The sequence below is a fragment of the Roseburia intestinalis L1-82 genome (assembly GCF_900537995.1).
Lineage (GTDB): Bacteria > Bacillota > Clostridia > Lachnospirales > Lachnospiraceae > Roseburia > Roseburia intestinalis.
The window spans coordinates 3,622,672-3,738,014 of the sequence record NZ_LR027880.1 but is presented as its reverse complement, the minus strand read 5'-3'; the positions used below and the strand labels follow the sequence as shown (position 1 = coordinate 3,738,014).

General features: G+C 44.4%; 97 protein-coding genes, 2 tRNA genes and 2 riboswitches (1 of these 101 running past the window's edge). Of the genes, 87 read left to right on the top strand and 12 right to left on the bottom strand.

The genetic code is table 11. The annotated features are described in order from the left end of the window. From mfd to RIL182_RS17500, 7 genes are all read left to right on the top strand, one after another. Positions 1–700, top strand: the final stretch of a protein-coding gene (gene mfd, locus RIL182_RS17530) for a transcription-repair coupling factor (RefSeq protein ID WP_006856284.1). Its footprint begins 2,831 nt before the window's first position; only the last 700 of its 3,531 coding nucleotides appear in the window; its start codon lies beyond the left edge, outside the window; it ends in the stop codon at positions 698–700. Between the two features lie 79 nt (positions 701–779). Beyond that, positions 780–1,823, top strand: a complete 1,044-nt coding sequence (locus RIL182_RS17525; RefSeq protein ID WP_172606722.1) for a peptidyl-prolyl cis-trans isomerase — start codon at positions 780–782, stop codon at positions 1,821–1,823. A 73-nt stretch (positions 1,824–1,896) separates the two neighbouring features. Continuing rightward, positions 1,897–2,409 (top strand): shikimate kinase, encoded by a 513-nt coding sequence (locus RIL182_RS17520; RefSeq protein ID WP_006856287.1) that lies wholly within the window; start codon positions 1,897–1,899, stop codon positions 2,407–2,409. A 31-nt stretch (positions 2,410–2,440) separates the two neighbouring features. Beyond that, on the top strand, positions 2,441–4,003 hold the full coding sequence (locus RIL182_RS17515; protein ID WP_006856288.1) for a M23 family metallopeptidase: 1,563 nt from the start codon (positions 2,441–2,443) through the stop codon (positions 4,001–4,003). Between the two features lie 154 nt (positions 4,004–4,157). After that, positions 4,158–5,450 (top strand): UDP-N-acetylglucosamine 1-carboxyvinyltransferase, encoded by a 1,293-nt coding sequence (locus RIL182_RS17510; protein ID WP_006856289.1) that lies wholly within the window; start codon positions 4,158–4,160, stop codon positions 5,448–5,450. Between the two features lie 11 nt (positions 5,451–5,461). Continuing rightward, positions 5,462–5,647, top strand: coding sequence for a hypothetical protein (locus tag RIL182_RS17505; RefSeq protein WP_006856290.1), 186 nt, complete (start codon positions 5,462–5,464; stop codon positions 5,645–5,647). Between the two features lie 16 nt (positions 5,648–5,663). Next, positions 5,664–6,404 carry a YoaK family protein gene (locus tag RIL182_RS17500; RefSeq protein WP_006856291.1) on the top strand — a complete coding sequence of 247 codons (741 nt, stop codon included), beginning with the start codon at positions 5,664–5,666 and terminating at the stop codon, positions 6,402–6,404. A 38-nt stretch (positions 6,405–6,442) separates the two neighbouring features. Here RIL182_RS17500 and RIL182_RS17495 read toward each other — a convergent pair whose 3' ends face one another. Further along, positions 6,443–7,522, bottom strand: a complete 1,080-nt coding sequence (locus RIL182_RS17495; protein WP_015560189.1) for an HD-GYP domain-containing protein — start codon at positions 7,520–7,522, stop codon at positions 6,443–6,445. A gap of 177 nt (positions 7,523–7,699) precedes the next feature. Next, positions 7,700–7,817: riboswitch (SAM riboswitch) on the top strand. A gap of 119 nt (positions 7,818–7,936) precedes the next feature. Here RIL182_RS17495 and metK point away from each other — a divergent pair. The 17 genes from metK (at position 7,937) to RIL182_RS17410 (ending at position 25,675) form a co-directional block, all read left to right on the top strand. Beyond that, positions 7,937–9,118, top strand: coding sequence for a methionine adenosyltransferase (gene metK / locus RIL182_RS17490; RefSeq protein ID WP_022113335.1), 1,182 nt, complete (start codon positions 7,937–7,939; stop codon positions 9,116–9,118). Positions 9,119–9,299: 181 nt separating this feature from the next. Next, positions 9,300–10,787, top strand: coding sequence for a HAMP domain-containing sensor histidine kinase (locus tag RIL182_RS17485; protein WP_006856296.1), 1,488 nt, complete (start codon positions 9,300–9,302; stop codon positions 10,785–10,787). Then, positions 10,780–11,469, top strand: a complete 690-nt coding sequence (locus RIL182_RS17480; RefSeq protein ID WP_006856297.1) for a response regulator transcription factor — start codon at positions 10,780–10,782, stop codon at positions 11,467–11,469. Before RIL182_RS17485 ends, RIL182_RS17480 begins: the two co-directional genes overlap by 8 nt. Before the next feature lie 579 nt (positions 11,470–12,048). Next, positions 12,049–12,291, top strand: coding sequence for a hypothetical protein (locus RIL182_RS17475; protein WP_006856300.1), 243 nt, complete (start codon positions 12,049–12,051; stop codon positions 12,289–12,291). A 2-nt stretch (positions 12,292–12,293) separates the two neighbouring features. Further along, a complete protein-coding gene (locus RIL182_RS17470; RefSeq protein WP_006856301.1) occupies positions 12,294–12,959 on the top strand; it encodes an RluA family pseudouridine synthase in 666 nt (221 codons plus the stop codon). Positions 12,960–13,001: 42 nt separating this feature from the next. Beyond that, complete coding sequence (gene proS, locus RIL182_RS17465; RefSeq protein ID WP_006856302.1) at positions 13,002–14,441, top strand: proline--tRNA ligase; 1,440 nt, start codon at positions 13,002–13,004, stop codon at positions 14,439–14,441. 216 nt (positions 14,442–14,657) lie between these two features. Further along, on the top strand, positions 14,658–17,969 hold the full coding sequence (locus RIL182_RS17460; RefSeq protein ID WP_006856304.1) for a tetratricopeptide repeat-containing diguanylate cyclase: 3,312 nt from the start codon (positions 14,658–14,660) through the stop codon (positions 17,967–17,969). Then, positions 17,966–19,306 (top strand): CCA tRNA nucleotidyltransferase, encoded by a 1,341-nt coding sequence (locus RIL182_RS17455; protein WP_006856305.1) that lies wholly within the window; start codon positions 17,966–17,968, stop codon positions 19,304–19,306. The genes RIL182_RS17460 and RIL182_RS17455 overlap by 4 nt, the downstream gene beginning before the upstream one ends. Positions 19,307–19,373: 67 nt before the next feature. Next, the gene (locus RIL182_RS17450) at positions 19,374–20,351 is read left to right on the top strand and encodes a CotS family spore coat protein (protein WP_242655504.1); all 978 of its coding nucleotides are present in this window, start codon (positions 19,374–19,376) and stop codon (positions 20,349–20,351) included. 66 nt (positions 20,352–20,417) lie between these two features. Continuing rightward, entirely contained in the window at positions 20,418–21,842 is a 1,425-nt protein-coding gene (locus tag RIL182_RS17445; protein ID WP_006856307.1) for a hypothetical protein, read from the top strand. A 105-nt stretch (positions 21,843–21,947) separates the two neighbouring features. After that, positions 21,948–23,684 carry a phospho-sugar mutase gene (locus tag RIL182_RS17440; RefSeq protein WP_006856308.1) on the top strand — a complete coding sequence of 579 codons (1,737 nt, stop codon included), beginning with the start codon at positions 21,948–21,950 and terminating at the stop codon, positions 23,682–23,684. A 19-nt stretch (positions 23,685–23,703) separates the two neighbouring features. After that, on the top strand, positions 23,704–23,910 hold the full coding sequence (locus RIL182_RS17435) for a hypothetical protein (protein ID WP_006856309.1): 207 nt from the start codon (positions 23,704–23,706) through the stop codon (positions 23,908–23,910). A 1-nt stretch (position 23,911) separates the two neighbouring features. Then, positions 23,912–24,187 (top strand): HU family DNA-binding protein, encoded by a 276-nt coding sequence (locus RIL182_RS17430; protein WP_006856310.1) that lies wholly within the window; start codon positions 23,912–23,914, stop codon positions 24,185–24,187. Positions 24,188–24,252: 65 nt separating this feature from the next. Beyond that, positions 24,253–24,495, top strand: a complete 243-nt coding sequence (locus tag RIL182_RS17425; protein WP_006856311.1) for an RNA-binding S4 domain-containing protein — start codon at positions 24,253–24,255, stop codon at positions 24,493–24,495. A 72-nt stretch (positions 24,496–24,567) separates the two neighbouring features. Then, positions 24,568–24,858, top strand: coding sequence for a sporulation protein YabP (yabP, locus tag RIL182_RS17420; RefSeq protein ID WP_006856312.1), 291 nt, complete (start codon positions 24,568–24,570; stop codon positions 24,856–24,858). Continuing rightward, on the top strand, positions 24,855–25,310 hold the full coding sequence (yabQ, locus tag RIL182_RS17415) for a spore cortex biosynthesis protein YabQ (protein ID WP_006856313.1): 456 nt from the start codon (positions 24,855–24,857) through the stop codon (positions 25,308–25,310). Before yabP ends, yabQ begins: the two co-directional genes overlap by 4 nt. 62 nt (positions 25,311–25,372) lie before the next feature. Beyond that, complete coding sequence (locus RIL182_RS17410; protein ID WP_006856314.1) at positions 25,373–25,675, top strand: septum formation initiator family protein; 303 nt, start codon at positions 25,373–25,375, stop codon at positions 25,673–25,675. Positions 25,676–25,747: 72 nt separating this feature from the next. On the opposite strand, the gene RIL182_RS17405 is transcribed toward RIL182_RS17410, so the two are convergent. Continuing rightward, positions 25,748–26,737, bottom strand: a complete 990-nt coding sequence (locus RIL182_RS17405; protein WP_006856315.1) for an aldo/keto reductase — start codon at positions 26,735–26,737, stop codon at positions 25,748–25,750. A gap of 321 nt (positions 26,738–27,058) precedes the next feature. On the opposite strand from RIL182_RS17405, the gene RIL182_RS17395 reads away from it, so the two are divergent. The 12 genes from RIL182_RS17395 (at position 27,059) to RIL182_RS17340 (ending at position 42,037) form a co-directional block, all read left to right on the top strand. Next, positions 27,059–28,900: a SpoIIE family protein phosphatase gene (locus tag RIL182_RS17395; protein WP_006856317.1), complete on the top strand. Its 1,842-nt coding sequence runs from the start codon at positions 27,059–27,061 to the stop codon at positions 28,898–28,900. After that, the gene (tilS, locus tag RIL182_RS17390) at positions 28,901–30,406 is read left to right on the top strand and encodes a tRNA lysidine(34) synthetase TilS (RefSeq protein ID WP_006856318.1); all 1,506 of its coding nucleotides are present in this window, start codon (positions 28,901–28,903) and stop codon (positions 30,404–30,406) included. Next, positions 30,396–30,926, top strand: coding sequence for a hypoxanthine phosphoribosyltransferase (hpt, locus tag RIL182_RS17385; RefSeq protein ID WP_006856319.1), 531 nt, complete (start codon positions 30,396–30,398; stop codon positions 30,924–30,926). Before tilS ends, hpt begins: the two co-directional genes overlap by 11 nt. Before the next feature lie 13 nt (positions 30,927–30,939). Then, on the top strand, positions 30,940–32,766 hold the full coding sequence (gene ftsH, locus RIL182_RS17380) for an ATP-dependent zinc metalloprotease FtsH (protein ID WP_006856320.1): 1,827 nt from the start codon (positions 30,940–30,942) through the stop codon (positions 32,764–32,766). A gap of 472 nt (positions 32,767–33,238) precedes the next feature. Then, positions 33,239–34,300, top strand: a complete 1,062-nt coding sequence (locus tag RIL182_RS17375; protein ID WP_006856322.1) for a sulfate ABC transporter substrate-binding protein — start codon at positions 33,239–33,241, stop codon at positions 34,298–34,300. 17 nt (positions 34,301–34,317) lie between these two features. Then, positions 34,318–35,154 carry a sulfate ABC transporter permease subunit CysT gene (gene cysT / locus RIL182_RS17370; RefSeq protein WP_044998766.1) on the top strand — a complete coding sequence of 279 codons (837 nt, stop codon included), beginning with the start codon at positions 34,318–34,320 and terminating at the stop codon, positions 35,152–35,154. Between the two features lie 51 nt (positions 35,155–35,205). Continuing rightward, positions 35,206–36,087: a sulfate ABC transporter permease subunit CysW gene (gene cysW, locus RIL182_RS17365; RefSeq protein ID WP_006856324.1), complete on the top strand. Its 882-nt coding sequence runs from the start codon at positions 35,206–35,208 to the stop codon at positions 36,085–36,087. 81 nt (positions 36,088–36,168) lie between these two features. Beyond that, on the top strand, positions 36,169–37,293 hold the full coding sequence (locus RIL182_RS17360; RefSeq protein ID WP_006856325.1) for a sulfate/molybdate ABC transporter ATP-binding protein: 1,125 nt from the start codon (positions 36,169–36,171) through the stop codon (positions 37,291–37,293). 97 nt (positions 37,294–37,390) lie between these two features. Then, positions 37,391–39,106: an adenylyl-sulfate reductase subunit alpha gene (locus tag RIL182_RS17355; RefSeq protein WP_044998795.1), complete on the top strand. Its 1,716-nt coding sequence runs from the start codon at positions 37,391–37,393 to the stop codon at positions 39,104–39,106. Then, positions 39,103–39,417 carry a 4Fe-4S dicluster domain-containing protein gene (locus RIL182_RS17350; RefSeq protein ID WP_006856327.1) on the top strand — a complete coding sequence of 105 codons (315 nt, stop codon included), beginning with the start codon at positions 39,103–39,105 and terminating at the stop codon, positions 39,415–39,417. The genes RIL182_RS17355 and RIL182_RS17350 overlap by 4 nt, the downstream gene beginning before the upstream one ends. Positions 39,418–39,445: 28 nt before the next feature. Continuing rightward, positions 39,446–40,345: a sulfate adenylyltransferase subunit CysD gene (gene cysD / locus RIL182_RS17345; protein WP_006856328.1), complete on the top strand. Its 900-nt coding sequence runs from the start codon at positions 39,446–39,448 to the stop codon at positions 40,343–40,345. Then, on the top strand, positions 40,346–42,037 hold the full coding sequence (locus RIL182_RS17340) for a sulfate adenylyltransferase subunit 1 (RefSeq protein ID WP_006856329.1): 1,692 nt from the start codon (positions 40,346–40,348) through the stop codon (positions 42,035–42,037). 270 nt (positions 42,038–42,307) lie between these two features. Here RIL182_RS17340 and RIL182_RS17335 read toward each other — a convergent pair whose 3' ends face one another. After that, positions 42,308–44,185 carry an HD-GYP domain-containing protein gene (locus RIL182_RS17335; protein ID WP_006856330.1) on the bottom strand — a complete coding sequence of 626 codons (1,878 nt, stop codon included), beginning with the start codon at positions 44,183–44,185 and terminating at the stop codon, positions 42,308–42,310. A gap of 267 nt (positions 44,186–44,452) precedes the next feature. Between RIL182_RS17335 and RIL182_RS17330 the strand changes: the two genes are divergently transcribed. The 6 genes from RIL182_RS17330 (at position 44,453) to RIL182_RS17305 (ending at position 52,672) form a co-directional block, all read left to right on the top strand. Then, positions 44,453–46,657: a glycoside hydrolase family 13 protein gene (locus RIL182_RS17330; protein WP_044998768.1), complete on the top strand. Its 2,205-nt coding sequence runs from the start codon at positions 44,453–44,455 to the stop codon at positions 46,655–46,657. A 106-nt stretch (positions 46,658–46,763) separates the two neighbouring features. Further along, positions 46,764–46,845: transfer RNA gene (locus tag RIL182_RS17325), tRNA-Tyr, on the top strand. 84 nt (positions 46,846–46,929) lie between these two features. Then, a tRNA-Leu gene (locus tag RIL182_RS17320) sits at positions 46,930–47,013 on the top strand. 185 nt (positions 47,014–47,198) lie between these two features. After that, on the top strand, positions 47,199–48,887 hold the full coding sequence (locus RIL182_RS17315; RefSeq protein WP_015522161.1) for a methyl-accepting chemotaxis protein: 1,689 nt from the start codon (positions 47,199–47,201) through the stop codon (positions 48,885–48,887). A 98-nt stretch (positions 48,888–48,985) separates the two neighbouring features. Further along, a complete protein-coding gene (locus tag RIL182_RS17310) occupies positions 48,986–51,667 on the top strand; it encodes a cation-translocating P-type ATPase (RefSeq protein WP_134523423.1) in 2,682 nt (893 codons plus the stop codon). 90 nt (positions 51,668–51,757) lie between these two features. After that, positions 51,758–52,672: an SseB family protein gene (locus RIL182_RS17305; protein WP_006856339.1), complete on the top strand. Its 915-nt coding sequence runs from the start codon at positions 51,758–51,760 to the stop codon at positions 52,670–52,672. 83 nt (positions 52,673–52,755) lie between these two features. Here RIL182_RS17305 and ybaK read toward each other — a convergent pair whose 3' ends face one another. Further along, entirely contained in the window at positions 52,756–53,253 is a 498-nt protein-coding gene (gene ybaK, locus RIL182_RS17300; RefSeq protein WP_044998769.1) for a Cys-tRNA(Pro) deacylase, read from the bottom strand. A 191-nt stretch (positions 53,254–53,444) separates the two neighbouring features. Here ybaK and RIL182_RS17295 point away from each other — a divergent pair, with 191 nt between their 5' ends. Next, positions 53,445–54,026 (top strand): HdeD family acid-resistance protein, encoded by a 582-nt coding sequence (locus RIL182_RS17295; protein WP_015522165.1) that lies wholly within the window; start codon positions 53,445–53,447, stop codon positions 54,024–54,026. A gap of 135 nt (positions 54,027–54,161) precedes the next feature. Here RIL182_RS17295 and RIL182_RS17290 read toward each other — a convergent pair whose 3' ends face one another. Then, the gene (locus RIL182_RS17290) at positions 54,162–55,766 is read right to left on the bottom strand and encodes a bifunctional diguanylate cyclase/phosphohydrolase (protein ID WP_242655505.1); all 1,605 of its coding nucleotides are present in this window, start codon (positions 55,764–55,766) and stop codon (positions 54,162–54,164) included. Between the two features lie 121 nt (positions 55,767–55,887). Between RIL182_RS17290 and RIL182_RS17285 the strand changes: the two genes are divergently transcribed. The 8 genes from RIL182_RS17285 to RIL182_RS17250 all read left to right on the top strand — a co-directional run bounded on the left by RIL182_RS17285 (position 55,888) and on the right by RIL182_RS17250 (position 66,152). Continuing rightward, the gene (locus RIL182_RS17285; protein WP_006856343.1) at positions 55,888–56,118 is read left to right on the top strand and encodes a hypothetical protein; all 231 of its coding nucleotides are present in this window, start codon (positions 55,888–55,890) and stop codon (positions 56,116–56,118) included. Positions 56,119–56,160: 42 nt separating this feature from the next. After that, the gene (locus tag RIL182_RS17280; protein WP_022113317.1) at positions 56,161–57,213 is read left to right on the top strand and encodes an HD-GYP domain-containing protein; all 1,053 of its coding nucleotides are present in this window, start codon (positions 56,161–56,163) and stop codon (positions 57,211–57,213) included. Positions 57,214–57,231: 18 nt separating this feature from the next. Beyond that, positions 57,232–57,798 carry a TetR/AcrR family transcriptional regulator C-terminal domain-containing protein gene (locus RIL182_RS17275; protein WP_006856345.1) on the top strand — a complete coding sequence of 189 codons (567 nt, stop codon included), beginning with the start codon at positions 57,232–57,234 and terminating at the stop codon, positions 57,796–57,798. 154 nt (positions 57,799–57,952) lie between these two features. Next, the gene (locus RIL182_RS17270) at positions 57,953–60,082 is read left to right on the top strand and encodes an efflux RND transporter permease subunit (protein ID WP_006856346.1); all 2,130 of its coding nucleotides are present in this window, start codon (positions 57,953–57,955) and stop codon (positions 60,080–60,082) included. A gap of 16 nt (positions 60,083–60,098) precedes the next feature. After that, complete coding sequence (locus RIL182_RS17265; protein ID WP_006856347.1) at positions 60,099–62,792, top strand: YhgE/Pip domain-containing protein; 2,694 nt, start codon at positions 60,099–60,101, stop codon at positions 62,790–62,792. 24 nt (positions 62,793–62,816) lie between these two features. After that, the gene (locus tag RIL182_RS17260; RefSeq protein WP_006856348.1) at positions 62,817–63,395 is read left to right on the top strand and encodes a manganese efflux pump MntP; all 579 of its coding nucleotides are present in this window, start codon (positions 62,817–62,819) and stop codon (positions 63,393–63,395) included. A gap of 197 nt (positions 63,396–63,592) precedes the next feature. After that, on the top strand, positions 63,593–65,467 hold the full coding sequence (locus RIL182_RS17255; protein ID WP_242655506.1) for a B12-binding domain-containing radical SAM protein: 1,875 nt from the start codon (positions 63,593–63,595) through the stop codon (positions 65,465–65,467). Continuing rightward, complete coding sequence (locus tag RIL182_RS17250) at positions 65,445–66,152, top strand: 3'-5' exonuclease (RefSeq protein ID WP_006856350.1); 708 nt, start codon at positions 65,445–65,447, stop codon at positions 66,150–66,152. Before RIL182_RS17255 ends, RIL182_RS17250 begins: the two co-directional genes overlap by 23 nt. Before the next feature lie 47 nt (positions 66,153–66,199). Here the strand turns inward: RIL182_RS17250 and RIL182_RS17245 are convergent, their stop codons facing one another. After that, positions 66,200–66,826 carry a hypothetical protein gene (locus RIL182_RS17245; RefSeq protein WP_006856351.1) on the bottom strand — a complete coding sequence of 209 codons (627 nt, stop codon included), beginning with the start codon at positions 66,824–66,826 and terminating at the stop codon, positions 66,200–66,202. Positions 66,827–67,117: 291 nt separating this feature from the next. On the opposite strand from RIL182_RS17245, the gene RIL182_RS17240 reads away from it, so the two are divergent. From RIL182_RS17240 to truA, 9 genes are all read left to right on the top strand, one after another. Continuing rightward, positions 67,118–68,662, top strand: a complete 1,545-nt coding sequence (locus tag RIL182_RS17240) for a VanW family protein (RefSeq protein WP_006856352.1) — start codon at positions 67,118–67,120, stop codon at positions 68,660–68,662. Between the two features lie 73 nt (positions 68,663–68,735). Further along, on the top strand, positions 68,736–69,719 hold the full coding sequence (locus tag RIL182_RS17235; protein WP_015560216.1) for an AIR synthase family protein: 984 nt from the start codon (positions 68,736–68,738) through the stop codon (positions 69,717–69,719). A gap of 120 nt (positions 69,720–69,839) precedes the next feature. Then, entirely contained in the window at positions 69,840–70,316 is a 477-nt protein-coding gene (locus tag RIL182_RS17230) for an Lrp/AsnC family transcriptional regulator (RefSeq protein ID WP_015560217.1), read from the top strand. A 1-nt stretch (position 70,317) separates the two neighbouring features. Beyond that, positions 70,318–71,499, top strand: a complete 1,182-nt coding sequence (locus RIL182_RS17225) for a pyridoxal phosphate-dependent aminotransferase (RefSeq protein WP_006856355.1) — start codon at positions 70,318–70,320, stop codon at positions 71,497–71,499. 57 nt (positions 71,500–71,556) lie between these two features. Beyond that, positions 71,557–72,060 carry a tRNA (cytidine(34)-2'-O)-methyltransferase gene (locus tag RIL182_RS17220; RefSeq protein WP_015522173.1) on the top strand — a complete coding sequence of 168 codons (504 nt, stop codon included), beginning with the start codon at positions 71,557–71,559 and terminating at the stop codon, positions 72,058–72,060. A 21-nt stretch (positions 72,061–72,081) separates the two neighbouring features. Continuing rightward, positions 72,082–72,945, top strand: coding sequence for an energy-coupling factor transporter ATPase (locus RIL182_RS17215; RefSeq protein ID WP_015522174.1), 864 nt, complete (start codon positions 72,082–72,084; stop codon positions 72,943–72,945). Positions 72,946–73,140: 195 nt separating this feature from the next. Beyond that, positions 73,141–74,019, top strand: coding sequence for an energy-coupling factor transporter ATPase (locus RIL182_RS17210; RefSeq protein ID WP_015560218.1), 879 nt, complete (start codon positions 73,141–73,143; stop codon positions 74,017–74,019). Positions 74,020–74,036: 17 nt separating this feature from the next. Continuing rightward, positions 74,037–74,849, top strand: coding sequence for an energy-coupling factor transporter transmembrane component T family protein (locus RIL182_RS17205; RefSeq protein WP_006856360.1), 813 nt, complete (start codon positions 74,037–74,039; stop codon positions 74,847–74,849). A 686-nt stretch (positions 74,850–75,535) separates the two neighbouring features. Next, positions 75,536–76,279: a tRNA pseudouridine(38-40) synthase TruA gene (truA, locus tag RIL182_RS17200; protein ID WP_044998803.1), complete on the top strand. Its 744-nt coding sequence runs from the start codon at positions 75,536–75,538 to the stop codon at positions 76,277–76,279. A gap of 62 nt (positions 76,280–76,341) precedes the next feature. Here truA and RIL182_RS17195 read toward each other — a convergent pair whose 3' ends face one another. Continuing rightward, positions 76,342–76,776, bottom strand: coding sequence for a helix-turn-helix domain-containing protein (locus RIL182_RS17195; protein WP_006856363.1), 435 nt, complete (start codon positions 76,774–76,776; stop codon positions 76,342–76,344). A gap of 143 nt (positions 76,777–76,919) precedes the next feature. Between RIL182_RS17195 and RIL182_RS17190 the strand changes: the two genes are divergently transcribed. Continuing rightward, positions 76,920–78,059, top strand: coding sequence for a serine/threonine-protein kinase (locus RIL182_RS17190; protein ID WP_242655507.1), 1,140 nt, complete (start codon positions 76,920–76,922; stop codon positions 78,057–78,059). 132 nt (positions 78,060–78,191) lie between these two features. Here the strand turns inward: RIL182_RS17190 and RIL182_RS17185 are convergent, their stop codons facing one another. Beyond that, positions 78,192–78,362 (bottom strand): CopG family antitoxin, encoded by a 171-nt coding sequence (locus RIL182_RS17185; protein ID WP_006856365.1) that lies wholly within the window; start codon positions 78,360–78,362, stop codon positions 78,192–78,194. Between the two features lie 300 nt (positions 78,363–78,662). Between RIL182_RS17185 and RIL182_RS17180 the strand changes: the two genes are divergently transcribed. The 8 genes from RIL182_RS17180 (at position 78,663) to RIL182_RS17145 (ending at position 84,874) form a co-directional block, all read left to right on the top strand. Next, on the top strand, positions 78,663–79,334 hold the full coding sequence (locus RIL182_RS17180) for a DUF4352 domain-containing protein (protein WP_044998771.1): 672 nt from the start codon (positions 78,663–78,665) through the stop codon (positions 79,332–79,334). Between the two features lie 279 nt (positions 79,335–79,613). After that, the gene (gene rplM, locus RIL182_RS17175) at positions 79,614–80,042 is read left to right on the top strand and encodes a 50S ribosomal protein L13 (protein ID WP_006856367.1); all 429 of its coding nucleotides are present in this window, start codon (positions 79,614–79,616) and stop codon (positions 80,040–80,042) included. Positions 80,043–80,058: 16 nt separating this feature from the next. Next, complete coding sequence (gene rpsI / locus RIL182_RS17170; protein WP_006856368.1) at positions 80,059–80,451, top strand: 30S ribosomal protein S9; 393 nt, start codon at positions 80,059–80,061, stop codon at positions 80,449–80,451. Between the two features lie 321 nt (positions 80,452–80,772). Then, positions 80,773–81,054 carry a hypothetical protein gene (locus tag RIL182_RS17160; RefSeq protein ID WP_022113304.1) on the top strand — a complete coding sequence of 94 codons (282 nt, stop codon included), beginning with the start codon at positions 80,773–80,775 and terminating at the stop codon, positions 81,052–81,054. Positions 81,055–81,232: 178 nt separating this feature from the next. Continuing rightward, positions 81,233–81,421, top strand: coding sequence for a cysteine-rich KTR domain-containing protein (locus RIL182_RS17155; protein WP_006856371.1), 189 nt, complete (start codon positions 81,233–81,235; stop codon positions 81,419–81,421). A gap of 190 nt (positions 81,422–81,611) precedes the next feature. Then, positions 81,612–81,992 carry a class I SAM-dependent methyltransferase gene (locus RIL182_RS21470; RefSeq protein WP_242655508.1) on the top strand — a complete coding sequence of 127 codons (381 nt, stop codon included), beginning with the start codon at positions 81,612–81,614 and terminating at the stop codon, positions 81,990–81,992. Continuing rightward, on the top strand, positions 81,989–82,360 hold the full coding sequence (locus tag RIL182_RS21465) for a class I SAM-dependent methyltransferase (protein ID WP_006856373.1): 372 nt from the start codon (positions 81,989–81,991) through the stop codon (positions 82,358–82,360). The genes RIL182_RS21470 and RIL182_RS21465 overlap by 4 nt, the downstream gene beginning before the upstream one ends. A 138-nt stretch (positions 82,361–82,498) precedes the next feature. Continuing rightward, positions 82,499–84,874, top strand: coding sequence for a phosphoketolase family protein (locus tag RIL182_RS17145; RefSeq protein WP_015522202.1), 2,376 nt, complete (start codon positions 82,499–82,501; stop codon positions 84,872–84,874). Positions 84,875–84,893: 19 nt separating this feature from the next. Here the strand turns inward: RIL182_RS17145 and RIL182_RS17140 are convergent, their stop codons facing one another. Continuing rightward, the gene (locus RIL182_RS17140) at positions 84,894–85,937 is read right to left on the bottom strand and encodes an AraC family transcriptional regulator (protein WP_044998774.1); all 1,044 of its coding nucleotides are present in this window, start codon (positions 85,935–85,937) and stop codon (positions 84,894–84,896) included. A 186-nt stretch (positions 85,938–86,123) separates the two neighbouring features. On the opposite strand from RIL182_RS17140, the gene RIL182_RS17135 reads away from it, so the two are divergent. The 13 genes from RIL182_RS17135 (at position 86,124) to RIL182_RS17075 (ending at position 106,840) form a co-directional block, all read left to right on the top strand. Then, entirely contained in the window at positions 86,124–87,560 is a 1,437-nt protein-coding gene (locus RIL182_RS17135; protein ID WP_006856376.1) for a methyl-accepting chemotaxis protein, read from the top strand. Between the two features lie 104 nt (positions 87,561–87,664). Continuing rightward, entirely contained in the window at positions 87,665–88,408 is a 744-nt protein-coding gene (locus tag RIL182_RS17130) for a LytR/AlgR family response regulator transcription factor (RefSeq protein ID WP_006856377.1), read from the top strand. Beyond that, positions 88,405–89,067: a sensor histidine kinase gene (locus RIL182_RS17125; protein WP_006856378.1), complete on the top strand. Its 663-nt coding sequence runs from the start codon at positions 88,405–88,407 to the stop codon at positions 89,065–89,067. Before RIL182_RS17130 ends, RIL182_RS17125 begins: the two co-directional genes overlap by 4 nt. A gap of 229 nt (positions 89,068–89,296) precedes the next feature. Further along, complete coding sequence (locus tag RIL182_RS17120; protein WP_006856380.1) at positions 89,297–91,153, top strand: ABC transporter ATP-binding protein; 1,857 nt, start codon at positions 89,297–89,299, stop codon at positions 91,151–91,153. Continuing rightward, positions 91,128–92,942, top strand: a complete 1,815-nt coding sequence (locus RIL182_RS17115) for an ABC transporter ATP-binding protein (protein WP_006856381.1) — start codon at positions 91,128–91,130, stop codon at positions 92,940–92,942. Before RIL182_RS17120 ends, RIL182_RS17115 begins: the two co-directional genes overlap by 26 nt. 145 nt (positions 92,943–93,087) lie before the next feature. After that, the gene (locus RIL182_RS17110) at positions 93,088–97,278 is read left to right on the top strand and encodes a fibronectin type III domain-containing protein (RefSeq protein WP_006856382.1); all 4,191 of its coding nucleotides are present in this window, start codon (positions 93,088–93,090) and stop codon (positions 97,276–97,278) included. Positions 97,279–97,312: 34 nt separating this feature from the next. Further along, positions 97,313–99,679, top strand: a complete 2,367-nt coding sequence (locus RIL182_RS17105; RefSeq protein WP_006856383.1) for a phage tail tip lysozyme — start codon at positions 97,313–97,315, stop codon at positions 99,677–99,679. 1 nt (position 99,680) lies between these two features. Continuing rightward, positions 99,681–100,688: a tRNA dihydrouridine synthase gene (locus tag RIL182_RS17100; RefSeq protein ID WP_006856384.1), complete on the top strand. Its 1,008-nt coding sequence runs from the start codon at positions 99,681–99,683 to the stop codon at positions 100,686–100,688. 99 nt (positions 100,689–100,787) lie between these two features. After that, complete coding sequence (locus RIL182_RS17095; RefSeq protein WP_006856385.1) at positions 100,788–102,341, top strand: glycoside hydrolase family 43 protein; 1,554 nt, start codon at positions 100,788–100,790, stop codon at positions 102,339–102,341. Positions 102,342–102,453: 112 nt separating this feature from the next. After that, complete coding sequence (locus tag RIL182_RS17090; RefSeq protein WP_015522210.1) at positions 102,454–103,839, top strand: alanine/glycine:cation symporter family protein; 1,386 nt, start codon at positions 102,454–102,456, stop codon at positions 103,837–103,839. A gap of 184 nt (positions 103,840–104,023) precedes the next feature. Continuing rightward, on the top strand, positions 104,024–104,986 hold the full coding sequence (locus tag RIL182_RS17085) for a family 43 glycosylhydrolase (RefSeq protein WP_006856388.1): 963 nt from the start codon (positions 104,024–104,026) through the stop codon (positions 104,984–104,986). Next, positions 104,973–106,508, top strand: a complete 1,536-nt coding sequence (locus RIL182_RS17080; RefSeq protein ID WP_006856389.1) for an alpha-N-arabinofuranosidase — start codon at positions 104,973–104,975, stop codon at positions 106,506–106,508. The genes RIL182_RS17085 and RIL182_RS17080 overlap by 14 nt, the downstream gene beginning before the upstream one ends. An 89-nt stretch (positions 106,509–106,597) precedes the next feature. Continuing rightward, a complete protein-coding gene (locus RIL182_RS17075) occupies positions 106,598–106,840 on the top strand; it encodes a DUF6171 family protein (RefSeq protein WP_006856390.1) in 243 nt (80 codons plus the stop codon). A gap of 40 nt (positions 106,841–106,880) precedes the next feature. Here RIL182_RS17075 and RIL182_RS17070 read toward each other — a convergent pair whose 3' ends face one another. Together RIL182_RS17070 and RIL182_RS17065 are read right to left on the bottom strand one after the other, a co-directional pair. Then, complete coding sequence (locus RIL182_RS17070) at positions 106,881–107,807, bottom strand: ArsR/SmtB family transcription factor (protein WP_022112406.1); 927 nt, start codon at positions 107,805–107,807, stop codon at positions 106,881–106,883. Between the two features lie 31 nt (positions 107,808–107,838). Further along, positions 107,839–108,285: a YfcE family phosphodiesterase gene (locus RIL182_RS17065; RefSeq protein WP_015560236.1), complete on the bottom strand. Its 447-nt coding sequence runs from the start codon at positions 108,283–108,285 to the stop codon at positions 107,839–107,841. Between the two features lie 205 nt (positions 108,286–108,490). On the opposite strand from RIL182_RS17065, the gene RIL182_RS17060 reads away from it, so the two are divergent. The 4 genes from RIL182_RS17060 (at position 108,491) to hpf (ending at position 113,555) form a co-directional block, all read left to right on the top strand. After that, on the top strand, positions 108,491–109,423 hold the full coding sequence (locus RIL182_RS17060; protein ID WP_006856393.1) for a GGDEF domain-containing protein: 933 nt from the start codon (positions 108,491–108,493) through the stop codon (positions 109,421–109,423). Between the two features lie 55 nt (positions 109,424–109,478). Then, positions 109,479–109,560: riboswitch (ZMP/ZTP riboswitch) on the top strand. A gap of 254 nt (positions 109,561–109,814) precedes the next feature. Beyond that, positions 109,815–112,043, top strand: a complete 2,229-nt coding sequence (pflB, locus tag RIL182_RS17055; protein WP_015522214.1) for a formate C-acetyltransferase — start codon at positions 109,815–109,817, stop codon at positions 112,041–112,043. A 16-nt stretch (positions 112,044–112,059) separates the two neighbouring features. Continuing rightward, positions 112,060–112,809, top strand: coding sequence for a pyruvate formate-lyase-activating protein (pflA, locus tag RIL182_RS17050; protein ID WP_006856396.1), 750 nt, complete (start codon positions 112,060–112,062; stop codon positions 112,807–112,809). Positions 112,810–113,024: 215 nt separating this feature from the next. Beyond that, positions 113,025–113,555: a ribosome hibernation-promoting factor, HPF/YfiA family gene (gene hpf / locus RIL182_RS17045; RefSeq protein ID WP_006856398.1), complete on the top strand. Its 531-nt coding sequence runs from the start codon at positions 113,025–113,027 to the stop codon at positions 113,553–113,555. A 421-nt stretch (positions 113,556–113,976) separates the two neighbouring features. Here the strand turns inward: hpf and RIL182_RS17040 are convergent, their stop codons facing one another. Further along, positions 113,977–114,828, bottom strand: a complete 852-nt coding sequence (locus RIL182_RS17040) for a DegV family protein (RefSeq protein WP_044998777.1) — start codon at positions 114,826–114,828, stop codon at positions 113,977–113,979. Positions 114,829–115,011: 183 nt separating this feature from the next. Between RIL182_RS17040 and RIL182_RS17035 the strand changes: the two genes are divergently transcribed. Then, positions 115,012–115,317 (top strand): hypothetical protein, encoded by a 306-nt coding sequence (locus tag RIL182_RS17035; RefSeq protein ID WP_006856400.1) that lies wholly within the window; start codon positions 115,012–115,014, stop codon positions 115,315–115,317. Positions 115,318–115,343 lie beyond the last annotated feature (26 nt).

Sequence of the window (115,343 nt, the reverse complement as noted above, 5' to 3'; positions counted from 1 at the left end):
GGATAAAATGTTAAAAGAGATCGCAGAAAAAAGACTTGCTGCGATCAAGGAGTATACGGAACTTGGAAGTGGCTTTAAGATCGCCATGCGTGATCTTGAGATCCGTGGTGCAGGAAATCTGCTCGGCGCAGAGCAGCATGGACATATGGAGGCGGTCGGATACGATCTTTACTGCAAAATGTTAAACGAGGCAGTGAAGGAAGCAAAAGGTATGGATGTTGCGGAAAGTTTTGATACCTCGATCGATATTGATATTGATGCGTATATTCCGATGGGATACATTCCGAATGAGATGCAGAAACTTGACATTTATAAGCGCATCGCAGGCATTGAGACGGCAGATGAGTCAGAAGAAATGTTAGAAGAGCTGATCGACCGGTTTGGAGATCCGCCAAAGTCTGTCGAAAATCTGCTTTATATTGCAAGGGTAAAATCCATGGCACATCATCTTTACTTTACAGATATTGCACAGAAAGGTGATACACTGCGGTTCACCCTGTATGAGAAAGCGAAGATCAATGTGGCGGCAATTCCGGAGTTTACCGCTTCCTTTGACAAACATGTGAAGTTTACCATGGATGTAAAGGAACCATATTTTACCTATTTCCTGAAACTGAATACCAGGGAAAAATATGTGGAAGCAAAAGATGTGATGGAAACATTTTTGCAGCGTGCAGGGGAGATGCTGATGGAAAAATAACTTGCGGCTTTTTACAAAACGAATTATAATAAACTGAATGACTGCCCATATCGGAAAAAGAGGGCACTGGGAGGAATATATGAACAGCAGAAAAATTACCGCATTATTGTTAAGCAGCGCTATGGCTTTATCTGTACTGACAGGCTGTGGCGGAGTCAATAAAGATAAAACAGTGGCAACTTTAAACGGAGAGCCGGTCAAACTTGGAGTCGCAAACTTTGCAGCAAGATTTGGTCAGGCGGGAGCAGATGATTTTTATACCGCATATTTCGGAAAAAATGTCTGGACATCCGATTTATATGGAAATGGAACGACCGGGCAGGATAATTTTAAAGACAGCGTGATGGACTCCTTAGAAGATATGTACGTATTACAGCTTCATATGGATGAGTATAATGTCAGCATTACAGACGATGAAAAAGCAGCGCTCACCGCAGCGGCAGCACAGTTTATGGAAGATAACAGCAAAGATGCAATCAATGCACTTGGTGCGACGCAGGAGATCGTGGAGGAATACCTTACATTAGAGACGATCCAGAGTAAAATGAAAGCAGCAATCGTTGCAGGCGCAGATACCAATGTGACAGATGAGGAAGCAAAAACGGGTGCATACAGTTATGTGGGCATTTCTAAGACGACACATCAGGATGAGAGTGGCAATACGGTAGATTACACAGATGAAGAGAAAGAGGAGCTTGCAGCAAAGGTAGCTGACTTTGCAAAAGCAGCGAAGGAAGATGGTCTTGATGCGGCGGCAGAGGATGCAGGCTATACGGTAAGCACCGGTACTTTTACGCAGGAAGATGATTCTGTGGATGACAATCTTTTAGCAGCATTGAAAAATTTAAAAGAAGGCGAAGTAACAGATCTGATCGATGGCGACAGCTCTTATTTTGTGGCACGTCTTGATAAAGAAGTGGACGAGGATGCAACAGAGGAGACACGTCAGAGCATTATTGAGCAGCGCAAAGATGATCTGTATGATGAGACGCTCGATGGATGGAAAGAAGGCATCGAGTGGGCAGTGAAAGAAAAAGTCTGGGATGACGTGAATTTCGATAACCTGTTTACAACTATAAAAGATACAGAGACAGAAAGCACGACGGAGCAGGCAACAGAGTAAAAAGAAAACGTCGAAAGCACAGTCTTTCGACGTTTTTTTATGAAAATGGGAAGTTTATAGCGGGAGAAAACAGATGAAAAAAGACAATATCGTACTGATCGGGATGCCCGGAGTTGGAAAAAGTACTGTCGGAGTCATATTGGCAAAAGTACTTGGGTTCCAGTTTGTGGATGCGGATCTGGTGATTCAGGAGAAAGAAGGAAAGTTACTGCGTGAGATCATTGCAGAAGAGGGTCCGGACGGATTTATTGCAGTGGAAAACCGTATCAACAGTGAAATAGAAGCACATCATTCGGTCATTGCTACCGGGGGAAGTGTCGTATATGGAAAAGAGGCAATGGAGCACTTAAGGCAGATCGGAACTGTGATCTATTTAAAATTAGATTATGCGGATATCGACCGCAGACTGTCAGATATTAAAGGCAGGGGCGTTGTTTTAAAAGACGGACAGACGTTAAAAGACCTGTATGATGAGAGAGTTGTTCTATATGAAAAATATGCGGACATCACGATCGCGGAGGATGGCCTGAACGTGGAACAGACGATCGAAAAGATCGTGGCGCAAATTCAAAAAGAATCTTTGTAAAATCACATCAATGGAATGAAAGAGTCAGAAGATGAACAAAAGATTAAAAGATAAAAAAATGCTGTCCGGCATCATTGCTGCTGGCGGATTCCTTATCATACTGGCAGGAAGTGCGCTTTCGCAGCAGACGGCATTAGGACAGAACTATCAGGGCGTGTATGTAGACGGAACATTTGTCGGGTATGTGGCGGAAAATGTCGATGTGAAGGATGTAATCCTTCAGGCAAGAAGAAAACTGGCAGAAGAATCTGCAAGCCGTTTATGCATGGATTATGAATGGTCTGTAAAAACAGAAAAGAAACCGTTTGTGCGTTTAGAAAAGAAAGAAACACTGGAAGAACAGTTAAAAAAGATATTAGCAGAGAAGACGATTGAGAGCAGGGAGCGTGCCTATACGGTTGCGATCGGTTCCTACCGTGGAAATTTTAAGACATTGGATGAAGTGTCAGATTTTCTGAATCAGGTCAGAAAAAAAACGGATGAAGACAATGCCTATACTGTTGTATATCAGACGTTGGAGGGACAGATCGGTGGAATATTAACGGCTGATCTGAAAAAGGCAGAAAACGAAGACGATCCGGCGGAAACCGGGGAGAAAGAAACGCAGGATATGCAGGCATCGTCGCTTGCGGGCGTTTCCTTAGAGTCTGCAACGCAGCTTTTAGATGCCGTGACATCGGATGCAGCAGATTTTTATGAAACGGGTGTCCTTGATATGGCATTTGTGGAAAATATTGAGGTCTATGAGAATTATGTGCAGTCAGATGCGTTTACCACTGCGGATGATGCCGCTGCTGAAGTAACAAAAGAGAAAGAATCGAATAAAATATATGTAGTAGAGAGTGGTGACTGTCTCTCTGTGATCGCACTTGACCATGATACAAAAGTGGCAGATATTATGGCATTGAACGGACTTGAGAATGCAGACTCACTGCGGGAAGGACAGGAGCTTATCATTGCGGTTCCGGAACCGGATTTAAAGATCAGGCTGACTGTGGGAGAAGTTTACGAGGAAGATTATGAGGAGGAACCTGTCATTAAGGAAAATGATTCCTGGTATACCAATCAGGAGGAAGTTTTAGAAGAGGGCGTGGCAGGTCATCGTGAGAGAAACGATATTGTTGTATATGAAAACGGTGCTGAAGTGAGCAGAGAGTTAGCGCACCAGAAGATCATGACGGCAGCGAAGGCAGCAGTTGTGGAGCGTGGAACGATCGTGCCGCCGACATACATTAAGCCGCTTGCCGGTGGAAGGTTTACATCAGGATTTGGAAGACGCTGGGGAAGAATGCATAAAGGTGTGGACTGGGCATGCCCGATTGGAACAACCGTGTACGCATCCTGTGCGGGAACTGTGATCCAGGCATCTTATAACGGTGGATACGGCAATAATGTGGTGATCAGCCACGCGGACGGAAGACTGACGCGGTATGCACATAACAGCAAGCTGCTGGTGAAAGTCGGCCAGAAGGTGGAGCAGGGGGAACCGATTGCACTGAGCGGAAGTACCGGACGTTCCACAGGACCACATGTGCATTTTGAAATATACATCGGAGGGGCTGCAGTCAATCCGTTGAAGTACATCAGTAACTGATAAAAGTTGAACGGAAGTGTGCGGAAATGAAGGGCATTTTTGGGAATATCTGCATATTTACAACAAAATTGAAACTGTGATATAATTCTTGACAAAAGCACATAATAGCAACTATAATTATGTGTTTGTATGAAAAGGTTCATAGAGGTGTGGTATGGAACAATATGTCATTAAAGGAGGCAATCCGTTAGTCGGAGAAGTGGAGATCGGCGGAGCAAAAAATGCTGCGCTTGCCATTATTTCTGCGGCGGTTATGACGGATGAGACCGTTACAATAGAAAATTTACCAAATGTCAGAGATATCAATGTGCTGTTAAATGCAATCAGTGATATTGGTGCGAAGGTAGACAGACTGGATGCGCATACAGTAAAGATGAACGGATCATTTATTCATAATCTGGTTGTGGACAATGAATATATCCGTAAGATCAGAGCATCCTATTATCTGCTGGGAGCACTCCTTGGAAAATATAAACATGCGGAGGTAGCTCTTCCGGGTGGATGTGATATCGGAAGCCGTCCGTTTGATCTTCACCTGAAAGGATTCCGGGCACTTGGTGCGACGGTAGATATCCGCCATGGTCTGGTGGTTGCAGATGCAAAGCAGCTGAAAGGTACACATATTTATCTGGATAAGGTATCTGTCGGTGCAACGATCAACATTATGATGGCAGCAGCCATGGCAGAGGGTAAGACAACGCTGGAGAATGCGGCAAAAGAGCCTCACGTTGTTGATGCAGCCAATTTTTTAAACAGCATGGGTGCAAATATCAGAGGCGCCGGTACGGATGTGATCCGGATTGTTGGTGTTGAAAAACTGCACAAGACAGAATATTCTATCATCCCGGATCAGATCGAAGCCGGAACATTTATGCTTGCAGCAGCAGCGACAAAGGGAGATGTCACCGTAAAGAATGTCATCCCGAAGCATTTAGAGGCAATCAGTGCGAAGCTGCTTGAGATCGGATGTGAGGTGGAAGAGTTTGATGATGCGGTGCGTGTGGTATCCTCAAAACCACTGCATCACACACAGGTTACGACGCTCCCGTATCCGGGATTTCCGACAGATATGCAGCCACAGATCGCGGTTGTGTTAGGTATTTCGGAGGGTACGAGCACCGTTACGGAGAGTATTTTTGAAAACCGTTTTAAATATGTCGGTGAGCTGGCGCGCATGGGTGCCAACTTTAAAGTAGAGAGCAATATAGCGATCATCGGTGGTATTGAGAATTATACCGGAGCCCGTGTCAATGCACCGGATCTGCGTGCCGGAGCGGCTCTTGTGATCGCGGGACTTGCGGCGGAAGGCATCACGGTGGTAGACGATATCTACTATATTGAACGTGGATATGAAGAATTTGAAAAGAAACTCGCATCACTGGGGGCTGTGATCGAGAAAGTAAGCACAGAGAAAGAGATACAGAAGTTTACACTGAAAGTGTCATAGCAGTTGAAAACATGGCAGGGAAAACTGTCATGCAGGAGCTGCTATGCAGGGACTATTATGTAGAAGCTGCTAAGCAAGAGCTGTTATGCAGGGACTACGATGTAGAAGCTGCCATGGAGAGGGCGTTTCCGGGTATGGGAGACGTCTTTTACCATGGCAGTTTTTGCGCGCAGACATTCATGATGATAGCGTTTTAAGGGAAGAGGGAGAACGATGAGAAGAATATTTCAAAAAGAACTTGATATGATCCTTCACTGGAATCTTACACTGGTTGGAGGATTTCTTGGAACCTATGCGATATTGCTGCATGCAGGAAATTTTGGTTCCGCACAGACCGGAAATGTCATGGAGATGGCGGCGGCACTTACCGGAAAAAATTTTGCAGAAGTGGGGATACGATTTTTAGCATTTCTTATTTTTGGAAGTGCGATCGTGATTTCTTATCTGTTGACGAATTTTACGAAACTGGATATGCGAAAGCTGGTGCTCTGGGTAGACGCAGCGGGACTCACCGTAACAGCGATGATGCCGGAGGGGATGTCTGCGGTTGTGAGCCTTTACCCGATATTTTTCTGTTCGGCATTTCAGTGGGGCAGTTATTCCGGCGCATCGGGGTATAACAGTGCAAGCATTTTTACTACGAATAATTTTAAACAGTCGCTGCTCGCATGGACACAGTTTGTATTGACAAAAGATCCGGAATTCCGGAGAAAAGGAATCATGTATACGATGACGGTACTCTCATTTTTTGTTGGTGCATGCATTGGCTGCGTATCCGTCTATACATATGGGGCATATGGTGCTTTTATAGGATTTGTACCACTGATTGTGGCACGCCTGTTTATGTACATTGGAAAGATACCGGTAGAGAATGGTACACCGGAAGAAACGGAAGAAGAAGCAAAAGAAGCACTCGAAGAGGCAAATCTGCTGGAGAACGATCAGAAACTGTGATCGTTCTCCGCAGAACCTCTGCGGTGCTGCGTTTTTACTTACAGAATACTCTGAATATGCAGATCAAGACGTGTAGAGAGATCAATACAGGAGTTGTCGTTTAACTGTACGATCGGTCTTGCGAGATGCTGCTGGTTTAACATCACAATATTGGCACTCTGTCCGTTGCTTAAAAGAACACGGTTGTTCTGATAAGTGGATGCGATATGCTGCAAAAAGGTAAGGATAAATTTTGGTTTATATTTCTGAAGACCTTCCTGCTCAAATCGTTCAATGACCTGGAAAGGACAAAGAGGAGCGCGGTAAGAACGCGCGGCAGTCATGGCATCGTAAACATCGGCGATTGCAACAACCATCGAGAAGTCGTCTAAGTCTTTCTGGGTCGCTTTCAGCGGATAACCGGATCCGTCACAGCGCTCATGATGGAGCAGGGCAGCTTTTTTGATATGTGGATCAATATTTAAAGTTTTCAATAATTCGTAGCCAAATTTTGTATGCCTTTTGACAAGATCAAATTCCTCGTCGGTATATTTGCCCGGTTTGTTTAAAATCTCATCCGGAATCTTTAATTTGCCGATATCATGCAAAAGACCGCAGAGTGTCAAAGTGTCTAAAGTGGCGGCGTCTACTTTCAGCCATTTACCGATACGGCGGCAGATCAGAGCCACATTTAAAGAATGTGCGTAAGTGCTGTCGTCGTAGGCGCGCATATTATGCAGCATATCAAAAAGTTCCAGTGATGTCTTGCAGGAATTGAACAGTTTGACTGTCTGTTCGAGAAGATCATCAGTGTCAAGCGGCTGATTGTGAAAAACATATCCCTCCATGGAGGACTTTAAAGAGTTCAGTACGAATGAATGATCAAACTGGAACGTCTGAAACTCTTTCGATGCTTTTACTTTTTGGGAGTAAGCCGGGATAAAATGCGGTGTTTCAGGATCTTTTGGTTCATCCGGATCTTCAATACACACTTCTAAAACACAATAAAAGGAAAGACGCATGATAAGCGGTCTTGTAAGTGTGACGCCCTTATCAACGATCATCTGTCCGTTTTTTGTCAGGATCTGTTCGGCAGTGACCATGCCTGGTTCAAGTTTATTGACTGTTACCTTCTTCATAAAAAACCCCATTTCATTTGTACGTCTGTCACGTTCATAATTAAGTATAGTATAGAATTTTCACATTTGAAAGTCAATCTGGTTTGTGTAAAAGGTTAAGAAAATACACCTTGACATTTGGGGAAAACAGGTGTATTCTAGCCACTGTGAGTTTTTCAACTTAATATTTTTAGAATTTTCTTATTCAGAGTGATGGAGATACAAAGGATCTGTGAAGTCACGGCAACCCCTCTACGGAAGGTGCCAACCTGAGCGAATCGTACCTGACAGTACATATATGTTCGAACAATAAGAGGATTTGATGATTGATTTACAGCTATCACTTCCACTTGTTTTTCGCAAGTGGATTTTTTTTGTGTAATGGAGAATTACGCAAAGAACACGAAAAACACTATCAGAAAAAGGAGCATAAAAATGGAAAAAAGATTATTTACATCCGAATCCGTAACAGAAGGACATCCTGACAAAGTCTGCGATGCAATCTCTGACGCAATCTTAGATGCATGTATGGCAGAAGATCCAATGAGCCGTGTTGCATGTGAAACAGCAAGCTGTACAGGCTTTGTTTTAGTAACCGGTGAGATCACTACAAAAGCACAGTTAGATATTCCTGCAATCGTTCGTAAAACAGTCAACGAGATTGGTTACAACGATGCAAAAACCGGATTTGACGGAAATACCTGTGCAGTTATGGTAGCGCTTGACCAGCAGTCACCGGATATTGCAATGGGTGTTGATAAGGCATTAGAGGCAAAAGAGGGTGCCTTAACAGATGATCTTGATACCGGAGCAGGCGATCAGGGTATGATGTTTGGTTATGCAACCAACGAGACACCGGAGTTAATGCCATATCCGATCTCTTTGGCACACAAACTGGCATTACAGTTAACCAAAGTAAGAAAAGACGGCACACTGACCTACTTAAGACCGGACGGAAAGACACAGGTTTCCGTAGAGTACGATGAGGCTGGAAAACCGGTACGTCTTGAGGCAGTTGTATTATCAACACAGCATGACGATGATGTGACACAGGAGCAGATCCATGCAGACATTAAAAAATACGTTTTCGATCCGATCCTTCCAAAAGAGATGATCGATGCAGAAACCAAGTTCTTCATCAATCCGACCGGACGTTTCGTAATCGGCGGACCGCACGGTGATGCAGGTTTAACAGGACGTAAGATCATCGTAGACACCTACGGCGGATATGCACGTCACGGCGGCGGAGCTTTCTCCGGAAAAGACTGTACAAAGGTTGACCGTTCTGCAGCATATGCAGCACGTTACGTTGCAAAGAACATCGTAGCAGCAGGACTTGCAGAGAAATGTGAGATCCAGTTATCCTATGCGATCGGTGTAGCACAGCCGACATCCGTTATGGTAGATACTTTCGGCACAGGTAAATTATCCGATGAGAAGTTAGTTGAGATCATTCGTGAGAACTTCGACCTTCGTCCGGCAGGAATCATCAAGATGCTTGACTTAAGAAGACCGATCTACCGTGGAACAGCAGCTTACGGCCATTTCGGGCGTACAGACTTAGACCTTCCGTGGGAGGCAGTTGATAAAGCTGAGACATTAAAAAAATATCTGTAAGAGATATCTGAAATACAAAACTCATTTGTCTTCACAAAAAGTTTAGACAATTTTATATAAATTAAATGGGATTTGAAATTTTTCATGCTATAATAGGTCATAAAGGTATGTTTATGAAGGTCATAAAATACCCTTATGACCTTTTTTGTGGGAACAGAAACCGGAAAGGCGAACATGTAATATGAAACTGAAATCAAAAATCATCATTTCTTTTTGTATTATCATATTTGTTCCGATCGTGCTGATGATGGCGGCACTTTTCAGTTTTCAGCGTATACAGGTGAAGGCGATTGAGCAGACTTATGGAATCAAGGAAAATAATTACAGCTATTTTTCCAATTCCATGCAGCTTTTAAGCCGTTTTACGAAAGAATGTTTCAAGGAACTGAAAGATGCGGCGAAGAATGATCCGGCACGGCTGGAGGATCAGGAATATTTAAATGAACTCAACCAGACATTAGAGGAGAAGAGTTCTTATCTGATCGTGAGAAAGGATAAAGAGTTAATTTATATCGGTGAGGATGCAAGCATTTCGCTGCTGACACAGCTGCCGTCGTATGGGGATACGGTGAAAGATGAGGACGCCGGCACTTACATTGATGGTGACGAACAGGTGCTGATCAAGCAGATCGACTTCCAGTTTCAGGATGGGAGTGACGGAAGTGCCTTTATTGTTACGATCTTAGAGGAGACAGTTCCGGAGGTAAAGAAACTTCTCATTGATGTGCTGATCTCGATCCTGCTGATCCTTGTGCTGACTGCGACGATGCTGACCATCTGGATGTATACCAGCATGATCAATCCGATCAAAAAACTGCAGACGGCGGCACAGAATATCAAGGACGGCAATCTTGATTTTTCAGTGGAATCGGACAGCAAGGATGAGATTGGGGAACTCTGCAGATCGTTTGAGGAGATGCGCCTGCGCTTAAAGGATAATGCGGAGGAAAAGATTGAGGGAGAAAAAGAAAACAAGACGCTCATCAGCAATATTGCACATGATTTAAAGACGCCGATCACGGCAGTAAAAGGGTATGCGGAAGGACTGATGGATGGCGTGGCGGATACACCGGAGAAGCGGGATAAATATATCCGCACGATCTACAATAAGGCAAATGAGATGGATACGCTTTTAAATGAGTTGACATTGTATGCTAAAATTGATACGAACCGTATCCCTTACAATTTCGCAAAGATCAATGTATCGGAATATTTTAATGATTGCGTAGAAGAGATCGGACTTGATCTTGAAACAAAAAATATCAGGCTTGCCTACTTTAATTATGTGGACGAAAATGTTTTGATCATAGCAGATCCGGAGCAGCTTCGTCGTGTGATCCACAATATTATCGGCAATTCCATCAAGTATCTGGATAAACAGCAGGGATTTATCAATATCCGCATCAAGGATGTCGGTGACTTTATTCAGGTGGAGATCGAGGACAACGGAAGAGGTATTTCCGCAAGAGACCTGCCATATATTTTCGACCGGTTTTACCGCGCGGATGCGTCGCGCAACTCGGCAACCGGCGGCAGCGGTATTGGTCTGTCCATTGTAAAGAAGATCATAGAAGACCATGGTGGAAAGATCTGGGCGACCAGCAAAGAGTCCATCGGAACGGTCATGTATTTTGTAATTCGTAAATATCAGGAGGTACCAAATGAGTAAAGTTTTGATTATTGAAGATGAGGTTGCAATCGCAGACCTGGAGAAAGATTATTTAGAACTCAGCGGGTTTGAGGTGGAGACTGAGAATGACGGCGTGGTCGGATTAAAACGTGCGCTCTCCGAAGATTTTGATATGTACATTTTAGATCTGATGCTGCCGGGCATTGACGGCTTTGAGATCTGCAAACAGATCAGAGAGGAAAAAAATACACCGATCCTCATGGTATCTGCCAAAAAAGACGATATCGATAAGATCAGGGGACTGGGACTTGGCGCGGACGATTACATCACAAAGCCGTTCTCACCGAGTGAGCTTGTCGCGAGGGTAAAGGCACACCTTGCCCGCTATGAGCGCCTGATCGGAAGCAACGCAGTAGAGAACGACGTGATTGAGATCCGCGGCATCCGTATCGACAAGACAGCAAGACGTGTCTGGGTCAACGGGGAAGAAAAACAGTTTACGACCAAGGAATTTGACCTTTTAACATTCTTAGCAGAGCACCCGAACCATGTGTTCACGAAGGAAGAACTCTTCCGTGAGATCTGGGATATGGAGTCGATCGGAGATATCGCAACTGTGACCGTGCATATCAAAAAGATCCGTGAGAAGATCGAGATGAATACTAATAAACCTCAGTATATAGAGACTATTTGGGGTGTAGGATACCGCTTTAAACTTTAGTTTTTATCCCAAATATTCTCCGACTATTTGGGGTGTAGGATACCGCTTTAAACTTTAGTTTTTATCCCAAATATTCTCCGACTATTTGGGGTGTAGGATACCGTTTTAAACTTTAGTTTTTATCCCAAATATTCTCCGACTATTTGGGGTGTAGGATATACATTTAAACTGTAAAGGTTTTTTATTTTGCATGTATCAGTGAAAAGAAAAATGGCGCGGAAGTCAGAAAATGGCTTCCGCGCCTTATTGCCAGTACATCGTTTTCAAAGAAGTAATATGAATTTGATGAAAGTACAGATCAGAAACGGAAGATTTTGATCATTTGATTGATAAGAAAGAAGCGATTAACCGTCTTCGCTATGAAAAGCCGGATATGCAGATTTGCTTTCGGACAGAAGATGCTTTGAAAAAGCTGCATTTCCGACATGCATTGCATGAGTGATGGATATCTTGCAGAAGAGCTTGAGATAGAGTATAAAAAGGGTATATAATAAAAAAGTTCGGGTTCAGATAACAGGACAGAAAAACAGGGCACATTTTTCATATCCCGATCAATATGGGATAAGCGAGGAAACACAAATGAGTAACTACGAAAAACCAGTTGTTGTAATGGCAGAAGAAAGCACAGAGGGCGTGTATCTTGCAAGCGGAGATCACCTGGAACAGTGCAGATTTGGAAGAACAGAGGCATCTGCAGGGGCAGATGCGTGCCAGGAATGTTCTAAGAGCGGTGGAAAGAGAGCTACTCCTTTGCCGGGAGAAGAATCTGCAAGGAGAGATGATTTTAAAAGCTGCGTGGACAATATGCCGATCAAGCAGTAGAAATGAGGAACAGTATGCAGCCAGCGATCATTTATGAAGATGAAGACATTATCGTCTGTAAAAAACCGGCAGGCGTGGCGACACAGACCAGACGCATCGGGCAGGCGGACATGGAGAGCCTGCTAAAAAATTACCGTGCATCCAAAGGGGAGCTTCCTTATATTGGTGTGGTACATCGGTTAGACCAGCCGGTGGAAGGCATTATGGTGTTTGCAAAAAATAAAGAAGCAGCGGCAGATCTAAGCCGCCAGATCAAAACAAAACTGGCGGACAAATATTATTATGCGATGACGGACGGCGTGCCGGAAAAGAAAAAAGGAACCTTAGAGGATGAACTTTTACAGAATGGAAAGACAAATACCTCCGAGGTGGTGGAAAGAGGAACACCGCAGGCAAAACATGCCAGCCTTTCCTATGAGGTGGTCGAGCAGGATGGAAAACATGCCGTTTTGCGTATCAAACTTGATACCGGACGCCACCATCAGATCCGGGTGCAGCTTGCACATGCAGGGATGCCGATCGTTGGGGATAAAAAGTACAACTTCAAAGAAAACATTGCACCGTCGGGCGGACAGCTTGCACTGTGCTCTTTTAAGATCGCGTTCCGGCATCCGAAAACGCATAGAAAACTGGAGTTTGAAATTGACAAGCCTTTTGGTTTATCATAAAATAAATCCAAAGGTTTAGATAGAAGAGTAAGGAGATTTATCATGGCAAAGGACAAGAAGTTAGTAGAGGCAATCACTTCCATGGAGGAAGATTTTGCCCAGTGGTATACAGATGTGGTCAGGAAAGCGGAACTGATCGATTATTCATCCGTAAAGGGATGTATGATCCTTCGTCCGGCAGGCTATGCGATCTGGGAAAATATTCAGCATGAGTTAGACCGCCGTTTCAAAGAGACCGGTGTTGAGAACGTATATTTACCGCTGTTTATCCCGGAGAGTCTGTTAGAGAAAGAAAAAGATCATGTGGAGGGATTTGCACCGGAGGTTGCATGGGTAACTTATGGTGGTTTGAATCAGCTTCCGGAACGTCTGTGTGTCAGACCGACTTCTGAGACATTGTTCTGTGATTTCTATAAAAACATCATCCAGTCTTACCGTGATCTGCCAAAGGTATATAACCAGTGGTGTTCTGTTGTAAGATGGGAGAAGGAGACACGTCCTTTCTTACGTTCCAGAGAGTTCTTATGGCAGGAGGGACACACCGCACATGCGACCGCAGAGGAAGCAGAGCAGAGAACCGTACAGATGTTAAATGTCTATGCGGATTTCTGTGAGGAAGTATTAGCAATGCCGGTTGTACGCGGACAGAAGACGGAAAAAGAAAAATTTGCAGGTGCGGAGGCAACTTACACGATCGAAGCACTGATGCATGATGGAAAGGCATTACAGTCAGGAACCAGCCACAACTTTGGCAATGGATTTGCGAAAGCATTTGGCATCCAGTATACGGATAAAGATAACAAACTTCAGTATGTATATCAGACATCCTGGGGTATGACGACACGTCTGATCGGCGCGATCATCATGGTACACGGAGATGATTCGGGTCTGGTGCTGCCGCCGCGTATTGCACCGGTACAGGCTATGGTCATCCCGATCCAGCAGCAGAAAGACGGTGTGCTTGACACTGCAAAAGAAGTCTGTGAACGCATCGGAAAAGTCTGCCGTGCAAAACTTGATGATTCCGACAAGAGCCCGGGATGGAAGTTCTCTGAGCAGGAAATGAGAGGTATCCCGGTTCGTATCGAACTTGGACCAAAGGATATCGCAGCAGGCAAATGTGTGGCAGTACGCCGTGATACCAGAGAGAAGATTGAGATCGCATTAGACGAACTTGAAGCAAAACTGCCAGAGTTGTTAGAGCAGATTCAGAAAGATATGTTTGCGCGTGCAAAAGCACACAGAGATGCACATATCTGGGATGCACATAATTACGAAGAATTTACCACGATTGCAAATGAGAAACCGGGCTTTATCCGTGCAATGTGGTGTGGGGATCAGGCTTGCGAGGACAAGATCAAAGAAGACCTTGCAGTGACCTCACGCTGTATGCCGTTTAACGATCAGGAGCACATTTCAGATGTCTGTGTATGCTGTGGAAAGCCGGCACACAAATTAGTATATTGGGGTAAAGCATACTAAGATAATTAATAGTCTGTTTGAAAACAGATGGATTACTTTGAATGAAAACAGAACTGGAAAATGATCCGGGGAACACAGCCAGGTTTCACGGATCACAAGGTTCTGTTTCCTTTTTACATAATATGAAAACGATTCCGGTAGCGTTTCTACGATGAATTACAGGACAGAAAAAGTACATGTAACACAAAATATTATTTTTCCAGGGGGCAGGAGAAGATGATAGAAAAATATTATGATGGTGCGATAGAACAGGTAGCAGCCGGTTTGGGAACTGTGGAAAAGAACCATCTTTTAGTCAGATACAGTGGACAATTTTCCGTAGAAAACTTAAATGATACAAAGCAGCTTGAGAAAAATGAAGACATTTTCGTACAGGTACATGAATTTGAAACGGGGGAGATTACCTGTGCGTATGAGCCGTATCTTACCATGATCTGTGATGGGTTCAGGCGGTATATGACGGGAACGTTTGAAGAATTTATGGAAACGTGCGATGTGTATTATCTGCACCGGCCGGTTTTGCTTGGTTATTTTAATCAGGATAATACAGGGCGGGAGGAGATCATTTTGCTTGATGAGGTGGCATATGAGCAGGAACGCATGTTGGCGGCACTTGAGCGCATGCTGTGTGCCATTGCTGACAGGCATCCGGTTCTGTTTGTTTTGAACCGTTTTCAGCTGGCTTCTAAAAGTACCATGCAGCTTACGGCGCGCTTTTTGAAATGTGAAAACTGCAATATCGGTCTTGTGCTTGGCGTGAGTGATATCCAGGCAATGCCGGAATTTCTGGTGCCGGACTGGGAAATGCTGTATGAGACATTAGATGATGGCAGTAAGATTTATCATATTGGAAATTCCGGCAGAAAAAAAGAAGAAACCATAGATGACGAAAAATACGTTGACTATGGAAGTGAAAAAGTGTACCGGAAACTGCAGAATATGGTCGAATTTCTTGATTTTGACCAGGCGGCATATTATTTAGAAACCATTGATCGAAAGATAAAATTTGATAATCTTTTAGTGGATGATGCCGCGCGTTTTCGCATGTGGCTCTTATTTGTCAAAGTATCGATTTTAAGACAGGATATTCCAAAAGCGCTTGAAATCTGCGAGGATCTGGAAAAAATCCATCTTGCCGGAAAGGAAGAGGAGTGTGCATATGAGCAGGATTATCTGATCGCGACCGCATATATGTACCAGGGAAAATTAAAAGAGGCTTTGGAGATGGCAGGAGAAACATACCGCATCGCCGGGAAAATGTCCGATGATTACCGGATGTTTTTATCCGAACTGTTGGAGGCAAAGATCCAGATGTCCGGCTGGTATAACATCTTTTTCTGTGCACAGGATGTAAAGATAAAGGAAAGCCTGATCCAGAATCTGATCCGTTACAACTATCGCAATCACCTGGCACATGTATATATTTATGCGTACGATAACAAGCCGGAGATCGTGAAAAAAGCAAACCAGTCCGAGGAGTTTCTGATTTATTTCAGCAGGGGAATCCGCATAGCAAAAAAACTTGGAAATGAGTATCTGATCAATATGGCATACCAGAAAAATATTATGCTGTCATCGACAAACGGTATGTATGAGATATCTCTGCTTTATTCGGTGAGGACTTATGAGGCACTGAAAGATAAAAGATCAATCCAGGCAGGGCGTATTTATTCGGGGATTGCATATAACTTATGTGCGATCGGTGAAAATGAGCGCGCGATGGCTTATTACAGGCATGCAATCCGTCTGTTTTATCATCTGAGGGAACCGGAAGATATTGCGGAAGTGCAGTATAACATGTCTTTAAACTGCATTATGTGTGGACAATATGAAAAGGCGGAGTTTTATCTGACACAGTGCATGAAAGCGGTGGAGCGTCTGCATTTAAACAGCTTAAGAGTCTGCAATCTATCCAAATTATATGGACTGCTCGCTCTTGTGTCGATCTTAGAGGGTAACCGGTTTAACTGTGAACGTTATTTAAACAACTGCAGGCAGTTTTTAAATTACGTTATAGAAAAAGAAAAGATGGGGGATAGGTTTGGAACAGTCCACGATTATGCAAAGGTCGATGATGACATGTTTTTGTATACATTCTCCCGCGGACTTCTTGCTGTACACGATGGAGAGTATAAAAAGGCAGACGCAGATTATGAGAAAGCGGAGGATTATCTGAGCCGATCCGAGGGAAATCAGTTTTTCAGCTATGCACTTTTCCAGCAAAAGCGGATGGAATGTTTCAAATGTCTCGAAAATCAGAAAGGTTATGAGAAGCAGAAAAAAACGTTAGAAGAATACGAAAGGCAGCATTTCAGTACCTATGGAAAACTGGCGAAAAAAATGATGGATACACTGCCGCCGGTGGATGAGGCGGACGGGCAGCAGGATGTTTCCGAACAGGAATTAGACGTACTGCTCTGGCAGGAGAGCATGGTATTAGCCTATAAGAGCAAGAAACACCAGCTGGATTTTATTTCGACCTGGCAGAAACTGATTGATGTGACCGGGGTCTGTGCAGAGGAAATGATCGATGCGGTCATGAAAACATTTTTAAATCACTTTAATGTGGACTGTGCGGTGTATGCGCGCTGTATGGAGAGACAGACGCAGGTATTATACAATAATACCGGGATCGATTTAAACGAGGAGCGGACGGGCAGGATCATCGCATCTTTAAAGCGGAATCCGGGAGGCTACGCGATCTCAAAGATCAGCAGCAACTATAACGAACACCAGGATATCACGGCATTGTTTGGTGAGGATGACGTGTGCTCTTTGGTGGCGGTGCCGTATTTTAACAATGCAAAACTCGAAAGTTTTCTGATCACCTATGTGAGGATGAAGGATAACTGGCATTCTTCCGTAAACCGGTATATGCTCGATGAAGATGATTTAAATATGTATCAGCTTTTATTCCGCGAGGTAAAATATTCTTTGAACCGTCTGGACGCATATGATAAAATATACGAGATGAACAATAAACTTTACCTCGCAGCAGTCACTGACCAGCTCACCGGAATTTACAACAGGGAAGGTTTTTACCGTAGGATCAAAGATCTGATAGATGAATTTTCGGGTGGAAAACGGAAACCGGAACTGGGTCTGATGTTTATTGATCTCGATAATTTTAAGCATTATAATGATACTTACGGTCATGATGTCGGCGACCTGGTTTTAAAGGAAATGGCAGATATTTTTTCCGGTCTGTGTGAAAAACAGGGATTTGTCTGCCGCTATGGTGGAGATGAATACATTATTGTATTTTTCACCGCGGATAAAGAAAGGCTGAAGGAAACGGCAAAGCAGATCTATCAGAAGATCGATCAGGCGGACGGTTTTGAAAAAGCGATTTCTGAGAAACTGAAAAAACAGATTTCCATCCGGAAAGAGCAGCGCATTTCCTGCTCCATTGGAATCGTGTTGGCAGAAGACATTCATGGCGAGGAAGAAATCAACCAGATGATCAAGAGGGCGGATGATCTGCTCTATTCGATCAAGACAACGAAAAAGGGAACTTACCGTATATGAAAATCGTTTTGCCGGAAAAAGTAAAATTTATCATAGAAACATTGGAAACACACGGGTATGAGGCATATGCAGTCGGCGGATGTGTGCGTGATACCATGTTACACCGCACACCGGGCGACTGGGACATCACGACGCAGGCAAAACCGGAGCAGGTCAAAGAAATATTTGCCGAAAAGAACATTCATACCATTGACACCGGGATCCAGCACGGAACCGTGACTGTGATGGTGGAACATGAGGGATTTGAGGTGACGACCTACCGGATCGACGGGGAATATGAGGATGCGAGACATCCGAAAAATGTACAGTTTACCGCGAGTCTGTTAGAGGATTTAAAAAGGCGTGATTTCACGATCAACGCCATGGCGTACAATGACAAAAACGGCCTGATCGACGCGTTTGACGGTGTGGGTGATTTAGAGCGCGGCGTGATCCGCTGTGTGGGATGTGCCATGGAACGTTTTTCCGAGGATGCACTGCGGATGCTTCGCGCCGTGCGTTTTGCGGCGCAGCTTGGGTTCGACATCGAGGCAGAGACAAAAGAAGCGATGGTAAAACTTGCGCCTAATATTGCAAAAGTCAGTGCGGAGCGGATACAGACTGAACTGGTAAAATTAATTACATCCGCACATCCGGGAGAAATCAGGACTGCATGGGAAACAGGACTTACGGCAGTGTTTCTGCCGGAGTTTGACCGTATGATGGCGACACCGCAGAATACAAAGCATCATTGTTATTCGGTCGGGGAGCACACGGTGGCAGCGCTGGAACATATTGTGGGAGATAAGGTACTGCGCCTTACCATGCTGTTACATGATGTGGCAAAACCTGTGTGCAGAACCACGGATGTTTCCGGCAATGACCATTTTTACGGACATCCCAAAGAAGGCAGTGAGATGGCAAGAAAGATCCTTCGCCGGTTAAAGTTTGACAATGACACGACCGATAAGGTGTGCCGGCTGGTGTGCTGGCATGATGACAATCCGCCGCTTTCCGAGAAAAACGTAAGAAGGGCGGTAAGCAGGATCGGAGTGGAACAGTATCCTGCATTATTTGCAGTGAAACGTGCGGATATTCTGGCACAGAGTGAATACCAGAGAGAAGAAAAACTCTCTTATGTAGATGGCTATGAGGCGTTATACCGGGAAATTTTAGAGAAGAATCAGTGTCTTACAATACGGGATTTAGCTGTAAATGGAAGTGATCTGATCGCTGCCGGGATGAAACCCGGAAAAGAGATCGGGGAGACATTAAAAAGTCTTTTAGAACTGGTGCTTGATGATCCAGAACTGAATAACAGGGAACTGCTGTTAGAGCGAATCTGTAGTCATGAATAAACAAACCCTCTCATATGATGAAGAGACACGGGGTAAGACCGTAATCAATCATATGGGGGGCGTTTTTTTGTATAATCGACCGGAACAGATATTAGAACAATACGAACTGGAAGTAAAGTCCATCTCAAGAGGACGGGACAGCTATCAGTGTGATACAGAGCAGGGACCGAAAATTTTGCGGGAATACAGAGGATCAAAGGAGCGGGCCGGGTTTTTAGCGGATATGCTGGATCATCTGAGTGGACAGGGAAGAACGGTGGAGACGGTAATGCGGACAAAAGAGGGTGAGCCGTTTTCCGTGAACGAGGAGGAAACAAAATACATATTATATCAGGCATTTCCGGGGGCGGAATGTGACACGAAAAACAGGGCGGATATGCTTTCTGCAGTAAGAGAACTTGCATTGCTTCACCAGTCTGCGCAGAATTATGAGGGCAGTGTGCCGGAGTTTTTAAAGTCAGGGCAGAATAATCTGCTTCTTCTCTATGAAAAAAGAAACCGGGAATTGAACAAAGTCAGAAATTATATCCGTGCAAAAAAGAAAAAGAATGATTTTGAGATGATGTTTGCGGTCTGGTATCCGGAGTATGTGAAAAAAGCACAGGAGACGACGGATATTTTAAAAGATCTGGGAATCCAGGAACAGCTGATCGGATTCTGCCATGGGGACTATAACCAGCACAATGTCATTTTTTCACGGGAAGGGATCGCGGTTGTCCATTTTGAAAATTTCCTGTATCAGGAGAGCGTCGGGGATCTTGCCAACTTTATCCGGAAAATGATGGAAAAAAATAACTGGAATGCCGGGCTTGGCATGGATCTGATCCGCGGATATGACCGGGTCAGAAAACTGTCGCCGGAGGAACTGAAATATCTGTATGTGTATCTTGCATACCCGGAAAAATTCTGGAAGATCGCCAACCGTTATTATAATTCACACAAGGCGTGGCTGTCGGGAAGAAATATAGAAAAACTGGAAAAAGTCGTTGCACAGGAGGACGCAAGGGAGCAGTTTTTACAGATGCTCTTTCACTTTACCGTATAGACAGTTTGCGGTATAATCAGGTGAGTAAAAAATTGTTCAAAGCTACAGTAGGAGACAGGAGAATACATGAAGATAAAATATCAGATCATATTACTGCTTACAGCAATGGTCATGCTGCTTGGCGGATGTGGGAAGAAAAATACGGTCGTGACCGGACGCTATTATTATCCGGATCAGGAGAAAGATGCAAAAACGGAAGAAACGTCGGATGATGCAGATGAGTCGGCGGAGACGACTGAGAAAAATGAAGCTGTGATCGGAAGTGACCAGTTTCTGATCAAAACAAATGACATGCAGGAGGAATGCCTGACGTTAGAGCAGATTGCATCCGGGAAAGAGTATGTGTATTATTACACACTTGCGACCAGGTTTCTCGATAAATACGGAAACCGCACTGCAGTGTCTTATTTTGAGCCGGGCAGAGTGATCACGGTGGGAGAAAAAGATGACCAGGGAAAAGTCACACAGGTGCAGATTTCAGATGCCGTCTGGGAATATCCGGATGTATCGCGTTATTCGGTGGATATGGACCGTGGTATTTTTAAGATTGGAGATGAGCGGTATTCCTATGATGCAGATCTTTATATCTGTGAGGATGACCTGAGAAAACAGTTGTCTGATCTGACTGATTTAGATACACTGCGTGTGACCGGTATAGGAAAAAAACTGATTTCCATTGTGGTTACGACCGGACATGGAGAGCTTGCTCTGACCAATACGGATCTTTTTGAGGGAAGCTTTATCCAGATCGGAAGCAAAATTTTTGCGGAAGTGACCAAAGATATGACAATGGAGCTGCCGGCAGGCACCTATACTGTGACGGTGGCAAATAATGGGTACGGCGGCAGTACGGAGCTTACGATCGAGAGTGGAAGAACAGAGACACTTGATCTTAATACCTTAAAGGGCGCGGGACCGAAGTTTGGAAATATTTTATTTGCCGTGGATGTGGAGGATGCGCTCATTCAGATCGATGGAAAGGTTGTTGATACGGAAGAGGCGGTTCCAATCCAGTATGGAGTGCACAGTCTTACGGTCACGGCGCCAGGGTACGATACCTTTAATAAGAAATTATTTGTTAATTCTGAGGAGGCAACGATCGTAGTCGGAATGTCGGGTGACGGCACCGGAACAGACAGCACCACGGAGGAAACGGAAACAGAAAATACTGCGGAAACAGCAAATGAAGCGGACAGTTCGGCAGAGGGAGCGGCAGGAAGCCTTGCAGGAAGTCTTGCAGGAAGTCATACGGCCGGCGAAAGCGGTGGAACAACATCGGGAAGCAGTACCGGAACAGTAGCCGGAACAACTGCAGGAAGCGGTACTGACACATCGACCGGCACGGCAGCAGGAAGCGGAACCGGCACGGGTACATCTTCGGATCTTTATACAGGAAACAGTACCGGAGATGGAACATCAACAGGCAGCAGTGCGGACTATTTATCTACATTGTCAGAGCTTCTGTCAACATTATCCGGTAACAGCAACTAAAAAGGACAGAATTGTACAAATTTAGCATGGAATAGTACTTGAAAAACAGGTTCGTTATCGCTAATATAAAAATAGAATCATAAGTAAGTATGGGAGGAAAGAAAAATGGGATACAAAGAAAATTATGAGAGCTGGCTGAACAATCCTTATTTTGACGAGGATACCAGAAATGAACTGAAAAGTATTGAGGGAAATGAAAAAGAGATCGAAGACCGTTTTTATATGGATCTGGAATTTGGTACAGCCGGACTTCGTGGTGTGATCGGAGCCGGAACCAACCGCATGAACATTTATACCGTGCGCAAGGCTACACAGGGACTTGCCAATTATATCAGCAGGGTAAACGGACAGAAACGCGGTGTTGCCATTGCCTATGATTCCCGTCATATGTCACCGGAGTTTGCAGATGAAGCGGCACTCTGTCTGGCAGCAAACGGAATCAAAGCGTATGTATTTGAATCTTTAAGACCGACACCGGAACTTTCCTATGCAGTGCGTAAATTAGGATGTATCGCCGGAATCAATGTGACCGCAAGCCACAATCCGCCGGAATACAATGGATATAAAGTATACTGGGAGGATGGTGCACAGATTACACCTCCACATGATACCGGAATCATGGATGAAGTAAAAAAAGTAACTGATTACGCAGCGGTAAAGACCATGCCGCTTGATGAGGCAAAGGCAGCAGGACTCTATCAGGTGATCGGCGCAGATATCGACGATCCGTATATTGCAGAGTTAAAGAAACTGGTGCTGCATCAGGACTGCATTGATAAAGTGGGCGGAGAGTTAAAGATCGTATACACACCGTTACATGGAACCGGAAATATTCCGGTACGCCGCGTATTAAAAGAACTTGGTTTTAAAAATGTATACGTTGTTCCGGAGCAGGAGCTGCCGGATGGAGACTTCCCGACCGTAAGCTACCCGAACCCGGAAGCAGCAGAGGCATTTGAACTTGGACTTGCCCTCGGCAAAAAAGTCGATGCAGACCTGATCCTTGCAACAGATCCGGATGCAGACCGTCTCGGCGTGTATGTAAAGGACAGCAAAACAGGGGAATATCACAGCTTAACCGGTAATATGTCCGGCTGCCTGATCGGTGATTATGTGATTGGACAGCGTAAGGAGCGCGATGGAAGCCTGCCGGCTGACGGTGCATTTATCCGTTCCATTGTTTCTACGAATATGGCAGATGCGATCGCTGACTATTACGGAATCGAGCTGGTAGAGGTACTGACCGGATTTAAGTTTATCGGACAGAAGATCTTAGAGTTCGAGAAGACTGGAAAAGGAACCTATCTGTTTGGTATGGAAGAGAGCTACGGCTGTCTGACAGGAACCTATGCGAGAGATAAAGATGCGATCGTTGCATCCATGACACTCTGCGAAGCAGCTGCTTACTATAAGACAAAGAATATGACACTGTGGGATGCAATGCTTGCAATGTATGAGAGATACGGCTATTACAAAGATGATGTGACATCTATCACCTTAAAGGGTATCGAGGGACTTGCAAAGATCCAGGAGATCATGAATACGCTGCGTGATCAGGCACCACAGGAGATCGGCGCTTATAAAGTAACTGCAATCCGTGATTACAAGAAAGACACGGTTACAGATCTTGCAACAGGCAAGGTAACACCGACCGGACTGCCGGCTTCGAATGTTCTTTACTATGAGATGACAGATGGTGCATGGGTATGTGTAAGACCATCTGGTACAGAGCCAAAAGTGAAGTTTTATCTGGGTGTAAAAGGAACATCTCTTGCGGATGCAGATCAGAAATCAGCGGATCTTTCAAAAGCAGTACATGCGATGATCGATAAAATGCTTTAATACGAATTCTGGATAGAAAATGTTTGTAAAAATGGTTACTGTTTACAGGCAGGCATTTTCTGAACTAAAAATGCCCATATTTCGGGGATTTTCCTTGACAACAGAAGTAAAAACAAGTATAAATAATGAAGTAGGTATTACAGTGTACGGATATCCGTCAGGGATTGGTGCATCAGAAAACCGCAAAATTAAATTTACTGTGAAAATCCAGAGGAGGAATTTTTAACATGAACAAAGCAGAATTAGTTGCAGCAATGGCTGAGAAAACTGAATTAAGCAAAAAAGACGCAGAAGCAGCATTAAAAGCTTTCACAGACGTTGTAGCTGAAGAATTAAAAAAAGGTGAGAAGATCCAGTTAGTTGGATTCGGAACATTCGAAGTATCTGAGAGAGCAGAAAGAACAGGAAGAAACCCACAGAGCGGTAAAGAGATGGTTATTCCGGCTTCTAAAGCTCCAAAATTCAAAGCTGGTAAAGCTTTAAAAGATATGGTTAACGCATAATCATAACAGAAAAGATTCTAAGCGGGTTCCGGTTGTGGGATCCGCTTTTTTGTTGGAGGATTACTATGAGACTCGATAAATTTTTAAAAGTATCCCGTCTAATCAAACGCCGCACGGTGGCAAACGAGGCGTGTGATGCGGGAAGGGTATCTGTAAATGGAAAACCGGCGAAGGCATCGGTCAATGTCAAAGTCGGGGATATCATTGAGATCGCATTTGGAACGAAAACCGTAAAAGTGCGTGTACTTGATCTGTTGGATACCACGAAAAAAGAACAGGCAAAAGATTTATTTGAATATATAGCATAAAAGCAGGCACCTTCTAATATATTTAGAAACGGTAATAGATATTTCCGCCAATAAATATCAGGAGGTCTTAGGATGGATGATAAAAATACAAATGTGACAAAGTCACATAAGGTACTGCTTGCAAACCGCAAAAGCGGAGCTTTTTCCGGCGTGGTGGACGTGTTGTCATTTGATGTGGCAGAGATTCTGTTAGAGACAGAACTTGGCATGCTTTTAATAAAAGGACATGATCTTCATGTGAACCGTCTTACCCTGGAAAAAGGTGAAATTGATATTGAAGGAAGAATCGATTCCCTGACGTATTCCGATATCAAAAATACAGGAAAACAGGCTGAATCTATTTTAGGAAGGCTGTTCAAATGATGGCTGTCAGCGCAGCAATCAGTGAGCAGGCAGCCTCGCTTGGGGTATCCATATTGATTGGCGGTGCATTGTTTCTTTTATATGATATTTTCCGGATATTTCGCAGAGTCGTGCCACACGGGAATTTCTGGATCGGTGTGGAGGATTTTTTTTACTGGCTCTGCTGTACTGCTGTAGTTTTTGTGATGCTGTATCGGGAAAATGACGGCATGGTGCGGGGATTTTCCATAGGCGGCATCATGATTGGCATGCTGCTCTACTATTTTCTGCTCAGCCGGTTTGTCATACGGATCAATGTGATGGTCTTTGGGACGGTTTTTGGTCTGCTCGGCAAAATATTTGGTACTATTTTACTACCATTCAGAAAACATGGGAAAAAAATTATACATTTTTTCAGAAAACGATTGAAAAAAGTGTGCAGAGCAGTTAAAATTGGATTATGTAAACTATAGCCTGACGGGACGTTTGTGAAAAACAGTCAGGACAGCGGTATATCAGATGGAAGGAAACAGATATGGCAGGTAGGGGACGTCGGAAAAAAAATAATAACAGAGCAGGAAAGCTTTGTATTGGAATGATCGTCATTGCGTTTGTTGCGGTAATGTCTGTCCAGATCATCAGAGTTTACCAGAAAGATCAGGAATACATGCAGCAGGAGGCGTCGCTTCAGAAACAGTTAGAGGAAGAAACCGCAAGGGGAGAACAGCTGAGCAGCTATGAGACGTATACAAAGTCCCAGCAGTATGTGGAAGATACTGCAAAGAGTAAATTAGGACTTGCCTATGATAATGAGATCATCTTCAAGGAAGCGAAATGATAAAATAACAAAATGAAAAACCAGTTCCATGATGTGCGTATGACGCAGATGGAACTGGTTTTTTGTTACCTTCTATTTTACGATGGCGTCGATTTTATCCAGCTCTTCTTTGGAGAAAGAAGTATGTCCGATGATACCGATATTGTCTAAAATCTGTTCCGGTTTTGAAGCACCGATCAGTACGCTTGTCACATGGTCGTCCTTTAAGATCCAGCTTAATGCCATTTCAGCGAGTGTCTGACCGCGCTGTCCTGCCAGTTCATTTAATGCTTTGATCTGACTGAGACGTTCCGGTGTTAAGGAAGATTCATGTAAGAACCGTCCGTCTTTTGCGATACGGCTGTCCGCTGGAATACCGTTTAAGTAGCGGTTGGTCAGCATGCCCTGGGCTAAAGGAGAGAATGCAATGATACCTTTTTTCAGGTCATGGGCAGTTTCCTTTAAGCCGTTCTCTTCAATGGTACGGTCAAAGATCGAATAACGGTTCTGGTTGATGATGAACGGACATTTTAAGTCATTCAAAATAGCCGCTGCCTTCTTTAAGGTCGGTCCGTCATAGTTAGAAAGTCCGACATAAAGTGCCTTGCCGCTTTTTACGATAGAATCAAGTGCACCCATTGTCTCTTCAAGCGGTGTTTCCGGATCCATGCGGTGATGGTAGAAGATATCGACATATTCAAGACCAAGTCTCTTTAAGCTCTGGTCTAAACTTGCAATCAGGTACTTGCGGCTTCCCCAGTTGCCGTAAGGCCCCTCCCACATATCATAACCTGCTTTCGTGCTGATCAGAAGCTCGTCACGGTAAGGCAGAAAATCATCTTTTAAAATCTGACCGAAATTGCGCTCAGCGCTTCCGTAAGCAGGTCCGTAATTGTTAGCGAGATCGAAGTGGGTAATGCCGTGGTCGAATGCGGTGTGGCACATTGCCTTCATGTTATCGTAACATCCGGTATCACCGAAATTATGCCATAATCCCAAAGATACGATCGGAAGTTTTAAACCGCTTGCTCCGCAGCGGTTATACTGCATGGTTTCATAACGTTTACTGTCTGCTGTGTACATTTTTCCATCTCCTTAAATGCTTTATTAATCCAATTCGCCGTTCGTCAATCATGCAGGCATGTTGACTCACTTGCATTCATTATACCGCAAAACCTGAATGAGGTGTGAGAGCAATGTGAAATTCCTAAAAATAATCAACTGTTTTGAACTCCCTCGAAAGGACATCGAAAAAGGGATTTTGGCGAAAACTTTTTTGAAATCGGGATTTCCTTTGACAAAGATTTTTATTTCGGACTCCTATAATGGGATGCACCCGAAAAAATCCGGCAGACAAAATGCCGTGGTTGGAGGGAGAAATAAGAAAGTGTAAGGAGAAAAGGAATGAAAAAGACGGGAGTCAGACAAATGATATTTGGAATACTCGGGAGCCTGGCATGTGGAGTCAGTGTGATGGGATGTTATCCGCTTGTGCCGGCATATTTTACCGCACTCTATTTAGAACAGGTAAACGGAGTTGTGCTGCTTGCTTTTATGTACATAGGAATGACTCTGTTTATGCCGCTGACCGCAGCGGTAAAATACGGGGTGACACTGATCGTTATGATCGGTGCAGTGAAGCTGATCGAATGGGCAAATGAAGGGTGTCCGGCATTTTTGGCAGGTGTGATGGCGGGACTTACCACACTGATCTTATCGTTTTGCGGAAGTCTCCTGGAATGGAAAAACCAGCCGGACGGGGCAGCGGTATTTTTGGAGGCAGTCTTTATTTTTGGTGCGGTAATCCTTTTAAACCGCGGTATACATTTCCTGATGGAGTGGACGCCGGTGCAACGGAAAACAGAGGAACTGCCGGAGCGGGGAAATGGCGAGCGGCTCAAAAATTATGCGGAGTCTTTTCAGGGGCTGTCCCAGATATTTTTAAATATGAGTGCAGGAAAAGAAAAATATGCTGCGGATGAGCTTGGCAGGGTACAAAACGAACTGACCGGAAAAGTATGTGCCTCCTGTGATTCCTGCGCACTCTGCTGGGAGAGGGACTGCACACCGCTTTATGGAATTTTGTCTTCAATGATCACATCCATCTGGCAGGTGGGAGAGCCGGGGGCGGAAAATGAGGCGGAGTTAAAGAAGTACTGTGCGAAAAGCCGGGATATGGTGGAGGAGGCGGTGCGTGTGTTTGAGCGTGTCAGCTTAAATCATGCGTGGTACAACCGTCTTTTGGAAAACAGGCAGGTGATCGCGGAACAGCTCGATGCCATGGCTTATATCATGCAGGACTGTGCAAGAGAAGAACGTGTGCTCGATACACAGGAGAGAAGAGCGATCTCTGAGATACGTTACCGGGCAAAAGAAAGGGGAATTTCCATTGAGGAAATACATCTGATCGAGACTCTTGACGGCAGATTAAAACTGAGTGCGGCATTAAAGAGCAGAATGGGGGGCTGTATTTCCCTGAAATCATTTGTGACTGCGGCGGGACATGCATTAGGCAGGCAGATGCGGGCGGCAGCCGACACAAAAACCTTTATCTCAAAGGAACCGGTCAACTATGTTTTTTATGAGGACACGGTGTACCGTAATGTACAGGGAATCGCGCGAGTCAAAAAGGACGGGGCAAAAATATCGGGGGATAATTTTTCTTTTCTGGAGTTAGAGCGTGGAGAATTTCTGCTTGGACTTTCAGATGGAATGGGATCAGGGAGCATGGCATGTAAAGAGAGTGAGATGGTCTTAGATCTGGTTGAACGTTTTTTGGAGGCGGGATTTTCTGTTGAGACGGCGATCCGCATGATGAATTCCGCGATGGTCATGAAAGGAGCGGATGATTTGTATTCAACGGTCGATCTCTGCAAGATCAATCTGTATACGGGAATGGCGAAGTTATATAAGATCGGGGCAGCAGCTACCTTTATTAAGAGGGGGGCGGAGGTGGAATGTATCACTTCCCAGAGTCTGCCGGTTGGAGCGCAGGTACAGATGGATATCTCTGTGCAGGAAACAAAACTAACGGGCGGTGATTTTGTTGTCATGGTAACGGATGGTGTGTTAGAATATCTGCATGTGAAAAAACCGGAGGATACCATGCAGGAGATCATAGAGAGCATACAGACCAATAATCCGGGGATACTGGCAAAGAAAATCATGGAGCGCGTCATGCTTTTTACGGGAGGAAAGGCGAAGGATGATATGACCGTGTTAGCGGCATGTATCTGGGAAAAATAAATGACAGAAGATGTATTAAACTGGATCAAAAAAGAAAAACTGATGACAGAAGGGGACACCGTGATCGTGGGACTCTCCGGCGGAGCGGATTCGGTGGCACTTTTACTCGTGCTTTTGGAACTGCGCCAGAGGATCGGCTATACACTTCTGGCAATTCATGTGGAACATGGGATCCGCGGTGAGGAGAGCAGAAAGGATGCAGCGTTTGTGGAGGAACTCTGCAGGCAGAAAAATATCCCATGCAGGATATGTCCGGTCAATGTGCCGGACTATGCAGCCACAGAGGGAATCGGTGTTGAGGAAGCTGCGAGGATACTGCGTTATGAATGTTATCAAAAGGCAGCAGAAGAGCTGAAACAGAGTGGAGCTGGCCGTGTCAGCATTGCCCTTGCGCATCATGCGAACGACAATGCTGAGACCGTCTTATTTCAGATGGCGCGGGGAAGCGGTGTGCATGGAATGTGCGGTATGCACCCGAAACGGGTGCTGGGAGATGACATTTTGATTGTGCGTCCGCTTCTTTGTGTGTCGAGGGGACAGATCGAGGAGTATCTGAAAAAGTGTGGGCAGGAGTACCGGACGGATGGCACCAATCTGGATATCAATTACAGCAGAAACCGCATCCGTCATCATATTCTGCCTGAACTTTCGGTAATTAACGAGCAGGCAGTTTCTCATATCAATCAGAGTGCACTGCTTTTGCAGCAGGCGGTCAGTTATATGGAACAGGAAACAAAAAAAGCCGTGCAGACATGCTGCATTGGCGGGGGCGGTGCATATGTTATTTTAGAAAATGAGTGGAAGCAGTATCCGGAGATCATAAGACAGGAAATCGTTCATGAGGTGCTTGGAAAGACTGCCGGCAGCCGGAAAGATCTTGGCATGGTGCATGTGCAGGATGTCTGTGCACTGATGGAGAAACAGACCGGACGGGAGATCACGCTTCCGTATCAGATGACGGCGAGCCGGATCTATGAGGGGGTAAGATTGTGCCGGAGAGGGACGCACAAAGCTGGCACGGGAACATGGCAGGAGAAAGGTGGATGTGAAACAGAAGGTGCAGCAGGTGCTTCTCAGTCATTTTATGAGGTTACGGCAGATGATTTTGCAAAACTTGAGGCAGGAGAAACGGTAAGTATCACACTGCCGGATGCCAATGTAAGCCTCAGACTGCTTTTATTTTCGGGAAAAGTTGACGAAATTCCAAAAAATCAGTATACGAAATGGCTGAATTATGATAGGATAGAATGTGGCTTGCAGTTTCGGAGAAGGGCATCGGGAGATTATCTGACGGTGGATGATGCGGGACACAAAAAGAAACTGAAAAGCTATTTTATTGACGAAAAGATACCGCAGATAAAAAGAGAGCACATATGGCTTTTAGCGCAGCAGTCGCATGTGTTATGGGTCATTGGCGGGCGGATCAGCGCCGTCTGCAAAATAAAAGAAGATACAAAAAAGATTCTGGAAGTAAGGATCGACGGAGGAAATTATCGTGAAGATTAAAAACATTAACGTTCATTTTACGGAAGCAGAGATTGACAAAAAGATCAGAGAATTAGGTGCAAGGATCAGTGAGGATTATGCAGGGGAATCCGTATGCCTGATCTGTATTTTAAAGGGAGCATCTTTCTTTACCTGTGAGCTGGCAAAGAGGATCACCGTTCCGGTAGAAGTGGAATTTATGTCTGTTTCAAGTTATGGCTCCGGTACGGAATCCAGCGGAATCGTAAAGATCGTGCAGGATTTATCAACCAGCATTGAAGGAAAGAATGTCATTGTTGTTGAGGACATTATCGATACAGGAAGAACTTTAAGCTACCTTCTGGAGAATTTGAAAACAAGAAGTCCAAAGAGTGTCCGTCTGTGTACACTTCTTGACAAACCGGAACGCAGAGTTGTGGATGTGAAGGTTGACTATGTCGGATTTGAGATACCGGACGAATTTGTAGTAGGTTATGGTCTTGATTATAATCAGCAGTACCGTAATCTGCCTTACATTGGATTTGTGGAGATAGAGGAATAAAGGAGAAAAGGGATTGAATAATAAGAGAAGTGGTTTTAGAGGATTTGGAGTATATCTGATATTAGTTCTCGCTGTCATTGCAATCTGGTACTGGCTCGATGGCAATAACGTGACCAACACGTATACAAGACAGCAGTTTGAGACGGCATTGGCAGAGGGCAAGGTAACACAGGTTAATGTTGTGCCGAATCGTGAAGTGCCGACAGGAAGTGTGAACATTACATTCAGTGATTCGAGTACGCAGGTGATGCTTGTCTCAGATGTGGCAGAGATCGAGCAGTATATGCGGGATGCGGGATTTAAGACTTATACCGTGCAGAATCCGCCGGAGGAGAGCTGGCTTTTGACATTGCTTCCATATCTGATCATTTTTGCTGCCATGTTCATTTTCTTTATGATCATGACCAATCAGGCTGCAGCAAACTCAGGCGGCGGAAGCAAGATGATGAACTTTGGCAAGAGCCGTGCGAGAAGAATGAGTGACGATCCGGCAAAACGTGTGAAGTTTTCTGATGTCGCAGGATTACAGGAAGAAAAAGAAGAGTTAGAGGAGATCGTTGATTTCTTACGCGCTCCAAAGAAATATACGCAGCTCGGTGCAAGAATCCCGAAAGGCGTGCTTTTGGTGGGACCTCCTGGTACCGGTAAGACATTGCTTGCAAAGGCGATTGCAGGGGAAGCAGGAGTACCGTTTTTCTCTATTTCCGGTTCTGACTTTGTCGAGATGTTCGTCGGTGTCGGTGCATCGAGAGTCCGCGACCTTTTCGAGGAAGCAAAGAAAAATGCGCCGTGTATCATTTTCATCGATGAGATCGATGCAGTGGCCAGACGAAGAGGAACCGGTATGGGCGGCGGTCACGATGAGCGTGAGCAGACCTTAAACCAGATGCTTGTTGAGATGGACGGATTTGGTGTCAATGAGGGTATTATTGTCATGGCTGCAACCAACCGTGTGGATATCTTAGACCCGGCGATCATGCGTCCGGGACGTTTTGACCGTAAAGTGGTCGTCGGCCGTCCGGATGTACGCGGAAGGGAGGAAATCCTTGGCGTACATGCGAAGAACAAGCCGCTGGGCGATGATGTTGATTTAAAACAGATCGCACAGACCACAGCGGGATTTACCGGTGCGGATCTTGAGAATCTGTTGAATGAAGCGGCAATTATTGCTGCAAAAGAGAACCGTGCGTATATCAAGCAGGATGATATCAAAAAATCTTTTGTAAAAGTGGGCATCGGCGCGGAGAAGAAGAGCCGTGTGATCTCTGACAAAGAGAAACGGATCACGGCATTCCATGAATCCGGTCATGCGATTTTATTCCACTTATTACCAGATGTGGGACCTGTCTATTCGGTATCGATCATTCCGACCGGAAGCGGTGCAGCAGGATATACGATGCCTCTGCCGGAAAAGGATGAGATGTTCAACACGAAGGGCAAGATGTTACAGGATATCGTCGTATCACTTGGCGGACGTGTGGCGGAAGAACTGGTATTTGATGATATTACAACCGGGGCATCACAGGATATCAAACAGGCGACACAGATGGCAAAAGCCATGGTTACCAAATACGGTATGTCGGATAACATCGGTCTGATCTGCTATGACAACGATGATGATGAGGTATTCATCGGACGCGACCTTGCACACACCAGAGGATACAGTGAGGGCGTGGCAAGTGCAATCGATCAGGAAATCAAGCGCATCATCGATGAGTGTTACGCAAAAGCAAAGCAGATGATCATGGATCACCGTGATGTATTAGATGCCTGTGCAAACCTTCTTTTGGAGAAAGAAAAAATCAGCCAGAAGGAGTTTGAGGCGTTATTTGATAAGTAATTGTGCATATTTTTCTGTTCTCACAAAAATATGATACCAAGGTACTGTACAATATGCATAAAAACAATGATGAAAAATTGTGAACTTTGTGCACACTTATTTGCGGGGGCATGCTATTATAATAACCGTAAAAACCCCCCAATACATTATATATAGTTTTTGCTATACCCCATAGTAAAAATACCTTCTCCTAAAAATGGAACCTGACCCCAGGTTTCATTTTTTTTGTCATTTTTTAATCTGTAATCAGAGCACATCTTTTGAAATACACAACCCCATAAATAATTGAAAAAATTTTCCAATTATATCTTGACACATCAGCGAACTAAAGTTATAATCCTAGTAATCTTATAGGAAATATATGAAAAAGAAAAAATAAAGGAACAGATGATAAGATATTAAGACAGTTTTACAGGACAGCAGACACAGATTTTACCTGTGCGTGACGCAGGTTTTACGGAGTGGAGGGACAATGAGAAAGAGGATGGCAGCAATCCTTGCAGCAGCAATGCTTGCAATGGGAACATTCGCCGGATGCGGCAGTGTGGCAGATGCGGATACAGTAGAGATCGTCAATGTTTCCTACGATCCGACCAGAGAATTATATCAGGCCTACAATACCTTGTTCGAAAAACACTGGGAAGAGCAGACCGGGCAGAAGGTAAGGATCATCCAGTCCCATGGCGGTTCCGGAAAACAGGCATTGGAGGTTGCGAACGGCCTTGACGCCGATGTGGTAACACTTGCATTAGAGGGTGATATCAAGACGATCTCCGATTCCGGGCTGATCGATCCGGGATTTACATCAGAGTTTCCGGACGACAGTGCTCCCTATACCTCAACGATCGTATTCCTTGTGAGAAAGGGAAATCCAAAACAGATCAAAGACTGGGATGACCTTTTAAGATCGGATGTCAGTGTTATCACTCCGAACCCAAAGACTTCCGGTGGAGCAAGGTGGAATTATCTCGCGGCATGGTATTATTTTGAAGGACAGGGCGAGAGTGAGGAAAACATCACAGAGCATATGAAAACACTATATCAGAATGTGCTGGTCTTAGATTCCGGGGCACGCGGTTCAACGACCACATTCATTGAGAATGGCCAGGGTGACGTCCTGATTGCATGGGAGAATGAAGCATTTTTATCCATGCAGGAGGAACCGGGAGAATACGAGATCGTTGTTCCATCGGCATCGGTGCTTTGTCAGCCGACGGTAGCTGTTGTAGATGAAGTGGTTGACAGAAGATGCAGCCGGGCTGTTGCGGAGGAATATTTGAATTACCTGTATTCCGATGAAGCACAGAAGCTTGCAGGAGAAAATTATTACCGTCCGGCAGATCAGGACATTGCAAAACAGTTTTACACGGAGGAGGGAACACATGAGATCACAAAAGTTCCTTCCGATGGAAAATGGATGGTGACGGATGTTGCTATGGCAGATATCAGTCACTTTGGCGGATGGGATGCTGTGATAGAGAAACATTTTTCGGATGGCGGTATCTTTGACACGATCTATGAACGTAACAGGTAGTGAAGAGGGAGGATTGCATGCGTAAAAGTAAAAATAAAAGAGTCATACCGGGTTTTGGACTGTCTTTTGGAGTTACCATAACAATGCTTGGACTGATCGTGATTATTCCGTTATGTTCGCTGGTTGTATTTTCAGCAAAACTTTCATTTCCTGAATTTCTTGATACAATCACAAGACCGCGTGTGTTATCGAGCTATGCAGTCAGTTTTTTTACTGCATTCGTGGCGGCGGCGATCGATGCGGTCATGGGTATGATCATCGCCTGGGTGCTTGTAAGATATGATTTTCCCGGAAAAGCGATCATGGATGGCATCATCGAACTTCCATTTGCACTGCCGACCGCAGTTGCCGGTATCGCACTGACACACCTGACCACGACGGAGGGCTGGGTAGGAGCATTTTTTCAGAAGTTCGGAATTAAGATCGCGTATACAAGACTCGGAATCATCGTGGCGCTGGTGTTTATCGGAATTCCGTTTGTTGTGCGGGCGGTGCAGCCGGTTTTGGAAAAAATAGATATCCAGTATGAGGAGGCGGCAAATATCCTCGGCGCAAACAGCAGGCAGACGATGTTCCGTGTGATCCTGCCGGAGATTTTACCATCCCTGATCGCCGGATTTACGATGTCCTTTGCGAGAGGACTTGGCGAATATGGAAGCGTGGTATTTATTGCAGGAAATACCCCTTATGAGACAGAGATCGCACCGCTGATGATCATGTCAAAGCTTCAGGAATTTGATTATGCGAGTGCAACTTCGATCGCTCTTGTCATGTTAGCGGCAGCGTTTGTGATCCTTTTTATCAATGCATGGCTGCAAAGCCGGGCGTCAAAGATCGTCAGCGGAATTGCATAGCAACCAGGTTACATAGCAGCCAGGTTGCATAGCAGCTAAATTGCAGGATAGATGTATGGAGACAGGCAGAATATCTGTCAGGTTTTGCAGAAATCAGATCACAGGAAGGAGAAAGCTATGGAGATCAGAAAAAATTCAGGGCCACTTAAATGGATCTTAATCGGTATCAGCACATTATTTCTCATAGTGATGTTGATCCTGCCGCTCACCTACGTCCTTGTCACAGCGTTTGGGGAGGGCATTAAAGTATTTGTGGCGTCAGTCACCGATTATTATGCATTAAAGGCAATCGGTCTTACATTGGAAGTAACGCTGATCGCGGTGGTGGTCAACACCATATTTGGAATTGCGGCATCCTGGTGTATCACGCGATTCCAGTTTCATGGCAAAAAGATCTTGTCAACGCTGATTGATCTTCCGCTTACAATCTCACCGGTTATTGCCGGACTGATCTATATCCTGACCTTTGGACGGCAGAGTATCCTTTATGAGTATCTGCGGTCGGCGGGGATCAAAATGATCTTTGCGGTACCGGGAATCGTGGTTGCAACAGTGTTTGTGACATTTCCGTTTATATCGAGGGAGATCATCCCGGTGCTCTCCACACTTGGTACCGACGAGGAGGAAGCGGCTGCACTGATGGGAGCAAACGGATTTACGATTTTCCGGAAAATTACTTTCCCACATATCAAATGGGCATTGCTTTACGGAATCGTGCTCTGTACGGCAAGAGCGATGGGAGAGTTTGGTGCGGTATCTGTTTTGTCCGGTCACCTTCAGGGAAAAACAAATACGATGCCGCTTTACATTGAACTTTTGTATCAGGGATATGATTTTACCGGAGCGTTTGCGGTATCGGCGATCTTAGTGTGTATGGCAGTCGTGATCTTAGTGCTTCGGAGTGTGTTGGAGCACAAGGGCAAAGAAGCGTAGGCAGGGCTGCCAGAGAAGAAAAGTAACAGCAGCGCAGTTAAGGCATCATAGCAGCTGGCGCAGCATAGCAGCTGGTGCAGCATGGCAGTAAATGTACTACTGGAAATGGAGCGGATTATGGCGGAACAAAATTATGTAGAACTTAGGCATGTGAATAAAAAGTATAAAGATTTTCAGGCATCCGACGACATCAATTTTGGAATTGGAAAAGGAAAGCTGATCGGGCTGCTCGGACCGAGTGGCAGCGGAAAGACGACGATCCTTCGAATGCTTGCTGGATTAGAACATGCGGATTCGGGGGAAATCATCATTGATGGAAGAGTCGTCAATGATGTACCGGCGAGTGAGCGCGGGATCGGATTTGTGTTTCAGAACTATGCGCTGTTCCGCTACATGACCGTATATGATAACATAGCATTTGGACTGGATGTAAAAAAATGGAAAAAGGCAGATATCAGACGGCGTGTGGATGAACTGGTGGAATTAGTCGGGTTAAAGGGATTTGAGAAGCGCTATCCGAACCAGTTATCCGGCGGACAGAGACAGAGGGTTGCATTTGCGAGAGCCTTAGCGCCGAACCCGGAACTTCTTCTTTTAGATGAACCGTTTGCAGCCATTGACGCAAAAGTACGTCAGGAACTTCGAAGCTGGCTTCGGGAGATGATTACGAGAGTCGGCATCACCAGCATTTTTGTCACGCATGATCAGGATGAGGCAATTGAGGTTGCAGATGAGATCATCATAACCAACCATGGACATATCGAACAGGCGGGAACGCCGATCGAAATCTACAGCCAGCCGAAGACACCGTTTGTCACAGAGTTCATGGGAAGTCCGACCAGAATCAGCAATATCACCAGCTTCCATGGGTATGAGGAATTAGGTGAGGGGCTTCATGCGGTGGTGAGACCGGAACATGTGAGTGTCACAAAAAAGACAGAGCAGAGCCGCTTTTCTTCTTCCGTGGAGGAAGGTGTTGTGGAGCGCGTGATGTTTCGCGGCAGAGAGGTCGAACTTCATGTAAGAGTACATGATGTGCTGCTTGTGGCAAACCGCAGGTTAGAGGAGGCATCGATCACAGAGGGCGAGCGTGTCAATGTGTTCATTTATCAGGTGTTTGCATTCCCGGCAGGTGAAAACGGCACACAGAATGTAAACATTGTAGAAAATGCCAATATTGAAACAGAGAAGCTGTTTTATATTTAAGGGGATCAGTGTGAAAAATAAGATTTTTCACACGCAAGATTTGTGCTCCGGCACAAACTTGATATGCGCAAAAAACTGCGCAGAAATGGAGAATTATATGAAAACAGAAATCATTACATCGGATGTGCTGATCATCGGCGGTGGAACTTCCGGCTGTTATGCGGCACTGACTATCGCAGAGCAAAACCCGGAGCTTAAGGTTGTGATCGCGGAAAAAGCGAATATCATAAGGAGCGGCTGTCTTGCAGCCGGCGTCAATGCCCTGAACGCATATATCACGGAGGGAAGAAAGCCGGAAGATTATGTCGACTATGCCACGAAGGATGCCAATGGCATTGTGAGAAAAGACCTGCTGCTCTCCATGTCGCAGGGACTCAACCGTGTGACAGCGAAGTTAGAGGAGTTAGGGCTTGTTATTTTAAAAGATGAAAACGGAAAATATGTGACAAGAGGTAACCGGAATATCAAGATCAACGGCGAGAACATCAAGCCGATCTTAGCGGAAGCCGTGAAAGCACAGAAAAACGTGAAAGTCATCAATCATGTGAACATCACGGATTACATTACAGAGCAGGATAAAGTGACCGGGGCATACGGATTTGACGTCAATGAGAAGATAGCATACATTTTTTCTGCAAAAGCAGTTTTATGTGCGACCGGCGGAGCGGCAGGACTTTACCGCCCGAACAATCCGGGATTTTCAAGACACAAGATGTGGTATCCGCCGTTTAACACCGGAGCGGGATACGCGATGGGAATTTTAGCCGGAGCAGAAATGACGACTTTTGAGATGCGTTTTATTGCACTCCGCTGTAAAGATACGATCGCACCGACCGGAACGATCGCACAGGGCGTCGGGGCAAAACAGATCAACTCCCTCGGAGAGGTCTATGAGACGAAATATGGCATTACGACTGAGGAGCGTGTCTACGGTACCGTGGCGGAGAATCAGGAGGGAAGAGGCCCGTGTTACCTGCATACGGAAGGCATTAAGGAAGAGCAGGGCAAAGATCTGTTAAAGGCATATTTAAATATGGCACCGAGCCAGACTTTAAAATGGATCGAGAGCGGAAAAGAGCCGAATGAGCAGGATGTCGAGATCGAGGGCACCGAGCCTTACATCGTGGGTGGTCATACCGCAAGCGGCTACTGGATCGATGATGCGAGAAGAACCACATTAAAAGGACTTTATGCAGCCGGGGATGTCGCCGGAGGATGCCCGCAGAAATATGTGACCGGAGCACTCGTGGAGGGCGAGATCGCGGCGGAGACGATTCTAAAGGATCTGAAGCAGGAAGAGGAAGGTCAGCAGTCAGAAGGACAGGCTTCAAAGGAACAGTTAGAAAAGCTGGCACAGGCAGTCGATCAGGAATATGAGTCCTGTTTTGCAGAGAAAAAATCATTCTTTGGCACGGAACAGATCGAGGAAGCCATGCAGAAAGTCATGGATGCCTACGCAGGCGGGATCGGAACGAATTACCGCTACAATGAGAAACAGCTCAATATCGCGGAAGAAAAAATTGACCAGCTTTTCGCACTGACCAAAGATCTGACCGCAAAAGATACGGATGACCTGTTACATATTTATGAAGTAAAGGAACGCTTAGTCGTATGTAAAAGCGTCATCGCACATCTAAAAGCGCGGAAAGAGACACGCTGGCGTGGTTTCGGACAGAACATGGACTATCCGGGAACAAAAGATGACTGGGATAAAAAAGCAGTCAATTCCGTCTATGAAAACGGTAAAATCAAAATTCTGTTCCGTGATCTGACACAGACACCGGATTTTGGTCAGAAAGGAGGCACCCTGTGAGCATAGCGATCAATAAAAGTAAATGCGTAAAATGCAGACGCTGCATCGAAGTCTGTCCGGGAAATCTGATCAAGGCAGACGCAGACGGCAAGGCATACATCAAAGAGCCGAGAGACTGCTGGGGCTGCACCTCCTGCGTCAAAGAATGCAGGGCCGAAGCCATAGACTTCTTCTTAGGGGCCGACATCGGCGGCAGAGGCAGCACCCTGACCACCAGAGAGGACGGTGACTACCGCCTCTGGACTGTCACCGCACCCGACGGCGACAAGACCGTCGTACGGATCAATAAAAAAGACGCCAACAAATATTAAAACACAGCAAAATAGAGGAGGATATTTTATGAGTGGATTATCACATTTGGACGAACTGGAGGCAGAGGCGATCTACATCATCCGCGAAGTAGCTGCTGAATGCGAAAAACCGGTAATGCTTTACTCCATAGGAAAGGACAGCTCGGTAATGCTGCACCTCGCCATGAAAGCATTTTACCCGGAGAAGCCGCCTTTCCCATTTTTACATATCGATACGACCTGGAAATTCCGTGAGATGATCGAGTTCCGTGACCGCATCGCAAAAGAGAACGGCATTGAGATGTTAGTTTACACCAATCAGGAAGGTGTGGACGCCGGCATCAACCCGTTTGACCACGGTTCCGCTTACACCGACATCATGAAAACACAGGCATTAAAACAGGCGCTTAAAAAATATGAGTTTACTGCAGCATTTGGCGGCGGCCGCCGTGACGAGGAAAAATCCCGTGCGAAAGAGAGAATCTTCTCCTTCCGTAACGAGGCGCAGGCATGGGACCCGAAAAACCAGAGACCGGAGATGTGGAAACTGTATAACACCAAGATCAATAAAGGCGAGAGCATCCGTGTCTTCCCGATCTCAAACTGGACAGAAAAAGATATCTGGCAGTACATCAAACGTGAGAACATTGAGATCGTACCGCTTTATTTTGCAAAAGAGCGTCCGGTCGTATACAGAGACGGCAACATCATTATGGTGGATGATGACCGCTTCAAATTCCGTGAGGGTGAGAAGCCGGAGATGAAAAAAGTCCGTTTCCGTACATTGGGATGTTATCCGCTGACCGGTGGTGTGGAATCCGATGCGGAGACTTTGGATGAGATTATTGACGAGACACTTGCAGCCGTATCTTCAGAACGTACCAGCCGCGTGATCGACAACGAGGCGGCAGGCAGCATGGAACGTAGAAAAAGGGAGGGGTATTTCTAGATGAAAGGTTTACTTAAATTTATCACCTGCGGTAGTGTGGATGACGGAAAATCCACACTGATCGGACATATTTTATACGATGCAAAACTGCTTTATGCAGATCAGGAAAAAGCACTCGAATTAGACAGTAAAGTCGGAAGCAGAGAGGGGGCCATCGATTATTCCCTGCTGCTTGACGGTCTGATGGCAGAGCGTGAACAGGGTATCACGATCGACGTTGCATACCGTTATTTTACAACAGACCGCAGAAGCTTTATCGTGGCAGATACACCTGGTCATGAAGAGTACACCAGAAACATGGCAGTGGGAGCTTCCTTTGCGGACCTTGCGATCATTCTTCTGGATGCGACACAGGGTGTGCTGGTGCAGACAAGACGTCATGCAAGGATCTGTGCGCTGATGGGAATCCGCTACTTTGTATTTGCGGTAAACAAGATGGATCTGATCGGCTATGACCAGGAAAAATTTAATGCGATCCAGGCAGAGATTTTACAGCTTGCCGGCGAACTTGGACTGGAGAGCGTCAAGATCATTCCGGTATCTGCGACAGAGGGCGATAACGTCACAAAGAAATCCGATAACATTCCATGGTACACCGGCGAACCGATTTTAACTTACCTTGAGGAAGTCGATGTGACTGAAAAGGCAAAAGAGCAGGGATTTTATATGCCGGTACAGCGCGTGTGCCGTCCGAACCATACTTTCCGTGGTTTCCAGGGACAGATCGAGGCCGGAGAGGTGCATGTGGGTGATACCTTAACGGTACTGCCGGGCAATGAGACCGCCAGTGTAAAGAGCATTTTAGTAGCCGGAAAAGAGGCGGATACCGCACAGACCGGACAGCCGGTTACGATCCAGTTAGACAAAGAGATCGACGTCTCAAGAGGATGTGTGTTGGAAAATGGCAGCGGCATCACGGCGGCGCAGAAATTTACGACAACGCTTCTCTGGATGGATGACAATAACCTGTCAGCCGGAGGCGATTACTTTATCAAACTCGGAACCAAACTGATCACAGGAACTGTGACAGAGATCTCCTATAAGATCGATGTCAATACCGGGGAGCATCATCCGACCGATATATTGGGAAAAAATGAGATCGCAGTCTGCAGCATTGTGTTAGACGAAAAGATACCGCTTGATGTATTCAAAAAACATAAGACCATGGGTGAACTGATTTTAATCGACCGTGTGACCAACATGACTTCCGCCTGCGGTGTCGTGGAGCAGTTTGCAAGCGGCAATGAGACAGAGGAACCGGTATTTGTTTACGGAGACTTAAAAGCGCGCGGAGATATTTTCGAGGAGTTTTACTATAACATGGAGAAATCTTTGATTGCGAAACATAAACCGGAGCAGAAGACCTACACCGTGGGAGATGAGATCCCGACGAAGAGCGAGACTTATGAATATCCGGAGTACTTTGATATTTTGATCTTAAGAGATCAGGCTGCCGTACAGGTGCGTGACAATAAGATCGAGGCGATCCTTCCATTAGCAGATTACCGCTACTCAGGAGTTCCGGTTGTCAACGGAAGAGGATTTGCCGTGAATGTGAAATCGCAGAAAGATCTGCAGGCATTCTTAGACGGATATGGACAGGGAGAGACGGATACAGAATTCTGGAACCACTGGCTGACCTTCGGAACTTACCGCAAAGTGATCTTCCATGAAAACTATTGGGAAATCTGATGCGCAATCGTTTGTGCATAATTTTAGTACCAGTTTTTAAACCGGTACTAAGGTACTGTTTATTTTGTATAGTTTGGGCGGTAAAAAAACTTCAAATTTGTGCACACTTATCCTGCCGCTCATGCTATTATAATTACTGTAAAAACCCCCCAATACATTATATATATTTTTTGCTATACCCCATAGTAAAAATACCTTCTCCTAAAAAGATAGCTAGCCGATAGCTATCTTTTTTTCTGAAAAAATAACCATGCGGTTAAAATCGCATGGTTATTTTTGTTTGTTCGCAAAAGTGCGGTATACATCATAATAGATATTTTCGCGGTTTGGTCCGATTAAAGAGGCAAGCTCTTTCTGAAGATCCGGATGATCCAGGATCAGGTCAATGATATTCGGATTATACTGTGTGCCACGGCCATCCGCCAGTTCCGAAAGCACGGTATCAAAATCTTTTGCATTGTGATAGTTGCGGCTTAAGTAATCCGTAGCGGCATCCAGGCAGTCACAGATGTGCACGAGATCAATGACCGGGCGGCACGGTGAATGGAGGATGTCAAAGTCATCCGGATAACCGCCTGTGCCGTCATAAGTGCGGTGATGTCCATGTGCGATATCTGCATAACACGCAAAATCAGGAACAGAGGCGAGATCCTTTGCTCCCGTTTCCGGATGCATGCGGATCAGGTCAAACTCGTAATCCGTCAGCCTGCGGTGCTGCGTGTTGATGATCGGGACGATTCCGTTTTTACCGATATCGTGAAGCATCGAACCCTGCACGGCGAAATCAATGATATGCGTGCGGTTTTTCTGAATTTCAGAAACCGTCGAACCAAGTGCCGGGCAGATCAGAAGCTCTGGCTTATCATCGAAAATATATTTTAAAAGCGCCTCCGCCAGATAGGAAACCATAACGGAGTGTGTCAGTGTTGCCAGATGACTAGAAACGATCAGATCAAGGATAAAGTTTGTCTTTTCAACCGGGTGGTGGAACGTATCAAGCACGATTGGATGAAAACATGCCATACGCATACCATCATACTGCGAGTATGTGTGCAGACGGTAATGTCTTGTCGACAGAAAATGAATGACCATACTGCGGTAAGTGAGGTTTCTGCGATCTTTTTCTGCCTCGGAAAGGGTGGTATGGGACAGAAAGTGCATCAGAAGAATTGGAAGATCCACATAAAAGGACAGATAATCCAGTTCTGTTTCATCCGGAATCATTTCTTTTTTTCGGGTATAATAATCATCTACGACCGAATAAGCTTCGTCCCAGCTTAATGCCTCTTCTTCTGCCATGAGACGATAATATTGAAATACGAGGGCGGGCGGACAGTCGTAAATGGAACCCTTGTGCTTAAGGACTTGGGTATAATGCTGCAGTGTCAGTTCGGATAAATGCAGCCGCAGTGAATCCGGAAATTCAATATCAAAAAGCAGCAGGTCATTTTCGCAGGAGAGAAAATTGTTGATCGTTTTATTTACAATTTTGGGAATGCGCGGATTGACCGTATCGTAACGGCAGAACTTTTCCTGCTTGCGCGGTTCGATCAGTTCTAAAAAGAACTGATATGCCTCCTCAATCGGCAGATTGTGAAGAAACGGCTCAACACGGATCAGGTTATCATAGGCGACAAAAATATAATCGCGGCTTTCCGGTACCTGAAATGTGTCGATCTTATCGCGCAGTGCTACAACTTTTTTGTAATAGTCACTTGAGCGCAGCCCCATCTTATGATCGCCTGTGCGGGAAAGCTGAAGTGCGGAATAGGCGGCGCAGGTGTAGAGAAAAATAAGACTCTCCACATCTTTATTTGCTTCATAATGAGAAATCAGCTCTTTTGCAAAACGAAGCTGCAGGGATGGCTCATTATACTGGCTGTAATAAAGTTTACGGCAATAGCTTAAGACCAGATCATACTGGCTGTTGCTTAAAGTAGATTTATCTTCTTTTAAGTGCGTGAAAAATGAATGGAATAAAAGATCATCCTCGATACAAAGCTGATATCTTGAACGCCCACAGTTTTTCAGGCATCTGATCCATTCTTCTTTTGCAGCCGGAGCATGAATCTGTTCATCCCAGGAAATGCTGGTGATAAAATTATTAAAATAGACATCGAAAAAAAGCTTGATATCACTGTCAGTCAACCTGAGATCCTCCTTTAAATTAAAAATTCCATACGAAAATTATATAACGTGAAATTATCTGTGTAAATAGATTTTAGGTCCTGGTATTATGTATATCTAACAGGATATAAGGTTTGCAGTGTCTTTCAGATTTTTATGGTCAGTGGACTTGTTTGTGTGTTATTATTTGTATAAATGCAGTTTTAGACGTTGCGAAAGTACCATTCTGTGTTATAATAAATGAAGAGTTTTCGTAAATTTTCGCAAAGAAAGGAAAATAGGGATTACATGAACCAGGAAGAATCAGTTTATGAGTTAAACCGTATACAGAGATATATTATGCAGATGCGTCCGCTGTTAAAAAAGAATGCACTTTTTTCGGATGGAACGGCAGATTACAGACAGCCGGTGGAACCGGATGCAGGGGATGAAGTGACTGTCCGTTTCCGTACAGCGCGCGATAATGTCGATATCGTATGGCTGTGTACCGGAGATAAAAAATATAAAATGAAAAAGACAGAGACCGAGGGAGCCTTTGATTATTATGAGGTAAAATTCACACTCGGAGAGGAGCCGTTTTACTATTATTTTAAAGTGGCAAGCGGTCTGTTAAATGTATATTATGACCGCTATGGTGTCAGCAAGGAAAAACGTGACGAATACCGTTTCTGCATTATTCCGGGATTTTCAACACCGGAATGGTCAAAGGGTGCAGTTATGTACCAGATCTTAGTCGACCGTTTTTACAACGGCGATACGTCGAATGATGTGCTGACCGATGAGTACTATTATATCCGTTCTACCAGCAGAAAGATGGACAGCTGGGATCAGTGCCCGTCTGATTTTTCCGTGGCAGAGTTTTATGGCGGTGACTTAGAGGGTGTCAGACAGAAACTGGATTATCTGCAGAAACTGGGTGTGGAAGTAATTTATTTTAACCCATTATTTGTGTCCCCATCCAATCATAAATACGATATCCAGGATTATGATTATATTGACCCGCATTATGGAAAAATCGTTGAGGACGGCGGCGGGCTGTTAAAAGACGGTGTGAGTGATAACAGAAAGGCTGAACGCTATATCAACCGTGTGACCAATAAGAAAAATCTTGAGGCGAGCAACCGTTTTTTTGCAGAGCTGGTAGAAGAGATCCATGCGCGTGGCATGAAAGTGATCTTAGACGGTGTGTTCAATCACTGTGGATCATTTAATAAATGGCTTGACCGCGAGGAAATCTATCAGGTAAGCGGCGATTATGAGGATGGAGCCTTTGTTTCCAAAGACAGTCCGTACCGCAATTTCTTTGGCTTCCAGGATCAGTTTGCATGGCCGTACAATACGACCTACGAGGGCTGGTGGGGACATGATACGCTGCCAAAACTCAACTATGAAGGCTCTGAAAAACTGTATGATGATATCATGCGTGTTGCAGCAAAATGGGTATCTCCGCCATACAATGCGGATGGCTGGAGACTTGATGTTGCTGCAGATTTAGGACATTCCCCGGAGATGAACCATAAGTTCTGGAGAGATTTCCGTAAATCAGTGAAAACGGCAAACCCGGATGCAATTATTTTAGCAGAGCATTACGGTGACCCGAAGGAATGGCTCCAGAAAGGTGACCAGTGGGATACCGTTATGAACTATGATGCATTCATGGAGCCGCTGACCTGGTTTTTGACCGGTATGGAAAAACACAGCGATGAGGCAAAACCACAGTTAAAGGGAAGCGTGAAAGATTTTGAAGACTCCATGCGTCATTATATGGCAAGTTTCCAGACATCGCAGCTTTTGTGTGCCATGAATGAGCTTTCAAATCATGATCATTCCAGATTCATGACAAGAACTAACGAAAAAGTGGGACGTGCAGCAACACTTGGCACGGCAGCTGCTGAGGAAGGAATTAAACCGGCGGTGTTTCGTGAGGCAGTGGTTGTCCAGATGACATGGCCGGGTGCACCTACCATTTATTATGGTGATGAGGCAGGGCTCTGCGGATTTACAGACCCGGATAACAGACGTACCTATCCATGGGGGAAAGAGGACATTGTCCTGATCGATTTTCATCGTGATATTATCCGCATTCATAAAGAACATGAAGCACTCCGCACCGGTTCCCTTATGTTTTTAAAAGGAGACGATAATCTCCGAGGAGACGATAATCTCCGAGGAGACGATAATCTCCGAGGAGACAATAATCTCCGAGGAGATGATAATCTCCGAGGAGATGATAATCTCCTTTGTTACGCGAGATTTAACCGCAGGGAGCAGTTTGTTGTCCTTGTGAATAATAAGGAACAGGAACGTGATGTGGAACTTGAAGTATGGCAGTGCGGAATACCGAAAAAAGCAGTGTTAGAGCGTGTGATCATTTCAAATGAGACGGGCTATTCACTGATGCCAAAACAGTATGAAGTTGCGGATGGAGTACTCAAAATAAGCCTGCAGAAATATTCCGCAGTTATTTTGATGTATGACAGATCAGAAAATTAGTTTTCAGGTTTTAAGGTATGGCTTTCGGACAAAAAATACTTGCATAATAGAAGCTGCTATGCTATAATCTTTTCTTGTCAGAGCGCATTTTGCGTATCTGATAAATGGGCAGATTCCCGAGTGGCCAAAGGGGACAGACTGTAAATCTGCTGCAATTTGCTTCGGTGGTTCGAATCCACCTCTGCCCATTGTGTATTGTCCGGTAGGAAGGCATTTTTAAGTAGCTCGTGAGTGAAAGCCTTTGAACATAGGAAGCAGTACATATGGAAAATGCCGGCGTGGCGGAACTGGCAGACGCGCAGGACTTAAAATCCTGTTGTAGAAATACAGTACCGGTTCGATTCCGGTCGCCGGCATTATAGAGATTCTTCTAAAGAGAGATCCTGTTAACAGGGTCTTATTTTAATTCATTAAAAATTATAATAAGTAATTTTGAAATTTTAATGAAAACAAAATGCATTTCAAATAAAATTGTGCTATAATTCTGAAAAACACTAAGAAGGGGAAACCGTGTTCAAATTTGATACGGAAGAAAGGTACGATGAAACAGGAAAAAGTAACATTCATTCATTCAATTTCAGCGAAAATTACTTTGCTGGCGGTTTTTATTGTTGTTGTGTCTCTTGTAGGGAGTGTGATCAATGCCAGTTCAAAATCGAGGAAAGTTGTTGAAAACGTAAATTCAAATTATATTCTGAGTCTTGCAGAGATGGGAGCACAGACGATCGGGAATATTCCGGCAGATATTGCAACAGATGAAGAATATTCGAAAATCATAAGTGAGATCAACATGACAGGAGTAGAGAGTGCATATGCATATCTGGTATCAGAAGATGGTACGATGATCTATCATCCGACCGCAGATAAGATTGGGCAGCCAGTTGAAAACACTGTGGTTAAAGAGGTGGTATCACAGCTTGCGTCCGGAACTGTTCCGGAGGATGCTGTTGTTGAATATGAATTTAATGGCGGAATCAAGTATGCCGGATATGCGCTGACACCAGACCATATGATCGTGGTTGTAACTGCTGACAAAGATGAGATTGTAAAACCGGTTAATCAGATGATCTGGTTTATGAGTATAACAGCAGGAATTACACTTGTTGTCTGTGTGATTATTGGATATCTGTTAAGCCGCTTCATCTGTACACCACTGGAACATCTGACAGAGATTATCAAAAATACTGCAGATCTGAATTTCAGTCATAATGCAAAGAGTGACGGTTTATGTAAAAGAACAGACGAAACCGGTTTTATGGCGCGGGAACTCCGTGCTATGAGAAGAAATCTGCGTGAAATGGTTGCAAATATTGACACAGCAAGCCAGCAGATTACCGGAAATGTAGATGGATTAAAACAGGTAACTGAGACGGTGGATCACATGTGCTCAGATAACTCCGCAACCAGCCAGCAGCTTGCAGCGGGTATGCAGGAGACTGCAGCAACGACTGTAAATATCAATGAAAATGTCGGCACCATGAAAGAGGAAGCTGACAGACTTACAGAAATGGCTGAAAAAGGTGCAGATGTTTCCAATGAGGTTATGGACAGAGCAAAGAATCTGTGTAATAAGACAGTAACTGCAAGTAACCGTACCATGGAAATGTATACGAATGTGAAAGAAAAATCCGAAAAGGCGATCGAGGGATCAAAGGCAGTTGAAAAGATCAATGAGCTGACTAACACCATTATGGAAATTTCTTCCCAGACCGGACTTTTAGCATTGAATGCAAGTATTGAGGCTGCGAGAGCCGGAGAAGCAGGACGTGGATTTGCAGTTGTTGCAACAGAGATCGGAAGTCTTGCAGACCAGACCTCAAAAGCAATCGCAGATATCGGTAATATTGTAAAGGCTGTCAATGAAGCAGTTGGTAATATGACAGAGTGCTTAAGTGAGACAACCGGATTTTTGGAGACGACCGTACTTGAAGATTATAAAGAATTTGAACAGGTAGGTGCCCAGTATCAGGATGATGCAGATGTATTCAAGTCCAACATGAATCAGGTAAAAGATTCTATGCTGCAGCTCTCGGATTTGATCGAGTCGATCGCACAGGCATTAAGCGGTATCAACGATACTGTGGGAGAAGCAGCAGTCGGTGTATCCGATATTGCGTCAAAGACAAGCGGTATGGTGGAGAAAACAGGTGCTACACATGATATGGTATCTGAGTGTTACTCCTGTGCAGACGAGCTCCGTGAGATCGTTGGCAAATTTGTTTTAAGATAGGCGAATCCGTTGTCATGAATTATGGCCTGTCCTCATAAGATGTGGTAATCACAGATTATGAGGGCAGGCTTTTTTGAATTCATAGGAAATTATGTCCTATGAATTCAAAAGCCCTCCGCCGGGATATCTGTGTGAAAGTATGCGGTAGGGAGGCTATGATGCAGGAGAAGTCAAAGGAACAGGGAAATGGGCAGAAGCGGGGATACAACCTGTTGGATAAGGAAGAACAGAAATCGATGCTGTCGTGTTTTGTGGAACAGCTTTGCGATCCGCTTATTTTTATTTTGTTTGCGGCTGCGGCAATATCCCTGCTGCTGCGGGAATATGGAGATATGTGCATTATACTTGCAGTAGTACTGTTAAATGCCGTGGTCGGAGTGATCCAGGAGGGAAAGGCGAAACGGGCGTTAGAGGCGTTGGAAAAAATGACAAGCCCGCATGCCCTGATCCATGATGAGGATGGAATCCGGGAGATTCCTGCTGCTGATCTGATTCCCGGGGATATTGTCTGTCTTGAGGCAGGGCGGCAGGTACCGGCAGATATCCGGATCATATCAGCGGTTAATTTAAAAATCGAGGAGTCGGCGCTGACGGGAGAATCTGTCCCGGTCTCAAAAAATACGACCGATCAGAACGAGGCATATATGACCACAAATGTCACATACGGCCGTGGGGAGGGGATCGTCACTGCAATCGGGATGGATACGAAAATAGGCGGTATCGCAAAATTGCTTTCCGGGACAAAAACGGAACTGACACCGCTGCAGAAAAGACTTGCGGATCTTGGGAAAATTCTTGGTACAGTTTCCGTTTTTTTGTGTATCCTGCTGTTTGTGATGGCGGTTTTGCAGAGACGCAATGTCGCAGAAATGCTGATCACCGCGATATCACTGGCGGTCGCAGCAGTCCCGGAAGGACTGCCGGCGATCGTTACGATGGTACTGGGACTTTCGGTATCACGCATGGTAAAGGTCAATACGATTGTGAAAAGACTGCCGAGTGTGGAAACCTTAGGCTGTGTGAGTGTGGTATGTTCGGATAAGACGGGAACGCTGACGCAGAACCGTATGACGGTGACGAAATGTTATACGGATGGGAAAATCTGTGAGCCAAAGCGGTTAAACCGCAGAAAAGACCGGTATTTTCTGGAGGGATATGCACTTTGTAACGATGCGTCCATCCGTGGAGAGCGGATCGGCGATCCGACAGAACTTGCGCTGCTCGATATGGCGGCAGGGTTTGAGATACAAAGAGAGCGTTTAGAAGAAAGTTTTCCGAGAACGCAGGAGATCGCATTTGACTCTGAACGGAAAATGATGACAACTCTGCATCGTGGGGAAAAAGAAAATGTTTCTTATACCAAAGGCTCACCGGATGAAATTTTAGAGCGCTCTGCATTTCTGCTGGAAGGTGGCGGGCGGATTCCAATGACGCCGGAGAAACGCAGAGAGATCGATCAGGTGATCCATGCGTTTACCGGGGAGGCACTCCGGGTACTGGCACTTGGAATGAGAAATCCGGCCTCCGGTTTAAAGGAAAACGGGTTAACGTTTATCGGGTTTGTCGGAATGGCAGATCCCATACGCCCGGAGGCAGAGGATGCTGTGCAGGAATTTTACCGTGCGGGTGTAAAGACGGTCATGATCACGGGGGACCGGATCGACACGGCGTTTGCGATTGCGAAAGAACTGCACATTGCGTCGGAAGAAAACGAATGCATTTCCGGGGAGGAATTAATGGAAATGACGGATGAAATGCTCGCGGAGAAGATAAAAAAGGTGCGTGTATTTGCACATGTCTCACCGGAGCACAAAGTGCGTATCGTGGCGGCATGCAAGAAAAACGGAGAGATTACTGCGATGACGGGAGATGGCGTCAATGATGCGCCGTCCCTAAAAGCAGCGGATGTCGGGATCGCCATGGGAAAGGCGGGAACGGATGTGGCAAAAAATGCGGCGGATATCGTGCTGACGGATGATAATTTTGCAACGATCGCAAAGGCCATCGCGCAGGGAAGATGCATTTATGAAAATATCCGTAAATCCGTGATATTTCTGCTCTCCTCTAATTTTGGGGAGATCATAACAATGCTTGTGTCTGTGGCGTGCGGTTTTGCGGCACCGTTAAAATCAAGCCACATTCTCTGGATCAACCTGATCACAGATTCCCTTCCGGCGCTTGCACTTGGTGTGGATGAGGAAGAAAATAAAAGCTATATGGACAGACCACCGCGTGGAAAAGATGAGAGCCTGTTTGCGGGCGGTGGATTAAACTGTACCTGCTTTTATGGAGCGCTGATCGCATTGATCAGTATGGTGGCATTTTTGCAGCTCCCGGTGGGGATTCTGCTCCGGGCGGGAAATCAGATCACACCGGCTGCGATAAGGACACTGCTTGTGGACACGGAGCTTTTAAACCGCTGTCAGACCTATGCATTTACAGTGCTTGGAATGTCACAGCTGTTTCATGCGATCGGCATGCGTGATGTTGAAACGTCATTGTTCCGGATGAATCACCTGGAAAACCGGTTGATGATCGCTGCGTTTGTGATCGGGATGGGACTGCAGCTGCTTGTGACGGAGGTACCTTATTTTGTCGTTCTGTTTGGAACCTGCAGACTGACACTGCTTGAATGGGTAAAACTGTTAGTGCTTGCATCCATGCCTTTGTTTGCACATGAACTGTTAGTATTCGGAAGCTGTCTGGGTGAAAAGGAAAATAGGGAAAATAGAAAAGAAGCAACAGGGCAGGCTGTCTCATCCGGCGGGCGCTGGAGCTAAAAAAAACATTCATTTTTTGCGGGGGGTGTGATATAATGAGATGTCCGTAAGTTTTGGGCAGGTTTTTGCAGGAAAGGATATTGGAAAATTATGGAAGAGAAAATGACAATGGAAATCACGAACGACAGACTTGAGGAGGCTATTAAGGAATATGCCGCAGACCGGACCAAAGAACGTCTTACCACGGTTCTTAATCTGCTCCGTCCGACAAAGCTGTTTGTACCGGCGATGTTGCAGGCACCGGATCGCCCGATTCCATGTTTTTTAAAGAATAGTAATGAAGAGCAGTTTTTGGTTGTATATACGTCAAAAGAGCAGATTCCGGAGGAGCCAAAGAGCCAGGCGATGCTTAATATGCCATTCCCGGCATGTAATAATATCGTTGTAAAACCGGAGTTAAAACTTGCAGGAATGGTGATCAATCCGTTTTCTGATAACCTCGTATTAAAGACAGAGCTTGTACAGAAGTTACATGAGGCTGATGAGCAGGCAGCAAAACGTGCAGCGCAGATGAAACAGGTGAAGATGACACCGGCACAGTTCCAGGTATTTGTAAAACGCCAGGTTGAGTTTGGCGTATTACCGAAGCGTCTGTTTACCGAGAAACAGGAGTTCATGAACAAACTGTGTGATGAAAAAGAGGCTTTTATCAATGAGATTTTTGCAGGCGTGTTCAAGGAGCCGAAGTTAAATCCATACACCGAGAATGATTATTCCGTTATGGCACTTGACATTGCAGAGGATCTGACATTAGTCCGTGTGGATCTCCCGGAAAAAGGGTTAGTTCCACCACTCTGCTACCGTATTTATCTGACGATCAATCCAAAAACCGGAAAAGCAGGTTACTATACGATTGAAATGTCCAAAGAAAAGGATGTCCGTATGCTGGGCGAATTTTTAGAGGATGGAAAACATATCGATCACGGTGTTGCACCGGTAGAAGGCGCTGAACTTCAGAAGATCATGGATCTTGCCAGAGGCGAAGGTGCAGAGATGACAAGTTAGGAACAAAAATAGCACAATTATAAGGAAATAATAAAGTTCGGGTGTCAAAAGGTGGTTCACAACTTTTGACACCCGAATTGTCTTTAGTTGTGCTGGATAATATCTGCGTACTGTCCGCGAGTCACTTTTAAGAGTGCATCCGGGTTGACCGTAATGGAAGTGCCGACACGTCCGCCACTGATATAAATCTTATCAAAGGATGCAGCACTTTCATGTACTACCGTCGGGAACTGCTTTTTCATGCCAAGCGGAGAGCAGCCGCCGCGCACATATCCGGTAAGTGGTGTCAGATCTTTTACATGAAGCATTTCGAGTGATTTCTCACCGACACATTTTGCTGCTGCTTTCAGATCGACTTCCTCTGCGATCGGTACGACAAAAACATAATACTGTCTGTTCCCGCCGGCGGCAGCCTTGCCGGACATAACGAGCGTTTTAAACGACTGTTCTACTGGAGCACCGGTCTTTTCTGCGGTATGTAGACCGTCTATAAATTCATCACACTCATAATTGATAATTTCATAAGGTATTTTATTGCGGTCTAAAATGCGCATGGCATTTGTTTTTACTTCTTTTCCCATAGAGAAAACTCCTTTCATGAATGAACTGCGCTCATTGTAACACCACAGCAAAAAATAGACAACTGAAACAGAATGTATGTTTACGAAAAAATAAAAAAATGTTATTCTAATAGGGGAAATTAAGGCAATATATGAGGTGAATTAAAATGCGCCACATATAAGAACATGTGTGGCGGGAAATGAGGCAGAGTATGAAAGATTTTTTTAAGAGAGTAAAGGCGGATGCAATAATGTCAGCAGTTTTATGCATCGCATTGGGCGTGGTTCTGATCGTATGGCCGGGAGAGACGATCAATATCGTATGTAAAGTGCTTGCCGCAGGACTTATCATTCTTGGAGGGGTAGAACTGTTTTCCTATATTACCAATAGAAACGGTTATATGTTCACCGGAATCCTTGGGCTGATCGTGCTGATCGTCGGTGTATGGATCTTCTTAAAACCGAGCAGTATCGTGAGCCTGGTACCGATCGTGATCGGTGTGATACTTGCTGTTCACGGTGTGCAGGATGTGAAAATGGCGTTAGAATCAAAGAATGGCGGATATGACAGATGGTGGATTATGCTGATCATTGCCATTATCAGTATTGCATTTGGCGTGCTCTGCATTGTCAATGCGTTTGGCATGGTCAAACTTGCCATGCAGTTTGTAGGAGCAGCCCTGATCTATGATGGAATCAGTGATCTGTGGGTTGTGACAAAGACGGTGCGGACGGTGAAAGATATGGAGCAGGAAGCGAAAGCAGTCGACGTAGATTATAAAGAAATCGATTAAGTGATTAAGCGGAAAGAAAGAGAAACAGATATAAAAAGTGTCCCTGAAAATCTGGATAAAAGATTTTCAGGGACACTTTTTTGGTTCGTGATAATAGAATATTTGAGCAAGCTGCATCTGATTGCCCAGACTGCGCTATACTGTAATTTTACCTTCATTGATAAGCCGGATAAATACGTTGACTAATTCCGGATCAAACTGTGTTCCACTGTTTTTTTTCAGTTCACTGATAGCATAGGAGACAGAGAGCGGCTTTTTGTATGGACGTCTGGCAGTCATGGCATCAAAACAATCGGCGATGGTAAGTATTCTTGCCATATAAGGAATATCCTCACCGGCAAGACCACGCGGATATCCCGTGCCATCATACCGTTCGTGATGACCAAGTACTGCAGGAATTACATAATCCATATGCGGCAGATAACGGATCATTTTTGTGGAGTTTTCAACATGTGTCTTCATGATCTCATATTCTTCCGGTGTCAGCTGCGAGGTTTTCTGTAAAATGCGTTCCGGAATACTGATTTTTCCGATGTCATGCAGCATACCGGCATCACGCACAAGTTCGATGTCATTTTCACTCATGCCAAGATCTCTGGCTAAGATCACAGCATATTTCGACACATTCATGGAATGGATAAATGTGTAGCTGTCCTTGGCATCGATCGCAGCGGTCAGTGCATAGATGGTAGGCGCAACACGTTCGTATGCAGTTCTTAAGTTCGAATCGGTGGAACGTGTCTCAAGACCGGTCCGGTAAACGGTAAGGTGACCTTTGCCCCCTAGTTTACCATAATAGATCGCCTGTTCTGCATTATGGAGCAGTGTTTTCGCATCTGGAGAAATAGATGGAAAAGTGGATATACCACAGGTAATGCTTGTGTCCCACACGGTATCGTTTTTGCTCCGCAGACTGATGATATTATGGATGATCTCATTAGCAAGTGCACCTGCACTGGTGGGATCATCCCCTTGTGTCAGTATCATAAAAACATCTGTACCATAACGGAATGCGAGGTCAGACGGGCTGATCTTTGAAAGGATTGCCTGTGCACAGAGCGTGATCAGATTATCTCCTTCCGTGGCACCGTAAAGCTCATTGTAGAGCTTGAAATCATCAATGTCGAGCAGGATCAGACTGATCGGGGTATCCGTCGAACAGGCATCTTTGATACATTCAAAGGCATGTTTTCTGTTATATAAGGAAGTAAGACTGTCTGTGATCGAAGCATGGTAAGCATTATAATACAGGTTGGCGTTGCGCAGAAGATACGCAGCATAGTAACAGATACGGTCGAGACAGACAAGTTCCTCTTCGGTGTAGATGCGGTCCGCATCGTCAGCAATATACAAAAGACCAATGACAGCCTGCTGATAACGGATCGCCTTAATTGCGTGAATATTTTGCTGTGCGAGCCAGCGGCTCTGCCGGGGAGTTAACAGAGGATTGTCCGTAAGAAAATCTGATCCTGTTACAAGAAAACCTTTTTGGTGCAGTATCTCTTCGAGAAATGCGTCAGAAGGAACGGAGTAATCTTTTTCAAAGAAAATATCTCCCCATCTGCGTACAGTGTAAAAGGAACGTCTGGTGTTTAAATTCTGTGTTAGTAAAAGTCCCTGGGGATTCAGCATCAAAATGAGAGAATCTATCAGGATATTGTAAATTTCATCAGTATTTAAAGTGCGGATCGCAGACGACAGGAAATTTTCCAGAATCGTATCTTTGTGTTCTGACAACATATGGTAAGGAGCCTCCGGAAGTGATTTTTCTTGAGAATGTAGCAATATTATACTATAATGCTTTTGATGTGACAATGGTGCTTTTGATATATTCATTGCAGAAGAAAGACGAGGAAAGAAAATGAGACGCGAAGAGTTTAAAATGGAGCGTACGGGATTACTTGAAGTTGGAGATGTTTTGCCGATCACAGAGGGAAAACTTCCGGGTTCCTATTATTATACACTTGGGAAAGCATATGCAATGTCTGCTAACTATGCGGTAAGTGAACGGATCAAATCAGGGGAAGGAAAGGTTGTGGATGTCAAAGAAACTCCAAAAGGGTACTTTGTGACAGTTGAATTTGACGAATAAATGTTATAAAATAAAGGTACTGTAATTTGAAAGGAAACGTACATGCGCTATATACCGACAAGCAGGTTAAAGCCGGGAATGGCTCTTGGACAGGATATTTATGATGGAGCGGGAAGACTGCTTCTTGCAAAGCATCTGCTTCTGACGTCAGAATATATATCCAACCTGGAGTTTCTCGGATATCCTGGAATATACATAGATGATGAATTTACATGCGGGATTGAGATACAGCAGGTGCTCACGCCGCAGGTGCGCTGTCATGCATTGAAGCTGATACATGATCTGTTTGATTTTGATACGGATGAAAGTGAATTGCCGGTAGATGAAGTAAAATTGCGTATGACTGTGAAAAATGTTGTGGAAGACATCTTGAAAAATGGCGATGTAATGTTTAATATGATGGACATCCGCAACTATGACGAATATATTTATTACCATTCCGTAAATGTCGGTGTGCTTTCGATCATGGTGGGTGCAAGATACGGATTGGAGCGAAGCAAATTATACGATCTTGGAGTTGCAGCAATGCTGCATGATATAGGAAAGAAGTTTTTACCGGAAGAAATTGCCAACGGAAAATGGCCGCTTGAAGGGGCTGAACGGGAAGCGTGGAAGAGTCATCCGAAACTTGGTGCTGAATATTTAAGGACATCCTACCATTTTCCGGCCGTTGTTTCTGCCGGAGTCATGATGCATCATGAATGGTATAACGGTGAGGGTTATCCGATCGGAAAATCCGGAGATGATATCCCGTTATATGCGAGGATCATTAAAGTCACGGACAGTTATGATGCGATGATCTCGAAACGTCCCGGCAGAGAACAGCTCTCGCCGGCGGATGCAATCGAATATATGATGGCGATGGCGGGAGCAGAATTTGCCCCGAAGTTAGTCAATATATTTTTACGCAGAATGGCGGTATATCCGATTGGATGTGAAGTATTGCTGTCGAACGGGCAGCATGGTATTGTGGCGAAGAATTTCAGGGACTTTTCGTTAAGACCGCTGGTACGGATCGTGGAGACGGGCGGGATGCTCAATCTGCGGGATGATCCGGAAGGACTTAGCATTACCATTGGAAGAATGATTATGTAAGAAAACTTTGAGGGAGATATGACTGGACAGGGAAAGAGCGCGATAGATACGCTTTTGGCAGAAAGTTTTAAAGAGCTTGCATTAAAACATCCGATCGAGAAGATTACGATCAAAGAGATTACAGATAAGGCAGGCGTGATACGGCCGACATTTTATAACCATTTTCAGGACAAATACGAACTTTTGGAGTGGATCATAGATACACAGCTGATCGCTCCGGCAGAGCCGCTGATACAAAACGGAATGGTAAATGAGGCACTGGTACTTTTGTTTTCCAACATTGAAAAAGAAAAGGAGTTTTATCAGAAGGCGAGCCGTCTGGAGGGACAAAATTCGTTTGAGAGCATTGCACAATCCTGTATTATGAAAGTGTTCCTGCGGGTGTTTGAACGTTCGGCAGCCACGAAGAAACCAAAGTATGTCTGGCTGACACCGGAACGTATTGCTGCGTATTATGCACAGTCCATGTGCTATATTGTCATGAACTGGATTCAGTCCGGGATGACGATCTCAGCGAGGGAGTTAGCAGAGATCTATGATTACATCATAAAGAGATCCATGGAAGATATTTTAGCGGAACTTTAACCTTTGTTCCATATATACAATCAGAATCAAATGTTAACTTTAATATACATTTTGGGCAATTTGTATAATAAGATACTACAGAGAAATTAGATTGAATCTTTTCAGATTCAGTCTTTTTTTTTACACTAAAAGAAATTGTGGCAGGGAGAAATGTATGCCACAGGAAAATAAAAAGAAAGAAAGAGTGAAAAAGATGATTAAGTTTGGAAAATGGGTAGTGAAATTCCGTATTCCGATTCTGATCCTGAGTTTTCTGTTATTGATACCTACCGGGATCATCTACATGAATACGCGAATCAATTACGATATCCTCTCATATCTCCCGGGAGATATTGAGACGATGAAAGGACAGGATATCCTGTTAGATGAGTTTGGAACAGGTGCTTTTTCCGTGGCGGTCATAGACGGCATGCAGGAAAAAGAGATTTCACAGTTAGAAGATAAGCTAAAAGAGATCGATCATGTGAAAGATGTTTTATGGTATGGCGCACTCGCTGATATCTCAATCCCGATGGATATGCTGCCGGATGATTTAAAAGATTCCCTGCAGAATGCAGACACAGGCAGCCAGCTTATGATCATTACATTTGACACGTCCATGTCAGCAGATGAAACACTTGATGCCATCGAGGAGATACGGGGACTGACCAATGAACAGTGTCTTTTGAGCGGTATGTCCGCAGTCGTTACCGATATCAAAAAGATCTGTAACAGTGAGGTCATCATGTATGTTGTGATCGCAGCAGGATTATCCGCACTGGTGCTTGCACTTACGATGGACTCATTCCTTTTACCGTTTATCTTCCTTCTGAGTATCGGTATGGCAATCGTATATAACCTTGGAACGAACTTTATTGCCGGAGAGATTTCCTTCGTTACACAGGCACTTGCAGCGGTATTGCAGCTTGCAGTTACGATGGACTATTCCATTTTCTTATGGCACAGCTACCTGGAAAATCAGGAGCGTTATCCGGATGACAAGAAACGTGCGATGTCCCATGCAATCTCACAGACGTTAACTTCCGTAGTCGGAAGTTCCATTACAACGATCGCCGGATTCCTTGCAATGTGTTTCATGACATTTACACTTGGTATGGATCTTGGTATTGTTATGGCAAAAGGTGTTGTATTTGGTGTTGTCGGTTGTGTTACAATTCTTCCTGCCATGATCCTTGCAATGGATAAATGGATTGAAAAGACAAGGCACAAAGCCATCATACCGGATCTTGGACGTATCGGTGGATTTGTGACAAAACATTACTGGATTTTCATTATTTTATTTTTAGTGATCATTGGTCCTGCTTTCTACGGACAGAATCACAATCAGGTATATTACGATCTGGTAGGAACTCTTCCGGATAACTTAGAGAGTGTAAAAGCAGGAAATGCACTGGAAAATGATTTTGATATGGGTGCAACTCATGTGATCCTTGCAAGCAGTGAGCTGAATTCCAAAGATGCAAGAAATATGGAAAATGAGATCTCTGATGTAGACGGTGTCAAACTGGCATTGGGACTTGATTCCGTTATGGGACCGACCGTACCAAAAGACATGATCCCGGATGATATCAAGGAAATGCTTGATAATGGAAAATATCAGATGATCTATGTGATGTCTGAATACAAGACCGGATCGGATGAAGTAAATGCACAGTGTGATGCAATCCGTGATATCATTAAAAAATACGATGACAGTGCAATGTTAATTGGTGAGGCTCCATGTACGGAGGATCTGATCACCATTACGAATACAGACTTTAATACGGTAAATGCAGTTTCGATTATTTTGATCTTCATTATCATTGCATTTGTATTAAAATCAATTTCATTACCGGTCATCCTTGTTATGGTCATTGAATTTGCAATCTTCATCAACATGGGTATTCCGCATTATACCGGAACGGTTCTTCCGTTTATCGCTTCGATCGTAATTGGAACGATCCAGCTTGGTGCAACCGTTGACTATGCAATTCTTATGACCAACAAATATAAGAGAGCAAGAAACCACGGAGCAGAAAAACGTGATGCAGTAAGAACCGCATTAGACAGTTCACTGCAGTCTGTCATTGTCAGTGCGTTAAGTTTCTTTGCGGCAACATTTGGTGTAGGAATTTATTCCAGTATCGATATGATCAGTTCCCTGTGTATGCTTCTTGCAAGAGGTGCCCTGATCAGTCTGGTCGTCGTAGCATTTATTCTGCCGGCAATGTTTATGGTATTTGATAAATTGATCTGTGCAACAAGTGCAGGTTTTCGTTACAAAAAAGATGCATCAGTTCAGTAAATAGGAGGGAAAAAAGATGAAATTACCGGAATTAAAGAAAAAGTTTACAAAGAAATATGTGATTCGTATTATCGCAGGTGTGCTGGTTGTCGGAATGGTTGGAACAGGAGTTTCCACCGCAAACGTTTTTGCAGCAAAAGCAGCAAAGGAGAGCACTGAGAGTGTTGAGAGCACAGAGAGTACCGAAAAAGACAACAAAAAATCAGATACAAAAGATTCCGATGCTGAGAGCAAATTAAAAGATGCGTTAGATGACAGCATCAAGTTCAGCGAGAAAGAGATCGGCAAGGAAGAAACCGTATATGTCCTTGCAGACAGTACCGGAAAAGAGCGCAAAGTGATCGTTTCCGATCATCTGATCAATGATGGAAATAAAGATACCATCGAAGATGCTTCAGACTTAAAGGACATCGAAAATGTAAAAGGTGATGAGACATTCAAACAGGATGGCAGCAAACTGACCTGGCAGGCAGACGGCAACGATATTTATTATCAGGGAACCTCCACAAAAGAGACACCGGTATCCCAGACAATTACCTATTCTTTGGATGGTAAGGAAGTAAAGCCGGAAGAACTTGCAGGAAAATCAGGAAAAGTAACGATCCGTTTTGATTACACCAACAATGAGACGGTAAAAACAAAGATCGACGGAAAAGAGGAAGAAATCTATGTCCCATTTGCTGCGATCAGCGGAATGGTATTAGATGACAGCTTTTCTAATGTAAAAGTTACCAATGGTAAAGTAATCTCCGATGGCAAAAATAATATTGTAGTCGGATATGCACTTCCGGGATTAAAAGAGAGCTTAGATGTGGATGATTCTGATTTTGACGGAGATGTATCGATCCCGGATTACGTGGAAGTAACTGCAGATGTGGAGAATTTCTCATTAAGCACCACAATGACAGTTGTGATGAATGCAACAAACTTTATCAGCAAAGACGGAGATGCAGATCTTTCTGAAGTTGATGATATGTTAGATACTTTAACAGATGCAACAGATCAGTTAAAAGATGGTTCCGGTGAGCTCGCAGACGGTGTAGATACTTTAAAATCCAAGATGGGTGAGTTTAAAGACGGTGTCGGAACATTAAAGAACGGTATCAAAGATTATACGGATGGAGCTTCTACTTTATCCACAGGAATCGGAACATTAAAGAGTGGTGTGGATACCTTAGCAGGAAGTGTACCAACACTGATCAGTGGTGTGGGAACCTTAAAAGATGGTTCAGCAAGTGCAGCAAAAGGAGCATCTTCCTTAAAAGACGGAGCAGGAACCTTAAAGAAAGGTGCAAAAGATGTATCTACCGGAGCGAATACACTTTCCAATGGTGTGAAAGATCTTTCTACCGGAGCAAATACCTTATCAGGCGGAGCAAGTGATCTCTCCACCGGAGCAGATACGTTATCTGCCGGAGCAACATCTCTTTCCGATGGTGCTAATACGTTATCGAGTGGAGCAGCCAGCTTAAATGATGGGGTGCAGTCGATTGCAACAAATATGAAAACGTTAGTTAGTGGAACACAGAGTGTATCGGATGGAGCGGCTCAGTTAAATACAGGCGTGGGAACATTGATCGGAACGTTGAACAAGATGGGAACTGACCTTGCAGAGACGAAAGCATCAATTGGTGAGATATCGGAAGACACAGCAAATAATGCGGTTCTGCAGTATGCATCACTGCAGAACGCATTAATACAGGGTATTGTTGCTGAGACAAAAGGTGACACAACCGCAGCGAACGATATTTATGCACAGGTAGTTTCGCAGATTGGCGGAACAATAGGAGTTGATTCAATTAGTGATGTAGCAGGGGCATCTGCTGCGATTCAAAAAATATCTTCTTTAATTTCGCAAACGAGTCTAAAAGTTGGTGAAGGTGTAGGTATGATAGGTGTAATTGACACAGTGTCGAGAAAACTTACGGAACCGGATACACAGGAGCAGATTACTAAACTTCAGCAGGGAGCGGCATCTCTTGCAGAGGGAGCAGGAAAAGTAGCACAGGGAGCAAGCCAGCTTTCCACCGGAGCAGATGCAGCAGCAGCCGGTTCTGCCCAGGTAGCACAAGGAGCAGCAGACCTTGCAACCGGAGCCGGAACCTTAAAGACGGGAGCAGCCGATCTTGCAACGGGAGCTGGAACCCTGAAAAAAGGAGCATCTGACCTTGCAACCGGAGCAACCAAGTTAAAGAAAGGAGCCGGAGATCTTGCAACGGGAGCTGGAAAAGTGGCAGACGGAGCATCTACACTGCACAAAGGAGCATCTGATCTTTCCGATGGTTTAAATACCTTAGACGGTGGTATCGGACAGTTAAAAGAGAAAGCCGGATCCCTTTCTACCGGAGCTGACCAGTTAAAGAGCGGTACAGACCAGCTTGCAACCGGAGCATCCACACTTGTTTCAAATAACCAGAAGTTAAACGATGGTGCAGGTACTTTAAGTGATGGTACCGATGCGATCATTGATGGTGTTGGAGAACTTTCTGACGGAGCGCATCAGCTTGCAGATGGAATCACTGAGTTCAGCGAGGATGGAATCGATGAGATCATCAATTCCTACAATGGCGATATCGAGCCGCTTGTTGACCGTATCCAGGCTGTATTAGATGCCGGTGCTGATTACCAGACTTATACTGACATTGCAGATGGCGTGAACGGAAGTGTTAAATTTATTATCAAAACGGATGCGGTAAAAGCAGAAGACTAAAGAACCGCTTTTAGGAGGAGTAAGATGAATGCGTTGGAGAATCTGCTGATCATAGCAGGCATATCGCTGGATATATTTGCAGCCATGGAGTGTCAGGGATCACTGGTAGCAAAGATCGACAAAAAACAGCTTGTCAAACTGTGTGCACTGATTGCTGCATGGCAGATGGCAGCGCTGTTCGTCGGAAGCTACCTGTCAGGACTTTTGTACCGTAACACCATAACGCACAATGAAAAAGTGACCGGGTTTGTCATTGCAGCAGCCATCTTTTTCTGCCTGGGAGTGCGGCTGGTTGCAAAAGCCATAAAAAATGAGCGCATTGTAGAGCACTGTGAACAGAAGCTTGGATGGAAACAGTTACTGGCGATTGCGGCAGTTACCAGCATTTATACCCTGCTGACCGGCATTGCATTTGGCTTTCTGGGAACAAATCTTCTTGTCATGCTCCTGATGATCGCAGGACTTACGATCGCGGTTGTTGTGACCGGTATCTATACCGGATATCACCTTGGATTTGAGCATAAGACAAAAGCATATATTGCGGGAGCAATTCTTCTGTGGATTGCAGGGATAGACGTTATCGTAAGACATATTTTGCGGTAGATAACAGATTGTACGCTTTTGTGCAATTTGACAGACCTAAAATTGAAAACCACCTTTTGACACACGAATCTATGAAGAAAAGAAAATCCGGTTTCACACTGTCAGGTAAAAATCTGGCAGCGGGGAACCGGATTTTTTTGTACGTTGCAACAAGGTTTTTTCTTCGCTATAATGAAAAAAATGGAGGCAAAAAACAGATGAAGATTTTACTTACGGCGATCAATGCCAAATATATACATTCCAACCTTGCCGTGTATAATCTGCGTGCATATGCCGCACATTACGCAAAAGGCATGGCTGATTCCGATACAGTAGAGATCGGGGAATATACGATCAACAACCAGATGGAGGATATTTTAGAGGGAATCTACAAGGCGAAGCCGGATGTTCTTATGTTTTCCTGTTATATCTGGAATATTGCATTTGTGGAGGAACTGGCGGAAGAATTTCACAAGCTTCGTCCGGAAGTGCCGGTCTGGGTAGGAGGTCCGGAGGTTTCGTATGAGACGGAGAGTTTTTTAAGAGAACACCCGCAGATCACCGGTGTGATGATCGGGGAAGGGGAAAAGACATTCTGTGAGCTGGCGGAGTATTATGCCGGGAAAAGCCGGAGAGACAAAGAAAAGCAGAAAATACAGGAAACACAGAGAACAGGAGAGGGTAAAAGCACGGAGGAAAGATCGAAACCTGGAGAAATCCCAGGGATCGCATACCGGAACGGGGATGAGATCATCTTTACCGCACCGCGGGAAATGCTCGATTTAAGTGACATTCCATTCTGCTATGACAAGGCGGGCGATTTTAAAAACCGTATCATTTATTATGAGTCGAGCCGTGGCTGTCCGTTTTCCTGCAGTTACTGTCTTTCCTCTGTGGAAAAGCAGCTTCGCTTCCGGGATGCGGAGCTTGTGAAAAAGGAACTGCAGTTTTTTATTGACCGGGAAGTGCCGCAGGTAAAATTTGTGGACAGGACATTCAACTGTAATCATGCGCATGCAATGGAGATCTGGTCTTACATTAAGGAACATGATAACGGAATCACCAATTTCCATTTTGAGATCTCTGCAGATCTTTTGAGGGAAGAAGAACTTGCATTGATCGGAACGATGCGGCCGGGGCTGATCCAGTTAGAGATTGGTGTGCAGTCGACGAACGGGGCGACGATCAAAGAGATCCACCGCACCATGCAGTTAGAACGGTTAAAGGAAGTTGTGAAAGAAGTTCAGAAACATGAGAATATCCATGAGCATCTGGATCTGATCGCAGGACTCCCATTTGAAGATTATGACACGTTTGCAAAATCCTTTGATGAGATCTATGAACTCCGCCCGAACCAGCTCCAGCTTGGATTTTTAAAGGTGTTAAAGGGCTCCTATATGTATGAGCATGCGAAAGAATATGAGATCGAATACCACAGCAGACCGCCCTATGAAGTGCTGAAGACAAAGTGGCTTCCCTATGAGGATGTCTTAAAGATACGTCAGGTGGAAGAGATGCTGGAAGTGTATTATAACAGCGGGCAGTTTGAAATTACGATGAAGGTGCTCGGAGTTTTATTTAAGAGCGCATTTTTCATGTTTCAGGAGCTTGGAAAATATTATGAGAGAAACGGCTATTTTGGCATGAGCCACGCGAGGATCCGGCGCTCGGAGATCTTGCTGGAATTTATCAAAGAAACATTTGCCGGAGATATCACTGCCGGAGAACAGCGGAATATTACGGAGGCAGGGAAAAAAGCTGATCATCTGGAAATCCTGGATATCATAAAAGAAAGCCTGATCTTTGATCTTTATTACCGTGAAAACTGCAAGAGCAGGCCTGCCTGGGCAAAAGATTTAAGTGTATGGAAACAGGTGACGCGGGCATACTGCAAAAATGGAAAGCAGTCGCATGTGGAGTGTTTTTCCTATCGTTTTCCGGATAAAGGGGAACGGGTATTAAAAGAACTGCCCAAACGGGCAGGAAAACCATTGTATGCGCTGTTCGATTATACGGACAGGGATCCATTAGACCATCAGGCGAAGGTGACGTGGATCATGGAGGATGAGGATGCAGGATTATGTAGTCATTGATCTTGAAATGACAGGTCTGAATGCAAAGACCGATCATATTTTAGAAGTAGGGGCAGTCAGAGTCCGGAACCATCAGGCGGTCGATAAATTTGGTGCAATTTTATGCCAGAACGTAAAGATACCGGAAAAAGTAACTGAACTTACCGGGATCACGGAGGCGATGGTGCAGGGCGGCATGGAAAAAGAAGAGGCAATGCGGCAGTTCTTTGAATTTATCGGAGAGGATATCATCGTTGGGCAGAATGTGATTTTTGATTATGGATTTTTAAAGCAGTGGGCGGTAAATCATAATATGCCATTGGAACGGAGTGCGGTTGATACATTAAAACTTGCAAGGAAATTTTTGCCGAAAGAGCAGAAAAAGGATCTGGAAAGCCTGTGTGCCTACTTTGGGGTAAAAAGAGAAAATGCCCATCGTGCATTTGACGATGCATATGAAACATGGCAGATTTACGAGGCACTCAGGGAACGATACGAGGAGGAATCTGCCGGAGATTTCATGCCAAAGCCGCTTCTTTATAAAGCGAAAAAACAGACGCCGGCAACGGCACGGCAGATAAAATACTTAAGAGAATATGCGGCGCATTATCAGATCAAACTGCCGGAAAATTTCCCGGAGATGACAAGGAGCGAGGCATCAAGACTGACGGATCGGCTGATCGCCACCTATGGGAAAATGCCATAAAATATTATGTGTGGAACGAGCCGGATGTCTATGAAGCATGATACGGATCATTGTACCGGCGTATTTGCGGTATCTTCCGGGAGCATGGCGGTCAGTTTTTCTACGATCGAACGTTTCATCAGAGAATCAAGCTGTTCTGCGGATGCAAGGAGTTCCCGGATCCGTCCGTTTTCGCCGGAAGACTGATAGATCTTAGCTAAAAGCAGATAATTCTGGCTTAAGTCGGAGCCGATACTGATACCATATTCTAAAATTGTACGGGCATCATCGGTATGACCGAGTTCGAAAAGCTGTCCGGCATAGGCGGTAAGCGTCTGACAGAGTGTGGTAAAATTTTGTTCGTATTCCGTCAGGGCAGGGAGACTGGCAGTACCGTAAGTGATCTTCAGATCAGTATTGGTCTGTGTGCCGAAATTGACGATCTTTTGCCCGGAAAGCGTCTGCAGGGTATTTTCATAATTTTTTAATAAATCATTTTCGTACATACCTATTGGAAATTTGTCAAAAGGTATGGTAATATAGGGGAGTCCGCTTAAATCCTGTAGGCGGGTGTTGTTTGCGATGGATTCCCTTTTCCAGAAGCGGTCAGTTACGTTCTCCTGGGAGCGGTTTGAACGTTTACGGAAAAATGTGAACAGGCAGACAACTGCAATGAATAAACCTAAAAATGGCATGTGAAATCCTTTCCGTGCCGTGTTTTTTGAAATGGAGGTACATTTATATGTATGATTTCAGTAAAAAGAAAAATAAAAAAGTACTTGCAGCAGTTGTGATCATTCTGGTTGGAACGATGCTGCTTACGACTGTACTTGCGGCACTGTTGTAATAAATCTGTTCATGTAAAATATACTAAAAACAGGGCAAACAGTCAAATATATTCGTGGTAATGCACCTTGAAAAAGAGGGCAGTTGTGATAAAATGAACAGCAAAGATTCAGCAAAAGTAATAGTTTCAGAGGGAAAAGATGAAAAAAACAGGTAAAATATTAGCAGCTCTGGGGTTAGCCGTGGCATTTGGCGCTATTTTAAATCCGACGCAGGCAAAAGCGGAAGACACAGACCGTATTGCGCAGGGAGTTTATATTGGCAATATTGATGTCGGCGGTATGACAGAGCAGGAAGCTTTGAATGCAGTGACTGATTATGTAAATAATGCAGGGGAAGCTGTATTTACACTGACTGCAGGAGAGCATAGTACGCAGGTAAAGGCATCGGATCTGGCACTCGAGTTTACCGATATGAATGTTGTTTCAGAGGCGATGGATGTCGGAAAAAGCGGCAATCTGATTAAAAAATACAAAGATAAGAAAGACCTTGAAAATGGCAGTGTTGTCATTGATATGGTGTTGAACGTAGATCATGATACAGTATCAGAACTGCTTGCCGAGAAAGCGGATGAGCTCGATCAGAAGGCAGTGGACAATGGTCTGGTGCGTGAAAATGGAACATTTAAGATCATCAAAGGGTCACAGGGTGTTGAAGTCAACGTAGAAAAGTCGATTGCAGCGATCGAAAATTACGTCAGTAACGACTGGGACGGACAGGGTGGAAATATTGAACTTACAGCAGAGATCGTGGAGCCGAAGGGAAGCGAGGAAGAGCTTTCTAAGGTAAAAGATTTGCTCGGTGGATTCAATACGAATTACAGTTCTTCTACCCAGAACCGCTGTGACAATATTGCAACGGCAGCAGGCAAGATCAATGGAACTGTTTTATATCCGGGAGAAGAGTTTTCTGTTTATGAGACGATCGGACCGTTAGATGCAGCCAATGGGTATGAACTGGCCGGAGCCTATGAAAATGGACAGACCGTACAGTCCTATGGCGGTGGCGTCTGCCAGGTTTCCACAACATTATATAATGCAGTTATTTTAGCGGAACTTGAAGTTACCGAGCGTTCGAACCATTCTATGATCGTTACCTATGTCAAACCATCCATGGATGCTGCGATCGCAGGCGATTACAAGGATTTAAAATTTGTCAATAATCAGGACGTACCGATCTATATTGAAGGATATACTTCAGGAAAAAATGTTTACTTCAATATTTACGGGGAAGAGACAAGACCTGCAAACCGTAAGGTGACATATGAGAGTGAAGTTGTATCAGAACAGGATCCGGGCACACAGTTTGTTGCAACCGGAGATCCGGTGGGAACTATGAGTGTATCCCAGGGAAAACATGTCGGATATGTGGCACAGCTCTGGAAAGTCGTTACGGTAAATGGTGTCGAAGAGAGCCGCGAAGTATTTAATAAGAGTACTTATAAGGCATCACCAAAGATCGTAAACGTTGGAACGGCATCGGAAGATCCGAATGCATCAGCGACAATCGGTGCGGCGTTGGCGACCGGTGATGAAGGAACGATCTATGCCGCAGTTGCCCAGTTTACTGCAGCGGCAGCAGCCACACCGGAACAGCCGGCAGAGAACCAGTCTGCAGAGGAACAGGCAATTGTCGGAGACGGACAGGTGGACGTCAGCGGAGATAACGGTGGAAATGGTCAGTAATTTATTATAAGAAACAAAAAGAGGCTGCCTCGTAAGAGACAGCCTATAACTATAAACAGGAATGGAGTTTGCGATGAAGATTGGAAAAGTACCGGAGAATGTGCTCAAACGCTCCGTATTTAAACAGATACATACCAAAAGACCGGAGGTTGTCTTAGGCGCCGGTGTGGGAGAGGACTGCGCGGCGGTCAAGCTGGCAGAGGATGAGACACTTGTGATGTCAACAGATCCGATCACAGGAACGGCACAGGATATCGGTACACTTGCAATCCAGATTACGGCAAATGATCTTGCCAGTGCCGGGGCAGAGCCGGTCGGCGTTCTGCTTACTGTCTTGCTTCCACCGGAGATTGAAGAGCCTGATCTAAGAGAGATGATGCAGCAGGTAGAAGCTGCATGTGCAAAGGCAGGCGTGCAGGTCATGGGCGGTCATACGGAGATCACGGCAGTTGTCAACCAGCCGGTTATTTCCGTTTGTGGTGTCGGCAAAGTAAAAGACGGATGCCTGATCTCTACCGGAGGGGCAAAGCCGGGCATGGATATTCTTGTGACAAAGTGGATCGGGATCGAGGGAACCTCCATCATTGCAAAGGAAAAAGAAAAAGATCTTTTAACAAGATTTTCTGCACCATTTATCGAAAATGCGAAAAAACTGGATGTATATTTATCCGTGCTTTCAGAGGCTGCAGTCGCCGTTCGGTCTGGCGTTAGTGCTATGCATGACGTCACAGAGGGCGGTATCTTTGGTGCACTCTGGGAAATGGCAGAAGCATCTGGCGTCGGACTTGAAATCGATTTAAAAAAGATTCCCGTTCGTCAGGAAACAATCGAGATCTGTGAATTTTTCGGAATCAACCCATATGAACTGATCTCAAGCGGTTCTATGCTGATGGCAGCAGCCGATGGCAATCTGCTGGTAAATGAACTGAAAAAAGCAGGAATACCGGCAACAATTATCGGAAAAGCAACAGCCGGAAATGACAGAGTTTTATTAAATGAGGATGAGAGACGGTTTTTAGAGCCGCCGAAGACGGACGAATTATATAAAGTTGTATAATGTGTGAAAATCAGATTTTTCACACAAAAACAGACTGCAAGTTTCGTTTAGCGGGCAGATCTGTTGTTATGGATTAAAGCAGTGCTCAAAAGAGTACAAATTATGGAGGATAGGATTATCATGCGTGAAAAGATTTTAACTTTTATAGAGAAGAACAGCAGAATTGATTTAAAGGAACTGGCAATTATTTTAGGTGTAGATGAGGCAGCCGTGGTAAATGAGCTTCAGAAAATGGAAGAGGAGCATATTATCTGCGGATACCATACCCTGATCGACTGGGATAAGGCGGGAATTGAAAAGGTGACAGCTTTAATCGAGGTGCGTGTCACACCACAGCGCGGAATGGGATTTGACAAGGTGGCAGAGCGCATTTACAACTATCCGGAAGTAAATTCCGTTTATCTGATCTCCGGCGGATTTGATTTTATGGTAACGATCGAGGGAAAGACACTGCGTGAGGTTTCCCAGTTTGTTTCCAATAAACTTTCACCGCTTGATTCTGTTTTAAGTACAAAGACGAATTTTATTCTGAAAAAATACAAAGATCACGGAACCGTTATGGCAGAACCGGCAAAAGATGAAAGGATAGAGATGTAATATGAGAGATCCATTAAATAAAACAATTACAACGATCCAGCCGTCCGGGATCCGTAAGTTCTTCGATGTGGTACATGAGATGAAGGACGCAATCTCCCTTGGTGTCGGCGAGCCGGATTTTGATACGCCGTGGCATATCCGCGACGAGGGTATTTATTCCCTGGAAAAAGGAAAAACACATTATACCTCAAATGCAGGTTTAAAAGAGTTAAAGACAGAGATCGACCGTTATCTGAACCGTCATTACGGGATATCTTATGACGTGGATCATGAGATCATGGTGACGATCGGAGGCAGTGAAGCAATCGATGCGGCAATGCGTGCTATGTTAGATCCGGGGGATGAGGTTTTGATCCCACAGCCGAGTTATGTGTCCTATGTGCCGTGTGCTGTTTTAGCAGGCGGAGTACCGGTCGTGATCGAGTTAAAGGCAGAAAACGAATTTCGTCTGACTGCAGAAGAGTTAGAGGCTGCGATCACGCCAAAGACAAAGCTTTTGGTACTTCCGTTCCCGAACAATCCAACCGGGGCAATCATGGAAAAATCAGATCTTGAAAAAATCGCGGAAGTGATCAAAAAACATGATATTTTTGTATTGAGTGACGAGATCTATTCAGAGCTTACCTACCTTGAGAAACATGTGACGATTGCGTCTCTGCCGGGAATGTGGGAGAGAACGATCGTGATCAACGGTTTTTCCAAATCACATGCCATGACAGGATGGCGTCTCGGCTATGCATGTGGACCGCGTGTGATCATTGAGCAGATGTTAAAGATCCACCAGTTTGCGATCATGTGTGCACCGTCCACCAGCCAGTACGCAGGCGTGGAGGCATTAAAAAACGGTGATGAGGATGTGGCACAGATGCGTGAGGAATACAACGGAAGACGCCGCTATCTGCTGCACCGTTTTAAGGAGATGGGATTATCCTGTTTCGAGCCGTTTGGAGCATTTTATGTGTTCCCATGCATCAGCGAATTCGGTATGACATCCGAGCAGTTCGCCACGGAGCTTTTAAATACAGAGAAGCTTGCAGTCGTTCCGGGAACGGCATTCGGAGACTGCGGGGAAGGATTTATCCGTATTTCCTATGCGTATTCGCTGGAGAATTTAAAAGAGGCGATGAACCGCATGGAGGCATTTATTACAGGGCTGAGAAAACAGGGTGAAAAACAGGCATGACAGCTTATTTTTCATATTGTGGTCTGTTTGGCAGACTGCCTGGAAATGAGGATTATTATGGCAAAGTTAAATATTGTTTTATATGAGCCGGAGATCCCGGCAAATACCGGAAATATCGGAAGAACCTGTGTCGCAACAGGGACAAGGCTCCATCTGATCGAACCGCTTGGATTTCATCTTGATGAAAAATCGATCAAGCGTGCCGGGATGGATTACTGGAGTGAGCTTGATGTGACGACCTATGTGAACTGGGATGATTTCTGTGAGAAAAATCCGGGTGCAAAGATCTATATGGCAACGACAAAGGGACGCCATGTATACACAGAGGTTTCCTACGAGCCGGACTGCTATATTATGTTTGGAAAAGAGAGTGCAGGAATCCCGGAGGAGATCTTAAAAGCCAATCCGGATACCTGTGTGCGGATCCCGATGATCGGGGAGACACGTTCACTGAACCTGTCAAATTCCGTTGCGATCGTGCTCTATGAGGCACTCAGACAGAATCAGTTTGACCATATGAAGCTGCAGGGAGAACTGCACAGACTGCGCTGGGATGACTGATACGGGAAGGAATAAAAACAGATGGGAATTATTAAGGCAAAACAGCTTGTGCATGAATATATCAGACGTGATGAAGAGGGAAACGTAGAGTCGATCCAGACTGCCTTAGATCATGTGGATCTCGATGTGAAGCAGGGAGATTTTATCGCAATTTTAGGACATAACGGTTCCGGTAAATCTACGCTTGCAAAGCATATCAATGCACTGTTAGCCCCGTCCGAGGGTAGTCTTTTTGTGGACGGCATGGATGTTTCAAAAGAGGAGAATGTCATTCCGGTGCGAAAGACCGCCGGAATGGTTTTCCAGAATCCGGACAATCAGATCATTGCCAGTGTAGTGGAGGAGGATGTCGGATTCGGACCGGAAAATATCGGTGTGCCGACCGATGAGATCTGGCAGCGTGTGGAGGAGAGTTTAAAGGCAGTCGGTATGTTAAAATACCGTCATCATTCGCCAAACAAACTTTCCGGAGGTCAGAAACAGCGCGTTGCGATCGCGGGTGTCGTAGCGATGGAGCCAAAGTGCATCGTGTTAGACGAGCCGACCGCAATGCTTGACCCAAACGGAAGAGCGGATGTCATCCGCACTGCGCATGAACTCAATCAGAAAAAGGGTGTCACGATCATTCTGATCACACATTATATGGAAGAAGTCGTCGGTGCAGATAAGGTGATTGTGATGGACAAGGGGAAAGTTGTCATGCAGGGGACACCGCGCGAAATTTTTTCCCAGGTCGGAAAGTTAAAGGAATACCGGCTGGATGTACCGCAGGTTACGATCCTTGCTGACCTGCTCAGACAGTCTGGACTTGATATTCCGCTTGGCGTGCTGACGCGGGAAGAACTTGTGGGGCATATTCTGCGAATCGCACAGATCGATTCATGATCATGGAATGTGTATGATGTGGAGCACGATGATAGCATGATTGTGGAACGTGTATGATGTGGAGCGCAGAGATGGAATATCAGTAGAGCAGGCATTTTATGGTTATATGTTTTTAAAAGATCATCTGATTTTGAGTAAAATGGAAGGCTTTTGGGGTGCTGCTCTGCAGTGGGTGCCCCAGAAATGAGGATGAACATGTCAATTATTTTAGATAAAGTGAATTATGTATACAGCGAAGGGACTGCGTACCAGATCCAGGCGTTAAAGGATGTAAATTTAACGATCGAGGATGGACAGTTTATCGGCGTGATCGGACATACCGGTTCCGGAAAGTCCACCTTGATCCAGCACTTGAACGGTCTGATGAAGGCGACATCCGGGACGATCTATTTTCATGGTCAGGATATTTATGAAGATGATTTTGACCTGCGTGAATTGAGAAACCGCGTCGGGCTGGTATTTCAGTATCCGGAGCATCAGTTGTTTGAGACAACGATCTTTGACGACGTGTGTTTCGGACCGAAAAATCAGGGATTGTCGAAAGAGGAGGCAGGTCTTCGGGCATTTGAGGCGCTGCGGAGTGTCGGACTGCCGGAGGAGCTTTATTACCAGTCTCCGTTTGATCTTTCCGGTGGACAGAAACGCCGTGTTGCGATTGCGGGCGTGCTTGCCATGAAGCCGGAGGTATTGATCTTAGATGAGCCGACGGCGGGACTTGATCCGGCAGGACGTGATGAGATCTTAGATCTTGTGGAGCGGATGCACAGGGAACGCGGTATTACGGTTATTTTAGTATCGCACAGCATGGAGGACGTCGCAAAATATGTGGAGCGTATTATCGTGATGAATCACGGCAGTGTGATGTTAGACGGTGCGCCAAAAGAAGTATTCCGCCACTACAAAGAACTTGAGGCGGTTGGACTTGCAGCACCGCAGGTGACTTACCTGATGCATGAACTGAAGGAAAAAGGTCTGAATGTGGATACAGATGCAACCACGGTGGCGGAGGCAAGAGCTTGTCTGCTCGAGGCGCTGACCGGAATAGATTCTGGAAAAACAGACTTTCATATGTAACGGTTCGGAGGAAGAAGATGTTAAGAGATATTACACTGGGCCAGTATTATCCAGCGGATTCCGTCATTCATAAACTGGACCCGCGCGTAAAACTGTTTGCTACATTTATTTATATTATATCATTGTTTTGTTTTAAAGGGATTGCGGCACTTCTGTTTGCGACTGTATTTTTGATCTTCTGCATCAGAACGTCCAAAGTTCCATTTAAGTTTATGGTAAAGGGCTTGAAGGCGATCGTGGTGCTGATGCTGATCACGGCGGCATTCAACCTTTTTCTGACACCTGGTACGCCGATCGTGAAATTCTGGATCTTTAAGATCACGGCAGAGGGGGCACAGAATGCGATTCTGATGGCGATCCGTCTGACCTACCTGATCCTTGGAACCTCGATCATGACACTTACGACGACACCAAACCAGCTCACGGACGGTCTGGAAAAATCACTGATGCCGTTATCAAAGATCGGTGTTCCGGTTCATGCGATCGCGATGATGATGTCGATTGCACTTCGTTTTATCCCGATCCTCATCGAGGAGACAGACAAGATCATGAAGGCACAGATGGCGAGAGGTGCTGACTTTGAGAGCGGAAATCTGTTACTGAGAGTGAAAAACATGATTCCTCTTTTGGTACCGTTATTCGTCTCTGCGTTCCGTCGAGCAGACGACCTTGCGATGGCTATGGAGGCGCGCTGCTACAATGGCGGCGAGGGCAGAACCAAGATGAAACCTCTGCGTTACGCAGGCGTGGATCATAAAGCATATGTGCTTGTGATTGGGTATTTTGTGGTTATTTTGCTGTGCAGGTTCTTTTTACCGTTTCCGCAGTAAGGTAAGTTATGACGCGGGAAATTTTTGCAGTGCCGGCAGGCTGAGGTTCATGATGGAATGCCGGCAGGGTATTTTGTCATTTTGGAATGGTATTGCACAAAGCTGGAAAATAGTAGCGGCTTTGTGCAATTTGACAACCACTAAGTTGTGTGCCACCCTTTGCCACCCGAATCTTATGAATGAAAAAATCTCACAGGAGGAATATTCACCTGGCTAAGAAGAAGTTCCATTCATACAAAAGTTTGAACATGGGCGAAACAGATGAAAAATAGAAGTAATTTACCCATTTGTTGATAGAAAATCAGTCAAAATACAGGAAAATGGGCGAAAATGACATGAACCAGCGTAAATAGCCCGCAAAAATGAAAAATCCAGGGTGAAACGGGAAAATAGAAGAAGATTTCGCCCAAAACAGTGAAAAAGATGTTGAAAAGAAAGAAGGAATGGGCGAAATGATGCTGAGAGATTAGGTTTTCACCCATTGGATATTGAAGTGCACGGACTATTCTGTTCTACGGATTTTTTAAACAGAACAGAAAGTCAGCGTGAAAAATAAGCTTGATTCCAGGGATATTTGTCTGTTGGAAAAACAAGCGGCTTTTACGGCAATATATAAAAATATGTCTGCGGGAAGGTCAGATTGTTGCCGCTTTATCGCAGCATGCGGCTCAGAACAGGAGATTACTATGCGTGTAAAAATGATCGTGGCGTATGACGGCACGAATTACAAAGGATGGCAGGTGCAGCCGAACGGTATCACGATAGAAGAAGTGCTAAATAAGAATCTTTCGAATCTTCTGGGCGAGCAGATCGTGGTGAGCGGTGCGAGCCGGACGGATTCGGGTGTACATTCCCTTGGAAATATTGCAGTATTTGATACGAACACGAGGATGCCGGCAGATAAAATTGCATTTGCACTCAATCAGAGACTGCCGGAAGATATTGTGGTGCAGGGATCCTGTGAGGTGGAGGATGGCTGGCATCCGCGCTATCAGAACAGCAGAAAAACTTATGAATACCGTATTTTAAACCGGACATTCCGTATGCCGACAAGACGGCTGGATACCTATTTTTATCATTATCCACTGGATGTGGAGAAAATGAAAAAAGCGGCATCTTATCTTGAGGGAGAGCATGATTTTAAGAGTTTTTGTGCGATCGGTGCACAGGTAAAGACGACGGTGCGCACGATCTATGCCTGTGATGTGGAAAAAGAAGGAGATATCATCACGATCCGCGTGACGGGAAACGGTTTCCTTTACAATATGGTACGGATCATTGCAGGGACATTAGTGCAGGTTGGCGGTGGTGCGATCAAACCGGAGGCGGTAAAAGGAATTCTTGCAAAGAAAGACCGCAGCGCGGCAGGGCCTACGGCGCCGGCACACGGGCTTACGATGATGGGGATCGAGTTTGAAAACGTAGAATGAGAAAGAAGTGCACTTTGAAAAGATGTTACAACAGGGCAGGATGTTTTTGAATGATGCAGAAGTCAGTTTAAAACAGGCTCATTCATTTCTTCTAAAAGCACGTTTGTGTCAATCACGGACAGCTTTTTCCCAAAAGCAAAAATGAGGATGGAATCCCGTTTGTTTTTGGAATAGAGCTGTCCGTTTTTTGTGAGCGTGAGAGCACGCTGTGTTTCCGGGAGCTCAAGCTTTAGTGCAAGGCAGAGAGAAATGACTTTATCACGGGAGGGACTTCGCCTGCCGTCTAAGATCTGATAGCCGTAATTGCGCTGAATCTGGGCTGCAGAGATCAGTTTTGAGGCGGTCACGCCGCGGGCATGCATCAGTTCATTTAAATATTCCGGAAAGGTCACGGAAGATGTCATGTCTGCAAGTGCGTCAGTGTATTGTTTTAAATCGGAAATATTTTTGGCGGAAGAGAGAAGCTGCATCAGTTCGCCGGTCGTTTTCTGATCCATAAAGTCTCCTTGAATTGTACTGTAAAAAATAATAAAATATTTTTATACTACAAATTGTAAATGCTGGTTTGGGCGCATGAACTGCCCTGACATTTATAATATCGTGTTGTACAGATGAATGCAAGAAAATGGTGGGAAATTATATGCGGTTAGATGAGGAGTACTGTTTGTCAGAATATGTGGATCTTGGCAGACTGGGTGACAATGAAAAAGTACATATCGTAAGAAACCAAGTGAATGGTGTGATTGGTGTGCGAAAGTATGTTGCATTGGACCTGGAGGAGATTTATCTTTTTTTAAAGGAAAATCCGAATGCGTATATACCAAAGATCTATGAGTGTATTCAGACCGATACGAATCTGATCGTGATTGAGGAGTACTTGAGCGGAAAAAATCTGGAAGAAATGTTAAAAGAAAAATATTTTTCGGAGAAAGACGCTGCTGATATCATAATCTGTCTGTGCAATGCGCTTTACCCTTTGCACCATGCAAAAATGCCAGTCATATGCAGAGACTTGAAAGCAGAGAATGTGATTCTGACCAATGAGGGGGAAGTGAAGCTGGTCGATTTTGACATTGCGAGAATCTACCAGCCTGGCAAGTCAAAGGATACTGTTATGATGGGAACGCAAGGCTATGCGGCACCGGAACAGTTTGGGTTCGGACAGACGGATGCGAGAACCGATATTTATGCGATGGGTGTGCTGCTTAATTATATGCTTGTGAGAGAGTTCCCGATGGAAAAGCTGACCGAAGGAAAATTCAGGACGATTGTGTTAAAATGCATTAAGATAAACCCTGAGGACCGGTATCAGAATGTGGATGAACTTAAGGCGGATATCTGCAATGCAGCGGAAATCCCCTGCAGTAGTATGGATAGTGATAAAAATAAGTTTTATTGTGCGCAGAGCTGTAAAAAAGATCAAGCCGGTGAAATCCCTTTTTATAAAATACCGGGATTTCGGACAGGAAAAGTATGGAAAATGATCGTCGCAGTCATAGGATATGCGTTGGTCACAGTTACTGCGTGGTCGTTAGAAGCGCATGATGCGAATGGAAAACTGCTCCCGCAGTCAAAATTGACACTGGAACGGCTGGTGGTCTGGCTGTCGCAGATCGTATTTATATTTTTTGTCTGTGATTATATGGGAATGCGGAGAAACATACCGGTTGTAAACAGTAAGAACCGGTTCGTAAGACTGATCGGTTATGCTGCAGCGGAATTTATATTTCTTTTTGCTGCAGCTGCCATCTGCGCGATCTTAGAAGCAATATTATTTTAAATGTAATTTGACAGTCAAAAATTGAACTTACTATTTGAACTCAACATTATATAATGTGAAAATGTATGCACGGTGCATACCAAAAATAAATGAAATACGGCTAAGATGGGAGAAGCATAAGACAGAGATGTTTTACGCTTCTTTCTTTTTGTCCGCCTGGGTCAGATATTCTTTCAATATCATATTGATATATTGGGAAAAAGAACGGTCGTCCTGCTCGGCGAGGAGCTTTAACTGTTCAATGATGTCTGAATCAAGTGTGATGCTTACTTTATTTTTTAATGGTTTCATAGACAGCCTCATTTCGTTTTCGATTAAATAACTCTATTTTTATATATACGATAAATGGTTGACATATACCACTAAGTAGGATAAAGTAGCATAAAGTAGGATGAAATAAAAAGTAGTAAAACAAAGGAGTAAAATACGTGCCAAGAGTGCTGGGCATTGCTCACCAAAGGGCTCGCATTTTGCTCCGCAAAACAAGGAGTAAAATCCTCTGCTCACCAAAGGGCTCGCATTTTGCTCCGCAAAACAAGGAGTAAAATCCTCTGCTCACCAAAGGGCTCGCATTTTGCTCCGCAAAACAAGGAGGATTATGAAATGGAAAATGAAACAAAGTTGTGCAAACACTGTAAGAGTGAGATACCGAAAGGCGCGAAGGTCTGCCCAAACTGCAGAAAGAAACAGGGCGGTATCGGGAAATGGATCGTGATCGTTGTGGTGGTGGTTATTATTATTGCAGCAATGTCGGGCGGTGGAGCGGATAAAACGAAAAAGGTAGAGAATGCCTCGACGCAGAATAATACAGATAACAAGGCTGATGTGGTGAATGATACTACAGAAGATACCTCTGTCAAACAAGAAGATAGTGAGAAGGATATATTTGGTATTGGTGAAACTGCAGAAATGAATGATGTGCAGGTTACAATGGTCAATTATACGCAGAGCAGCGGGTCAGAGTATAATAAACCGGCAGATGGAAATGAGTTTGTTCTGGTAGAGTTTGAAATCGCAAATAATTCTGATTCTGAGATAAATATAAGCAGTATGGCGAGTTTTGAAGCATATGCGGACGATTATGCACTGAATTATTCAGTGAGTGCTCTTTTGGAGAAAAATGATCAAAATCAGTTAGATGGAACCATTGCAGCAGGGAAAAAAATGAATGGTGTGATTGGGTATGAGGTTCCGGCGGACTGGAAAACAATCGAAATTCATTTTAAGGACAATGTATGGAGCAGTAATAAATTTAAGTTTGAGATAACGAAATAGGCAGATTAGAGGCGGACATCTGATAAAGGATATCCGCCTCTTTCAGAGTTAATTTGGAAGATAGTTTTATTTGTAAAAAGTTTGATCTAAAGTAAAAAAATCCTTGACACACAAGGCGTCGTGTACTATACTATTTGAGTCTGTGATAGTGAAGTAATGTCAATCCAAAGCCCCGGAGCGACATTTAAACTATAAACAATTTATTGAATACCAAGCGGTGTGTCCTGGACATTCACATTGCAGAGGTGTTCCGTAACATTATTTCTAGGAGGAAGATCAATGAAAACTTTTATGGCTAGCCCAGCTACCATTGATAGAAAATGGTATGTAGTTGACGCTGAAGGTATGACATTAGGACGTTTAGCATCTGAAGTTGCTAAAGTATTAAGAGGAAAGAATAAACCAATCTTTACACCGCACATCGACACAGGTGATTATGTAATCGTTGTTAACGCTGAGAAGATTAAAGTAACTGGTAAAAAATTAGACCAGAAGATCTACTACAATCACTCTGATTATGTAGGTGGTATGAAAGAGACTACCTTAAAAGAAATGTTAGCGAAACATCCGGAAAGAGTTATCGAGCACGCAGTAAAAGGCATGCTTCCAAAGGGACCTTTAGGAAGAGAGATGTATACAAAATTATTCGTATACGTTGGACCGGATCACAAGCATGCAGCTCAGAAACCTGAAGCTTTAACATTTTAATTAGGAGGGAAAAACAGTGGCTAATACAAAGTATTACGGAACAGGAAGAAGAAAATCATCTGTTGCCAGAGTATATTTAGTACCAGGTACAGGTAAAATTACCATCAATAAAAGAGATATGGATGAGTATTTCGGATTAGAGACATTAAAGGTTGTTGTTCGTCAGCCTTTAACTGCTACCGAGACAGCTGATAAATTCGACGTTTTAGTAAACGTTCGCGGTGGTGGATACACAGGACAGGCAGGAGCTATCCGTCATGGTATCGCTCGTGCATTATTAAATGTAGATGCTGACTACAGACCAGTATTAAAGAAAGCAGGATTCTTAACACGTGATCCTCGTATGAAAGAGCGTAAGAAATACGGTCTCAAAGCAGCTCGTCGCGCTCCACAGTTTTCAAAGAGATAATTATCTCGAAAGAGACAATCGAATTATGTTTACAAACCCCGGAAAATCAAGGTTTTCCGGGGTTTTCTTATACCCAAACGGGTTGATATGTTTCAAAGTGAAGTTCCTTAAATCTTTGAAGCCGCAAAATGATGCAAGCTCTTTCTTTGATTTGGATTCTATGCAGAAAGCCAAAATTTGCGTAGACCACTTCCGCGGCGTTCCATGTATTTCATGCGGTGAAAATTCCTTTGCGATTTTTTGGTTGACAATGTCAAAATTACATAGTATCCCCACTCGCTTGAAACCTTGAAGCGTTCTGGCGCGGCGGAGATCGAGCAAGTGGCAGCTTCAGATACAGTGAAAAATATACTTTGCCTTGGGACGGAGATAAATGAGATTCTTGAAACACTCATTGTGCGTGGGCAGAAAAGCGGCGAGGTAAGAAAAGAAGTTGTTCCTGTGCTGACGGTCTATGTCCTCTCCACAAGCATTGATTCGCTGCTTGCGCTTGCCGAGACAAAGGGAAAATTCATTTGCGCGCAGAATGGTATGACAGAAGAGGAGTTCCTCGACTATGGTTTCCGACAGATAATCAACTCTATCCTTGAAGTACGAATATGATGAGGGTGCGACATGGATAAAATGTATCTTAGAGATGCAGTATTGGCAGCGCAATGAGAAAGTTATATGAGAAAAACGCATAACGAACCACGCAGATTTCGCTTGAGATATTATGACGATTCAAGAGGTTAAGAGAGCGTAAAGATCATTGCAATCAGGAAAAGGTGAGGTGGTATAAATGGTTGAAAATATAGAAAAGAAATTAGAGTGGCTTCACTGTCCCAGATGCGGCGGGAAAACGAGGACACAGATACGTCCACATACGGTGTTAGAGGATTTTCCGTTATTTTGTCCGAAATGTAAATATACTTGTGTGATTTATTTTAGAAATAAAAAAATTGAAGAAATTAAAACGCCAGACGCTTAGACGCAGAGCAAGACCTGATAGATGAAGGTTTGCTCTGCGTTTTGTAATCAATACACTCAGCACGCCTGTAAATGACACAGGTCTTACCGTAGAAATGCAACTGCTTCATACGGGCACTGGAGCTGTTTCATGCAAATACGAAAGAAATGGAAGAAAAATAGGGGAAACATCAAAGATGGAGGACAAAGGAATGAATAACGAAGTTAGTATTACTGCCCTGATGAGTTCATTTGGACGGGCGTTTCATGCAGAAAATGAAGATCATCCGGTTTTCGCGGATCATCTTGCAAAAGAGCTGATGACAGCAGAAGAATATGCCGCCGTTCTGACTGGCACAAAGCAATATGTTATGCTCGGCGCAGATCTGGATACCTTCGCTCTTCGGGAAAAAGAATTCTTATCAAAACATAGGGTATTTGAAGTCGATCATCCCCTGACGCAGAAAGATAAAATAGAACGGATCACCCGTGCCGGTTGGACGATTCCTGATAATCTCACCTTTGTTCCTGCGGATTTTACGAAAGATAATGTAGCGGAACGTCTGATCGATGGGGGGGTGACGCATCTGTGAAAACATTTTTCTCATGGCTCGGCGTAACGTATTATCTTTCGACGGAAGCAATCAATACGATGTTGGCTGCACTTTCCGAACTTTGTGCGGATGGGAGTTCGCTTGTGTTTGATTATCCAGATGAGAATTTCTTTGATGCTTCCGAAAAGCGTGTGCAGAACACAATTATGATGGCAAAAGCAGGTGGCGAGCCAATGCAATCAGCCTTTTCCTATAGCGAGATTGAAAAACTCCTGGAGAAACATGGCTTTCTGATTTATGAGTTGTTGACACCGGATGATATTCAAAGGGATATTATCGACAAGGCAGGGGCGGATATGAAAGCCTTTGAGCATGTTAATTACTGTCTTGCTGTCAGGAAAAACTAAAAAGGCTGTCACACAACCAGTCGGATCAGGTAACTTTTTTACAAGATAACAGGAATGGGAAATTGCCCTCCGAAAAAAGATTGTCTAAAATATAACAAACGAGACAGGAAATGTTTCAATAAAGGAGGAAAAAGCAGCATGGCAGAAGTAAACGCTGTGGAAAAGCAGCCTGTTACCCAAGAGTACCTGAAAAAAATGGACGCCTATTGGCGTGCGGCAAACTATCTTGGAGCAGCACAGTTATATTTACTGGACAACCCGTTATTACGCGAGCCGTTGACGATGGATCATATAAAGAAAAAGATCGTCGGACACTGGGGAACCGTTCCGGGACAGAACTTTGTATACGTTCATTTAAACCGTGTCATCAAAAAATATGATCAGGATATGATCTTAATTTCCGGTCCTGGCCACGGTGGAAACTTTTTTGTGGCAAATACATATTTAGAGGGAACTTACAGCGAGGTATATCCGAACATCGGAGAGGATATGGACGGACTGAAAAAACTGTGTAAACAGTTTTCTTTCCCGGGCGGTATCTCAAGCCATGTTGCACCGGAAACTCCTGGTTCCATCAACGAGGGCGGTGAGCTTGGATATTCACTGGCACACTCTTTTGGTGCGGTATTTGACAACCCGGATCTGGTTGCAGCATGTATCGTCGGAGACGGTGAGTCCGAGACTGGACCGCTTGCAACTTCCTGGCAGTGCAACAAATTTTTAAACCCGAAAACAGACGGTGCGGTTTTACCGATCCTGCATCTGAACGGATATAAGATCAGCAACCCGACCATCTTAGCACGTATTTCCCGTGAAGAATTAGAGCATTTCTTCGACGGATGCGGCTGGAAACCGTATTTCGTGGAGGGCGATGAGCCGATGGATATGCACAGCAAGATGGCGGCTGCCTTAGATCAGGCGATGGATGAGATCAAGGCGATCCAGAAAAATGCGAGAGAAAATGATGATCTGACCAGACCGAAATGGCCGATGATCGTACTCCGCACCCCGAAGGGCTGGACAGGACCAAAGGTAGTGGATGGCAATCAGATCGAAGGCTCTTTCCGTGCACATCAGGTTCCGATCATGATGGACAAACCGGAACATCTTCAGATGTTAAAAGACTGGCTGTTAAGTTATCATCCGGAGGAGCTGTTTGATGAGGACGGAAAACTGATTCCGGAATTAAAGGCATTAGCACCGACCGGCGACCGCAGGATTGGATCAAACCCGCATGCAAACGGGGGTAAATTACTGCGCGATCTGCGTCTGCCTGATTTTAAAGATTATGCTGTGGATGTTCCAAAGCCGGGTGCTGTGGAAGCGCAGGATATGATCGAACTTGGCGGATTTGTCAGAGATATTTTCGAGTTAAATGAAGATGCAAAGAACTTCCGTATTTTCGGACCGGATGAGACGATGTCAAACCGTCTTGGAAAAGTATTTGAGGCAACGAACCGTGACTGGAACGGTGAGGCTTATGATACGGATGAATTCCTTGCACATGACGGACGTGTCATGGACTCTATGTTGAGTGAGCATATGTGTGAGGGATGGTTAGAGGGATATCTGTTAACCGGACGTCATGGATTCTTTGCAAGTTATGAGGCATTTATCCGTGTGGTTGATTCCATGTGTGCACAGCATGCAAAATGGTTAAAGGTTTGCAACCAGCTTCCGTGGAGACAGTCCATTGCATCCTTGAACCTGATTTTAAGCTCGAATGTATGGCAGCAGGATCACAATGGATTTACACATCAGGATCCGGGGTTCTTAGACCACATTGCAAATAAAAAATCAGACGTGGTACGCCTTTATCTGCCGCCAGATGCAAACTGTTTATTATCCTGCTTCGATCACTGTATCCGCAGCCGCAACTATGTCAATGTGCTCGTGACATCCAAACATCCGAGACAGCAGTGGCTGACCATGGAGCAGGCAGTCAAACACTGTACACAGGGTATCGGCATCTGGGAGTGGGCAAGCAACGACCAGGGCGAAGAGCCGGATGTAGTTATGGCATGCTGCGGTGATACACCGACATTAGAGACATTGGCAGCCGTTACGATCTTAAGAGAGGCACTGCCGGAGATTAAGATCCGTGTGATCAACGTTGTCGATCTCATGAAATTAGAGCCGAACACGAAACATCCGCACGGACTCAGCGATGCAGAATACGATGCACTCTTTACCAAAGACAAACCGATCATTTTTGCATTCCACGGTTATCACACACTGATCCATGAGCTGACCTACCGCAGAACCAACCGCAACATCCACGTTTACGGTTATCAGGAGGAAGGTACGATTACAACACCGTTTGATATGCGTGTACAAAACGAAATCGACCGTTTCCACTTAGTAAAGAACGTCATCAAATATCTGCCACAGCTTGGAAACAGAGGATCTTATCTGGTACAGCAGATGAACGACAAACTCGTAGAGCACAAACAGTACATCCACGAGTACGGTCAGGATCTGCCTGAGGTAAGAGACTGGAAATGGAATCTGTAAGATAAATCTGAAAAAATAGTTACATCTTTTTGCGGAACTGTGCCGGCGTAAGCTGGTGCCGTTCCGTAAATATTTTATAGAAATAACCTTTGTTGTGGTAACCGACCGCTTCCGTGATCTGGTCGATCGTGGCATCGGTCGTAAGAAGCAGCGTTTCAGCGCGGCGCAGGCGCAGAAGCTGTAAGTATTCCGTATAGGTAAGCCCGGTCTGTGTTTTTATGAGACGGTTAAAATAATCTTCCTGAAAATGAAATTCCTCAGAAAGTCCTGTAATGGAAATCTGGGTCAGATGATTTTCCATATAATCTGTGATCTCTTCAAATAAAATCCAGTTCATCTGTTTTCGCAGTTGTTTTGACAGCGAAAATTCATAATTTGTTCCAAGAATCCTGAAAATACGCAGCAGTAATCCCTGACAGATCAAAGGGGAGGCAACATCATGCTGTTTTAACTCGGACAGCAGCTGATAAAGCGCCTGTTCCATTTTTTCCAGACCCTCCGGCTGTGGACGGAAATGCAGATACTGCTGCAGATTTTTCTGCTCTAATAATGCCATATTTAAAAAAGAAGCAATTCTTCCGGAAGTGCTCAGATGTTTCATGATATCATTAAAAATAGCATTTGTGATACCGAGAAATAAGATCGTGGAAGAACCACTGTCTAAGATTTCCTGATGTTCACAGTTGCGGTCGATCAGGCAGAGTTCCCCCTTGTGGAAAGTAAATTCATTGCCGAGGATCTTCTGACGGTATTCGCCGTCCACGATATAAAAAAGTTCGAGATATTCATGTGAGTGCATCTGGGTGCGCATGCCCGGTTCAAACCGTTTCTCGTAAGTAAAGGCGGTACCGGAGGGGATGATCGTGGCAGAAACAGTGTGAGGTTCGTGGATATCCCAGATCAGGCCAAACATGTGCTCTGATTCCGGAAGGGGATATGGTTTGACTTCGATATCGTGCTGCGAATACTCCGGACAGACAATGCGGAAACGCTGATAAATATCTGGTGATTCATAAGTTGTATTATCATAAAGAAGATGTCTGATATATTGTTTTAAGTTCATAATAACCTCATCTGAAAGCAGCAAAATGTGAAATATTTTAAATATCTTTAGTTTATCACAGCACATTTTATGGCGCAATATGTCGAAAAGTATGAAAAAAATTTGTAATAAGTATTGTGTGTGTTTATTGAGAGGTGTACTATAATTATGCAAGTACATTCAAAAGCGAAAGGAAGAGGGATTTAGATGACAGGAGAACAATATGTAAGAGCAAATAAAAGAGTATATAATGTGGTAATAATCCTGCTGGCAGTGATGACGATTCTGTCTGTTATGGCATGTCTGGCGGAGTTTAAGATTACGATACTGCTTCAGACTGCAGCTGCAGTTGCGGGAATTATTGTTGTGAATACTTATGCAAAAAAGTTTTGGAATTCAAAAAAGGGTGGGGAAATCCTGCTTGGAACAGGAAGTGCTGTATATTGTGTATTTCTTTTACTGAATCAGAATAATTTTGTTTACGCATATGGAATCCCGCTCTTTGTTGCATGTGTTTTGTATTTAGATGTAAAGTTTGTATATTATGGTATTGGTGTAACTGCAGTAGGAAATATCATTCATATCATAGTGCAGGTTATTACAAAAAGAGCCGATGGGATAGAACTTTTTTTTAGTATTATCATTCTTGCAACAGTAGTTTATGCGGTATATGAAGCATCTATCCTCCTTACAAAATTTAGTGAAGAAAATCTGGAAATGCAGGCTGCAGCATCTGAAAAAATGCTGGCTACAGCGGAAAATCTGGTGAAACATTTTGATTCCGCAAAAGAAAAATTAGAGACATTAGAGGAAGTCATCAATAACAACAATGAATCTATTTCCAATATTGCCCAGAGCACGGGAAGTACTGCGGAGGCAATCCAGCAGCAGGCATTGATGTGTGAGGAAATCCATAAGAATACGGACAGTGCTGAAAAAGAAACCGAAGCGATGATTGATAAGGCAAATCATACGATGGAGAATGTGGCAGAGGGTGCGAGACTGGTAACAGGATTAAAAAATCAGGCTGACAATGTGGAGCAGGCAAGTAACCAGGCGGCAGAGTCCACCAAACAGGTCAGCAACCGTGTGGAGGAAGTAAAAGGAATTGTTGCGACTATCTTAAGTATCTCCAGCCAGACCAATCTTCTTGCATTGAATGCTTCTATTGAGGCAGCAAGAGCAGGTGAGGCAGGAAAAGGGTTTGCAGTCGTTGCGGAAGAAATCCGTCAGTTATCGGAGCAGACAAAAGATGCAACGAACCGGATTACGGATATCATTCAGGATCTGAATGAAGATGCACAACATGCGATGGACAGTATGGAACATTCTGCGGATTCAATCCGTGAACAGAACGAACTGATTGAGACAACAAAGAATAAATTTGAGACCATCAATGACGAAATGCAGTCATTGGCAAGTGCAATCGGAGAGATCGAGGGAAGTATGCAGTCCATTTTAAACAGTACAGACACAATTTCCCAGAGTATATCGAATCTCTCTGCAACCGGTGAAGAAATAGCTGCTTCTTCCACAGAAGGACTTCAGACAGCAGAACATGCGGTAGAGGCAATGAAACAGACCAAAGAGATCATTGATGCTACTTATCTGCTGGCACAGGATCTGGAGTCTTATGCAGAATAGATCAGACAGAAAATAACAGTGGGAGGCTGAAAAGTCAGGTAAAAATAAGTTACGGGTCACACTTGTGTGTGAACAGTAACAAAAATGCAAGGATCAGGAATAGAATGAATATTGCATATTGTGAAGATGAAAAGATCCAGTTAGAATATATGGAGCAACTGATCAGAAAGTGGGCAGACGAAGGGAATGACACTGTTACATATTTTGGCTATGGCAGTGCGAAGGAGCTGTTGTTTGAGCATCCGGACAGTTTCCCGTTCGATCTGCTCCTTTTGGATATTGATATGGACGGCATGGATGGCATGGCGCTCGCAAAGGAGATCCGGAAAAAAGATCAAAAACTTCCCATCGTTTTTTTGACGAACCGCAGTGAGTATGTGTTTGAAGGGTATGAGGTTGGCGCATTGCGCTATCTTTTAAAACCGGTGGAGGAGACAAAGTTGTTTTCTCTGCTGGATGAGATTTCTTATGCGCTTGTCAAAGAAAGGCGCTATCTGATCGAAAATGTGGGTGGGGAGACTGTAAAAATTCCGGTCGATACCATTTACAGTGTGGAGGCGAAAGGGCATTATATCCGTCTGCACACGAGCGCGGGTGATTATGAATACAAAAAGAATCTCTCGGAGATCGCGGAGGAGCTGGCAAAAGATCAGCCGGGACAGAAAACGGAATTTATCAGTACACACCGCAGCTTTTTAGTCAGTCTTGCTGCGGTGGAGCGCGTGCAGCGCACGGAGTGCATTCTTTGTGACGGCAGCAGTGTGCCGGTGAGCAGGAATGCTTATAAGAGTGTGAATGAAGCGTTTATCCGTTATTATATGGAACATGGGGATATGTGCGAAAAATGAGAATACCGCTGATCACAAAATATTTAGAAGAGAAGAATATGGAGTATCAGAATGCCCTGCTTGAAAAGCAGGTGCAGGAGGTACAAAATATCTATCTTACCATGCGCGGCTGGCGGCATGATTATCACAATCACCTGCAGGCAATGAAAGCGTATGTCAAGATGGGAGAATATGACAGGTTAGAGGAATATTTAGGACTGCTGGAGCAGGACTTAGATCACGTCAATCAGCTGATTGAGACTGGAAATGTCAATTTGGATGCTATTTTAAATTCGAAAATATCCTTAGCACAGAAAAACGGAATTGAGATCGACTATCAGGCAAAATGTTCGGAAACACTTGCTGTCAGTGATATTGACCTCTGTGCTCTGATCGGAAACCTGTTAGACAATGCAGTGGAGTCCTGTGAGAAACTGACCACGGAAAAACCGTTTATCCGCCTTTATATCGGAGTACTCAAAAAACAGCTTTACATTTCGGTGTCGAACGCGACAAATGAGACAGTGCGCAAGATGGATTCGGAGTACATCAGTAAAAAACGGGGAAATCACGGGCATGGATTAAAACGGATCAATCTGGTGGTTGAAAAGTATGGCGGGTACATTAACAGACAGAATGAGCCGGGGGTGTTTGTGACGGAGATTATGCTGCCGCTGTAAAAGTTTTCGGAAAAAGCTGGTGGGAAAAGGTGTGGCCGTCAGGTTGTGGTGGCAGACCGGTGTGTCAGCCACACCTTTTTATTCCAGCCTTTTGTATATTGGCGATACCGTTGGTGCACGGAAGATGACCTTCCGTGCACTTTTTGTGTGAAAGTTCAAAAAGCTGATAGAGTATAGACATAGAAGTGATATCACACCACCACACCCAAAACGAGAGGAGTCATCAACCATGAACCAACCGAAAACTTACACCGCCGCATCCAACCAGCGCTACATCCTCCGCGAACTATGGCACTACGACAGATCCACCATCTTCTATGCTCTCGCCGAGATCATCACCCAGATCGGCAAAGGCTTCGGCACCATACTGATCCCATCCATGATCGTAGCGTTTTTAGAGCAGTACCAAAAAGGCATGATCACCCAGGAAACACTGCCCGGAGTAGTCGCAAAACTGGTAACATTTTTTGTCGGATACAGCATCTGGTGCATCATAACCGGATATCTGAAACGGAGAAACCAGTTCCAGTATGTAAAATTCCGCTGCGGCACAATGATTGAATGCACCTATCAGAAATATATGTCACTCGACTATGTGCAGTGCGAGGACGAAAAAGTCCAGCAGCTTTTAAAGAAAGCGGGAGAGGCAGTCAGCGGAAACTACCGGGGCATCGAGGGTGTGCTTCATTACGACGTCGAACTCTTAAAGGAAGCCGGGGCATTGATCCTGTACGCATCCCTGATCTCCGGTGTATCGGCATGGCTGGTCGTGCTTTTGGTTATCATTTCACTGGTCCAGATCTTAAGCTATAAACTGGCAAATAATTACGAATTAAAACACCGTGATGCAAAGGCGAAACTTACAGTGACACAGGACTATCTGGACCGTCAGGCATATGCAGTGGAAAACGGAAAAGATATAAGGCTTTACCAGATGAAAGAATGGTTAAGCGGACATTACCGTGCTGCAAACAAAAAATACCAGGCACTGCTGGCAAAAGAAAAGGCATGTTATTTTGCGGATGATCTCTTTGGGCTGCTGCTGCAGCTTGGCAGGGATGTGGTCTGTTACGGCTATCTGATCGGACAGCTGATGCAGGGAATGTCCATCGCACGTTTTGTGCTTTATATCGGGATCGTCAGTGGATTTTCCACCTATTTTTCGGAACTTACGATGATGATCAGCCAGATTTCATCCTGCTTAAAGCCGGTCGGACAGATGCAGGAATTTACAGAGTTAGAGAATGTATATCACCATGGCGAGGGAGTCCGGTTAAAGGATGAAAAGGAGGCAGTGGAAGTCGAATTTTCACATGTCAGTTTTTCCTATCCGGGCACAGACCATAAGATATTAGATGATGTGAACTTTCGCATTAAAAAAGGCGGAAAGATGGCGTTAGTCGGCATCAACGGCGCCGGAAAATCAACGATTGTCAAACTGCTCTGCGGTTTTTATATGCCGGATGAGGGACACATTTACATTAACGGAACGGATCTTGCCACGATGGATCTTGATGTGTGGTACCGGTCGCTTGCAGCAGTCTTTCAGGATGCATTTACCTATTCCTTTTCCATTGCGGACAATGTAACATGCAGCATGGGAGAGGACTATGATGCGGAAAAATGCAGGGAGGCATTAAAGGATGCCGGCCTCTGGGAGAAAATACAAAAACTTCCACAGAAAGAGAACACATTTATCGGAAAAGAGGTAAGTGAGGATGGCATCCATCTTTCCGGCGGGGAGACACAGAAACTGATGCTTGCGCGTGCGCTCTATAAAGGATGTGCACTGTTGCTTTTGGATGAGCCGACCGCAGCATTAGATGCGATCGCAGAAAATGAGATGTATGAGAAATACAATGAAATGCTGACTGGAAAAACGGCACTGTTTATCTCACACCGTCTGGCATCGACGCGGTTCTGTGACCATATTTTGTTCCTGGAAAGCGGAAAGATCACAGAGGAGGGAACCCATGAGGAATTGATGCAGAAAAATGGCGGATACGCCGAAATGTTCCTGGTACAGAGCAGATATTACAAAGAGGAAGGGGCACAGTCACATGAAGAAGATATGGCAGGAATTTAAAAGTTTTATAAAGATGATCAGCAAAGGGAAAAAAGATGTGGCTGTTGTCATGGCAGCCGGCGGATTTATGAAGGCATCCATTCCGTTTCTGGTATTTTATTTTTCGGCACAGATTTTAAACAATGCGATCGAAGGGGATTATGAGGCATGTGTGAAAAGCGTGGCAGCACTTTTACTGTCGCAGTTTGTCTGTGAACTGGTGAACCGGTTCTGCCAGAAACGGATCGAAGTGCTCGGAGAGAGCTGCCAGCAGATCATAAGACAGCAGATGGCAGACAAGGCATTTGAACTGCAGTATGAAAAATTTGAAAAACAGGAAACACTTGACTCATTAAGGCGCGCAAAACTTACGGCAGGCGGAAATGGGGACATCAAAGACCAGGTGGATACCTGTTACCAGATCTTTGTACAGTTTTTTTCCATGTGTTATTCGGTCGTATTTTTTCTTCTGCTGTTGCTGAAAATCGATGCCGAACAGAAAAAAACATTTTTTGTCTCCTATGGATCAACGCTGCTTTTGATTGGCTTATATGCAGTTGTTGTAATTGTGAATTTATATCTTGGAAAAATACTCAGCGCGAAACAGTATGAATTTATACATGCAAATGACCACTATAATGCACTGGGCGGCTATCTGGCCGGGATCATGACAGATGAAAGAAATAGCAAAGATATCAGACTTTATGACCTGTCAAAACTCTTTTTGGGGAAATTCAGACAGATGGTGGAGGGCTATAGTATTTATTTACAGATGGGAAAAGTAAATGGAAAATACAGGGGAATGATTGAGGGCATCAACCAGTTTGCAGCAGGCGCTGCATATCTGCTGGCAGGCATGAAAGCATTAAACGGGATGATCGATATCGGAAATGTCATCTTATATGCAGGTGTCATCTCACAGACCGTGAACTGTATTACGGAATTTGGTTCACAGGTCATTTCCTTTCAATTTTGTGCGGAATATTTAAGCGTTTTTGATAAATTTATACAAAGTCCGGCAATGGCTTACGATGGTACATTGCCGATCGAAAAGCGGGATGACGGACAATATGAATTTGAATTTCATGATGTAAGTTTTGCTTACCCGGACTGTGGGACACAGGTGTTAAGCCATGTCAGTTTAAAATTTAATATTGGGGAAAAAATGGCGTTAGTCGGACAAAACGGTGCAGGAAAAACGACATTGATCAAATTGCTCTGCCGTCTCTATGAGCCGACGGAGGGTACGATCACGTTAAACGGCATCGATATCTGGAAATATAACTATGAGGAATATACGAGAGCATTTTCCGTTGTCTTTCAGGACTTTGCAATGTTTTCCTTGCCGGTCGGCGAAAATATCGCTGCAAGCAGCAAAGTGGATGAAGAGAGGGCATGGGAGGTGTTAGAGGAAGTTGAGCTGGCAGAACGTGTGAGAAAGATGAAAGACAGTTTAAAGACACAGCTTTATAACAACAACGGTGCGGGCGTCGACGTCTCCGGCGGCGAGGCACAGCGGCTCGCAATCGCACGCGCACTCTATAAGGACGCGCCGTTTGTGATCTTAGACGAGCCGACCGCAGCTTTAGATCCGATCGCCGAGGCGCAGATCTATGAGAACTTTAATGAGATGGTACGCAATAAAACTGCAATTTATATTTCCCACCGCATGAGTAGCTGTAAATTCTGCGACCGGATTGTAGTGCTGGATGCCGGAAACATTGCTGAGATGGGAACGCATGACACATTGTTAGCGGAAAATGGAATCTACGCCAGACTTTATCAGACACAGGCACAGTATTACGCGTAAAAACCATTGAAAAAAATCTTAATATTTGCTTAAAATCCCTTATAAACTATATTCAGATGGAAAATTGTGCTACAATACCAATGATGGGCAGGTTTGGCAAAAACTGCCCAAAAGAGAAAAATAAGAGGATGGGAGGCAAAATGTTATGATAAAAAAGAGACTGGAATGGTTAAAGCGCGGTCTGTGTATCACATTAGCAGGCGCTATGATCATCTGTTCCGATACCATGGCATTTGCAGCAGATGCGGCAAACGGGCAGGTCGTGGAACAGACAGGAGAGACCGAAGTTTTGACGGATGAACAGTCAGATCAGACAAAAGAAGATGCGAAAAATGAAAAGGCTTCTGAAGTAACCGACAAAACAAAAGTTACGGAACAGGCAGAAACAGAGACTACCGGAACAACGGAGAAAGACAAAACAACCGAAGTGACGGAAACGACGGAAAACACGGAAACAACCGAAGTGACGGAAACAACGGAAAACACAGAAGCTACCGAAGTGACGGAGTCAACCGAAAAGACGGAAACAACGGAAAACACAGAAGCTACCGAAGTGACGGAGTCAACCGAAAAGACGGAAGAAACCGAAAAACCTGAGGGAACGGAAACTACTGAGGAGACAGAGACAAAAGCAACAGATGTAAGCAAGGTTATTCTGATTACAGATTCAGAGTATCAGGTTGTAAGCATAGATCAGAGTATCCCACTTCCTGATTATGTATTTTATCCAAACAGTGACACGGATAAAACAGCAGTCGAATGGACCGTGGATGATCTGAATGTTGCAGAGGTAGCCACAACAACAGATGCCAATGGCAAAGTCAGCGGAACCGTAAAGGCGAAAGCGGCAGGTGTGGCAGTGGTAAAACTTCAGGTAGTAGGAAAAACAGAAGTGAATGCCGCATTCCGTCTGATCGTAAGACCAACGAATGAACCGAAGAACTGTAAGGCAGATGCAACTTACAATTCAGTCAGCTTAAGCTGGTCACCTGTTGCAGACGCAAATGGTTATACCATCACACGAAAAGTGGAAGGCTCAGATACAGAGCAGACGATCGCACATGTGGATGGTACTGATACGGTGTCGTATAAAGATACGGCAGCACAGACCGGAATCAGCTATATTTATCATGTATATGCCTATACAAAATATACGAACAACGGACAGACGGATTATGCCAATACGGATACCTATGCATCCGTAAAAGCAACACCACAGCTTGGAAAAGCAGCAATGACATCTGTTACAGCGGAAGGTTACAGCAGCCTGACACTAAAATGGGAAAAAGTGGATGGTGCAACCGGATATATCGTATATCGTTCCACAGATAAATCAAAAGTGGACACACAGCTCACGGATATCACGAACGGTGCAGTAAGTTATGTGGATGCCGCACTGACAGCCGGAACGACCTACTATTATAAAGTACAGCCATATCGTGTGGTAAACGGCAAAAAGGTTTTTGGTGATGCGTCGGGCATTCTCTCCGGCAAACCGCTTCCGTCAGCGACAAGATTGAACGCAGAATCAGCCGGATATAAAGAAGTAAAACTGGCATGGAGTGCCGTGGATGGTGTGACGGGTTATGAGGTTTACAGAAAAACATCATCATCCTCTTATAAAAAGATTGCAACTGTAACAAATGGAAAGACAAGTTACAGCGATACAAAAGTGACAGCAGGTACAGCCTATACCTATAAAGTAAGAGCCTATAAAACGGTAAATGGAAGTCAGGTATATGGAGATTATTCCAACGAGGCATCGGCAACCCCTGCTTTAGAGGCACCACAGATTACAGTTAGAAATGCGTCTTACAACAGTGTGACGATCACATGGAATCAGATCAGCGGTGCACATGGCTATAAAGTATATCGTTCTACGAAAAAGGACAGCGGCTATAGAGCTGTTAAGACAGTCAATGATAAAACGACGATTACCTGTACAGATAAAAAATTGTCGGTAGGAACGAAGTATTATTATAAAGTCTGTGCATTCCGTACAGTCGGGGATAAGAATGTAGCAGGGAACTATTCGGATGTGCAGTCGATCAAGGCGGCACCGGAAGCAGTAACATTAAAATCAGAAGCAGCAGGTGCAACGGCGATCAAACTGACATGGAATAAAGTGAACATGCCATCCACAGGTGGCGGATATGCAGTATATCAGGTTGTAAACGGAGCAGATCAGCTGGTAAAAAGATGCAGTACAAAGAGTACTTCTTATACAGTGACAGGACTTACACCTGGTCAGAAATATACATTTAAAATCGTTTCTTTTGCAAAAGATAAAAATGGCAAAAGAGCATATGGTGGAACTTCCAATGAACTTACTGCAACACCGAAACTTCTTCCGGTAACGATCGACACGATCAAATCCGGCAAATACAACAGCGTCGTATTGAGCTGGAATGTTACTTCCGCAGGGGATGAGGACGGATATATTGTTTACCGTGCAGCTTCTAAAAAAGGAAGTTATAAGCAGATCGGAACCGTAAAAAGAAAGAGCGGAGCCATGACCGGATCTTATACAGATAAAAACGTTAAGATCGGAAAGAAGTATTATTATAAAGTAGTAACTTACAAAAACATTTCGGGCGGTAAAATGCTCCGTTCCGCTTATTCAGGTGTAAAAGGCATTACAGCCGCACCGAGTATCACAACGGTTAAAGTGAAATCGGCAGGAAATGAAAGCCTGAAAGTTACATGGAAAAAGGTAAAAGCATCCAAAAACCGTTATGTAAAGGGATATGCGATCTACCGCAGCACTTCTGAAAATGGAAAATACAGAAAAATTAAGACGATCAATAAGGGAACAACAACTTCGTATGTGGATAAGGGACTTGTAACCGGTAATACCTATTATTATAAAGTTCGTACTTTCTGTACGTCCGGTGGAAAGAAAATCTACAGTGATTATTCCGATCCGGCATCCATGCAGGTACTTCCGGGAAAACCTTCCATCCAGGTAGTTGCAGCAAATTATAACACCATTACGGTCTCCTGGAAGAAAGTAGAAGGGTGTGATGGATATCGTGTATATCGTGCAACAGAGAAAGATGGAAAATATAAACCAGTCAAAACCTGTTCTTCCGTTAATACGCTTTCTTATAAGAACAGTAAGTTAAAGACAGGAAAGACCTATTATTATAAAGTAAGAGCTTATGTGAACAAAAATGGTAAAAAACTTTATGGTGACTATTCCGCAGTGAAACAGGCAACGCCGGTTCTTTCAAAACCAACCGGATTATATGCAGCCTCAATTGCTGAAAACCAGATCAAGCTGACATGGAATGCGGTGGATGGTGCAGAAACTTATACCGTATTGAGAAGTAACTCTGAGAACGGAAAATATAAGATTGCAACGGAACTTTGTACAACAAATTCTTTTATTGATTATACCGCTGTGACAGGAAAAACCTATTATTATAAGATTTATGCGGTTCGTGGAGAGTACGTCAGTGCAACAACGGATTGTGTAAGTGTTATATCGTCAGCACTTGAAGTGAGCACAACGAGTGTACTGATCAAGACAGGAACGAGTGTAAAAGTAACAGCAACTGCAAAACCATACGGTGTGGTATACTGGTCTTCTGCTAACTCTACGATCGCCGTTGTTTCCTCAGATGGAACAATCTATGGTCTGAAGGCTGGAACAACGACCGTAAAGGCATCTGCAAACGGAATCACGAAAGAAATCACGGTAACGGTAAAAGACAAACTTGAGACAGAGAATAAGATCATAGATATTTCAAGTGATAACGGTACGGTAGATTTTAATGCGATCAAGGCAGCCGGATACGAATGTGTAATGCTTCGTATTTCCAAAGGAACAACAGCGGATGCGAAGTTCCAGACAAATTATAAGAATGCGAAAGCAGCAGGCCTTAAGGTTGGTGTATACTGCTACTCCCTGGCGCAGAACGCAGCGCAGGCAAAAGCTGAGGGTGATAAAGTATTAAATATTCTGAATGCACAGAAGTTAGACTATCCGGTTGTATATGTACTTGATGATATCTCATTATTGTACAATAATGTAACAGCAACACAGAGAATTGATTTTATCAATGCATTCAGGACAGAAATCATTGATGGTGGAAAACAGTATAAGTTTGCACTTGGTCTGAACCAGAAACTTTTACAGCAGTATCCGGGCAAATATGTGGATACAAGCAAGCTCACAGGAACAGATCTGTGGATTATCAATTATCGTGCAGAGAGTCTTGGAAGCGGTTACCAGGGTAAAGGTAATGTGGTAATGTGGAGATACACGAACCAGGGTACAGTAAATGGTGTAAATGGCAAGGTAAATATCAGTATCCGGTATAAGACTTATTAATGAGAGTACAGGATACAGACAGTAATCCGCAGGAATGAGGACAGCTATGAAAAGTTATGCAAAAAAAATCATGACAAGACTGGCAGCAGGGGCGATGGCGCTCCTGCTTGCTGTCGGTACGGCTGCAACAGATATGTCTGTGTATGCAGCAGAAACGAAAACACAGGAAGGCACGACGGAAAAGAAAAAGATCACAGGATTTGCAGATCTTTCGGACAACCCGAAAGAGATTCGTATGACAGGTAAAATCAGCCTGAACCGCCTGCTTGCCAAGATGCCGCAGAGCATTGATGTTTATCTGGATGGCGGCAAAGAGACAACGAGTATTCCGGTAACCTGGAGCTGTGTCGGAGACTATGACACGACGAATTATTTTGTCTATGAATTTGACCCGAAATGGGATACCGATCAGTATTCACTTGGAGCAGGACAAAAGGACAAAATTCCATACATCAATGTGGTGATCTCAGGGACAAGTCTCTATAAAGGTGCAGCCATTTCTCAGGATGAGAAAAAATCCAACGAAAAAAAAGTATATAAATTTGCGAAAAGAAAGCTCAAATTAAATACAGCAGCGGCCTGTGGTGTGCTTGCCAATATTGAGAGTGAATCTTCTTTTAACCCAACCATAAGCGTCATTGATACCAACGGCAAGATCAGTTATGGTATCTGTCAGTGGAATGCTTCGAGATTTGATGACCTGAGAAACTACTGCAGCAGCAATGGTTATGATTATACTTCCATCGACGGGCAGCTTAAGTTTTTAAAATACGAACTGGAACATTCCGAGAAATATGCATTTTCCAAAGTGAAAAATGTCGAAAACACTGCAGACGGAGCCTATACAGCCGGGTATAACTGGGCAAAATATTTTGAGCGCTGTAACAGTGTATATTTTGAAGGACGTGCGAAACGCGCAAGAGATGTCTACTGGGCAAAATATAACGGTGACAGTCCGGATGATCCGGATAACCCGGATAACCCGGACGATCCGGTAACAAAGAAATATACCATCAAATATGTACTCTATGATGGGGAAAATAGCGATGCCAATCCATCGTCTTATAAGATCACAACAGAAACGATCACATTGAAAAAAGCAAAGAAAAAAGGTTATACATTTGAAGGATGGTATAAGGAGAGCAGCTTTAAAAACAGGATCACAACGATCCCGAAAGGATCAAAAGGCAACCTTACCATTTATGCAAAATGGAAAGCAAATAAATATACCGTTCGCTTTCATGGAAACAAGGCAACCAGCGGCAGTATGCAGGAGATGAAAAATCTCGAATATGATATGGATTATACCCTTAGAAAAAATAAATTTAAACGCAAGGGGTATAAATTTGTCCGTTGGAACACAAAGGCAGATGGAAGTGGAAAGAAATACGGCAACAAGGAAGAAATCGAGAACCTTTCTGCAAAAAACGGTGCAGTTGTTGATCTGTATGCACAGTGGTCAAGGGATACTTACAAGATCACTTACAAAACGAACGGCGGAGAACTTGCGGATGGTACTGCAAAGAAATACAACGTAGATACCAGAACGTTCAAATTAAAAACACCGGTCAGATATGGCTATATATTTAAAGGCTGGTATAAAGACAAAAAATGCACCAGACGTGTCACACAGGTCAAAAAAGGTACAATTGGAAATCTGACCTTTTATGCAAAGTGGCAGATCAATAAATATAAAATCAAATACGATGGAAACGGCGCAACCAGCGGTTCCATGAAAGGTGTCTCTGTCTGCCAATATGGCAAGACCTATACGCTTACAAAAAATAAATTCAAGCGCACGGGTTATGTGTTTGAGGGCTGGAATACAAAGAAAAACGGCAAAGGTGATTTTTATGAAGACGGAGAGGATATCCGTAATATCACAGCGAAAAACGGTAAGACAGTCACACTGTATGCGCAGTGGAGCAAAAAGCAGTACACGATAAAATATGTACTTGACGGAGGAACCATTTCGTCTGAAAATCCGACCGGCTACTATTACGACACACCTACGATTCAGCTTGCAGCAGCTGCCAAAGAAGGATATACCTTTAAAGGATGGTATACGGATTCTGCATTTAAAAACAAGATCACGAAGATCAAAAAGGGAACCCGTAAAAATTACAAACTGTATGCAAAATGGAAGATCAATACTTACAATATCGTGTTTGACGGAAATGGAGCAACCAGTGGTTCGATGAAATCGATCAGTTCCTGCAAATACAATACAAGCTATAAACTCTCTGCAAATACATTCCAGAGAAATGGATATAAGTTTATCGGATGGAGTACCAAAGCGGATGGCAGCGATACTTTTTATGGAGATGGTGCAACAGTATCAAATCTTTCCCTTACAAATGGAGCAACAGTAAAACTATATGCACAGTGGGAAGCTTTGTAGGATGACAAAAATGAAATTTTATTTAGCACCGATGGAGGGACTTACCGGTTTTGTGTTCCGAAATGCATATCAGAAACATTTTGGAAATATAGATACCTATTTTACACCATTCATTAATAATAAAAAGATGAATTACAAAGAGATCAAAGACATTCTGCCGGAACATAATGAAGGGATGCATGTGGTTCCACAGATTCTGACGAATCGTGCAGAAGATTTTCTGGCAATCGCAAAAGAGTTAGGAAACTATGGTTACGAGAGCGTCAATTTAAATCTGGGGTGCCCGTCCGGGACGGTCGTGGCAAAGCACCGCGGCGCAGGATTTCTTGCGGTGCCGGAGGAACTGGATCACTTTTTAGAAGAGATCTTTGCGGAATGTCCGCTCCGGATCTCCGTCAAAACACGTGTCGGTGTCAATGATGCCGGGGAGTGGGAGCATCTTCTTTCCATCTATGAAAAATTTCCGATGGAGGAACTGATCATTCATCCGCGTGTACAGAAGGACTTTTATAACAATACTCCGGATATGGAAGCGTTTTTATATGCGGTAGAAAACAGCAGACATACGCTATGTTACAACGGTGACATCTGCTCCGTGGAGGATTACCGGACATGGAGACAGCAGATGGAAGAAAAAAGGAAATGTGCTTTTATGCAGGAATCCGGGCAGCAGACGGATCCGGAGGACACTGGCAGCCTGGTGTCCCATCTCATGCTTGGAAGAGGAGTTTTAAAAAATCCGGGTCTGATCGGAGAACTCACAGGACATGCGCCGATCACAAAGGATCAGTTTCATGCGTTTCATGATGACATATTAAAAGGATATCTGGATGTAATGTCAGGGGAGCGCAACACGCTGTTTCGTATGAAAGAGCTGTGGTTTTATTTTGCAAAATATTTTACAGAACCCGAAAAATATGTAAAGCAGATCAATAAGACACAGCATGTGGCGGAGTACCGTGTGATTGTTGATAATCTGTTCCGCGAGCAGGAATGGGAACAAAAATAAAAAGTAAAATATTTTATAAAAAAGTAAAATAAATAATTGTAAAATAAAAATGATTTTGCTATTGTAGAGTTAGATATCATACAGAAATGGAGGAGCCGTATGAGAAAACAAAGCAAAATCATTTTTTATGCAGGAATTGTATTGGGGTTTGCAGCAGTGCTTACGGGGGTGGCACTGTCGGGGGGCAGGAAGATCCCGAAGGATTTTACAGTGAGTTATGAAGGAATCAAAACGGCGGATATTACGGCGGGCGTCAGTGTACATGATCCATCCGTGATAGAGGTGGACGGTACCTATTACATTTTCGGATCGCATATGTCAGGGGCATCATCTGAGGATCTGCGGAACTGGACATCAATCGGTGACGGATATACGCAGTCGAATCCGATCTTTGATGATCTGCTTGGAACAGAGCATGTATTTGATTATACGGGAAGCAGAGACTCTGTGATACCGACTGACGATGGGACTTATCATGTCTGGGCACCGGACGTGGTCTATAACAGGGCACAGGACTTATATTACATGTATTTTTGCACGTCTTCGACCTGGAATGCATCGAATCTGTGTTATGCGGTTTCAGATAAACCGGAAGGACCGTATACATGGAAGGGAGCGCTCATCTATTCCGGATTTACAAAAGATACGATCGAGGCGACCGATGTGCTCGATTACGTGGACATCGACTATGCAAAAAAGAACTACATCATGGCGGGAAATAAATATAACTATGAGAAATATCCAAATGCGATCGATCCGACCGTTTTTTATGATGCGGACGGAAAAATGTGGATGGTCTACGGTTCATGGTCGGGTGGGATTTTTCTGTTAGAGATCGATGAGAAAACAGGCCTGGTCATCCACCCCAAAGAAGATGAAAAAAACGGTGTGGATCCGTATTTTGGCAAACGTCTGCTTGGCGGCGGACACAAATCGATCGAGGGACCTTACATTCTCTATGATGAGGAAAGCGGATATTATTATCTGTTTGTTTCCTATGGTTCCCTGACGAGAGAGGGCGGCTATCAGATGCGTGTGTTCCGCTCAAAAACGGTGGATGGAGAGTATGTCGATATGAATGGGGCATATCCGGGGATGTGGGATGACAATGCAGCTTATGGCTTAAAACTTTCCGGCAATTATTATCTGCCGGGTCTTAATAAGGCATATATGGCGACCGGGCACAATTCAGCTTTTGTGGATGAAGATGGAAAGAAATATATTGTATACCACACGCGCTTTGACAACGGACAGGAATATCACGAGCCGCGTGTACACCAGTATTTTCTGAATCAGGATGGATGGCCATGTATGCTTCCGTATGCGACAGACGGCGAGACGATCGCAGAAAGCGGTTATGACATTTCGGAAGTGGCGGGAACTTATTATGTGATCAACCAGGGAACTGCGATCAGTGCCAGGATTGCACAGCCGGTAAAACTGGTACTGATGGAGAATGGAAAAGTGTACGGCGAAAACTTAGAAGGCATCTGGAGTATGGAGCAGGGCACCTGTTATATGACGATCACATACGGGGAAAAAGAATATAACGGTGTATTCTGTCAGATGAAAGATGAAGCAGGCACGGATGTTATGACATTTTCTGCGGCAGGAGCAGATGAGAGTGTCTGGGGCGTTAAATATTTTGAGTAAAATGAAAGCAAAGACGTGAGAAACGGCAGACGGAGCATAAAATACTTGCAAAGAACTCTTTCCCATGGTAATGTGGTACGTATCTAAAGTTTTGGGAAAGGAACGGGTACAAATGTTAAAAGCGATTGATGATTTCGTCTGGGGAGTTCCACTGATCGTGTTGATCTTAGCGGTTGGTATCTTTCTTACGATCCGGCTGCGTGGACTTCAGATCACGAAACTGCCACTTGCCATAAAACATATGGTGGCAAATGAAAAAAACGGAGAACACGGGGAAGTTTCAAGTTTCGGCGCACTCTGCACAGCATTGTCTGCAACGATCGGAACAGGTAACATTGTCGGCGTGGCAACCGCGCTTGTCGCCGGAGGACCGGGTGCACTGTTCTGGATGTGGATCGCAGCACTGCTTGGAACGGCGACGAAATATTCCGAGTGTCTGCTTGCAATTAAATACCGTGTTGTGGCAAAGGACGGTCATATCGTCGGAGGACCGTTTTATTACATCGAAAACGGAATGGGTGAAAAATGGAAATGGCTCGCAAAAATTTTTGCATTTTTCGGTGTCGGAGTAGGTTTACTTGGAATCGGAACTTTTACGCAGATCAACGGGATCACAAGTGCCGTGAACAATTTCTTTGATCCGCAGAATACATGGACGGTGGAACTGTTTGGCAGAACCTATTCCTGGACGGTTGTGATCGCAGGTATTATTCTGACACTGTGTGTGGCACTGGTTATCATTGGCGGTATTAAGCGTATTTCCACAGTAGCACAGGTTGTGGTACCTTTTATGGCACTGCTTTATGTCGTTGTGGTACTGATCATACTATTTACGCATCTTAGCGCAATTCCGGGAGCAATCGTAGAGATCGTGCAGAGTGCATTTGGACTTCGTGCGGCTGCAGGTGGAACCCTTGGATCGATCCTGATCGCCATGCAGATGGGAATTGCCCGCGGAATCTTTTCGAATGAGGCAGGACTTGGCAGTGCGCCGATCGCAGCGGCAGCGGCAAAGACAAATGAGCCGGTGACACAGGGACTTGTATCCATGCTGGGAACGATCATTGACACGGTGATCATCTGTACGATGACCGGACTTTCCATCGTGATCACAGGAGCCTGGGATATGGGATTAGAAGGTGTCTCTGTAACCACGAAAGCATTTCAGATAGGACTGCCATTCCCGGAGCAGGTGGCATCTTTTGTGTTAATGTTATGTCTTGTATTCTTCGCATTTACGACGATCCTTGGATGGAATTATTACAGTGAAAAATGTCTGGAATATCTGGTTGGGGACAAAAAGACTGTTTTAAAGGGATATCGCTGGCTGTATATCCTTGCAGTGTTTATAGGACCATTTATGACGGTATCTGCTGTATGGACGATCGCAGATATCTTTAACGGGCTGATGGCATTGCCGAACCTTGTTGCACTCGTTGCTTTGAGTGGGGTGGTAGTTGCAGAGACGAAGAAATACTTTGAAAAACAGAAATATTAGTGAGAAATAAAAAATGGCGGAGGCAGAGTGCTTCCGCTGTTTTTTTGCCTGGTGATGTAGTCTGCGTTTTTTGATTTTAGAAAAGTATATAATATTTTAGAATAATCTATACAAAACAAAAAATAAGGAGTATACTGTCATAAGAAAGAAACAGTGCGAATGTCATCAGAGGGGAGGATACTGCATGTCAGATGAAAAATCTTTAAAGTACAATGAACCGTGGATTTTACAGCGTGCGGACCCATATGTTTACCGTCATACGGACGGCTCGTATTATTTTACGGCGTCGGTACCGGCGTATGACGGGATCGTATTGAGACGTGCCGGAACACTGGCGGAACTTTCCGGGGCAGAGGAAGTCATGGTCTGGAAGAAACATGAGTCCGGTCCGATGAGTTATCATATCTGGGCACCGGAGATCCACTATCTGTTTGGAAAATGGTATATTTATTTTGCGGGAGGCGAGGCGGAAGATATCTGGAAGATCCGTCCATATGTGTTAGAGTGCAGCGGGGACGATCCGCTGACGGATGAGTGGGTGGAACTTGGAAAGATGAAACGCGCAGCGGAGGATGAGTTTTCTTTTGAGGCATTTTCGCTGGATGCGACCGTCTTTGAAAATAAAGGTGAATATTATTATGTCTGGGCAGAAAAGGTCGGAGTCGGCAAAATGATTTCAAATCTCTACATTGCAAAGATGGAATCCGGCAATCAGTTAAAAACGGTGCAGGTACTTTTGACCACGCCGGATTACGACTGGGAGCGGAAAGGGTTCTGGGTCAACGAGGGACCTGCCGTGATCCATCATGACGGAAAAATGTTCTTAACATACTCGGCGAGCGAGACGGGTGTGGATTACTGTGTGGGAATGTTATCCATCGATGAGGATGCGGACATTTTAGATCCGCGTTTGTGGAAAAAAGAGCGTTACCCGGTATTAAAAACCTGTGAAAAACTGGGCATTTACGGACCGGGACACAACTCGTTTACCGTGGATGAAGATGGAAATGACGTCATGGTCTACCACGCGCGGACGGAGGCAGAAATTAACGGAGATCCGTTGTACAATCCGAACCGTCATGCGATGCTTATGAAGGTAAAATGGGATGAAGCCGGAAGACCGGTATTTTCCTATGAAAATAAATAAAAAAGGAGAGAAAACAATGGCAAAACTGATCATCAATGAGGAAAACAAAAAGAGTCGTATTGAGCCGGAAATCTATGGACATTTTTCGGAGCATCTGGGGAGATGTATTTATGAGGGAATTTACGTCGGCGAAAAATCGGAGATTCCGAATGTAAACGGCATGCGCACCGATGTTGTGGACGCATTAAAGGAATTAAAAGTTCCGGTACTGCGCTGGCCGGGTGGCTGCTTTGCGGACGAATATCACTGGATGGACGGAATCGGACCGAAGGAAAAGCGTAAAAAAATGATCAACACACACTGGGGTGGTGTTGTGGAAGATAACAGTTTCGGAACACATGAATATATGGAACTGTGCCGTCAGATCGGCTGTAAGACTTACGTTAACGGTAATCTTGGAAGCGGAACTGTCCGTGAGATGTCAGAGTGGGTGGAGTACATGACCTTTGAGGGCGTCTCCCCGATGGCAGATTTGAGAAAAGAAAACGGACATGAGGCACCGTGGAAAGTGGATTATTTTGGTGTTGGCAATGAAAACTGGGGATGCGGTGGAAATATGACGCCGGAATATTATGCAAATGAGTACCGCAGATACCAGACCTATGTGCGCAATTATCACCCGGACCGTCCGATCAAAAAGATCTGCTGTGGTGCAAATGTTGCAGACTATTACTGGACAAAAGGAGTGTTAAATACGGCATTTGACCATGCTGAGCAGTGGCACGGATTTATGGATGGTCTATCACTTCATTACTATGTACATCCGGAGGGCTGGGAGATCAAAGGAAGTTCTACGGATTTTGATGCGGATGTCTGGTATAAGACATTATCGAAGGCGCTTTATATGGAGACATTGATCGAACGCCACGGTGCGATTATGGATGAGTACGATCCGGATAAAAAAGTCGGTATGATCGTGGACGAGTGGGGCACCTGGTATACCTGCGAGCCGGGCACGAATCCGGGATTTTTGTATCAGCAGAATACGGTGCGTGATGCACTTGTTGCAGGTATTACCTTAAATATTTTTAACAAGCACAGTGACCGTGTCAAAATGGCTGCATTAGCACAGATGGTCAACGTTTTACAGTCTGTACTTCTGACAGAGGGCGGCCAGATGATAAAGACACCGACCTACCATGTCATGCATATGTACCGCCATCATCAGGGCGCAGACCTGTTAGAGAGTACTTTGACCGGCGCAGGGGAGATCGGACCGGATGAGTGGAAAGTACCGAAGATCACAGAGTCCGTATCTATGGATAAAGACGGCGTGATCACTGTCACCATGAATAATCTGTCTGTGGAAGCATCGGAAAAGGTGGAGATCCAGCTTGCAAACCGCGGCTATCATGTAGTAGAGGCGAGAATCGTGACTGACTCCGATATGCATGCGCATAACACATTTGAGGCTCCGGATACCGTGACAGAAAAAGATTTTGCTGCCTATGAGGAGACGGAAAACGGACTGAATGTCACAATGCCGGCAAACAGTGTGATCGAGCTGCGCCTTGCAAAATAAGAAAAAAACTGTCAGAAATGGCGGGAAAATTAGCTGCTGGTCATACTGGAAATATGAACAGTAACGAAAATTACAGGCGGAGATGACATATGGCACAGATCTGTAAAAAGTGTCTGCTGCGCGAAATGGCGGAAGCGGATGCAAAAATGATTGAGAAATATAAAGAGGCGATCAAAAAAGAAGATCAGGTATCAGAGAGCGAGTATGAGAGACGGCTTACTGTCTGCAAAACCTGTGAACTTTTAAACGCGGGAACCTGCGGTGCGTGCGGCTGCTATGTAGAGCTGCGCGCCGCGGCAGCCGTATCAAAATGCCCATATAAAAAATGGTGACAGTTCAGACGGACTGTTACCATTTTTTATTGCGGTAATATTACTTCATTTCCTCCACCGGGGCGTACCCGAGACTCACTTTGATATCCTGGCTGTAATTGCCAAAAGATTTTCCAAAGATCGTAAGTCCGCCGACGTGCCTGGCATCGTCCTCCACAGCCAGGCGGAAGCGGATGCTGCTGTGGCAGTTGAGATGGAAATCATCGATTTTAACGTCGGATATTTTGAGACCGTCGATATAGGTACCTTTTTGATTGATGACAAGTTGTTTTAGCAATCCGTACTGGTTCCAGTTTGCATACCACCAGTCCGGTGTCAACAGACCCTTCACATCGCCAAAATCGCCGGGGGAGGTCCAGTCACCAATATGAATATCATTTAAGTAAAAACTGATATCGGAAGGCCAGTCATTGTTGGTGCCTGGTGCTTCGGAACTAAGTTCTGCGGAAATTGTGATCTGTGTGATTTTTTTGGAAGCCGGGATAAAATTTGGAATGGCATATTCAACATAACCGCGTGTAAACCATAGAATATCAGCGTTATAGCGGTCTGGATGTTCAAAATACCGCGGATCATCCACTTCACCGATCAGGGCATCTGCAGAGGCAAGTCCGCAGGTCGGGCAGATCTGGTAATTTGTATAGTGACCGACTTTTAATTCTGTATGATAAACATTCTCGATTTCGGCAGGCTTTTCTAAATCGATCAGGATCTTATCCAGGTGGATGGAACAGATTTTCTGGTTGCCGTGAACAGCAGATTCACTGGATGTTGTGATCAGTCCGCAGTTCTCAAGTTTTTTGATATGGCTGGTTAAGGCACCGTTTGTAATATTTAAACGGGAGGCAAGTTCATTCATGCTCATATTGTCGTTTTCCAGCAAAATATTTAAAATTTCAATTCTCACATCAGAACCGAGTGCCTTAAAAAGTTCTAACCCTTCATTCAACGAAGTGATGTGTAACAAGGAAATCCTCTCCTTTCAAAATCTGTAAAAATCACAGAATGACACGTTCTAAACTGTAATCATTGCCTGAAAGTGTCAGGATTGCAAGACTTTTCGAATCTCCACGTCCGTCACTGGCACTGCCCGGATTAATATAAACTTTATTGAAACGTTTATAAAATGTATAGTGATGAGTATGACCAAAGATAAGAAAATCAGCATCTGTCAGGTCAAATGGAAGATCAAACTGATTATGAACCAGAAAAAAAGTCTTGCCGCCAATGCGGAACTGTAAAAATTCAGGAAGATTTTTTGCCCAGTCACCGCGGTCATTGTTGCCTCGGACCATATAAAGCGGAATGCCAAAGTTCCGGAAACAGTCATAATTTTTCTGCGTACAGAAATCGCCTGCATGGATCAGATAATCGCAGCCGTCTAAATGACGGTGCCACTCTTCACGGAAAATACCGTGTGTATCAGAAATAATGCCAATTTTCATAAAATTCTCCATTCTTGCGTGAAAAATGTTATTTTCATACTAATTTTCTCCATTAAGTAAAAAAATAATTAGATAAATTATATAGGAAAAAAGTATGGAAGTCTAGAAGAAAGAAAAATATTCATAAAAATACTTTTTTATTTTAAAGTAATGTAGTATACTGTTCGGGGGATCAATTAGTTAATTTTTTAACGGGAGAGGGAGAATGGAAAACTCGGTATTAGAGGAAAAGGTTTTTCATAAAGTTATGAAAAACGTACCGTTTGGTCTTGTTGTGAGCAGTGAGGGCAGAAAACGCAAGGTGTATTATGTGAATACGATGGCGTACCATATGCTCGGTTACACGCGGGAGGAATTTATTGAAAAAGTACAGGACGGCTGGAGCCGGTTTGTGGATATTGACTTAAGAATGGTCATGAGGGAGCATCATGAAGAGATTCTGACAGGGGAGTCATTTGAACTGACTGCTCAGACAGAGACGAAAGACGGAAATAAAAAGTGGCTGTCTTTTCGTGTGATGGTATCCATGGATGTTATATCCTCGCAGTTAAAACCGGTCAGTTATATTACGATCACGGATGTAACGGAGAAAGTGGAAAAAAACAGACGTTACGCGAGAGAAAGAGAATATTTACGGGATTGTGCAGCCAGAGATTCCATGACGAGACTGTTAAACCGTGGTACGATGGAAGATCGTATCAAAGAAGAACTGGAGTCAGTGGCAGAAGGACAAAATTATGCATACATTGCTATTGATCTGGATAATTTTAAGCAGGTCAATGATGTGTATGGCCACTGGGTTGGCGACCGCGTCATTATGAGTGTGTCTAATATTTTAAGGGAAGTCTACGGTAATCAGGTCAGCATTGGACGTATGGGCGGGGATGAATTCGCAGTATTTCTTCCGGATGTAAAAGACCGTATGTGGATACAGGGGCAGGCAGATGAAGTGCTGTACCGGCTGCGCAGACAAAAAGAAATGATCGGAATGGCGGAGGAGCCGACAGCAAGTATTGGCATCGCATTCGGCCCTGAGGATGGCACAAGCTTCCGTGAACTGTATCACAGAGCGGATGCAGCACTCTATCAGGTCAAAAAGGAAGAAAAAAACAGCATAGCAATTTACACAATGATATAAGCTTTTTTTTGGTACATTTTACCTATTGAAAAAATGAATCAAAAATTATAACATCTAATTGTTATATGACTGACGGAAAAAGTGGAAGAACCACATGAAGTATAACGTTTACAATGCCGACCGTCTGGGCGAGATAACCCGGACTGTCGGTTTCTTTTATTCTTAAAGATATTCTTCTTACAGGAATCCTTTTGTATGAAAAAAAGAACAGTTCCGGAAACGAAGCGGATATTGACAAGCAGTGATGGAACATGATATATTCACAGCGTTAGAACTAGCTAACAAAAGTTAGAAATAACTACCAATATTTTCCAGCAATACAAAAATATTGGGGGATCAGATCCGTTTTATACAGGTAAACCATAGTTTTCAGCAAACAGGAGGAAAAATAATGCAAAACGAATGGAGAGATTTTAATGGTGGAGCATGGGAGAATGAAGTAAACGTCAGAGACTTCATCCAGAGAAACTATAAGCCATATGATGGTGACAGCTCTTTCTTAGAGGGACCGACAGAGGACACCACAGCACTCTGGCAGGATGTACTTGAGCTTTCAAAACAGGAGAGAGAGGCCGGCGGCGTACTGGATATGGATACGAAGATCATTTCCACGATCACTTCCCATGGACCTGCGTACTTAGACAAAGATAAGGAGAAGATCGTAGGTTTCCAGACAGATAAACCATTCAAACGTTCCTTACAGCCTTATGGCGGTATCCGTATGGCAATTAAGGCATGTGAAGATAATGGGTATAAAGTAGACCCGGAAGTGGTAGAATATTTCACAACACACAGAAAGACACACAATGCGGGTGTGTTTGACGCTTATACACCGGAGATGAGAGCCTGCCGTTCCGCACATATCATCACCGGACTTCCGGATGCATACGGGCGCGGACGTATCATCGGCGACTACAGAAGACCTGCACTTTACGGTGTAGACCGTCTGATCGAAGATAAGCAGGAGCAGTTAGATTCCACACGCACCATCATGTATTCCGATGTTATCCGTGAGCGTGAGGAGTTATCCGAGCAGATCAGAGCCCTTAAAATGTTAAAAGAATTAGCAAAGATCTATGGATGCGATATTTCCAAACCGGCAACAAATGTTCTTGAGGCAGCACAGGCTGTATATTTTGCCTACCTTGCAGCAGTCAAAGAGCAGAACGGTGCGGCAATGAGTCTAGGACGTACCTCTACGTTCTTAGACATCTATGCAGAGCGCGACCTTCGTGAGGGTACATTCACGGAGAAAGAGATTCAGGAGATCATCGACCAGTTCATCATGAAACTGCGCTGCGTAAAATTTGCCCGTACACCGGAGTACAACAGTATTTTCGCCGGAGATCCTACCTGGGTAACAGAGTCTATCGGTGGAATCGGAGTAGATGGAAGACATATGGTAACCAAGATGTCTTACCGTTATTTAAATACCTTAAACAACATCGGAGCAGCACCGGAGCCAAACCTGACTGTTTTATGGTCCGTAAAACTTCCGGAGAACTTCAAAAAGTTCTGTGCAGAGATTTCCATCAAACATTCTGCGATCCAGTACGAAAATGATGACATCATGCGTGTGGTTCACGGCGATGACTACGGTATCGCATGCTGCGTATCTTCCATGAGAATCGGAAAAGAGATGCAGTTCTTCGGAGCCCGTGCAAACCTTGCAAAATGTTTACTCTATGCGATCAACGGTGGTGTGGATGAGATCAGCGGCAAACAGGTAGGACCGAAATATCGTCCGATCACTTCCGAGTATCTTGACTACGACGAGGTATGGGATAAATACAAAGACATGATGAAATGGCTTGCAAGTGTCTATGTCAATGCATTAAACATCATTCACTATATGCATGACAAATACTGCTACGAGAGAATGCAGATGGCATTACATGACAAACAGGTAAGACGTTGGTTTGCAACCGGTATTGCAGGATTTTCCGTAGTAGCAGATTCCCTTTCTGCCATTAAATATGCAAAAGTAAAACCGATCCGTGATGAGAACGGTATTACAGTAGACTTTGAGATTGAGGGAGATTTCCCGAAATATGGTAATGATGATGACCGTGTGGATGAGATCGCAAAAGAGGTTCTGCATACATTCATCAAATATGTAAAAGGAAACCATACTTACCGTGGAGGTATCGCAACAACTTCTATTCTTACCATCACATCCAACGTATCCTACGGTAAGAATACAGGAGCAACCCCAGATGGAAGAAAGAAAGGTGTTGCGTTTGCTCCGGGTGCAAACCCAATGCACGGACGTGATAAAAATGGTGCAGTTGCTTCTTTAGCTTCTGTTGCAAAGATGCCATTTATGGATGCGCAGGATGGTATTTCCAACACCTTTACCATCGTGCCGGATGCACTTGGAAAGACGGAGGAAAGCTCTGAAACAAACCTTGTGGCACTGCTTGACGGCTATGCAGAAAAAGGCGGTCACCACTTAAATGTAAACGTATTAAATAAGGAAACACTGCTTGATGCACAGAAGCATCCGGAAGAATATCCGCAGCTTACGATCCGTGTATCAGGTTACGCAGTAAACTTCATCAAACTGACCAAAGAGCAGCAGGATGAGGTAATTGCAAGAACTTTCCATGAATTGATGTAATAATAAGGAGATTATTATGGGCTATATTCATTCTCTGGAATCATTTGGTACCGTGGACGGTCCGGGGGTGCGTTTTGTCGTATTCTTCGAGGGCTGCCCGATGCGCTGCCAGTATTGCCACAACCCGGATACATGGGTGCTGACTGATGGAAAACAGATGGAGGCGGACGAGATCATCGACCGCTTCCTGCGCAATGCCTCGTTTTACCGGACTGGCGGAATTACCGCCACCGGTGGCGAGCCGATGCTTCAGATTGATTTTCTGACGGAACTGTTTGCGAAGGCAAAGGCACACGGAATCCATACCTGTTTAGATACGTCTGGTATTATGTTCCCGGGATTTCCGGAGGATGGAGAAGCCACATCAGATATCACACTGGAAAAAATAGACAGGCTTCTTGATGTCACAGATCTTGTAATGCTTGACATTAAGCATATCCGTGACGAGGATCACCGGAAACTGACCGGACATTCAAATAAGAATATTCTGGCATTTGCAAGATATTTAGATCAGAAGAAAAAGCCGGTGTGGATCCGTCATGTCGTTGTTCCCGGCATCACATTTGAGAAGGCAGAATTGACGGAACTCGGACACTTTCTAAAGACACTTTCCAATATGGAAAAATTGGAAGTACTGCCATATCATGCACTTGGCAAGGTCAAGTATGATAATCTTGGCATGGATTATGTGTTAAAAGATACACCGCAGCTTACCAAAGAGGAAGCAAAAAAAGCGGAACAGATGATAAGGGATGCAATGTCATAATGGCGAGTCATTATGACATTGCATCCCTTGTTAAATGTGTAATATTGATCGTGCCAGCGAATGATGCACATTTTTACAAGAATATTACAGGAAAATATAAATATTCTGAAAAATATATAAAAAATGATATATTGTATTGAAATATTTGTGGAAAGTGCTATAATAAAACCATGATATAAATCTGTATCAAATAAACGGCAAAGGGGTTGGACATCATGAGAATCAAGATTACAGGAAGAAACATTGAATTAACCGATGGTATCAAAGATGCAGTGGAGGACAAGTTAAACAAATTAGAGAAATACTTCACTCCGGACACAGATGTCTATGTAACACTGAGCGTAGAGAAGGAACGCCAGAAAGTGGAAGTTACGATTCCAATGAAAGGAAACTATATTCGTTCTGAACAGGTCAGCAATGATATGTATGTATCAATTGATCTGGTAGAAGAGGTTATTGAGCGTCAGTTAAAGAAATATAGAACGAAACTGGTTACGAAACAGCAGAGCGCAGCATCCGTTTTCAAACAGGATTTCCTGGATGCAGCATCAGACGATGATGAAGAGATCAAGATCATCCGTTCTAAGAAGTTCGATATGAAGCCGATGTATCCGGAAGATGCATGTGTACAGATGGAGTTATTAGGACATGACTTCTTCGTATTTATCAATGCTGAGACCGAAGATGTCAACGTTGTATACAAGAGAAAAGGCAACACATACGGATTGATCGAACCGGAATACTAAAATGGATCATTGCAGAATTGTGCTGTGAATACAAAGAACCCACCCTGCGGCAAGCACCTTGCCGCAGGGTGGGTTCTTTACACAATGCATTTGTAGCGTGGAGTTGTGCGTCAAAAGGTGGTTCACAGCTTAGTGGTTGTCAAATTGCAACAAGCCGGGAATGCTTTTGTGACTTTGGAAGAAAATTAGAAAATCTTAGCCTGCCTGTCTATTCACAGTGATGTTCTGCCACGGATGGCAGAACAAGGCTTCACGAGCCATGGAAGGCTCGTTGAACGCCGTTCACGTCACTCTGAGAAAATCTGACTCAGGCAAGCTTAGATTTTGTTATTTTCGTACAACGGAACAAAACAACCCCGGCTTGTTGTAATTTGACAGACAAAAAACTAAAATCCACCTTTTGACACACGAGATTCCTGCCTTAAGCATTATGGAAAAACGACACACAGATGGCTCCCGGTCCCGCATGTGTACCGATCGTACTCCCAATCGTGCTGATTGGCAGCTCTTTTGTCTGTCCGGTCCAGAGATCTGCGCTGTCCGCAATATACTTCCGGAGCAGTGAGTCGTCGAGCCCGCTGTAGCCTAACATATACGGCATGGAAAAATCGATACCGTTTTTATTTTTCACTTCCTGGATCAGGATGTTATTTCCGTTTTTCGATCCTCTGGCCTTTCCTAAGATCGCAACCTCACCTTTTTCAATGGCGATGACAGGCTTGATGGATAAAATATTTCCCGCCCAAGCGGCAGTCTTTGAGATGCGTCCGCCCTGTTTTAAATACTCAAGGGTATCAAAGACGGCTAAGACACAGACATCTTTCTTTTTCTCTTCGAGTTTTTCGGCGATTTCTTTCGCAGAAAGCCCCTCATCGCGCAGCTTTACGGCATAAAGGACAAGGATCTGTTCGCCCAGACATACATTTAAACTGTCAACTAATGTAATACAGTCCTCATAGCCATCAAGCGCAATGTGTGCACTCTGGTATGTACCGGATAAAAGAGAGGACAGACAGATCACAACGGCGGTATCGCCGGCTTCTTTTACTTCTTTGAATTTTGCTTCAAAATCATGTGGAGATACCTGGCTGGTCGTCGGGATTGTTCCACATTCGATCAGTTTTTCATAAAATTCTTTATGGGAAATGGTAACACCGTCTAAATATTCCGTTTCGCCAAAAATTGTTTTTAAAGGCATATAATCAAGATTTAATGCATCCGCACGTTCCTTTGTGAGATCAGATGCGGAATCAACAATAATTCGTACACTCATTTTTTTTCCCTCCGGATAAAATAGTTTGACTATCAAACAAAAATAAATATAAAGTATGATGAAAAGAATGTCAAGATATTTTGATTATCAAAGTATCAAAATAAAAATCAAATGTAGTTGACAAAAATCGACAGACATAAGATACTTGTGTAGTATTAATGCCTGCATGACAGTAGTGTAAAAGTGGAAAATTATATAACAGAGCAGAAGAAAGCGGAAGAAATGTATAACGGGGCAGAGATTCTGGTGGATCTCGCAAGAAGGTATCCGGAACTATGGAATGAAATAGACAGGCAGTGCACTTTAAATAGAGAGCGGTATGGATTGCTCTGTGAAATATTGCTGGCGGGGGACGAGGAACGCTGTGAGGATGTGGTTGCAAAGATATACCGGTACGGGAGTATGATCGGAAAACAGGATCTGATTGGAAGACAGATATTTTTGTGGCTGCTGCAGGCACTGAGGATGGAAGAAATCGCAATGCTGTAGAAATGGGTTTTATCGTGAAAGAGGCC

Coding starts and splice junctions, on each gene's coding strand:
- RIL182_RS17520 (WP_006856287.1), top strand. CDS start 1,897: ATGAAAAAAGACAATATCGTACTGATCGGGATGCCCGGAGTTGGAAAA.
- RIL182_RS17090 (WP_015522210.1), top strand. CDS start 102,454: ATGTTAAAAGCGATTGATGATTTCGTCTGGGGAGTTCCACTGATCGTG.
- RIL182_RS17190 (WP_242655507.1), top strand. CDS start 76,920: ATGCGGTTAGATGAGGAGTACTGTTTGTCAGAATATGTGGATCTTGGC.
- RIL182_RS17525 (WP_172606722.1), top strand. CDS start 780: ATGAACAGCAGAAAAATTACCGCATTATTGTTAAGCAGCGCTATGGCT.
- RIL182_RS17225 (WP_006856355.1), top strand. CDS start 70,318: ATGAGAGATCCATTAAATAAAACAATTACAACGATCCAGCCGTCCGGG.
- RIL182_RS17255 (WP_242655506.1), top strand. CDS start 63,593: ATGAAGATTTTACTTACGGCGATCAATGCCAAATATATACATTCCAAC.
- RIL182_RS17260 (WP_006856348.1), top strand. CDS start 62,817: ATGAATGCGTTGGAGAATCTGCTGATCATAGCAGGCATATCGCTGGAT.
- RIL182_RS17145 (WP_015522202.1), top strand. CDS start 82,499: ATGGCAGAAGTAAACGCTGTGGAAAAGCAGCCTGTTACCCAAGAGTAC.
- RIL182_RS17290 (WP_242655505.1), bottom strand. CDS start 55,766: ATGTTGTCAGAACACAAAGATACGATTCTGGAAAATTTCCTGTCGTCT.
- RIL182_RS17135 (WP_006856376.1), top strand. CDS start 86,124: ATGACAGGAGAACAATATGTAAGAGCAAATAAAAGAGTATATAATGTG.
- RIL182_RS17065 (WP_015560236.1), bottom strand. CDS start 108,285: ATGAAAATTGGCATTATTTCTGATACACACGGTATTTTCCGTGAAGAG.
- RIL182_RS17130 (WP_006856377.1), top strand. CDS start 87,665: ATGAATATTGCATATTGTGAAGATGAAAAGATCCAGTTAGAATATATG.
- RIL182_RS17220 (WP_015522173.1), top strand. CDS start 71,557: ATGGCAAAGTTAAATATTGTTTTATATGAGCCGGAGATCCCGGCAAAT.
- RIL182_RS17375 (WP_006856322.1), top strand. CDS start 33,239: ATGAGAAAGAGGATGGCAGCAATCCTTGCAGCAGCAATGCTTGCAATG.
- RIL182_RS17125 (WP_006856378.1), top strand. CDS start 88,405: ATGAGAATACCGCTGATCACAAAATATTTAGAAGAGAAGAATATGGAG.
- RIL182_RS17305 (WP_006856339.1), top strand. CDS start 51,758: ATGGAAGAGAAAATGACAATGGAAATCACGAACGACAGACTTGAGGAG.
- RIL182_RS17075 (WP_006856390.1), top strand. CDS start 106,598: ATGGCACAGATCTGTAAAAAGTGTCTGCTGCGCGAAATGGCGGAAGCG.
- pflB (WP_015522214.1), top strand. CDS start 109,815: ATGCAAAACGAATGGAGAGATTTTAATGGTGGAGCATGGGAGAATGAA.
- RIL182_RS17480 (WP_006856297.1), top strand. CDS start 10,780: ATGAGTAAAGTTTTGATTATTGAAGATGAGGTTGCAATCGCAGACCTG.
- RIL182_RS17230 (WP_015560217.1), top strand. CDS start 69,840: ATGCGTGAAAAGATTTTAACTTTTATAGAGAAGAACAGCAGAATTGAT.
- pflA (WP_006856396.1), top strand. CDS start 112,060: ATGGGCTATATTCATTCTCTGGAATCATTTGGTACCGTGGACGGTCCG.
- RIL182_RS17500 (WP_006856291.1), top strand. CDS start 5,664: ATGAGAAGAATATTTCAAAAAGAACTTGATATGATCCTTCACTGGAAT.
- ybaK (WP_044998769.1), bottom strand. CDS start 53,253: ATGGGAAAAGAAGTAAAAACAAATGCCATGCGCATTTTAGACCGCAAT.
- RIL182_RS21470 (WP_242655508.1), top strand. CDS start 81,612: ATGAATAACGAAGTTAGTATTACTGCCCTGATGAGTTCATTTGGACGG.
- RIL182_RS17215 (WP_015522174.1), top strand. CDS start 72,082: ATGGGAATTATTAAGGCAAAACAGCTTGTGCATGAATATATCAGACGT.
- RIL182_RS17455 (WP_006856305.1), top strand. CDS start 17,966: ATGAAAATCGTTTTGCCGGAAAAAGTAAAATTTATCATAGAAACATTG.
- RIL182_RS17295 (WP_015522165.1), top strand. CDS start 53,445: ATGAAAGATTTTTTTAAGAGAGTAAAGGCGGATGCAATAATGTCAGCA.
- RIL182_RS17270 (WP_006856346.1), top strand. CDS start 57,953: ATGCCACAGGAAAATAAAAAGAAAGAAAGAGTGAAAAAGATGATTAAG.
- RIL182_RS17100 (WP_006856384.1), top strand. CDS start 99,681: ATGACAAAAATGAAATTTTATTTAGCACCGATGGAGGGACTTACCGGT.
- RIL182_RS17105 (WP_006856383.1), top strand. CDS start 97,313: ATGAGGACAGCTATGAAAAGTTATGCAAAAAAAATCATGACAAGACTG.
- RIL182_RS17395 (WP_006856317.1), top strand. CDS start 27,059: ATGAAAAAGACGGGAGTCAGACAAATGATATTTGGAATACTCGGGAGC.
- yabQ (WP_006856313.1), top strand. CDS start 24,855: ATGATGGCTGTCAGCGCAGCAATCAGTGAGCAGGCAGCCTCGCTTGGG.
- RIL182_RS17495 (WP_015560189.1), bottom strand. CDS start 7,522: ATGAAGAAGGTAACAGTCAATAAACTTGAACCAGGCATGGTCACTGCC.
- RIL182_RS17285 (WP_006856343.1), top strand. CDS start 55,888: ATGAGACGCGAAGAGTTTAAAATGGAGCGTACGGGATTACTTGAAGTT.
- RIL182_RS17410 (WP_006856314.1), top strand. CDS start 25,373: ATGGCAGGTAGGGGACGTCGGAAAAAAAATAATAACAGAGCAGGAAAG.
- RIL182_RS17185 (WP_006856365.1), bottom strand. CDS start 78,362: ATGAGGCTGTCTATGAAACCATTAAAAAATAAAGTAAGCATCACACTT.
- RIL182_RS17475 (WP_006856300.1), top strand. CDS start 12,049: ATGAGTAACTACGAAAAACCAGTTGTTGTAATGGCAGAAGAAAGCACA.
- RIL182_RS17250 (WP_006856350.1), top strand. CDS start 65,445: ATGCAGGATTATGTAGTCATTGATCTTGAAATGACAGGTCTGAATGCA.
- RIL182_RS17485 (WP_006856296.1), top strand. CDS start 9,300: ATGAAACTGAAATCAAAAATCATCATTTCTTTTTGTATTATCATATTT.
- RIL182_RS17280 (WP_022113317.1), top strand. CDS start 56,161: ATGCGCTATATACCGACAAGCAGGTTAAAGCCGGGAATGGCTCTTGGA.
- cysT (WP_044998766.1), top strand. CDS start 34,318: ATGCGTAAAAGTAAAAATAAAAGAGTCATACCGGGTTTTGGACTGTCT.
- RIL182_RS17510 (WP_006856289.1), top strand. CDS start 4,158: ATGGAACAATATGTCATTAAAGGAGGCAATCCGTTAGTCGGAGAAGTG.
- RIL182_RS17080 (WP_006856389.1), top strand. CDS start 104,973: ATGAAAATAAATAAAAAAGGAGAGAAAACAATGGCAAAACTGATCATC.
- RIL182_RS17040 (WP_044998777.1), bottom strand. CDS start 114,828: ATGAGTGTACGAATTATTGTTGATTCCGCATCTGATCTCACAAAGGAA.
- RIL182_RS17470 (WP_006856301.1), top strand. CDS start 12,294: ATGAGGAACAGTATGCAGCCAGCGATCATTTATGAAGATGAAGACATT.
- cysD (WP_006856328.1), top strand. CDS start 39,446: ATGAGTGGATTATCACATTTGGACGAACTGGAGGCAGAGGCGATCTAC.
- RIL182_RS17155 (WP_006856371.1), top strand. CDS start 81,233: ATGGTTGAAAATATAGAAAAGAAATTAGAGTGGCTTCACTGTCCCAGA.
- RIL182_RS17440 (WP_006856308.1), top strand. CDS start 21,948: ATGGGATACAAAGAAAATTATGAGAGCTGGCTGAACAATCCTTATTTT.
- metK (WP_022113335.1), top strand. CDS start 7,937: ATGGAAAAAAGATTATTTACATCCGAATCCGTAACAGAAGGACATCCT.
- RIL182_RS17205 (WP_006856360.1), top strand. CDS start 74,037: ATGTTAAGAGATATTACACTGGGCCAGTATTATCCAGCGGATTCCGTC.
- RIL182_RS17405 (WP_006856315.1), bottom strand. CDS start 26,737: ATGTACACAGCAGACAGTAAACGTTATGAAACCATGCAGTATAACCGC.
- RIL182_RS17310 (WP_134523423.1), top strand. CDS start 48,986: ATGAATTCAAAAGCCCTCCGCCGGGATATCTGTGTGAAAGTATGCGGT.
- cysW (WP_006856324.1), top strand. CDS start 35,206: ATGTATGGAGACAGGCAGAATATCTGTCAGGTTTTGCAGAAATCAGAT.
- RIL182_RS17435 (WP_006856309.1), top strand. CDS start 23,704: ATGTTTGTAAAAATGGTTACTGTTTACAGGCAGGCATTTTCTGAACTA.
- RIL182_RS17460 (WP_006856304.1), top strand. CDS start 14,658: ATGATAGAAAAATATTATGATGGTGCGATAGAACAGGTAGCAGCCGGT.
- RIL182_RS17430 (WP_006856310.1), top strand. CDS start 23,912: ATGAACAAAGCAGAATTAGTTGCAGCAATGGCTGAGAAAACTGAATTA.
- RIL182_RS17210 (WP_015560218.1), top strand. CDS start 73,141: ATGTCAATTATTTTAGATAAAGTGAATTATGTATACAGCGAAGGGACT.
- RIL182_RS17515 (WP_006856288.1), top strand. CDS start 2,441: ATGAACAAAAGATTAAAAGATAAAAAAATGCTGTCCGGCATCATTGCT.
- RIL182_RS17265 (WP_006856347.1), top strand. CDS start 60,099: ATGAAATTACCGGAATTAAAGAAAAAGTTTACAAAGAAATATGTGATT.
- RIL182_RS17235 (WP_015560216.1), top strand. CDS start 68,736: ATGAAGATTGGAAAAGTACCGGAGAATGTGCTCAAACGCTCCGTATTT.
- yabP (WP_006856312.1), top strand. CDS start 24,568: ATGGATGATAAAAATACAAATGTGACAAAGTCACATAAGGTACTGCTT.
- RIL182_RS17425 (WP_006856311.1), top strand. CDS start 24,253: ATGAGACTCGATAAATTTTTAAAAGTATCCCGTCTAATCAAACGCCGC.
- RIL182_RS17275 (WP_006856345.1), top strand. CDS start 57,232: ATGACTGGACAGGGAAAGAGCGCGATAGATACGCTTTTGGCAGAAAGT.
- truA (WP_044998803.1), top strand. CDS start 75,536: ATGCGTGTAAAAATGATCGTGGCGTATGACGGCACGAATTACAAAGGA.
- RIL182_RS17195 (WP_006856363.1), bottom strand. CDS start 76,776: ATGGATCAGAAAACGACCGGCGAACTGATGCAGCTTCTCTCTTCCGCC.
- RIL182_RS17445 (WP_006856307.1), top strand. CDS start 20,418: ATGAAGATAAAATATCAGATCATATTACTGCTTACAGCAATGGTCATG.
- RIL182_RS17060 (WP_006856393.1), top strand. CDS start 108,491: ATGGAAAACTCGGTATTAGAGGAAAAGGTTTTTCATAAAGTTATGAAA.
- RIL182_RS17245 (WP_006856351.1), bottom strand. CDS start 66,826: ATGCCATTTTTAGGTTTATTCATTGCAGTTGTCTGCCTGTTCACATTT.
- RIL182_RS17085 (WP_006856388.1), top strand. CDS start 104,024: ATGTCAGATGAAAAATCTTTAAAGTACAATGAACCGTGGATTTTACAG.
- RIL182_RS17120 (WP_006856380.1), top strand. CDS start 89,297: ATGAACCAACCGAAAACTTACACCGCCGCATCCAACCAGCGCTACATC.
- RIL182_RS17110 (WP_006856382.1), top strand. CDS start 93,088: ATGATAAAAAAGAGACTGGAATGGTTAAAGCGCGGTCTGTGTATCACA.
- RIL182_RS17240 (WP_006856352.1), top strand. CDS start 67,118: ATGAAAAAAACAGGTAAAATATTAGCAGCTCTGGGGTTAGCCGTGGCA.
- RIL182_RS17355 (WP_044998795.1), top strand. CDS start 37,391: ATGAAAACAGAAATCATTACATCGGATGTGCTGATCATCGGCGGTGGA.
- RIL182_RS17095 (WP_006856385.1), top strand. CDS start 100,788: ATGAGAAAACAAAGCAAAATCATTTTTTATGCAGGAATTGTATTGGGG.
- RIL182_RS17140 (WP_044998774.1), bottom strand. CDS start 85,937: ATGAACTTAAAACAATATATCAGACATCTTCTTTATGATAATACAACT.
- hpf (WP_006856398.1), top strand. CDS start 113,025: ATGAGAATCAAGATTACAGGAAGAAACATTGAATTAACCGATGGTATC.
- RIL182_RS17180 (WP_044998771.1), top strand. CDS start 78,663: ATGGAAAATGAAACAAAGTTGTGCAAACACTGTAAGAGTGAGATACCG.
- RIL182_RS17315 (WP_015522161.1), top strand. CDS start 47,199: ATGAAACAGGAAAAAGTAACATTCATTCATTCAATTTCAGCGAAAATT.
- RIL182_RS17505 (WP_006856290.1), top strand. CDS start 5,462: ATGGCAGGGAAAACTGTCATGCAGGAGCTGCTATGCAGGGACTATTAT.
- RIL182_RS17330 (WP_044998768.1), top strand. CDS start 44,453: ATGAACCAGGAAGAATCAGTTTATGAGTTAAACCGTATACAGAGATAT.
- tilS (WP_006856318.1), top strand. CDS start 28,901: ATGACAGAAGATGTATTAAACTGGATCAAAAAAGAAAAACTGATGACA.
- proS (WP_006856302.1), top strand. CDS start 13,002: ATGGCAAAGGACAAGAAGTTAGTAGAGGCAATCACTTCCATGGAGGAA.
- rplM (WP_006856367.1), top strand. CDS start 79,614: ATGAAAACTTTTATGGCTAGCCCAGCTACCATTGATAGAAAATGGTAT.
- RIL182_RS17340 (WP_006856329.1), top strand. CDS start 40,346: ATGAAAGGTTTACTTAAATTTATCACCTGCGGTAGTGTGGATGACGGA.
- RIL182_RS17360 (WP_006856325.1), top strand. CDS start 36,169: ATGGCAGTAAATGTACTACTGGAAATGGAGCGGATTATGGCGGAACAA.
- RIL182_RS17115 (WP_006856381.1), top strand. CDS start 91,128: ATGAAGAAGATATGGCAGGAATTTAAAAGTTTTATAAAGATGATCAGC.